The following is a 115,343-nucleotide window of genomic DNA, read 5'->3' on the forward strand; positions in this document are numbered from 1 at the left end:
CTTGTGCTGCGCGATCTGGCTGGCGCTTGCCTCATGCGGGCCCCGTTTCGAGGATATGTCGGCGGCGGAAATCAGCTCCTACGCTCAGGATAGATTCGAAAATAAGAAATACAGTGATGCCATCGACGCGTACGAAGCGTTGATCGACTTGTATCCCTTCTCGATGTACGTCACGCTCGCTGAATTGGGCCTCGCCGACGCCGAATTCGCCCGCAAACGGTGGATCGAAGCCGAGGCCGCGTACGACGCTTTCGCCAAACGGCACCCCAACCACGATAAAATCGATCACGCGATTTATCATAGCGGAATGTGCAGCTACGAGCAGAAACTGGCGATCGACCGCGATCAAACCCAAACTCAAAAAGCCGAAAGCAATCTCTCGAAGGTTGTTTCGCAATACCCCGACAGCAGCTACTACGCCGAGGCCCGACTGCACCTCAAAGAAGTGCGAAACGACCTGGCCAAGCGCGAACGGTACGTGGCCAAACATTACTGGCGCGACAAGGAATACTACGCCGCCTACAAACGTTACGAGCGAATTTTCCGCTTGTTTTCCGATACCGATTACTACGAGGAAGCGCTGTATTACGGCGCGCGCTGTTTGATCAACCTGGACGAAAATCGCCAGGCAGAGCGCTTGCTGGATCAGTTGCTGCGGAGATTTCCGGACGGTAAATACGCCGATGACGCGAAAGATTTATTGGCCGAAACTGACTAAGGCCCTGCTGCCGGCGGCCCTAGCCTTGCTGCTGCTGTTGGCGGCGGGTTGTGCCGACGATCGTGACCTGATCACCCAAACCCTCGACGCCCGCAACCAGGCGCTCAACACGCGAAATGTCGAAGCGTATCTGGAATTGATTTCGCCGGACTACCTGAAGGCAGACCCCCAATACGACGCGCGTCAATCCATCACCCAGACCTTCGTGAAAATGGCCTCGGTTCAAATCCAGATCTTCCGCCGCGACATTCAGTTCCGCTCGGAGGATATCGCCGAGGTCTATCAAGAATACAAAATGGTGTTCACCACGAAAAAAGGGAAAGCTCACCACGTCAAACACCACGATCGCTTTCTCATGAAACGGCACGGGAGTCGGCTTTTTCCCAAATGGCTCATATACCAGGGGCTCGACGCCCCGATTTCTTTCCCAAAACCGCCGCCAACCGACGGTGCATCGGCTCCGGAAAAGGAGGACAATTCCCAATGAATCCGGAAGTCAAAACCATGCTCGAAGATGCTCGCGACGCGTATGATCGGGGGGACTTTGCCGTCGCCGAGAAGCTGTTTACCCAGTTGGTGCGCCATCAGCCGCAGTGGTCGGAGTTGTACGGCAAGCTGGGCGCGATCTATCACCGCGCGGGGCGTTTCACCGACGCGGTCAAGCTCTATGCTTACGCCCTGCAACTCAATCCGCGCTACATCGAGGCGCGGCTGAATCTTTCCGTGTTGCTCAACGACATGGGGCACTACGATCACGCCGCCAAGCTCGTGGGAAAAATGAGCAAGATCATTCCCTATCCCGGGCGCCTGGGCATGGGAACTCTGGCCAACAAGCACGTGGCCACCGGCGACGCCTATTTCGCCCTCGAGCTATTCAATCACGCGCGTATCGAGTACGAGCACGCCGCCAAGCTCCGCCCGGGCTGGCCCGACCTGAAAATCAAACTCGGAATAGCCTTCCGCCGGCTCGGCCGAACCGCGGACGCCGTTCGCGAAATCAACGCCGCGCTCGAGATCCACGACGACAATCCGCGGTGGCACAGCGAACTGGCCTTGAGCTATTTCCAGAGCGGTGACGTCCAACATGCGGTGGCGACTTGGCAGGCGGTATTGCAGCGCTGGCCGGACCACGAACCGTCGGCGCGCTACTTGACGATGGCGCGCGGCAAGGGCGCCGAAACAAGCGCCGCATAATACGCTCCGCAAAACCAATCAGGAAATTTCGACGGTCACGGCCGCATCGACGAAGCAAAGCACCATGCGCACGGCCTCCACGCCCGCCAGCGAGCGAACCGCATCCCGGTACACGCGGCCCTGGGACTCGTAGAACGCCGCCCGCGCCTCCACCTGCTCCGGGTTGACGCCGTCGGTTTTGTAATCAAGCACCCACAAGCCGTCCGCGGTCTCGGCAAGCATGTCGATCTGCCCGGCATACGCGACGCCTTCCGAGTTCGTCCAGGTGAACGACGCCTCGCGCCACACGCGCCCGGCCGTCGCCGCCGTAAATTCCGGCATCGCCGTCAGGTTGCGCAACCAGCGATGCAGCGTCTGCGTTTGTTCGTCATCCAACTCAGATTCCGCCGCGACAGCTCGTAGCGATTCATCATCGGCAAGCGGATCGGCCAGGTCCACGCGCTCGACCAGGACATGAAACGCCTGCCCCATCGCCAGCCCGTAAGACGTCCCACCGACCGGCGGTCCTCCGGCGTGTTCGCTCGGCGGGCGGAACTCCACCGGCGGCGGCAGGGGCGGAAGCGTCGTAGGCCGGTAGTGCAGCCAGGGCTCGAAGACAGCCCGCTCCGTCTTGCTCAGCGGCCGGTCGCGGAATTCCTGCGGCAATCGCCAGTAATGCGCCAGATCGGTATCCAAGTCGGCGACGGTTACGGTCTGCACCGCCGCGCCGCACGGCTTGAGCATCGTGATTTCGTCGTCGATCACCTCGGCTTTTACGAGGAATTTGAGATAACCCTTTTGCGGCGCTTTCTTTTTTTTCACCTTGCCGAACAACGGCACGAGCAGGTGGTCCTGCGCCCGGGTCATGGCCACGTAAAGCTGCCGCACCCGCTCGGCATCTTCGAACTCGTATTCCACATCGCTCATCGCATTGTAGTTCGCGGTTTCGTAGCCCTTCTTTACGCGCACCGCCAATTCGCCGGTCTGCCGCCGAAACAGTACGGTGTCGTAGCGGCGCGTGACGTCGCCGCCCAGGTCGATCAGCACGACAATCGGCCAGTCCAGCCCTTTCGCCTTGTGGATCGTCATGATGTGTACGACATCGTCGGCGTCTTCGGTGACGACAAAGTCGCTTTCGTCGCGCTGCTCGTTAAAGGCGTCGCGCCACTGGCGCACGAACTGGTCGAAACGCAGGCCGTCGCGGTCGGCCCCTCTGGCCGCGTCGAGCACCTTGTGCAGGTTGGCGACCGCGACCTCGGCGCGCGGCAGTGTGTAGGCCTGCGGGAGGGCGCTAAACGCATCAAACAGACCGCGAACCGTCGCCGCGCAGCCAACCCGATTGCGTCGCTCGTGCAGGCGCCTCATGTGCCGCAGGGCGTCGGCCACCGGGTCGAGGAGATCCTCGTCCAAATCCATATAGGAAAACTGCTTGTCGCCGCGCGCAAGGAAATGCCCGAGCAGGTCTTGATCGGCAAAGCCGACCAAATCGCTGCCCAACCACTGCGCCAAGGCGGCCGAGTCGTCGGCGTCTTCCAGCGCGGTAATTCCGCAGACGACCGCCGCGATTTCCTCGCGACTGTAAAACACCTTGCCGCCCTCGGTTCGGTAAGGCACCCCGGCGCGGCGCAGCGCTTGCTCCAGTTCGTTGAAATTGGACGTTCGGCGGTCGAGAATCGCCACGTCGCTCCAGGACATGGGGCGCATGCCGCCCTGCCCGTTGTTGAGCTTGCGGTCGAACACTTCCAGCCCTGCCGCTTGGTTGCGTCGCAGCCAATCGGCGACCGCCGCGAATTCCCGCTGACAAACCTCCCCGGCGCTGCCCGCCGGCTCGTCGGGCATCAGGAAGGTCACCCCGGCGGTGGTGGGCCATGCCGAGCGACCGGTTTGCAGCGCGATGTAGTCCGGGCTGACGGGCCGCTCGGGGTCCAACTCCATCAAGTGTTCGAACATACCGTTGACGGTTTCGATGATGCCCGCGGCGCAGCGGAAATTGACGGTGATCAGTGTCGGGTCGGCGTTGTCGAGCAAATGTTTTTTGGTGTTTTCATACACCTCGATATCGGCCCGCCGGAAGCGGTAAATCGACTGCTTGGGGTCGCCGACGACCATCAGCTTGCCCGATTCCAGTTCCACGTCGCCGACGGTATCGGCGCGCGCGCCCTTCTCGCACAAGAAGAACGCAACCTCGACCTGCAGCGGATCGGTGTCCTGAAACTCGTCGATCAGCACGGCGTCAAAGCGACCTTGGAAGTAAGCGCGTACGTCCTTGTCCTCGCGCAGCATCGCCGCGGCCTTGACCAGCAGATCCTGGAAACTAAGCGCGCCGCGCCGTTCCCGTTCGGCCTCGAAACGCCGCGCATAATCCCGCGCCAGTTCGAACAGTTCGCGCATTTTGGTATCGTGGCGCACGGTCGTTATCTGATCCACGTGCTCACGCAAGAGACTTCGGTTTTCCTTCGTCTGTTTGTTACCACTTCCCAAATTGAATTTCGGCAACGATGCGGTGGCGTCAAAAAACGCGTCGCCGGTCGACGGTGCGGGAACCTCGGCCAGCCCGGCTAAAAAGGCTTCCAGTTGAAGAATCGCCTTGTCATCTTGTTTCTTCGCGACGCCCCTTGCATGTTCGAGGGCGCGCGGCGCTTCCTCACGTATCGTTTCCCACAAACGCTCGATTTCCGGATCCGCCGGTGGCGGCAAACTCGCACTTAGCAGCACGTCGGCGTTGGCGACAACCGCCTTGGCCAGCGTCCACAACCAGTCGTTCTCGTCGCGCCGCTTGCTGTAATTCTTATCGCGCAGATACCAGCCGAAAACCGGCGGCGGAGATGCATCGTGCACCAGTTCGTCAAACCACTGGTCGAACACTTCGGTCATCAACCCGTCGTGTTGACCTTGGTCGAGCGTCGCGGCCCGCGGATCGATTTTCGCCTCGACGGGTCGCTCGCGGATCAGCATCCCGGCAAAGGAATGCAGCGTGCCGATGGCGGCGGTTTCCAAATCGCGCAGGGCGGTGGTCAACACGTCGCGGCGTGTTTCGTAGTTGGAGTCGACCAGCCGTTTCTCGATCTCTTGGCGAATTTTGACCTTGAGTTCCCCGGCCGCTTTTTCCGTGAAGGTGATCGCCGCGACGCGCTGCAGGCGCAGTGGCCGCGTGTCGTCCAGCAGCAAAGACAGGATCCGCTCGACCAGCAGCGTTGTCTTGCCGGTACCCGCCCCGGCCTCCACCCACAGGTTGTGGGCGCGGTCGCCGATGACGTAATCGCGCGCGGCCTGGTCGGCGGCGGGCGGCGGCTTACTCATCGGCCCTCCCCACTTCGTCCAACCATGCGTACAACTCCTGCAGCGGCGGCTTCGCGGCCAGCAGCGCCCGGGCGCGCGGATCGCAAATCACGGTATACGGGCAATAGCCGCAGTAGCCGTTATCGGCTTTCGCCGCGACATCCGGCCGGGGCACGAATTTCCCGGCGCGAACGTCGGCGATTAGTTGCACGAGAATGCGCGGCAGCACATCACGCCATTTCACTAGTTGTTCTGCCGAAAACGAAACAACCTCAGGTTGGATTTCTCCTTTTGCGTTCTTCAAAAACCAATACGCCGCTTCGCAATCCACGTCGGCTTCCCGCGTGGTCGCGCGGGCCGCGGCATACAGCGGCACCTGCAACGTGGCGCCCGCGTTCAAGTTATCCGGGGCCAGTTTTTTACTGCGAATCTTCCCGCTCGGTCTGCCTGTTTTGAAATCCACGATGCGTTCGACGCCATCGTCGCGCTCGTCCAGGCGGTCCAGCCGCCCCTTCAGGCGCAACGGCGCGCCGTCCGGCAACTTGAGTACGAGGTCCACCTGTTCTTCGACGGCCTTGTACGAGTAGCGCCCGGCTTGGTCGCGCGCCAACTGCAGCATCGCCTTCATGCTCGTCAACAGACGCTCGTGCTCGGCTTCATCGAGTACGCCGCCGCCGGTGAGGTTCTCGGCTACAACTTCGCGGTAGAGTTTGTCCAACAGCCCCTGGGCTTCGTCGCGGAAAGCGGGGTCGAGGCGTTCCTCCAAACTCTCCATCAACTTGTGCAGCAGCGTTCCAGCACGGTCGGGCGGCAGCGCCACAACGGCTTCGGGATCATCCGGCGATTCCAGGCGCAGTACTCGCTCGAACAAGAATCGGCGCGGGCAAAGCGCGTAGCTTTCCACTTCCGAGACCGACCAGTGTTTCTTCGCGTCGGCCCAGGCCGCCAGCGCGGCGCGCACGTCCTCTCGCGTCACCAACCCCTCGCTCGGCGTCACGGAATCGAAGGCGGTGAAGCGTTCCATCTGCCGTTCCCAAAGGCGTTCGAAGAATTCACTGCGCGTGGCCAGCAGGTAGTGAACGCGCTGCAGTGGATCGTCCAACGCTTCCATTACGGCGAGCCGCCTTTCCTCCTCGTCGAAGGCGTCTTGCGGATCGCCCGGCCCGAAACGGCTGGCCGGGATGTTCTCGACGAAAGGTTGGCCGCCCAGTTCACCGAAGGTCAACGCGCGCCCGCTCAAGCGGCCGGCCAGTTCCAGCACCAAGTGGCTCGGCAGGCGCGTGCGCCCCTCACCGGCATCCAGGCGCGGAACACTCAAACACACCTTGTCGGTCGCGGCGCGCAGCACGATATCGAACAGCCGCAGTTCCTCGCGCGCCAATTCGGCTGTGACCGGCAACGCACCCGGCGCACCGGCGGCCTCGCTGATGGCGATTCGCTCGGCGTCAAGCAGAATGGCGTCCTGCCGTTTTTTATGCGGCACCATTTGTTCGACGCACCCGGGCACGAACACGCACGCGAAGCGCGACCCCCGCGCGGTGATCCAATCGGTTAGGCACACACCGGTTTTATCGTGCGGCGGCGGCGCGGCGGCGCTTACGGCGGCGACGGCCTTGGACTGGAAGCGAGACAGTTCGAATGGCAGGCCGGCCGCGTCCATGACCGCCAGCTTGCTCAGAGCGTCCCGCGCCCGTTCCAGCACGTCGTCGGAGGCGATGAAGCGGCCCGCGGTTTCGCTGAAGATCGCCACGGCCTCGGCGTAGTTGTTCGCATTCGTAATCGCCTGCAAGCCACGGCACAGCATGCCCGCCGCTTCTCCCAAATGATGAAACGCGTCGTGGTCGTCTTCGACCAACTTCCTCGGCTCGTTTGTGAAACGAGTTTGCCAATCGTCGCCGCGACGAACCCGCGCGACACGACTTACATGCGGCCACCGGGTTTGCGTTTCCCGCCACGCGGCGGCGGCGTCGGGCAGAACCGTCGAGGACAAAAAGCCGACAATCGCCGCGCGTCCCCACGGCGAGCCCGGCAACTTGAGCAACGCCAGCAACGCCCGCACAGTGGGATGATCGACTGTGCCGCACAAGCCGGGGGCGCAAGACGGCACGCCGGCGCGTTCGAGGGTTGTGAAGAACAGGTCGGCGTACACGTCGGGATGGCGCAGCAGCACGGCCATGTCGTGATACGGCACGCCCTCGCGGCGCAATCGACGCATCCGGCGCACGATGGCTTTCACCTCGGCGATTTCCGAAGGGCATGACAGGATGCGCAAGGTCTCCACGGGCGGCGTCGCCGGTGAGGCCGATCGACCGCCGGCTGCCTGCGCCATGGCGGGCGGGTCGAGCACGTCGGGCAGGTAGAATCGCACGTCGACGATTTCGCCTAGCGCGTTGAGCAATCGCTGCTGCAAGGGATTGGCGTCGTAGATACCAACCACGTGCAAATCGTCAGCGCCGAAGAGTCGCGGAAAGCGGTCGACCCGCGTCACCGCCGCCGCCAACGCGTCCGCCGCCGTGAAAAACCGGCGACCAAGTTCATCCCGGTACGCGGTGAAGAGTTTCGCCACCGATTTCTGCTTCGCGCCGCGCGGGCTGCCGGGGAAACGCGTCCACCCCGCTTCTTCCAAATCGGTGAACGTGGCCGCGAGCGCCGCCGCGGTGCCCGCAAAATGCGCCACCGGGTGGAAATAGCCGCGCCGGTCTTCCAGCAACAAACGGGCAATCAACGATTCGCTGTATAAGGGACCGGCCTCGCGACGACCGGTGGCCGAGAGCGCCGGGCGCCCGAGTCGGTCGGCCAGGTCTCGGAAGGTGATCAGTTCAACGTTCAGCGCGCCACCGGCTTGTTCGTGCAGCCGCCGGCGGATTTGGTCGCGTAGCAGATGCGAGCCCACGAGCGCCACCACCGCGCGTAGCGGATCGCGGCGACAGGTCACCGTCTCGACGAAGGCGTCGACGCATGCGGCGAAGGTGCCGGCGGCCGCTACTTGCATCATCCTCTCTTTTTGCTTTGCAGGACGTGCTCATACAAGGCGAAGATTTGCCGCGCGCGACTTTCGGCCGAAAAACGATCAAGCACGAATCGCCGGCCCGCCGCCGCAAGCGCCTGGGAGTAAGCCGGGTTTTTCACGAGGCCCGCCATCGCGCCGGCGAGCGCTTCGGGGTCGCGGACGGGTGTGACCAGTCCGTATTTTTCGTGGACGACGAGTTCCGCGTTGCCGCCGACATCGGTGGTGATCACCGGCAGGCCGCAGGCCATTGCCTCACGCAGCACGCCCGAGACGCCCTCCCCGGCGAAGCTGGGCATGACCGAGAAATCGCACGCCGCGTAGACCCGCTCCATATCGGTTCGAAAACCGGCGAAGACGACCCGATCCGCCACGCCCAACGCCGCCGCCTTGGCTTGCAGGTCGCTTTGATCACCGCCCCCGGCAAAGACGTGATAGAGCGCCGGATGGTCCTGCTTCAACAACGCCGCGGCTTTCAGGTAGTCGCCGTGGCCTTTCTGGCGAACCAGATTCGCGGCCACAACGCTGACCTGGGCGTCGGCGGGCAAACCTAGTTCGTTGCGAACGACCTCGCGGAGGTCCGGTTGCGGTCGAAAACGGTCGGTGTCGACGCCGCCGTAAATCACGCGGATTTTTTCGGCGGGCACCCCGCAATCGACCATCACCGCCTTGCTGTTTTTGCTGACCACGATGATGCGGTCCAGCCGCAGGCTGCGGTATTTGAAACGATTGAGTCCCAGGCGAAAATTCACGCCGCGCGTATTGACCAAACAGGGAATGGCCATGCCCCACGAGGCCAGCAGCGCCAGCGAGAGGTCGCTGCCTTTGTGGGAGTGCACGATATCGTACCGCCCGGCTCGCAGGAGCTTACGAAACGCGAGGACTTGCGCCGGGCTGTACCAGCGGCTGAAACGCAGGAAATGCACGTTGATGCCCAGATCGTTCAACAACAACAGGTTGGATTCGCTCTGCGTTGCGCCGGCTCGATGGTTGAAAACGGCGTCAACCCGCGCCCCGGCGCGCACCAAACTGCGGGCGAGCAGGAAAAGCTGGATACTACCGCCCGACCGGATATTCTTGTGGGCGGTCGTGATCAGTACGCGGCGCCCGGCCAGGTCCAGCATTCTTTACGCCCTCTTGCTCCCGCTTCTGAGATGAACCGATTGGCTGACAATCTGCCGGTAGGGCACCACGCGCATGATTTCTTCCAGGGTCGTGAGTTTGTGTTTGACCTTCATCACGCCGTCCATGACCAGCGGGCGCATGCCGTTTTCCCGGGCCATGTGAACGATTTCGGACAACGGACGCTCGATTTGTATCGCCTGTTGGATCGCCTCATCGACGACGAATAATTCGAACAGGCCGATGCGACCTCGATATCCCGTGTGGTTGCAGCGGTCGCAGCCGGCGCCTTTGACGAACTCGATGCCTTCGACCAAATCGCCGAAGAGTTTGCGGATTTTTGTGTCGGGAAGGTCGGTTTCGGCGCAATGCCGGCAAACCCGCCGCACGAGGCGCTGGCTGAGCACGCCGAGCAAAACCGACGCAACGGTGTCATAGCCCAAATCCAGCCCCACCAGGCGGGAAATGGCCGACACAGCGTCGCTGGTGTGGACGGTCGACAACACGAGGTGGCCGGTTTGCGCCGCTTTGGATGCCACGTCGGCAGTTTCGGCGTCGCGAATCTCGCCGATGAGCAGCACATCGGGGTCGTGGCGCAGGAAAGCGCGGGCCAGCTCGGCGAAATCCAATCGGGGTCCGACCTGTTTTTGGCACACGTCGTCTAGGTCGTACTCGATGGGGTCTTCGGCCGACAAGATTTTGATGTGCGGATTGTTGATGAACTTGAGGCTGGCATACAGGGTCGTGGTTTTGCCCGAGCCGGTCGGGCCGGAATTGAGGATCAAGCCCTGCGGGTTGCGCAGCAGTTGCTTGAAAACTTCCAGTTCCTTGCTGGAGAAGCCCAGCAATTCCAGATCGATCGGAGCCATCGACTTGTCCAGGATGCGCAGCACGACGTCTTCGCCGCTCGGCCCGGGGATAATCGAGATGCGAAACGGCACTTCGTAAATTCGCCCGCCTTGGTTGACCGGCAGCGTGATTCTGCCGTCTTGCGGCGCGCGTTTTTCGCTGATATCCAGGCGGGCCATCACCTTGATGCGGTTGACGATTTCTTCCACGTTCGACTTGTTGATGGCCGATCGCACGCGTTCCAGCATGCCGTCGATCTTGACGCGCGTGACCGACTCGTAGCGGAAATTTTCGATATGGATATCCGTCGCACCGCGGCGCAGGGCGTCGATCAACACTTCGTTGACAATGCGCTTGATCGGGGCGTTGTCCTCACTTTCGATCTGCGCGGAGGAAATGCGCCGCTTCCCCTTATCGGTCGGTTCTTCGCCGGGCTCCTCGCCGCCCAGGACGACCTCGCCCTCTTTTTGATCCTGCGGCAGGTCTTGCTGCTCGGTTACGACGCGCGCGACGTTGTCCAGCCCGTACGCGGCGGCCAGCGCCTTCTGGATTTTGTCGGCCGACACCTTCACCGGCATCACGCGGCGGCCGCGCATCACGCGGGTGATCGCGTCGAGGGTATCCAGGTCGTTCGGATTGGAAAGCCCGACAACGACCGGCGATTTACCGTCCGGTTCGACTTTGCCGAGAATCAACACGTCGTGAGTCAAACAAAACATTTGCGGCAATAAGCGCACGCTTTCCGGATCCACTTCGTAGGGTCCGAAGTCGAAATCGGCTACGTTGTCAGCCATTGTCTCCTCCCCCTATGACACGGCGCGGGTTGTCGACCAGCAGGCGCTGCATTCCCGCCTCACCGACATGGTCCCGCAAAACTTCCATTCCTTCCGTGAAACACTCGGCGGCCTGTTTTGGCGTGTGAGAGTCCGAGCCCACGAAATCTACTAATCTTTTTTTGAGCATCCACTCCGCCGCCCGACGAATGCGGCGCCCGTAGAACCCGGAGAGGCTTCCAAGATTGATCTGGATCAAGTAACCCGCATCAACGAGTACTTCCGTCATTTCCGGCCGTCGGGCGATGTCCGCGTAACGCTCCGGGTGCGCCAAAATCGGTATGAATCCTTTGATTTGCATCCGAAAGGCGAACTCCTTATACATCGGCGACAGCTTGAGCATAGGTAATTCCACCAAGACGTGACTTCCGTCGCCGATCGGGGACAACGCGCCTTGCTCCAGCCATTCGAAAAAGCGATCGTCCAGATAGTACTCGCTGCCCGGCACAAGCCGCATCCCCGGCAATTGCCGGTTCACCTCGGGCATCAACTCGGCAATCGCCTCGTTCACCGATGCGCGATCGTGTTCGTAGATCCCGCCCATCATGTGCGGCGTGGCGACCACAGTACGAAAACCGGCCTGCCACGCTTGCAGCAGGATTTCCATCGACTCCGTGGCGACCTCGGCGCCGTCGTCGAAACCCGGCAACAGATGCGTGTGCATGTCGATATAATCGGCCAACGGTGCACTCCTGAGTTTACTGAACAAAGGGATAGTATTGTGCCGCAGCCGCGGCGTTTACACAACGGGAATCGCTCGTTAAACGGCAGGACGGCGGATCCCGAAGGATCCACCGCCGGTGTTAGAAAAGTCGATGATGGGAATCACCTTGTGGAGGGAGTTTGGGAACCCGAGTGACGCCGAGCCCTCGCGGGGAATTAAAACCCTTCAAAAAATCAGGGTGATGGGGCAAAAACACCGGGAGTCCCCGCGCCTGCCTCGATGGGCAGACAAAGCGGTACACGCGGGAACTCCCGAATTCCGTTTCAAAGAACCACTGCTCGCCGTTGATAATTGCAACTTCGATGCCAATGACCCGAGGTACGTGATCTTCGATACTTGCGTGCTCGGGGTGAAATTGAGTCGCTGGAATACCGTAGAATTTTGCGCACCCCCCTTGGAAATCTGACTTTTCAGACCGCCGTGGGCGGCTATTTCACTTGGCAGTGTGATTATTTCATGCTATGGAACAAACGACTCAAACATCGACGAAAAGAATGTGTAAGTACTCAAAAATATTTATTATTCTCATTATCGGCATCTTCTTTGCCGCGTGTAATCCGACGTATATGCCCGTCAACCCGACCGGTGTGGTTCGGTCCGACGAACTCGAGGGCGGAGTGTATCTCTCCATCGGCTCGGTGGGGCGTAAAATCCGGCCGCTCGGCTTCCGCGGATTGGTCGCCAATTTCGGCGTTTACTACCGCAAAGGCGTGACGGACGGCATCGATTATACGATCGCGGTGGACAACACGAGCATCAACATCGCCACAGGTATCCGGCAGGATATCGAGGCCGCCGGCGTGCTGCGGCCCCGGATCGGCGTGGGCTGGATGTCGGGCATCGTGGGCTGCGATTACGCGCACCGGCTCAGCAAAGGGGAAGACACGAACTACAGCATCGGCGGTTCCGCGCTGGCCTGGGTGGGTGACGCGTTTTGGACCGACGATCCGGGCAAAGCGTACGGCATTCGGATCGGACCGTTTGGTCACACGGGAGCCGAGCCGCGTTTCACCTCGACGGTCTCGGGAGGCGTGCGATTGGACTACGTGCCGCTGCAATTCGGCGGTGAGGGCGCGCCGGAGACCATCGTTGATTTGTTCGGCGGCAAACGGAACCCTTACGCGGAGCCCATCGACCGCAGCGTGCTGAGCAGTTGGCCCAAGCCCCGTTTCGCCTTTGCACCGGGCGCAATCGTTGTTACCATCGGTCCGGCGCTCTCGTTTCACCGTGACGGGCTGAATTGGGAATCCGGCGGTGAAAAAGGAAAGAGTGACTAAGCAGGGAACGATATGACATCTCCGGAACTGGAAAAACTTCGCTTCGAAATCAACAAGGTCAACGCGGAATTGCTGCGCTTGCTGGCCCGGCGCGGCACCCTCGTCGAGGAAATCGGCCGCCTCAAGCAAACCAAGCGCATCGACATGTACGACCCGGTCCGTGAAGCCGAGCAGCTCGGCGCGATCGTCGAACAGAATCCCGGCCCGTTTTCCGACGCAACGATCAAGCACCTGTTTACGGAGATATTTCGCGCCAGCCTCGATCTCATGTACGGGAACCGCGAAAAAGGCCTGCGCGTCAGCCGCGCCTTTCGTCGTGAAGATACGGTTTTCGAAGTGGGCGGCGTCACCATCGGCGGCGAGGCGCAGTTGATCGCCGGCCCGTGTTCGGTGGAATCCGAAGACCAACTCATGCGCACCGCGGCCCACGTGGCAAGTCGCGGCGTGCGGTTACTGCGCGGCGGGGCGCACAAACCGCGCACCAGCCCCTACAGCTTCCAAGGCATCGGGGACGAAGGATACCGATGGATGGCGAAGGCCGCCAAGACATACGGCATGGTCAGCGTCAGTGAGGTGATGGACGAAGCGGGCGTCGCGGCCGCCGCGCCGCACATCGACATCCTGCAAATCGGCGCGCGCAACATGGCCAATTTCCGGCTGCTCGAAGCGGTTCGGGAAGTGGGCAAGCCGGTGCTGCTCAAACGCGGCATCGCCGCCACGTACGAGGAACTACTGTTCGCCGCCGAATATCTGATTGCGGGAACCGACAAGATCATCCTCTGCGAGCGCGGCATCCGCACCTTCGAAACCTGGACGCGCAACACCTTGGACATCGCCGCTGTGCCGATCCTTCGCGGCGCCAGCCACCTGCCGGTGTGCGTCGATGTCAGCCACGCCGCCGGGCGTAAGGACATCCTCGCGCCGCTGGCTCGCGCCGCCCTGGCCTCGGGCGCCAACTTGGTGATGTGCGAAGTGCATCCCGCGCCGGATTTCGCCCTCAGCGACTCCCACCAGCAGCTCGATTTCGACCAGTTCGATGACCTTTGCCGCGAAATAGCCGCGCTGTGTCCGGCATGCTGCGATTCAGGGAAGATAACCTAACGATTTGAGGCGCTCGCGTTCGGCCTGCGACAGGGGCACCGGCGCCTCGCCCGCGCGTTTTTCGGCAAAAAGTAGTTGAAGCAGTTCCTCCAACTGGGGCACCGGTTCGTCGGCTGTAAACGGCACGTTTTCGTCCGGATCGTCGGGCAGGAAATACCACGCCTCCGGATACTCGACTTCACGGCCCTTGACGGTGTCGTGCAATCCGCTCTGCCATTTCCACTCGCCGTCGCACAAATAGCGCACCGGCTGAGAAGAGAGCCAGTGGTTTTCGCCGGCGATCCACCGAGTCGGCGCGCGCCGGTTGGTTTTCAGCGCGTCGACAAAACTGCGCCCGTCGATCTGCGTCGGCGCGGGGAACTCCAGCAGTTCCAGAATCGACGGCGCCACGTCCATTAAACTCGTCGGCCCATCCAAGGTGCGCCCCGCCGGTACTCCCGGACCGGCCACGATGCACGGCACGCGAATCTCGCCTTCAAACAACGTCATCCCGTGTCCGTACATGTCATGGGCGCCGAACATTTCGCCGTGATCGGAAACCACCGCGATAATCGTGGGGCGACCGCTCTGCTCGATCGCCTCGAGCAAGCGCCCAATGGCGTCGTCGGTCGCCCAGATCTCGGCGCGATACAAAGCCCACGCCGCCGCCGTCCACTCCGGCGGCCCTTGCCGCAGGGCATCGACCAACGCAAAGGCGTCGTCGTGCCGGTCGACTTCCCGCCGCGCCGCCGGCGACACGTCGGCCAGCCACTCGGGCGGCACGTTGTCGGGCGGCTGGTAGGGCCAGTGGGGATCGTAGAAATGCAGGAACAAGAACGCCGGATCGCCGCCGCGCCGCGCCAGGTAATCAACGCCTTCAGAGACGACCTCGGTGGCTCGCTCCGACGGCGGGTGCGACATCCGGTCGAAGCCCTGCGCGAACCCGTAGGGCGCGTCGACGAACAGGTGGGTGACGATGGCATGCGTGTCGTACCCGGCGGTAGCAAGTTGCTCCGCGAGGGTCCAAGCCGTGTTCGGCAACCGGTCGGTCACCTTGGCAATGCCCAGGCGCCAGGGCCGCAGGCCGGTCAGCAGCGCCGCGTGCGAGGGAAGCGTCCAGCTTGACGGCGCGCGCATATCGGCCGCGACGGTGCCCTGGGCCGCGAGACGATCCAGGTTGGGTGTCGGGCTGGGCAAGCGGCCGTACACGCCGAGCATGTCCCGCCGCAATGTGTCGATGCTGATCAACACGACGTCGGGTCGCTTGGTTTCAGGGCGCGTCAACGCCGATGCCGCCGTGGGTAGCGCCGCCGACACAACGAGCACGGCGAAGTACGCGGTCCACGACACGACGTTTAGTTTCATGGCGTCTCGGGTCGTCCACCGGCGGGCGACGAAGTACCACGCGGGGGCCAGCGCCAACCCCAGCAAAACCGGTAAGAGCAGCGGCACGATCCACAAGGCGGGCGTGGCCGCGAGGTTCTCCCACAGTCGCTCGGGCAGGAAGAAGGAGGTGACGATGCGATTGAGAAAAGCGCCCATCGCCTCCGGCTCACGAGCGAACACGGGCAGCCGCTCGGGCGGAATGCGGTGCGCGATCCGCATCACCAGATCCGGCAGCGACCGCGCGAGCATCATCGCCAGCAGCCAGCCGGTCCCGAGCGTCAGCGCCGCCCGCCGACGATAACCGAACACAAAAATCAAAATCGTGAACTGCAGCCAAGCGACGACCGCCGCCGCCAGCGCCCACGGTTGCGCGGCGCGTTCCACCGAGAACACCGCGCGCCAAAACAAGTGCCCCTCGTAACCCTGCGCGGCCGCTTGCCGGCAGCCGACGACGAAGGCCGCAATGATCACGAGGCCCAGCGCAAACAGCGGCGCCCGCAAATCAAGAAAACTCGGTTTTCGGTGGGGGGCGTTCATGGCTTGGGAATCGGCGCCGGGCTTGGTTCGGTCGGTTTGGGCACGCGCTTAGCGGCGAACTTGATGGCGTAGTACGGCCGATAATCACCCTGCGGTGTCTCGACGAAGAACTGAATGTGTCCTTCTTCGATACGGCGGCCGTTCAGCGAGCGCAACACTCCCTTGACCCGCACCTTGCGCAAATCAACGAGTACTTCCTCCCGCACCGTCATCTCGCCCACGTGTTTCAGCGTGCATTGCGTAAAGCGCGTCAGCTTATCGCCCAGCACCGTAACTTCCACGACGTACTTCGCGTCGGTTCCACGTTCAATTTTTGCGGTCGCGTTTGTCGGTTTGAGGACGCCGCTGTCCTCGTACACGTTGGCGGGACCCTGCCAATGACCCAAGAAACGAAACGCCGGATCCTGGTCCTCCGCCGCTGCCGCCATCGTCGCCGCCAGCCACAGCGCACCCAAAACCAGCATCCACCGCCGCGTCATGACGAACCCGCCAGCACGTCGCGCACCACCGCGGCCACGCCGTCGATGTTCGCCGCCGCCATGCCCGGATGCACCGGCAAATGCACCATACGCGCCACGGCGTCGCGGGCCCGCGGGCAATCGTCTTCGGAGGCGAACATCGGCAGATCGGCGCACGCGCTCATGTACCCGCGCGCCGTATCCACGCCCCGCGCCAGCAACGCGTCGGCGAACTGCTCCGGCCCGTCAACCAACGCGGGAAAGCTCATGAAGATCGATTCCTCGCCCGGGAAAGGCTGCGGCACGAGACAACCGTTTTGCTCGCTCAGTGCCGCGGCCAGGCGTTCGCCATTGGCCCGCCGGCGGGCGTTGCGCTCGTCCATGGCCGCGAGGCTCGCTCGGCCGACCTCGCCCATCAGGTGTCCGACGCCGCCCTGAAAAAACCACGGCGGCACGCCATCGGCGAAATCCGTCGGCTGGTCGTCGGTCGCCTTGGCGATGATATCCACGCCCCGCATTCGGCCCAACTTGAGCAGCGGCGCCACCACCAGGCGGAAAAGCGGCGGCCACGACGCCACGGCCATCGCCACGGCAAACATCAGGGATCGTAAGGTCGATAATCCGGTCGCCGGGGCAACGGCTTTCATGCCGCGCTGCAAACGTTCGGCGATTTCGTCGTCGTCGGTAAACAGGCACGCGCCGCCTAAGGCGGTGATGTTTTTCGTCGGGCCGAACGTCGCCACGGCCAGCGTGCCGAAGGTGCCGACGCGACGCCCGTTCCACTTCGCGCCCAGGGCTTGGGCGATATCTTCCACGACGGGAATGCCGCGTTCCTCGGCCAGCGCGGTCAGGCGCGTCATGTCGACGGTGCGGCCGTACAGATGCGTAGGGACGATGGCCCGCGTATTCTCGTTTAGCACGGCGGGCAGACGGTCGAGATCCAGCAGCAAGCGGTCGTCCACGTCCACGAAACGAGGGGTCAAACCGGCCAGCTTGGCTGCTGCGGGCATGGCGTAGTAGGTCAATCCGGGAAACACGATTTCGCCGGGGCCCAGGTCCATGGCGCGCAACGCCAGCCATAAACCCATGCGCGCGCTGGGCGTCAGCAACGCGTGTTTGACGCCTAAGTACACCGCCAAATCGCGTGAGAAGGCCGCCGCCCCTTCGCCCCGGGTGATGTGTCCGGACGCGAGCGCGGCCACGGCGCGACGCCATTCGGGCCGGGAGAATCCAGGTGAAAATCGCGGTACGGCTTTCATGGTTGTTTCCCTTTCGGCAAGCGCCAAAGCGGCGCCCAAAGCGCGACCATCAGCGCCAGCCCGACGACGGCCAACGCGCTTACGACCACCGGCACCCACGGCCAGGCCAGCCATACGACCAGCGCCACGACGCCGGTACCGGCCGCCAACGATAACACGAAGCCGACCCTACCTCGCGCCAGGTGCGCCTTCGCCGCAAACACGGCCAAGCTGACGGCCGCCGCGGCCACGAGGTAAATCGGCACCCACGCCGCAGCCGGCGCGAACGCTTCGCCGTAGAAAAAGACGACCAATTTGCGCGGCAGCACGGTTCCGATTACCAGGGCGGTAACGCAAAACGCGACTAGGATACCGGCCGTGCGCAATAGCGGCCCGCGTTCGTCGCCGCCGGTACGATGCGCCGCCGCGACCTTGGGAATCATCACCGAAGCCAGCGCCTCAGAGACGAAGAGCATCATCTTACCGGCAACAAAAAGCATGCCGTACAAACCCGCGGTGTGCTTGTCGGCGAAGCGCTTGATCAGCAGCATATCGACGTTCGTCCACGTCACGACGAGCAAGTGCGTGATCAGCACCGGCCACACGAAGCCGGCCGCCTCGCGCAGCCATCCGGCGGGTAGGATGGAGGATCGCGTTCCCCCGAACAGATCGATTTCGTGCCGCGCGAGAAAACGACCGCCGGTGAAAATCGGCGCCGCCGCGGCAATGACGTAGCCGCCCAACAGGCCATGCACGCCCCACCCCGCCGCAACCAAGGCCGCGCCGAGTACGAGCCGCAAGGCGCCCTCCAAGCCGATATTGAACGCGAGGCGTGAAAAGCTCTGCAAGCCTTCCATCACGCCGCGCACGTACGCCAACACGAAACTGAACGCTAAGAACAATGCGACAAGTTCGACCGCGAAGACGTCAGGCAGGTTCAGCCATTGCTCCAACGTCCCGCGCGCGTAATGAACGAGGCCGCCCAAGGCCAGCCCGCCGAAAAGCGCAACGACCGCCGCGCGTCGCGCGAACGCCCGTGCGAGGCTTACATCGCCATCGGCGGCGTAGCGCGCCACGTATCGCGCCAGCACGAGTACGACGCTGGGGAAGAGGGAACTGACCAGCAGGATCAGCGCCCACAGCGCGGTCCAATCGGCGTTGCCCTCCACGCCCAGGCTGCGCGCCAAGAGCACATGCAGGGCGAATGTCGCCACGACGAAAAGGCCGTTGGCGACCAGTAGCTTCGAGCCCTGTTTCCATTCATCCTGCATCGACATGATCCGGTGCTAACACCCGGGCCGCGTGGGCGTCAACCGAGCGGCGGGCGCTTAGGTTCTTGTTTTTTGTTCGAGGGCGGCGGTGAGCGCCAAGCTGAAATCTTCGAAACTGAACGGCTTGCGAATCAGCCGCGCTTTTTGGTCCGAGGGCGCATCGCTGGGCAGGTCGGCGTATCCGCTGCAAAACAAAATCGGGACATCGGGCGCGAGCCGGCGGATTTCCTCCGACGCGGTGATACCGTCCACGTCGGGCATGACCTGATCGAGCACGACCGCGACGATACGGTCGCTATAGGCGCGGAACTGTTCCACGGCTTCCCGGCCGGTGGTTGCCGAAAGGGGTTGATATCCGAGGCGGTCGACCATGCTTTCCATCATCAGCCGCACTAATTTTTCGTCGTCGGCGACCAGCACGAAGGGGCGGTCGGTTGAAGATCTCGACGGCGTCTTTTTTACCGGCGGCGATTCAATGGTCAGCGAGATCAACTGCTCGCCCTTGCTGCCGTCGAACGCGACGATTTCAACTTCCGAAGTAAAACGCTCGTGATCGGCTCGCTGAAAGGTCACCTGCATGCGTTGCGCGCCCTGCGTCTGCAGCGCTTCGCGCAGGTCCTCAAATTTCTCGATCGGCCCGTCGGACAGCAGATCGGTCAACACAACGTCCGACAGCGGTTTGCGGTCCAAGAGGAAAATGTCGATGGCCATCCGGTTCGCCAGCAGCAGGCGGCCTTCTTCATCGAACAGCATCATCAAATGCGGCGAGTTTTCGAACATGTTTTGGACGCGGCTTTCGGTGTCGGAGATCCGCCGATCTTTTTCCAGCGTGCGGCGCAAGCTGGTGTGGCGGTCGCGCAGCGTGTCCAATTCCTTGATTTCCTGGCTGCGAACGGCGACCCACGCGATTAGGCCGCAAATCATCGCCAAATCGATCAGTAGGGGTATTTGCATCACCAGCCGCAGCATGCGCGCGCGATCGAGATTATTGACGTGGTCCCAAGCCAGTTCCGTCACTTGTGAAGACACATATTGGTAATACAAGACGTGGGCCGCCACGACCAAGGCGATCACCACTGCCGCCATGATGATCCGTTGATTGCGCATTCGACCCGCCTATTTGAAGATAGATTTAAAAGAATTGTAGGTGGCGCATCGCTTGGACGCAAGCAACGTTTTCAAAGCCCCAGATCGATCCACTCGGCCGTGTCGGGACGAAAACGGTCGCGCGGCCAACGGCTCGCGGTGTCGATAAAGCCCAGCATCGATTGCCGATCTTCCGGGAAGCGCCCCCGCACATCGAGGAAATTCGACATGTGGTCCGAAAGCAATTCCGTGCGGCCCGTGATCTTCTCCACGAGCAACCGCACTTCGGCCAGCGCCTGGTAGGGGTCGGGCAAAATCAAACCGCCGCGACGCCAGCGATCAAACAACTCCGTATCGCGGCGCGGAACGAAGGTGCGCAGGCGTACAAAGCGCGGCTCGACTTGCGAGACGACCGCGGCACTGCCCAGCGCGTGTTCCCGCCACCGCTCGGTGCCCGCGACGCCGACCATGATGTACAGCGACAACTCCATCCCGGCGGCCACGACGCGCCGTCCCGCCTCGACGATTTGCTCGACGGTCGCGCCCTTGGCGATGTCGCGCAGCGTGACCGGATCGCCGGATTCCAACCCCATGTGCATGCGGCTCAGACCGACCTCGCGCAAACGGCGGAGTTCCGGCAGGGTTTTCGCCATCACGTACTTGGCCGAGCCGTAGGTCGTAATGCGGTCCAGACGCGGGAAGAGTTCGCCCGCGCGGCGGCATATTTCCTCCAGGCGGCGCGAGGAAAGGACAATGGCGTTGCCGTCGGCCAGAAACAGCGACCGGACGCCCTCGCCGTATAAGCGGCGGCCCGTTTCCAGATCGGCCAGAATTTCCCGCTGCGGCCGAGCCCGGAATGTCTTGCTCTTGTACATGTCGCAGAACGTGCACGCATTGTGAGGACAGCCGATGACCGCCTGAATAATCAGACTGTCGGCCTCGGACGGCGGGCGGTACAGGGGCTGGTCATAGTGCAGCACGCTCACACCTTGAGCGGCCAACTGGTTCCCGAGCGCGTGCGGCGCGGGTCGACGGGCTCTCGCCAATGCTCAATCGGCAGCCCGTGCTCGCGCGCATAAGCGGCCAGGTGACGATCCGGATTGACGGCCACCGCCGCGCCCACTTCCCGCACGAGCGGTATATCGATGCCGTTGTCGGTGTAACAGATCGCGTTTTCCGGCGTGATTCCCTCCGCCGCGAGACGGGCGAGGACCAACGTTCGCTTGCCTTCCTCGACACACGGCGGCTGCGCCATCTGCGGCAGCAAACGGCCGTTATCGCGCCGGCAATCGGTGCCCACGGCCGCGTGCGCGCCGACATAACGGGCGATTGCGGCAATCAAGATCGCGTTCGACCCCGAGGCGAGCAACACCCAATCACCGGCGGTGCGGTGTCGTTCCACCGCCGCCAAAGCCTCTCGAAACAAGCGCGGCGCGATGACGGCCGCCACGGCCTCGTCAGCCAGTCTTGTCGCCGTCGCGACGTTCAGGCCTGCCAGACAGGTGGCTCCGGCCTCGACAATGGCGTCTTGAGTGGCGAGATGGAATCGGTAGGCCGCCAGCGCGCGGACCGAATGCAGCACGCGGCGCCAGGGCATCTCGCGGCGTCGGATGAGATATGCGCTGAACAGGTATCCACTCATGCCGTCGAGCAAGGTGCGATCCACGTCGAAAACGGCGGCGCGGCGGTTCATTCCCCGAAGAGCGGCATATCCTTCTTCGTGGCCGCCTCTTCTTTTTTCTTGGGCGCCGGTTCACCCAACGGCAGCGTGAACTGGTAGCCGTATTCGGCGCGCGGAATTTTGTAAACGGCGGTCTCGAGCGCCCACTTTCGGTCGCTCCATTGGCCTTGCGTGGTCTCCACCTCGGCTTGGAAAAACTGAAATACGCGCGCGTCCAGATTATCCAGGTAGTGCAGCACGGCCGCTTCGGCGAACTGCGGCACACGCACGGTGCCGAATTCCGGCCGGCCGTGGTGCGACAGAATCAGGTGTTTCAGCAACATGATTTCCTGCGGCGCGTCGACGCCGGCCCGCGCGGCGAGTTGCTCGAGCATCTCCACGCCGAATACCAAGTGGCCGACCAGTTTGCCGCCGTCGTTGTATTCCAGCGCCGTCTCGTAGCTTAGTTCGCGGGTTTTACCCAGGTCGTGGAACAATACGCCGGCCAGCAACAAGCTGCGGTCGAGTGTGTGGAAATGGTCGCACACCTTCCCGGCCAGTAGCAGCATCGAGCACGTGTGTTCAAGAAGTCCGCCGACGTAGGCTTGATGCACGCCGGTTGCCGCCGGCGCGCGGTGGAGGTCCGCACCGAATTCCGGATCGTCCAGCAGTGCGAGCGAAAGCCGCCGGTAGGGCCCCTCGGGCAAACTCTCGGCGACCTCGCGCAAGGTTTGCCAATAGGGCTCCACATCGCGCGGGCAGACGGGCAGGAACATTGCCGGATCGACACCTTCGAGCGGCACGGCTTCCATGTAGCTAACCGTGAGCTGCACCTTGTCTTTCCACAACCCGCCCCGCGCCCGCACGAGCACGAAATCGCCCGGCGCGGCGGCGGCGTCGAAGCGCTCGGCGTCATCCCACAAGCGCCCTGCGATGTCGCCGGTTCGGTCGCTGAGTGTCAGCATCAGATAAGGCTTCCCGCTTTTGGTCGTGCCCAAGCTTTTCGACCGCAGGAAATAAACGTCTTCAACCACTTGTTTGTCGGTGATTTCCGCCAACCATACGTGTGTTTCGACCACGATATCCCCCCTGTGTGCGGTCGTCATGATAGCCGTGCCCGCCGCCTTGCCACAAGCCCGGCGGTTGACGAAGCAAAGTGCCGCGGGTATACGGGGGCGAGGGTAAAAACGGCGAATTTCAATCGATTGGGAGAGCTATGCCCATACGTCGGCGAGCGCTTTGGAGTGCGCTGTTGATCGTTTTGCTCGCTTCGCCCGTGGCTGCGCAGCGCGGCGGTCGCGTTAGCATTGTGGGCAATGCCGGTGTGGTGTGGCCGATCATGCACCATCCTTCGACGGAAAGATTCGACACGCACGCCGCATTGCTTTCCGGCGCACTGCTCAATTACGGGATCAGCGATTGGCTCGGCCTACAGGTCGGTTTGCTGCTCAGCGAGCAGCGAGTCGAAACCGATCGTGACGAGAATAACACGATGACCACGCAGGAACTGGTCATGCAACTGCGCTGGAACGTGCTCACCGGGCTCTGGCAGCCGTACCTCACGGCGGGCGCGAATTACTACGTGGTCAGCCTCGACCCGCCGCTGGACGACGAAAGCGATCCAGGCATGGTTTTCGGCGCGGGCGTCGAACTGATTTTCACCGACCACATATCGTTTGGATTGACGGGTCGATACGGCTATATTTTCATGGAACACTTCGATTCGGGTGAGATGGTTTCCGGTCTCGCCACATTGGCGTTCACGTTTTAGCCACGGGAGATTCGCCGAGTGCGCCGTCTTGTGTTGATTAGCATATGCTTGACGTTCATCCTGCCCGCGATCGCCGGGGCCAAGGATTTTCGTTCCAACACCGCCGCCGAAGGCGGTTACATATGGCTGTTCATGTACGACAAACGGGCGGCGCGTATCGAAGTGGACCCCGCTCTCACCTACGGCGGCACGCTATTTCAAATTTTTCACTTCTCGTGGGCCCGCAACATGGTCGGCGAAGTGCACTACCTGTACACCAAAGCCCGCGGCGAAGGTTTCGAGTGGACCGGCGACGATTCCACCGTGTTCGACATAACGGTCCACCACATGTCTTTCAACCCCGGCTACGTGTTTGAAGGGCGACGCCTGCACCCGTACATCTCGGGAGGTTTCGGCGCGGCGTACGTGATCTTTCAGCCGCTGGAAGACAAGGAAAAAAGCGAGTGGGATCTTGATATGAATCTCGGCGGTGGCGTGGATTACACGATATGGGAAACCGGCATGGCGGCTTTGGACCGCGTCGATGTCGGTATCCGAGCCCGCTACCTGTATATCTTTAACCGCAACATCGTCGATACCGCGATCAACGGTCTGGCCGTGACGTTGCGCCTGAATTTGCGTTGGTGACCCCATGAATTTTTGCCGTTTGGCTATTGTTTTGTGTTTGCTGCTTGGCTTCGCCGCGACCGCCGGGGCCGTGGAAGAAGGCATGCTCGCGCTCGCGCCCGAGGCCGGTTACGGCGTCATGACCGGTAAATTAGGCGACATGGTGGCCGGCGACATCATATACGGCGCGTCCATGTCCTACGGCGTGATCGACTGGCTCGGCGTGACCGGCTCGATTCTCTACGGGTCGCATCAGCAAAGCGATGAAGATAACACCGGCGAAATCGAATTGGACCATTTCGTCGGCGGCCTGGGACCGCGTTTCAACTACAACTCGCGTTTGGTCGTTCCCTACGCCGGGCTGCTCGGGGCGATGTCGTTTATGAAATACAAGTCGAAATGGTCGGCCGGGGCCAAGACGCTGGAAGACAGCGAAGACGCCCACGGGTACGGCGGCCTGGCCGAACTCGGCATCGATTTCTACCTGCACGACCTGTTCACGCTCGGCCTATGCGGCCGCGGCGGTTACTTCATCAGCAATCTGGAATTCACACACCAAGACGCTCGCGGTGAAGAGGCCGGCGGTTACGCGTATTTCGCCGGCACCGTGCGCCTGTCGGTCATTTTCTAAACGAAGCCAACATGGCCAGCGCCCGCGCGGCCCGCTCCGAATTCGGATAGATCGGCAGATAGTCGCCGACCGCCGCGGCCACCGCGGCGGTGAATGTCGGATGCCCTAGATGCGCGACGAGCACCGGCTTTTCCGCGGCGGCTCGACGCAAGAGGTCTTCTTCGCCCAACAAAAACGAAATCGGCGCGCCGCTCTCAAACGTCTCCTTGATCGCCCCCCACGGCACGGCGACGATAATCATCAACGCGTCCACATTCGGGTCGTCCAACAGCGCCGCGATTCCTTCCGCGTAAACACCCGAAGGACCCAAATCCAGCGGATTGCCCACCGGCACCCACGCCGGCGTCAGCGCGCGAATTCGCTGGATCGTCGCCGGCGCCAACGAGGCCAATTCCAACCCGTGATCGTGCAGGATATCCGCCGCCAAAATGCCTTGCGACCCGGAGGTCGTCACCATGCCGATGCGGCGACCTTGCGGCAAAGGACATGCGTCGAACGCTTTCGCGGCGTCGGTCAACTCTTCGAGGGTTGCGGCGCGAATGCCGCCCGCTTGCTTGAGCGCTCCGGTAAACACGGCGTCATGGCCCGCCAGGCTCGCCGTGTGGCTGCCGACGGCGTGCGCTCCCGACGGGGTGCGGCCGCCTTTGAGCACCACGACCGGCTTGCGTGCAGTGCAACGTCGCATTGCCGCAAAGAACCGCCGCCCGTCCGCCACGCCTTCCAAGTACATGGCCACCACGCGCGTCGTTTCGTCTTCCGCCAGATAATCCAGGAAATCCGCCTCGTCCAAATCGACGCGGTTGCCCAGCGTGATCGCCTTGGAAAAGCGCATCCCGACCGCCGCCGCGGTATCCAGCAGAATCGACCCAAACACGCCGCTTTGCGCCACGAAAGCCACGCCGCCCGGCATCATGCATTCGGGCATGACTTCGGTCGTGGCGAAACCGTTAGCCGTGTTGACCACGCCCACACAATTGGGACCGAGCACCCGCACGCCGACCCGCCGCGCCGTTTGGCTGAGTTGCTCCTGCAATTCTCTGCCGTGCGCGCCGATCTCCGCAAAACCCGCGCTCTCGACAATCGCCAAGCGGCAGCCGATGGCCGCCAACTCCTCGATCGCCGCCACCACGTGCGGCGCCGGTATTACCATGATGGCCAAGTCAAACGGACCCTGCGCGGCCGCCGCGCTGATGCTCGGGAACGCAGGTCGCCCGTAAACCGTATCGTGTTTGGGATTGACCATCACCAGGCGGTCGGCGTAGTCGCCGCTTAGTAGGTAGCGCGCGATGCCGGCCGAGAACAAGGTCGTTTCGCTCGCGCCCACGAGCAGGACTTTATGCGGATCAAACAGCGGGGCCAGCGAGTGCGGCATCGTATTACAGGCCGTCCATCATCGGCGCATCGATGATCTCGACGCCTTCCTGGGGCGTATAGACGAAGGTGCTTTCGGGAAGATTCACATTGAAGCGCGGCGTGGACAACGAGATTCGCGTGACGTTGCCGTAGGCGTCCACCGTATCCACCCGCCTCACGTAGAAGGTCTTGGGCTCGATGTGCAACACCAAATGCGCGAAGCCCATGGGTCGCCGCGGCGTGAGCTTGATGCGCGCACGGCCGTCTTCTTCGGGCAGAAGCTCGGCTTCGTATTTATGTTTCAAATCGATATCGCCGCTCAGGATCTTGATGGGTTCGGCCACGTTGAAGGTCTTGCCCGCCATATCCAGATACGCTTTTTTCTCATCGGCGTAATAGATCACCAGGCTCGCCCCGTCGGTGATGATTTCCTTGACGGGCGGGGACTTGTACACCCAGCGCATTTTGTCCGGCCGGGCTAGATAGATCGTGCCGTGCGCTTTCTTCTCGCGATTCCCGAGTTGTTTGATTTTCGCCACCTGCTCGAAATCGACGGTCAGGTCCTTGGCTTTGCTGTAACGCGCTTTCACCCCGGCGAGCACGCCATTCAAATCCAGCGCCCAAGCGCCGCTGCACAGCGTCAAGCTCAACAGCAGGGTCAACACGATCACTCGTCGCATTCGCATCTCCTTTTTCCGACTCGCGCGGACTGTACCAAATCGCCGCTTTTTCGTCAGGCCTACCGCCGCCCCGGCCAAAAAGATAGCGCCGGGGCTCTCGCAACCGCGCGGTTTCGCGCTATACTCAGCTTCGCACCACAATCCGCGTGCCGCGCGATGATCACTCACAAACTGCGAGTGGGGCGACATTATGTCATTTACGAAAATTTTGTGTACCCTCGGCCCATCCACCGACGACCCGCAAGTTGTCGCGGCCATGGTCCGCGCCGGAATGGACGGCGCGCGAATTAACTTCTCCCACGGCGGTGAAGACGCGCAGCGCCCGCGGGTCGAGGCCGTGCGCGCCGCCGAGCGCGAGGCAGGCCGGCCGCTGGCCGTGCTGGCCGATCTCCAAGGGCCTAAAATCCGCATCGGTCGTTTCCCCGACGGCGCTGTCGAACTCGACGCCGGGAACGAATTGACCATCGCGCCGGGCGACGGCCCCTGCTCCGCGGCGCACCTCACAGTTGATTATCCGCTACTGCTGGATTCGCTGCGTCCGGATACCGATATCTTTCTCGCCGACGGCTACCTGCACCTACGCGTGCTGCACGTCGAAAGCAACAAGGCCGTCTGCCGCGTGGTGCGCGGCGGCATGCTTTCCGACCGCAAGGGCGTCAACGTGCCCGGCGCGCCCCTGAACGTGCCGACGATGACCGACAAGGATTTTCGCGACGCCTTGGCCGCCGTGAGGCTCGGCGCGGATTTCATAGCCCTGTCCTTCGTGCGCACCGGCGAGGACATTACGACGTTGCGCAACTTTCTCCGCGCGCAGGGTACCGTGTTGCCCATCATCGCCAAGCTTGAGCGACCCGAAGCCATCGCCAATCTCGAGGCGATACTCGAGGCTGCGGACGGCATCATGGTGGCACGGGGCGACCTGGGAGTGGAAGTCGGTGTCGACAAAGTGCCGGTGCTGCAAAAGAAGATCATCGCGGGGGCCAACAAGCGCGGCAAACCGGTGATTGTCGCCACGCAGATGCTCGAATCGATGACGTTCTCGCCGCTGCCGACTCGCGCCGAGGCATCCGACGTGGCCAACGCGATTCTCGACGGCGCGGACACAGTCATGCTTTCGGGGGAGACCGCCGCCGGGCATTACCCGTTGGAGGCGGTCCAGATGATGGAGGCCATCGCGCGGCAGACCGAGCCCTTGGTCGAGATGGTGGCCGAACCGCCCCTCAGCGCCCACGACGCGTCGCCGGTGGCCAAGGCCGTCGTGGACGGGGTGATGGCCATGGTGGACGACATCCACCCGCGGCTTATCGTCGCCTACACGTCCAGCGGTTCCACGGCGTGCCTACTGTCCAAACGACGTCCGCCGGTTCCGGTCGTTGCGCTCACGCCTCACGAGAAGGTCATGCGCCGCTGCAGCCTGCTTTATGGGTGCATGCCGCTGCCCGCGCCGGAGGTCAAGACCACCGATGACATCTTCCGTCTCGCCGAACGTTTGTTGATCGAACGCGGCCTGGCCAAGCCCGGCGACCAGGTGATTCTCGCGGCCGGCGTGCCGTTCCACGAATCGGGCACAACGAACCTGATTCACGTTTACGAAATCGGCACGGAGTAGGTGCCCATGAATCCCTGCATCCACTGTGGAACCTGCCTCAATCGCTGCGTGTATATGCAGCTCGACCTGGTCGAGGCCGCTGCCGAAATGACCCGGCTCGACGCGGGCGAGCCGACGCCCCACATCGATCGCGAATGCATGTCCTGCGCGGCCTGCGACGTGTTTTGCCCCGAAGACGCGGAGCCCTACACGCGCATCCTCCAGCGTTTCTACGCCCGCTACGTGGCGCACGGCCTACCCGAACGCGTGCGGTATTTCATGCCGACGTTGCCGGACAATTTTCGGTCATACGTTCTGTCGCGGTTGCCTGATGACGAACAGCGCCTCGTGGCGCAATGGGCCGACAACGAGCCGGCCGGCGACGTGCTGTATCCCGGCTGCAATCTGATCACCTGCGCCTACCTGACCGAATCCGGCGTGTTCGACGACCTGACCATCGCCGGAAGCCTCGAGGCGTGTTGCGGCGAGATGTACTTCCGCTTCGGGCTCTTCGATGTTGTTCGCCGCTTCGCCGAAAAACACACGGCGTACTACCGCGACCGGCCGATCGACCGCATGGTTTTCGCTTGTCCCGCGGGACTGAATATGTTTCAACACATTTTGCCCGAACGCTTCGGGGCGCAATTCGATTTCCCGATGATGTTCGTGACCGATTACCTCCACGAACTCTTCGACGCGGGAACGCTGCAAGTGGTAAACCCCCTGCGCGGCAAGGTTGTCATGCACGACAGTTGTCACGCGCGGTGGTTGGGGCCGGAACTCATGGACAGTGTGCGTCGTCTGCTCACCCGCCTCGGACTTGACGTGGTCGAAGCGGAACACTCGCGGGAAGATGGCTTTTGTTGCGGCATCGCCGCAGGCGCGCCGCGGCAGTCTTTGCAGGACATGACTTTGGCGGTGACGCGCGCCGCCACGGAATATCAGCGCAGCGAGGGCGAAAACGTGGCGACCTATTGCACGGGCTGCTACCTCACGCTGGCGTCGCTGCCCGCGGGTTTCGGTTTGGGTAAGCCGGTGCGCCATGTGTTGGAGTGGGTGGCCGAGGCGGTGGGGCGGCCGGTGGAGGATCGGATCGGCTCCCGCGTGCGGACGATGCTGCTCGGGATCGTACAAAACGCGTTGCCTCGCTATCTTTCGCGGCAACGTTTCTTTATCGGCGGAGGATCGGACAAATGAAAAAACTGTTTCTTCTCATTCTGGTGGCGGCTGTGATCGGCGGCCTGTACTACTACTATTTTGTCGACACCCTGACGTTGAAGGATCTGGTCGGCGATAACGACTCGAAAACCCTCAATTGGGTCGTCAAAAAACTTGATTTCGATACCGGGCTGACCCGCAACGACTTGCGGAAAATCAAGAGCGCGTTTCGTGACAAAAAGATGAAAACGGAAGAAGCCATCGACGAGATGCTCAACGATCCCGACCTTGAGAAGATCGGCAAGAAACTCAAGCGCATGCCCGACCAAACTCTCGAGTGGCTGGTCGAACAATACGAAGACCGATAAAAAAAGCCCGGCCGAATCGGCCGGGCGTCCACTCACTTGTTTGTGCTTCCCGTCGCTTTATTCGCGAACGACGTCCAAACTCGTGGCCGCATTCACGGTAAGCCCGTCGATCTCGCGCGGAATCATGACCACCGAGAAAGGCTGCGTCAGGGCCATCGTCACACCCTGGCCTTCGTGCGGCGTGGTTTCACGAATCACCAGCACGAGCTTGTCGCCCTCGCGTTTGATGTCCAGGATTTCCACCGCGAAGCCGCCGGTGCTGTGCAAGCCCATGAACACGCCCACGACCGCGAATTGGTCGAAATCCACCTGGGGCATCGGCGCGGGCGGAATACGGTGCGCGGTCAACAGCCGCCAAAGCTTGTTCCATCGCGGCGTATTCGTGGCGATGATTGCCGCCCGCTTCGTGACGCCGCAATGGTAGCCCTGCCACCGTTTGACGATTTTCGCAGCCGGCGCGTCCTCATCGGCCTTGGCTTTCTTTTCCGCTACGGGCTCTTCCAGCCGCGGCGTGGGAGGCGGTACGCTTTTCGCTTTTTTACGCTCGGTCGTTGCCAGACCACCGACGTTTCGGCTACCGCTTCCCTTTGCCCCGCGAGGGTACTTGCCGAACACCACGGGTCGCAGGCCGAGGTCGGAGTCCCAGATGTCCTCATGCGGCGAGCGATAGGGCTCTTTACGCGGCGCGGCCTTGGTTAAGGCTTTGGCTCCGGCTTTCGCCGCGGTGTCCGCCATGATTTCGGCGTCCCGCGTGGCTTGTTCCTTCAGAGCCGACGCCACGGGCGGGGCCAGAACCCGTACATCCCGCACGTACCCGCCATCGGGGTCGATGTGATTGATCGCTTCGACCAGCGCGCCGGTCGCGCCGTCTTTTGCGGGGCGGGAGAGGTCTTGTTGTTCGCCACTGGTTGTGTCGTTGAAGGAAAGGGCCAACGGGGCCTGTTCCATCAGCGGGTCGGTCAATCGCAAATAGCCGAACAAGGCGACACTGATGACGATCGCCACGAACACGGCCGCGATCGCTGACAGGGGCCGGAATGATTTTGATAAGCCGCGCACGCGATCCTTGAAGTACACGGGCCGGCGGCGCGTGGTGGCGCGCAAGATGGAATCGGTCATATCCGGCGGCGTTCCTTCGTCCGGCAGGCTACGTACCATCGGGTGCAGACGTCGAATGAGTCGCAACTGTTCGGTCAATTCCGGATTCTCGGCCAGATGCGCCTCGACCTCCGCATGCTCCTGCGGCGACAAGGTTCCGTCGATATATTCCGCTAACTGTTGTTCGAGTCTATCGTGGTTCATCCCACGCCCTCCGCCTCGACGAGGGGCTTCAGCATTTTTGCCAGTTCGGACCTGGCCCGGTGGATACGGCTTTTGACGGTGCCCACGGCCTGCCCGGTGATTTCGGCGATTTCCTCATAGGACAATCCCTGCAGATCACACAGGACAATCGCCTCACGGTGGTCGTCGTTTAAGCGGTCAATTGCCTTACGCACGGCAATTCGGGTGCGCTCGGCGCTGACCAGTTCGGCCGGGTCCGGGTCGTTTGCGGCGTATTGACGGCGCGGCCCATCGTCGTCGTCGATGGGGGCGTCGAGCGACTCGCCGTCATAATAGTGCCTTCTTTTCAGGTACTTGATACGATTTCTGCAGTGGTTCGCGGCCACCATGTACAGCCATGTGGAGAACTTTGAGTCGCCGCGAAAACCTTCCAGTGACCGAAATACTTTCACAAAAATCTCCTGCGTCACATCCTCAGCCTCATCCGGCACTCGTAAGAAACGCAACGCGAGATTGAATATCCTCCGTTGGTAACGGAAGAGCAATTCCTCGAAGGCGCGGTCATCGCCCGCTAGAAAGCGTTCAATGCACTGAGCGTCTTCCCGGTCGATCTCGTTTCTTACCATTCGTGCCGTTGCCACATCTTCCTTCGACAATCCGCTGCCAGGGAAGTTCCGCAAGAGTTAGGGGTCAATCGGCGGCAATATACCACCTTTTTTGATATTTACGAGCGCCTACTCCGCCGCAGCGGGGCCGCAAAAATCAAAAGGATTGAAGGTTTCGCCGGTTTTTTGGCGGAAATCTTGTTTAAGTCGCACAATCAAGTCGGTCATCTCCTTGACCAGCCGTTGCAGTTCCCTTTCGCGCCGATATTTCGCGCCGGGGGAAATATTGCCGCGCCGCCGCACGCGCTCGAGTTTTCCCTTGTTATCTTCCAGGCGTGTTTCCAAATCGCAAATTTGTTTGCCGATGCGTTCGGCTTCCCGGCTGTATTGTTTGCGCTTTGGGACCGGCGCGCCGCCCGGACCGGGCGTGAAATCAATCTGCTCTTTGTCCAGCGGTCCCATTTCGAGCACCATCGGCGCAAACAGGCGACCGTAGGCTTCGCCCTCAATACCGTCATGAAATGCAACAGTTTGTTTTTTATAGCAATTTTCCATAGACTCGCGGTTACGATCCGCGTTTGACTCCGTGCTTTTGCAGCGCTCCGGCAACGACTTTTGCCAATCCAGCATTCGGCGTCCGACGTCTTGGAGCTCGGTCACGGAGATCGCCACCGAGAAACCCGGCAGCGGCAGGCAATGTTGATCGTCTTCGGAACATCCGCACGCCTTGCCGGCGCGGTCCAGTACGGCCTGTGCCTCGTCACCGTCGCCCGCCACAATGGCCGCGCGCCAGGCGTCAAACGGAAAACAGTCCGACGCCGCGGCCCCCATGGGGAAAATAAAGAGCAGTATTATCAGAAGCTTACGCAAAATAACAGGCTCCTTTGCCTCCGCTATCCTACTCAATGAAACGCGTTCGGAAAAGCCGACCCACGCGCGTCATGGCTGCTCGACGCGCACCAAGTGGCCCGCCGCGTTGCGATACTCGGTTTTGACCACGTAACCCAAGGTGTCGTACTCCACGACCGCCACGGCATAGGCGTAAACCGGGTGGTCGACCAAATGGCCCTTGGCGCTCAGGTAGCGACGCTCCACGATGTTGCCGAAGCGATCGTAGGTGGTGACGGTTTGCGCGAAACCGAGCCCGCGAATCGCTCGCAGCTCGTTCTCGGGACCATAGCTCGCGACGTGCGTTCGATACCCACTCTTGTTATAGAGGTAGCGAATTTCCGCTACTCCGGAGTCTCGCCGCGTCGCCGGCTTGTCGGCCGCGTCGCGGTATTGTTCCCGCGTTACCTCGCCGTGCGAGCCGTATTCCCACAAAATCGCCGCGACGCCCGTCACCGCATGGGCGACCGGGCCGTTCAGCCCGTGAAAGCTTTGCCGCACCGGCAAACCGGCGGCGTTGAATTTCCACTCGATGCGCATGGCGCCGCTGCCCCGCCCGGCGCAGGGCTGTTGATCCACGCCGAAGAATTCCTCGGCCGTGATTCGCCCTTTTTCGTCGCGGGTCCACGCCACGCGCGCGGCTCCCAACTCCGGCCTGACGACCGCTTGGCCGGCGGCGTCCAGATAGCTTTCCATCACGACATTGCCGATCTCGTCGTACCACCGTTGCACCCGGTTGGCGCCGATTCGCCGGTCGACGGCGGGTTCACCTTGGGCATCGAGAAACCGGCGGGACGCCTCCATTCCGGCTTTGTTGTATTCGAAACGCACCTGCGCAAACCCGGTGGTCTGGCCGTTGACCATCAGTTGATTCAGGCCGTGGGTGGATGAAGCCGCCAGGCGACCTTCGGAGTCGTATTCCCACCACCGCATGGCGATGCCGCCACGATTCACAATCGGTTTGCCCGACTCGTCCCCGTGCGTGACGCGCACCGGCCGATTCTTCAGGTCGTATTCAATTTTCAGCGAGGCCACGCCGTCATTGTCCCGCGTGGGCTGTCCATCGCGACCTTCAAAAAACACTTCGACGACTCGGCCGGCCTTGTCCAAGCCGAAACGGTACGTCGCCACCCCCCGTTCGTCCCGGACGGGAAAGCCAAGGTGATTCAGATTGCGCCGCGCTACGGTTTGCCCCGTCGTGTTTCGCTCGAACACGATGCGGTGCAGCCGGCCGCTGGGCATCGGCAATCCGAGGTGATTGAGGAATTCGTAAATCCGCTTGCCGTCTTCGTCCCGCATGCGAATTTCCGCGACGCCGAAACGCGGCTCCAGCACGGGCCGACCCGCATCCAGAAAGCGAATGTGCGTGACGCCGCGCTTCTCGCTCATGCGATACGCCTTGGTCTGCGCCGCTTCCTTGTGCGAGAGCGGTTGGTCGCCGACCAATTCGTAGTGCTCGTCGAATTTCAGATCGCGATAATAACTGGCGCCCGCGCAACCACTGAGCCAAAGCAACGCCACACTCAACACGACCGCCGCCAGCCGCGACCCGTTTTTCATGATGACTTCCCCTCCTCGTCAACCGCCCGCCAACGACGCCAATCGTCGGGCGTGTTGATGTTTACGAAACTGCGCAATTCAGGATCGTGCCGCCGCAGCCAGTCGATCTCCACGATGCGCGTGCGCACCTGGTCGGCCAATGCCATGATGCGGCGTTCGCCTGCCGCCACTTGTTGTTCGATCACTTCGCGGCATCGTTGGGAATACACCGCGAACAGCGGCTCGTATCCCTTTGCCGTGCGCGGCACGACCCAATCCGCCGTCGGGTCCAGCGCCACGAGCGCCCGCACGAGATCGTCTTGCGGAAAAGGAGCGTCCACCGCGAGGACAAAGGCCCGCGGGGTGTTCACTCCGGCCAAACCGGCATGCACGCCCACCACGGCGCCGCCGCCGGTCAGCACGTCAGGTACGAAAGGTGCGGGGATTTCCGGATAGCGCGCCGCCTCGCCGCCTGCCACGACGACATGGGAAAACAGCGCCTGCATCGACGACACCGCGCGGTCCAACAACGTGCGGCCGCCCCACTCCAGCAACGCCTTGTCGCAACCCATGCGGCGACTTCGTCCCCCGGCCAGTATGACCGCAGCGACTTCTTCGAGGCATGGCCCGGTCATCGCGACACAAATCCTTTCTCATAGCAACAGGCCGCCGGCACGGGCGGCCTGTAGTACGGTGCCAAATTGACAAACCGGTGCGTCGCGCCCGGCGCCTTGTTCGCGCCGAACGCCGCACCCTGAGGCGGTCAAACCTGTACGGCGACCTGGGTACGTGGCGCGAGGCGTTCTTGACGGCCGTCGCGCGATTCCAGCAAACCACGTTGCGGATCCATCACACGCATCAAGGGGCCCATATTGCCCTTGCCCTTCAAGACTTGCCTTACGTAGTCGCCGGGTTTGCACTCGTGCAGGCGTTTGATGACGGTTTCTTCGAACGCGCCGCCCTTGGGCTTACGTCCACCGGTCGCGCGGCCGCGATCGATGCGGTCCAGCAAACCGTCTTCCACCAATTTATTTCGCCAGGAATCTCCATGGCCCATGAAATTCTCCTTTCATCCTCAGTAGAAAATAGTACGCACACGCCGTGTTTGGCAATGCGCCCGCGGCGGCTTTTTTGCGGGGCGACCTTTGACCGGCGTGAACGGGTACGCTAACGTCGCGCCGAGTTGGAGCGAAGGGGGCCGCGTGAACCGCGTTGTGATTATTCTGCGCTTTCACATCATCATGATCGGCATCATGGGTGCGCTGGTGTTCGGCTGGTTGTTGACCGGCCACTACCTGCTTGGCGCGGCGCTGCTGGGCGGGGTCGATTGGTTGTTGGTCAACCTGCTCAACCGGGTCAGCGACACCGAGGAAGACCGCATCAACCGCATCCCCGGCGCGGACGGTATGGCCGAGGCTTGGTGGCCGTTTGCGGTGTATGCGGCGGTATTCGCCGCTTCCCTGGTGGTGACGGTGATGTGGTTCCCGGCGTTGATTGTTTGGCGCCTTTTCATGCAGACCACGGGCTTCGTTTATAACTTCAAACTCGTGCCCGCGCCCGGCGGTTTCAAGCGCCTGAAAGAGGTTTACTTCTTGAAGAACCTCATGTCCGGGCTCGGCTTTGTCACAACCTGTTTCTTTTACCCGCTGGCCGTCACGGGGTATCAACCGGCGCTTGGTTGGGGCGCCGTCGTGGCGCTCATCTTCTACTTTTTGCCCTTCGAGTTGACCTACGAAATTCTTTACGACCTGCGCGACGTTGAGGGCGACCGTGTCCGCGGTGTGCCCACGTACCCTGTCGTGCACGGGCCGGAAGTCACCCACCGGATTATCTTTGGGTTGCTGGCCGCCTCGGTGGCCTGGCTGGCCATGTCGTTTTTCACCGGGCTGGTCGGCGCGCGGGAATTCCTTCTGGCGGGCGGGCCGGTTGTGCAGTTGCTCGTCATGCGGCCGATGCTGCGTCGCGGCCCGTCGATACGGGATTGCATCTTCATCACGAATTTGGGGTGGGGATTGCTGGCCTTCTTTTTGTTGGGAACCTGGGCGTGGCTTCAAATGGGCTTACCGGCCAATATCTTTCTCTGAAATTGAGTAACCAGCGCATAAGGGATCGACGTCATGGCGATGTGCCGCCAAACCGGCCAGCCGCCTTCGTTGGCCAACAGCACCATGCCGACGAATATGCCCGCGGCGATCAAGCGCGGCAGCGCCAGGTCCATGCCCATCCGTTGTCGCCCGCGGACCCGCAGCGCGACCACCGCCAGCGCGACGGTAACTCCGGCAAACAACCAAAACCAATCGCCGCGCAAGGTCCACTTCAAAAGAAGCCACCACGAGCCGATCAGCAGCCCGTGCAGCAACACCGGCGCCGCGCCTACGATCGCCCAACGCCACAAGCCGCGCAGCTTCGCCAGTAGCGCCGTCACGATCCCGGCGAACAGCGCCCAGCCCACGACGCCGGCCAGCGGCACGCCGAGCATGCCCGGTTCGGCCCACGACCACAGACCAGTGTTGACGGCCGCCACTTCCACCATCGCCGCGTCGAAAAACACGACGACCGCGACGATCACCGGCAGCCATCTCGCGCGCTCGGGAAACAGGGCCCGCCCGACGGCGCGCGCCGACAAGATTACCAGCGGCCAGATCAGCGGGATCATCACGGGCACTTCGCCCACCGACAACCACCACTGCGGATTGTAGTGATAGAAATCATAGAAGGCGATCGAACCGGCCTCGCCCAACCATGCGGCGAGGAAAATCATCGGCGAGACGTGCAACACGTCGTGGTCCACGCGATACAGCAACCAATAAGCAACGGGAAGAAAAACCAGGCAGACCAATTGAAAGACAACCAAAGCGATTCCCCACAAATCGAAAGGGTTCGGGTCTGACGACCACGAACCCCCTGTTACCGAGTTTCTTTCTTACGCGTCTGAGACGTGCGTTTCACTTTCACCGAAAGACATCGGCTGCTCGCGGTCGATTTTCCGCCGACGAATGGTTCGCCGGCGTTTCGGCGGCGCCGACTCGTCCAGGGTCTCGACGCTGAGCCGGTCTTCATCGTTGAGCACTTGCAGCACTTTGCGCTGACGTCGCGGCGCGATTTCCTGATAGATCTGCGTGGTCACGGCGCTGGAATGGCCTAGAATATGCTGCACGTCGCGGATGTTCTTGCCGTTGTTGAGCAGCATCGTGGCCATCGTGTGGCGCAAGGCATGCGGCGTTAGGCGACGACGGATCCCGGCCGCCTTGCGAATACGTTCAAAGAGGTTTTCGATCGCGAAAATCGACAGCCGGCCACCGAAACGATTCAGGAACAGGGCGACGGTGTCGCTTTGCCGATTGCGGCGAATCCGCAGATAGTCGCGGAGCGCGTCAACGGTCGCGTTGTTACCCAACACCAGAGTGCGATCGCGATGCCCCTTGCCGCAGATGTGCACGGTGCGACTTTCCAGGTCGGCGCTTTCCAGATCCAACTCGGATAGTTCGCCGATACGCATCGCAGAGGCGAATAGCAGTTCGATGATGGCGCGATCGCGAATCGCGTTTTCGTAGTGGAGTTTCAACTTCCGGCCGCATCCCGGACGCAACTGCGCTTCCAGGCGCTGCACATCCTCGCGGAGGAAATCCAGGAGCCGGATCATGTCTTGCGCGTTGAGAATCTTCGGCGTGCTTTTGGTCATCTTGTATTTGCTGTCGATCCCGTTGATCGGTGTGGCGCTAAGCACGCCCCGGTCGTTGAAGTAGCGAAAAAGCGCTTTTAGCGTCATGATTTTTCGCCGAATTGTCGAGTTCTTAAGTTTTTGCTCGGCATCCAGATAGTGAAGATACCGTTCGACATCCGCCTCGGCAATATCCGCCAGGCTTTTGTCCTGCATGAAGTCGCTAAACTGGCCCAGGTCATAGGCGTAGGCGCGACTGGTTTTTTCCGAAAGACGGATTTCCTCTCGGCAAGCTGTGAGAAATTGCTCAACTGCGGCGTGAAGTTTCATCGTTTTCCCCCAAAACCGGGCTTTTTGGCGACTTTGCGAAAAATCAAAACCCGGCACGTTTCCGGCAAGGGCCTCTGTGCGACGCTTTTGGATGCAACAACACATCACTCCCTTGCGCTGTCCCCGTTGTTTTTTGTCTGGAGACGCCCAAATTCTGGTGTGCGACGCCGAGGCGACACACGATGTTCACTCTGGGAAACTCATCTCGCGTCACTCCAATTGACTGCGCGACCTATGCCATTTTTCCGGCCAGCCAACGCCGATTTGGCCGGTTTCTCAAGAAGACCTTTTTTTCTGTTTGTCGAACGCGTGTTATTTGCGTCCGGCGGAGTCCATTCCGCTTTTGATCTTCCATCTGCCTACAGACTTTTAGTTTGTGCGAAGGCCGTTGTCAAGCGATTCCGGTATTATTACCATGTCAAAATAATATGGACTATCTTCGGACACTAATTATTATTGTTTGAGATATCGCGTGTTTAGTTTTTACATTAGTTAGCGCTATCGTGACCTCGACCGAGTCGCTCCCACCGGGATATCAATTTCCGAACCCGGTGTTTCGACCGCTCAATGACAAGGCGTGCCGTAATTTCAATCCTTTACAACGCCCAAATCTTTACGGCCGCTGGCCTGACATACGGTGACGGCAGTTAGATTAACGATCGTATCCGGGTCGCTGCCACGCTGCAGTACGTTGAACGCGCCTTCAATTCCGGTCAATAGAGGCCCGACGGCCACCGCGCCCCCCAGTTCGCGCAAAAGCTTGTAGGCCGCGTTGCCGCTCATCAAATCCGGGAACACCAGCACGTTCGCTTCGCGCGTGAGCGACGCTTGCGGCCAACTCTCGTGCAGCAGATCGTAGTTGACCGCGACATCGGCCTGCATCTCGCCCTCCGCTTCCAAATCCGGGCGGCGCGCTTTGACGATCTCGGCCGCGCGGCTCGTCTTCTCGCTGATCGAATTGTCCCGCACGCTGCCGAAATTGCTGTAAGCCAGTATCGCCACGCGCGGCGCGACGCCGAAGAACATCGCCTTGTCCGCCGCCTGCATCGCGATATCCGCCAGTTGCTCGGCGGTCGGATCGCGATTGATCGTACAATCGGCCAAAAAGACGACCCGGTTCTTGAACAGCATCATGTACACGCCCGCCACGACTTTCGCCTCCGCCTCGCGGCCCATCACCTGCAGGACCGGACGGATCGCATCGGCATAGCCGCGCGTCACGCCGCCGACCAGGCCGTCGACCTCGCCGTTGAGCAGCATCAGCGCTCCCAGATACATGCGGTTCGTGCGAATCAACCGCTCGGCTTTCAAGTGCGTCATGCCCTTGCGCCAACGCAACTGGAACAGCATGTCGATGTACTTTTCTCGCTGCGGTAGGGTTCTGGTATCGACGATCTCGCAACCGGACAAATTCACGTTCAACTCGTCCGCGGCGCGGCGAATCTTCACTTCGTTGCCCAAAAGAACGGGCGTGGCGAGTTTTTCGTCGACGACATGGTTCACCGCGCGCAAAATCGCCGGCGTGTCGCCTTCGGGATACACGATGCGTTTCCGCTCGCGCTTGGCGATATTCACGATGTTGCGCATGATGAAATTCGCCGGTCCCAACAAACGCTCGAGCCGATCGCGGTACCCCTCCAAATCGAAATCGTCAATGCGCGCCACGCCGCTTTCGATCGCCGCCTTGGCCACCGCCGGCGCCACCCACAGCAGTACCCGCGGATCGAAGGGCTTGGGAATGATGTAATCCGGGCCAAAGGAGAACTGCTCGCCGCCGTAGGCGCGCGCCACCGAATCGGGCACATCCTGCTGCGCCAATTCAGCCAGCGCAAACGCGGCGGCCACCATCATTTCGTTGTTGATCTTGCGCGCCTGCACGTCGAGGGCGCCGCGAAAAATGAAGGGGAACCCGAGCACGTTGTTGACCTGGTTCGGAAAATCCGAGCGCCCCGTGGCGATGATGGCATCCGGTCGCGCGGCCTTCGCATCGGGCGGTGAAATTTCCGGATCCGGGTTCGCCATGGCGAAAATAATCGGGCGGGCGGCCATCAATTGAATCATTTCGCCCGTCAACAAATTTCCGACCGAAACGCCGATAAACACGTCCGCGCCGCGCAGTGCTTCGCTAAGCGTTCGCGCATCAGTATTCGCAGCCCACTTGTCCTTGTATTCGTTCATGCCCTCTTTGCGGCCCTGATAGATAACGCCGCGGCTGTCGCAGAAAATGACGTTGCGGCGATCGGCGCCCATCGTGACCAACAGGTCCGCGCAGGCCAAACCCGCCGCGCCCGCGCCGTTGAAGACCAAGTTGATTTCGCCCAGCGTACGGTCGGTGACTTTGCAGGCGTTGATCAGCGCCGCCGCGGCGATGATGGCCGTGCCGTGCTGGTCGTCGTGAAAGACCGGGATGTCCATCATCTCCTGCAAGCGCTTTTCGATGATGAAACAATCAGGCGCCTTGATATCCTCCAGATTGATGCCGCCGAAAGTCGGCTCCAGCAACTTGACGGTACGTATGATGTCTTCGGGATCGACGGTGTCCAGTTCGAGATCGAACACGTCGATGTCGGCGAATCGCTTGAAGAGCACGCCCTTGCCTTCCATCACCGGCTTGGCCGCTTTCGGGCCGATGTTGCCCAAGCCCAACACCGCGGTGCCGTTGCTCACGACTGCCACGAGGTTGCCTCGCGCCGTATATTTGAAAACGTCGTCGGGATTGCGATGAATCTCGCGGCAAGGTTCGGCCACGCCGGGGGTATACGCCAATGAAAGCTGCTTGCTGGTTTGGCAGGGTTTTGAGGAAACGACCTCGATTTTGCCCGGGCGCCCGGAAGAGTGGTACTCCAGAGCTTCCTTTTTTGCATCTGACATGGAAATTCTCCTCACCGAAGACAAAACATGTGACGATGTTTAAATTAGAGACGAATGCGGTAAATGCAACCGGATTGCCGCGTTTTCCGGCGGTTTCGGCCCGCCAACGGCACAGTAGGCCGGAACCTTGGGCAGCGTTGTAGTGTCTACCCTATTGGGGCCCCGGGCAGGAGGTAATCATGTCCGCTGTTATCGACCTAACACGCCAAGCCAACGACGACTTCCAACTCGAAAGACTGTACCGGCGACAAACGCGCTTGATCAAAAAGCTCGGCATTGTCATCCCACCGGAGCAGGAACTCTTTCTGGACGATGCGCCGCTGGAAGTCAAAGTGCAGTTTTTCTCGTGGCTCATTCACGAAGCGACGTCCTGAGCCGCCCAGAGCCTTAACGCCGGCGACCGCCGAATTGCGGCAGCCGGTAGCCGCCGCGTTTCCTTTTCTCGAAACTGCAAAAAAGTGCGTGCTTCGCTCGTTGTTCAGATTCCGCAGAGGTCGTCGTCTTCTTCTTCGTCGTCGTCGTCGTCATCGTCGTGGTGATCATCGTCGTCGGGAAAATTGTCGTCGTCGGGGAAGAAGGTATCGTCGTCACCGGCCGAAGCCCCACAGTCGTAGGAGTCCCACGAGCAACTGTCATAACAATCACAATACCCGTTATTCGCCAAATTGCAGGGGTCATCAGTCTGGCAACAAAAGTCCCCGCAGTTGCTCGAACTAAGACCTAAACACCAATCGTTGTAGAAGTCGGCCGGCGGTGTTGAGCTCTCATCAAACGCATCGAGCAGCGCATCGACGAGGTCGTTGGTGTATTGCACCCCGCAGCCACGAGAATATTTACCCGGGACCGCGCCGGAGCCGACGGCGACTTTGTATCGCTCGCCTTTCGAGTAATAAACCCAGACGGGACCGCCCGACATGCCTTTGTAGACTTCCGTGTAGTAGAAAATCATTCCGCCGCCGCACTCATAACATTCGCCGGAGTCAAAATACATGCAATCGCCGGCGAAAGGGCTGCCGGGGTAGCCCGCGAGATTCATCGTCGTGCCCTCGTACCAACCACAGCTATCTTCGCCCTGCATGCCCATATATCCCGTCGAAATTCCCTTTTGTCGATCGAGGACGATATACCCCCAATCGTGTTCATTGGTTTCATCGTACGGAGGATCTTCATACCACTTCGAGGAAACCGACATACCGGTGGCCCAACTATGTCCGAACGGATGATCGTTGCGATCCTGTCCGCAAATCGCCTCCACGCCGGCGACCCAACCGCCGAATTCCAAATTGTAGAGACAATGTGCCGCGGTGATGATATGGAACTCATCCGCCATCGCCCCGGAACAAAACGCCGTGCTGCCGTCGGACAACAACAAGGCCAGATGACATACGGTCGACCATGGGTAGCTCGACGTGTTGGTTACTTGTTCGAGGCCTTTGCCCTCGCCCCATGAAACCTCGATGTCATCGGGGATGTATTCCGCGAGGCTCGCGGTCGACTCTACGGTGTCGTCCCCGATTTCATGAAACCATTCGACACCATCCTGATAGCTGACAACCGAAATGCCCGCCCACGCCATATTCTCAAGCTGGAGAACCGCCGGAACTCCATATGAAAGCAAACAAAACGAAATCATCGCCACAACGAACAACGTCGGTTTTCTCCACGACATATGTTTACCCTCCAATTATTGACGTCTACAAAAGTACAATCCACTCATCCATCGGTTACGGAGACACTGAGGCCGGTCCGTTTGCTCTTCGCTGAAAAATTATCTTAGTTGTGAGTCGTGTAGTTTACGCTTTGAAATTATCAACATCAAGTTTTCGATTCAACCACGGTCCTGAATTGCGAAAAAAGTTTCGTCCCGCGTTCATCGACAACTTCAAGAGTGTCGAGGCGGCGGAATCGTAGCCGTATTTTCGAACCTGCCAAGGATCACGAGACCACTCGTATCCCGTTGACCTGATGTAGGTATCGTGTATTTATTGAATCAACAACTGGGCCGCCCGGAATTGTTTACGTAAGGAGATTCTAATGCGTGATCGTACTTTTCCTTTCCTGTTAATCCTTGTGATGGCGCTTTTTTTCATGCTTTCCTGCGGCAACGGAGACGATGACGACAACGATGCTGACGCCGCTGATGACGACGACGACGATAACGACGACGACGATAATGACGACGACGACAATGACGACGACAATGACGACGACAACGATGACGACGACGACACGGCGCCGCCGGGTCCTCTAGCCCTAACCGTTATGACCTACAACATCTTGTTCGACTTCCCGAATCCCGAGTACGACAACTGGGGGATACGCAAGGAGCAAATCGCCGAAATTATCAATTTCCACGCGCCGGACCTAGTTGGCCTGCAAGAGCCTTTGCCCTGGCAAACGATGGCGCTGCACGACCTGTGCCCGGGATACGCGGAAGTTTCCATCCCTTTGGATCCCGATGCGGCTCTTTTTTATAAGGAAGACCGCTTTACGTTGCTCGATCAGGGCCATTTCTGGCTCAGCCCGCATCCCGAGCGCCCTTCTATTGGCTTCGGCAACTTCATGCCTAGATACGTTACGTGGGCCGCGCTGCATGATAACGAATCGGAGCAGGAGTTCTATTTTTTCAACACCCATTTCGACAACACCTCGCCTTTCCAGGAAACGGCGGCCCCGATGTTTCTGGACATGGTCGAAGAAATTATCGGCTCTAGCCCGGTAGTGATCACCGGTGACTTCAATTCGAAACCGGATACCGAGGCTTACGCCATATTGACCAGCGGCAATTCTCCAGGGGACTTCGCTTTGACGAATTCCTTCGACCTTGCGCCGGACTTCGATGTGCGCCTCGCGCCGGGAGACGAACGGGAATACGACCCGGACCATCGCATCGATCATATCTTTGTGGCTTCGGGGGATTGGGATTGCTCGTACTGGGTGGTGGACATGACCCGCTACGGCGACCCTTGGAGAGACCCTTCGGACCACCTTGCCATGTCGGCCGATATCACCTTGGCTCAATAGAACGAGTTGACCGAAAAGGCCGGTGCGCTCCTTGGCGTGCCGGTCTTTCGTTTATGAGTCGACTTCTTCTGCAAAAATCACGGGCACGGCGCGTTTTCGTCGGTGAGACCTTGGGCGACAGTCGCAATGCCGTCGTTGATGTAGGTTTCGAAGAAGCACTTCACGCGGCGGCGCTGAGCCGGAAACGCCCAGGTCACGTAATGGCCGTCGCTGCCGTCGGGCGGCGCGGGATACTGCACGACCGCCGCGGTAATCGGATCGCCGTTGTAGTCCACCCGATTGCCCGTGGTGTCGGCGTCGGGCAGCAACAGCGCCCCATTTAGCTCCATGCGCCACCAGGCGTCCTCGCCCAACAGCGGCTCGATCAAATCCATGTACGCCGCCGTCCCAAACGCCGCCTGCGAGGAAAAGCCGACGTACGAGTCGGTGATTCCCTGCGCCTGAAATACGTTTTTGGGGTAAGAGCCCGGCACCGGCCGCGCAAAGTAATACGCGTTGAAACCGACCGGATCGACCAGTTCCGCCATGTGCTGCACGACGTTCAACGCCGGGCTGAATTCGTCGAGTTGCCCCATCGCCTCGCCGGGCCGCAGCTTGAGGATAATCTGAGCCACGGGCTTGGTCGGAAAGGGTAGCTGTTTGGTCAATAGGTTCAACATCACGCTGGCGCCCGCCCCGGAGAAGTAGGCCGCGCGAATGTGCGGATCCACCGACACGATCAGCGGGCCGACCGTGCTGCCCTGCGAATGGCCCATGAACAACACGGTGTCGGCATCGAAGGTCCACTCGCCCGCGCCGGGCACGGTGCCGGCCGGGATCGTCAAGTCGAGCACCTGCCGCTCCACCGCCATGAGCTCGGCGGCGGCTTGCGCGTTGTTGTCTCGGAACGATTCCGGATTCAGCGCGTTGTAGAAGCAGAAGGACTCAAAGGTCGAATCGTCGGAAATCGGGTTGCGCGGTCCGTGGTGCGGCGCGTCGATGGAAGCGGCGGCGGCGCCCCGTTCGGCCAGCCACTCGGCGACACCCTTATTGATAAAGCTCTTATAGCTGCCGCCTGAGCCGTGGCTGTACATCAATAGCGGCCACCCGCCCGGCGGCATCTCGCCTTTCGGAATCGTGACGGCCAGCCGCGTTTGCAGATCGTGATGCACGATGGGTACGCCTTCGTCGTCTAAAAAGATGCCGCCCCCGGCAAAAACGTACGGCGGCGTGCCCTGCTGGTAAATCGGGATCGTTACCTCGCCGCGCAAAAAGTAAAAGTCGTCGAATTCCTGCTCGAGGACCAGGCTCCCCGGGTCGATGCCGGGCAAGTCGTAGCTATAGGCATGGTCGCGCAACGCCAGCATGCGCCGCAGCGGGTCGCCGGTCGTAAACACGGTGGCCACGGCAACCTGGTCCGGCGACATGGCCGTCGCCTCCAGGTAATCGACCAGCGGCGCAAAGACATCCTGCGCGTCGCGGTCGCCACCGGCCCCGGTCAGCAACGCCCGCAATTCGGGGTTCGGCGTCAACGGATCGCCGCCCGCGTCATGCACGTCGGTTGTGACAATCGCCGCGTAGGTAAAACCGTGCTGCATGCCAATCCCCTGCACGGGCAGCAACACGAGCAGATGCTCCGGTCCGTATACCGTCTCGGGCGCGGTGTATTTCCATCGATAGGGATATCGAGTGCCGTAGTCGGGCGCGGCGGGGTCGATGCTCACAATAAACATCGACGCTTCCGGCTCTCGCGACGCGGCGGCGTCAACCGGCAGAGTTGCCGGATCGATCCGGCCGGTGAACGAGAAAAAGACGCCCGCGTCGGCACCGAAGCCTTGGACGTCGCGTTCACCGACGAGCAGGTAATCGTTCAACACGAACGAATCGCGTGGGTTGGGGAAATCGCTGACTCGAATGGTGCCGTCTTCATAAAGTCGCAGGTCGATCGGGAACGGCAACGAATAAAACCCGTCGCTCTCGCTGGTGTCGAAGCGACCCGTTACGCCCTGTATTGGTGTCGTGTCGTCGTTATTGTTGTCGTCATTGTCATTATTGTCGTCATCGTCATCGTCGTCATTGTTATTGTCGTCGTCGTCATTGTTATCGTCGTCGTCGTCATTGTTATCGTCGTCGTCATCGTCGTCGAGCGAAGTATCGGGCGTTTGGTCATCATCGTCGGCGGGCGTTGACGAATCGCCGGCGCAACCAAGCAAACCAAGAGCGCCAAAGCCCAAAAGGACCACCAACCAAAGCGTCAGATACGGTTTCAACAAAACGGTTCACCGCCTTTCACAAGCTCCGATAGGATAATGTCTGTTGTGACAGGATTCAAAGGTTTGGGGCGATTTTTTCCCAAGCTAGGGCATGAGGCGGCGGAAACTTTCCTTTGGAATCCAACCCTGCAGGCCGGAGGCGACGCGAATCCGCGCAAAATCGGCGCGCTGATCGATCAGTTCGAATCGCAAACCCGAGTGGATGGTGAAAGCTTCCGGCGCGTCGGCGGCGGGCGCGGTGCGAACCACCGCCTCCTCGGCAATCACGACGGCGCGGCTGATGACGTGTTGATCGTAAATGCGCCAGCCGGCCAAGGGTCCGAATATCAGCAAGATGAAAACCGCCGCAATTCCCAACGCCAACAGCCACGAGCGGCGGCGCGGCAACCAAAGCATTGCCGTCACGCCGAGGATCAGCCAAGCGAAAAGCGCGATCCCAAGCGCCTCGCGAGCCGAAAACGTCAGGGCGACGCGTTGCGCGAGACGCACGAGAAAAGCGTGCTCGCCCTCGGGTAGTTCGTCGCGAAGGAACGCTTCGGCGTACCGCAGGTTGTAGCGCAAATCCTCGTCGCGCGGAGCCAGACGGAGCCCCATTTCGCAAGCCCAAACCGCCTCGCCGTGCTGCCCGGCGCGAAACGCGGCGTTGCCGAGATTCAGGAACAAGTCGGCATCGTCGGCCCCGGCAGCGAAGGCCGCCTCGTAGGCTTCCAACGCGGCGGTGAACTCGTTCTGCTCAAAGAGACGGTTGCCGCGGTTGTAGTGGTCCGCCGCCGCGTCGGCCCAAGCGGTCGCCGGGACCAGGACGAGCAGCACCGTAAGCCAACCGAGCCAACGCTTCATCGTTCCAACTCCCCGGCCAGGTCGGCGATCAGCCGCCGGGCTTTGCCGAGCGCTTGCCGCCGTTGTACGGGCGCGGTGTCGATGCCGCCGAAGCGCGCGGCGTCGGTCTCATGCCACAGGGCGAGCAAGGTTTCGATATGCTCCGGCGTCACATCTCGCTCGCGCAATAATGCCTCGACCTCGAAGCGTTCCAGTCCCGGCGCGGCGACGTTGAATTTGTCCGCGACGAAGCCGAGCAACGCGCGTTGAAGTTCGGCGTAGAATGCTGCCCCCTCGCCGCTAGTGAGGCCGCGCGCCGCGGCCAGACGCGCCTTGGCTTCTTTCATCGCCCGCCGGCTGCGGTAACCGCCACGGTCGGCCCGCAACCGTCCTTGTCGAATCTGAAAGAGAATCACAAGAAAAACGAAGAGAGGCCACAGGCCGATTGCTACGTACGTGACCGGCGCGGCGACCCAAGCCGCACTTGTGCGGTCCAGGCTTTCTTTGTCACGGCGGATGTAGCGCAGGTCGCGGCCGCGCACTTCGACCGCCTCGCGCGAGATAACCGAAATACCGTTTTGCCCCGGGGTCATCGCCTGCCCGCGCACTTTGATCGATAACGGCGGCGACGCGACTTGATCGTAGGCGCCTGTTTGCGGATCGAAAAACGAAACGACGATCGGCGCGATGGTAAAGTCACCCGGCTGGTCGGCCAGGAGAATCGTCTCGAAAGTTTTGCTGCCGCTGATCGTATCGATGGAGGGCCGCAGGTCGGTCTGGTCTTTATCGCTGTAAATGCGCAGGCCCGCGGGCAGGTCGATTTTCGGCCGTTTGAGTTGGTCGATATTGCCGCGCCCCTCCACGACCATCGTGAGCGTAAACGGTTCGCCCGCGGATACCTGGTTGCGATCGAGTTCGGCCTTCATCGAAAAGCGTCCGACCAATCCGGAAAAATCGCCCGGCTTACCCTCTGCGGGCAGCGGTTTGACGCGTATCTTGACCGGGTCGGAATCGGCCGCCGCGCGCCGCGCGTTGCCAAACATCGGCAATCCGAAAAACGGGTCGCCCCCGCGGCGCCTGGAATCCAAATACCGAAATTCCACCCGCATCGTGCCCAAAGCCTGGTCGCCCACGGCGGCGGGAAAAACGGCGAAACGTTGCAGCAAGGCTCGTTGGTAATTTTGTCCGCCGATGGTCTCGGGTTCGAAATTCAGGCGGTTGGATTTCGGCAGTTCGTGGCCGGTAAAGCCGACGAATTCCGGCATCGTCGTAATGCTGAACGAGTTGGCGGTGACCTGCACGTCTTCCCGCAAATAAACGTGGTACTCCACCAAGACCAACTGGCCCACGTAGGGGTCGTTTTTCGAGACGCGCGTTTCGACGAAATACGGTTTTCCACCCTGCTGGGAAGGTCCGGCATTCGGTGTTTGCGACGGCAACGGGGTCTGCGAACGTTGTTGCCCGACGACCGTCACTTGCACGGGACGGGAACGAAGCGAGCCGCCCCGGGTTTTTGCCGCGGCGGTGATTTTGAAATTGCCCGACTTCAGGGCGCGCAGGGAAAACACATACGAACGGCTGACGCTCAACGCGCCGTTGATGAATTGCACGCTATCGCTGTGCGAAGAGGCCACGACTTCAAAACCGCCGGCGCCCAGCAGGCTCGGCCGGCCCTTGACGCCGCGATCCGCCGTAACCCGCGCCTTCACGATATCGCCGCGCACCACGGTGGTCGGTTGGATCGCAAGCGTGAGGGAGTCGGCCGCGTTCGCCCATAGCGGGGCGAGCAAGCACGCGAGGCAGACCAGCGCGAGGCCGCTACCAGTCTTTGTCCACGCCGCCATCGGTGCTCCCTTGTTGCATTTCGGCCGCCAGCATTTCCTCCTCAGCCTGTTGCAGGGCGTCGAGGATGGCGGCCGCGAGTTCGGGGTCGATCATATCCGGATCAAGCGGTTGCTGCTGTTCTTTCGGCGTCTGGGCCTGTTTGCCTTCGTCCGGCGGCTCGGGCGTCGCTTGATCCTGCTTCGCTTGTTCCTTGTCCTTCTCCGATTGACCCTGTTGCTTGTCTTCCTCGGACTGATCCTGCTCGTCCTGCTCGTCCTGTTCGTCTTGCTTGGATTGGTCGTCCGGTTGGTCCTGTTGATCCTGCTCTTGGTCTTCCTGCTCCTCGAGCTTCTTCACCGCGTACAAGAGGTTATGCTTGGCGTCTTCGTCCTCGGGGTTAAGCAACAGCGAACGCCGCAGGCTTTCAATGGCCCCGTCCCAGTTCTGCATGGCGATTTCCGCGGCGCTCCGGTTGTAGTAGGCCCGCCCGCGAAGCGCCGTGTCTTCGGTGGTCAGCGATTTGTTGTACGCCTTGATCGCACCCTCGTGATCGCCCTGCATGAAGAGGGTATTGCCCAGGTTAACCTGCAATTCGCCACGATCGGGCGCCATTTCGGCGGCTTGCTGATAGGCCGCGAGCGCCGTCTCGTAATCGCCCCCTTCGTACGCTTTGTTCCCCTGGCCGACCAACGAGGGAACCCCGGCCGCCCACGCCGGCGCGGCGGCGAGCAAAAGAATCACAAGCATGGCGGCGCACCAACGCGTCATGGGCGCACCTCCTTTTTCCGACGGCCGAGCAAGGCTTCGACCGCCAGCAGAATGATCGCGGGCAGCAGGAACCATTGGTACTGTTCTTTGGTATGCACGACGGTGCTCGATTTCAAATCGCGACCGACCAAGGCGTCGATGGCGGCGGCGACGGCGTCGATTTCCTCACCGCTGTAACTGGCCACGTGAAACGTTCCGCCGCTAACGGCCGCGAGAATCTGCAAGGGCTCCGCTTCCAGGCGGGTATAGACCATCTCGCCGCTGCGGTCGTGCTTGAATTCCTCGCCGTCTCGACCCGGCACCGGAATCGGCACGCCTTGGGTCGCGCCGACGCCCACGGTATGGACGATCATCTTCGCGGCTTCAGCCCGTCGCGCGGCTTCGTCGACACCGCCGACGTGATCCTCACCATCGGAGAACACGACCAGCACTTTCTCGTAGGTTTCGTCCTCCGTGAACAGTTGCAACGCGCCGTCGACGGCGTTGTGTAGCCCCGAACCCCCGCGCGTAACGGCCTGCGCGTCGAGGGCTTCAATCAACATCGCGGCCGCGCCGTGGTCGAACGACAACGGCCAGCGCAACGTGGAATTGCCGGCAAACGGCAGCACCGCAACGCGGTCGCCGCCGAGTCTCTCGAGTAATTTGACGGCCAGGGTTTTGGCCTGTCCGAGGCGATCGGGCACCACGTCGCGGGCAAGCATGGAGGTGGATACGTCGATGGCGACCACCACGTCGACGCCGCGGCGTTGCACTTCCTTATATTCAATTCCGAACTGAGGTCGCGCCGCCGACACGACCACGAACAGCAGGGCCGTCGCCAGCAGCACGGATTGCAGCACGGCGCGCGTTGGGTTGGCGGTGCTGAGGATGGCGCGTTGCTCCGGCGCGGGCAGCAAGGCGGCGAGTTTGCGGCGACCGTGGCGACGCAGCGCCCAGGCGGCCAGCAGATACAGCGGTACGACCACGAGCGCGAGCAGCACTTCCGGGTGCGCAAACTGCATCTATACCACCTTCCGCAGCGGTCCGCCGACCAGTAGCAGTTCCAACATCAACAACGCCACACCGGCCCACAAGAGGGGTTCGAAACGGTCGCCGTAGTGTGTGGACTTCTCCCGTTCGACCTTCGTTCTCTCGAGTTGATCGATCTCGTCGAAAATGCGCTTGAGGCTGTCGGCGTCGGTGGCGCGGTAGAACTTGCCGTTTCCTTCGCGGGCCACCTCCCGCAGCGTGTCTTCGTCGAGTTCGTCGCCGATGTAACGCTTGCCCGCCGGACCGGGGATGATCGCCTGCCCCTTGGCGCCGACCGCGACCGTGTAAATCTTGACGCCCAGCGCTTTGGCCAACCGGGCGGCGGTAATGGGGTCGATCTTCCCCGCCGTGTTATTGCCGTCAGTGACCAGCACCACCACGCGGCTTTTTCCCGGCGCGTCGCGCAGCCGGTTGGTCGCCGTAGCCACGGCCATGCCGATGGCGGTCGCCGGGCCGAGCATGCCCGGCTGGGCTTTTTGCACGAGTTGAATGACGACGCCGTGGTCGACCGTCAAGGGGCACTGGGTGATCGCCCGCGTGCCGAACAGGACCAGCCCGATGCGGTCGCCAAGACGCCCTTCGATGAAATCGGAGGTGACTTCCTTGGCCACGGTGAGGCGGTCCTTGGGCGCGAAGTCGAGCGCGCGCATGGATTCGGAAAGGTCGAGAGCGATGATGATGTCGATGCCCTCGCTGGTGATGCGCTGCGTGACTTTCTCGAGTTGCGGCCGCGCCGCCGTGACGATCAGCACCGCGATCGTGAGCACGCGGATCAATAACGGCAAACGCCGCAGCCGCTGCCGCAACGAAACCGGCAACGCCGCGAAGAAACGGCTGTCGCCGACCACAATTGTGGCTTCGCGACGCCCGTGCCAGCGCCGAATGAGCACGAGGACGGGCACAATCAGCAGAATGAGCAGCCATGGTTGCTGCAGGCTCATGCCGCCTCCCCCGTCTCGTCGGCCGCCGGCTCCGGCTGCGGTTTGGTGTCTTCCACCATCTGCCGCGCGCGGTCGCGGTCCCTTGCCCAGCGGCCCGGTTCGACGCCCACCCCGGCGAACTTGGCCAAGTCGGCGACGGTGAGTAAATCGCGAAGGAAAAGTTCGTGGCCCTGCAGATCCACGTCCCGCAATTCCTGCAAGGTCTCGGTCGTCGTCAATTCCAAAGCACGAACGTGGAACCGGCCCTCGAGGTATTCGCGGACGATATCGGTCAATTCGCTGAAGTAGGCCTTGGCGTCCTCACCGGCGAGCAGCGCGGCCAACTCCGGACCCCCTAGGCGACGCAACGCGCGTTCGTCGGCCGGCTCGATCGGCTCCGCGGGGGTCGCTTTTTGCCGGCCGCTCAGCTTGCGGTATATGGCCCGTGCCAGCAGGAAAATCAGGCCCACGAGCAACGCTCCGGCCAACGCGCCGCCAATCGCATACAGGAGAATTTTCAGCCAATCGCGCCGCACGAGTTCCTGCGGTTTGAGCGGGAGCGGCTGTTCGCCGACCAAAGGCGCGACGATATCCACCGACACCGACGGCGCTGAGTCGACAAATTCCTCGCCCGTCGGGCTGATGATTTTGATCGGCCACGCGGGCAGTTCGATGCGGCCGGAATTGAAAGCCACCAAGTCGCAGGAAAGGCGCATCTCGTAGCGTCCCGCCGCGGGTTCGGTGACGATCGGCTTGGCGCAGCCGACGATCGCAAAGGACGGATGTTTCTTTTCCGGGCGCGGCGGCGTGACGTTCCACCCGGCGGGCCATTCGGCGAACACGGTGTAGGTGAGATGGCTCGCCATTTCGACCGTGTCGGGCGAGACGTCGGCCGAGAGCGCCACGGGGTGCGCGCCCGCCGGCGACGTCCACAGGACGACGAGCAACAGCGGCAACCACCAGCGCCTCACCGCCGCCTCCGCCTGCGCAATTCAAAAAAGCGTTTGAGAGGCGGCACGGCGCCTTCGTCGGTGCGCAGGGTCAGCAGGTCGACGCCGTTACGCACGAAGAAATCATTCAAGCGTTCGCGATGCCGGGTCGCGGTGTCGGCGTATTGTTGCCGCAGGTTGTGCGCGCCGGTATCGATCCAACGGCGCTCGCCGCTTTCGGCGTCTTCGATCTCGACCAAGCCGACGTCGGGCAATTCCAGGTCGAGCGGATCGAGCACTTCGGCGGCGATCAAGTCGTGCCGCGACGCGGCGGCACGCAATTCCTTTTCATAATCGAAGGGCGCGAGGAAATCGCTGAGCAGCACGACGACGGCGCGGTGTCGCCGCACTTTGCGCACGTGCGCCAGGGCGGTGCGGATGTCGGTGCCACGCCCCTTGGTTTCGCCTTCGAGCAGATCGCGAATCACGCGCCAGACGTGGCGTGAACCCTTGCGGGGTGGCACATATTGTTCGATGCGATCGGTAAAGCGCAGCAGGCCGACCTTGTCGCCGGATTCAATGGCGGAGAAGGCGAGGATGGCCGCGGCCTCGGCGGCTAGTTCGCGTTTGCTGCGCACCGAGCCGAACAGCCCGGAGCGGCTGGCGTCGACCACGAGCATCAAGGTCAACTCGCGCTCTTCGCGGAAGATTTTCACGAAAGGCTCGCCGGTGCGGGCGGTGACGTTCCAGTCGATGTCACGGATGGGGTCGCCCGCCTGATAGGGCCGCACTTCGTCGAATTGCGAACCGCGACCGCGGAACACGCTGTGGTAAGCGCCCGAAAAGCCGGTCTCCACCTCTTTGCGCGTCGTGATGGCAACGCGGCGAATGCGGCGGATGGCGTCTTCGGTCAGCATGTCGGTTCGTTCCTTCCGGGCTTCAGGGCACTTCTACGTAATCGAACAGCGCTTGCACGAGATCTTCGGCCGTCCGCTCCTCGGCCTCGGCTTCGTAGCTGGGGATAATGCGGTGGCGCAGCACGTCGGGCCCGATGGCCTTGATGTCGTCGGGCGTAACGTAGGCGCGACTACGCAAAAACGCGTGGCAGCGGCCGCAGGCCAAAAGCGCCAGACTGGCGCGCGGGCTGGCCCCGTATTCGAACAGCGGCGCCCATTCTTCCAACCCGGGAACGCGCTCGGGATAGCGGGAGGCGAACACCAGATCCAGGATGTACTGTTCGATTTTCTCGTCCACCCGCACGCGGCGCACGATGTCGCGCACGGCCACCACGTCGTCCGGCGTGATGACTTTGTCAACTGTGGGCATGATGCCGCCGCCGACCCGGCGCATGATTTCCGCTTCCTCCTCGCGGCTGGGGTAGCCGACCTTCAGCTTGAGCAAGAAGCGGTCGCGCTGCGCCTCGGGCAGCGGATAGGTGCCCTCTTGTTCGATGGGGTTCTGCGTGGCGAACACGAGGAAGGGCCGCGGCAAAGGATGCGTCGCGTCGCCCAAGGTGACCTGGCGCTCTTCCATGGCCTCGAGCAAGGCGCTTTGCACCTTGGCGGGGGCGCGGTTGATTTCGTCCGCCAGGATGAGGTTGGCGAACAGGGGACCGAGCTTGGGCACGAAGTCGCCGGTGTCCCTCCGAAAGACCATGGTGCCGATCAGGTCGGCAGGCAACAGGTCCGGAGTGAACTGGATGCGCGCGAACTGGGCGTCGACGGTCGCGGCGAAGGTTTTCACGGCGAGGGTTTTCGCCAGGCCGGGCATACCTTCTAAGAGGATGTGCCCGTCGGCGAGAATCGCAATGAGAATCCGTTCGATCATCGCCCGTTGGCCGACGATCCGCTTGCCGACCTCGTTCAGCAATCGTTCTACGAATCCGCTCTTTTGGGCGATCTCTTGTTCGAGTTGCGCAAATTCTTCGGAAAGCATGTGCCGCTCCTTTGTTCGCCGGAAAGCAAAACGACCGTTGCCACGGTCGTCAACCATCTCATGGACATTGTAGCGCGCCTGGAAGTTCCCTGCGCACAACCGCCAGAAAAATAAGTAGAGAACGCCGGAAATACAAGGGGCTAGTGTCGCAAAAGGTATTTATTGCCGCGACGCTATCGCAACCGGGGCGCGTCCTTTTTTTGCAGCGGGCGGGGCGCTAAGATGGCGGAATGAACAGGCGCTGGGACCGGCTGCGCAAACACGCGCGCTACATCACACGTTTTCCGGGGGTCATGCCGCGGGCGGCGGGGAACTATGCGCGCCTGCTGCTGGGCCAAAAGCGCCTGCGCGGTATCGAGTTCGCGCTGACCTACGCCTGCAGCGGCCACTGCGCCCACTGCTCGACCACGAAGCTGCGGCAACCAGGCCATGAACGCCTCAGCACGGCTCAAATGTGTGACGTGGTCCGGCAATGCCGCGACCTGGGCGCGCTGAACATCAACCTGACCGGCGGCGAATGCCTCCACCTACCCGAACTGCCCGAGGTCATCGCCGCCTGCGGCCCCAAAAGCATGGTCGTGTCCGTGGCCACCAACGGCGAACCGCTTTCCCCCGAGCGCTGCGACGACATCGCCCGTTGGGGGGTGTCGATCGTGACGATCAGCCTCGACTCCGCCGACCCGCCGACGCACGATGCGGGCCGCGGCATTCCCGATCTCTTCGACCGCATCATGCAAGGCACGGACCTGCTGCGTGAGCGCGGCGTCGATGTGTTTTGGTGCACGATCTTGACGCGGGAGAATATCGCCAACGGCGACGCCGAGGCCATGTGGCGCCTGGCGATGGCGAAAAACGTCATGCTCACGGCCAACATGCCCTGCCCCGTCGGCGGCTGGCAGAAACAAGACGTGCTGCTCAACGAGGCCGAGCGGGCGTTTCATCGCGACTTGATCACCCGGCCCAACATGCGGTGGGAGGGCAGCAGCAACTACTTCCGCATGGGCTGCCCGGCGGGCATCGAGAAGCTGTACATCAGCCCCTACGGCGACGTCATGCCGTGCAACTTTATGCACGTTTCCTACGGCAACCTGCGCGAGCGGCCGCTGGCGGCGATCTGGCGCGACGTGCTGGACCGCAGTCCCTTCAACCACATTCACGAGGGCTGCATTGTCGCCGAAGACGGCGAAATTTTGCGGGAGGTCGTCGAGCCGCTGGAAGACTTCGCCACGCATCCGGTACCGGCCGCCGAGCATCCGCGACGCGACCTGATCCTGCGCGACGAGGATGACTGAGATGCACGGCCCCGACGTGATCAGCCGACACAATCTGGGCGTGCTGTGGCGCCACCGGCGGGTATTCGGTCGGCTGGCGAAAAATTACGCGCGTGTCCTGGCCGGCAACCGGCGGGTGCTGCGCGGCGTGGAGTTTTGCGTCACTTACCGGTGCCAATTGGACTGCCGCCATTGCCTGACCAAGCCGCTGATCGACCAGACGCGGCCTGAAATGACGACCGACCAGGCCGTGCGGGCTATTGCCAACCTGGCGGCGCTCGGCGCGGTGTTCATCAACGTCACCGGCGGCGAGGCGCTTCAGCGCGAGGATATCTTCGAACTGCTCGAACGCGCGGCGGCGAATCGCTCGGTGCTGATCACGCTGGCCAGCAACGGTTTGGCGCTCGACGCGGAAACGGCGGCCCGTTTACGCAAGATCGGCGTGGCGATGGTCACCATGAGTCTGGATGGCCCCGACGCCGCGACGCACGATGCAAGCCGCGGTTGCCCCGGCGCCTATGACGCCCTGCTGCAGGCCTGTGCCGCGGTGCGGGCGGAGGGTCTCGAACTGTGGCTGACGACGATCCTCACCGCGCAAAACACGGCCGACGGCTCGATTTTCCGCATTGCCGAGCTGGCGCGCGAACTCGGCGCAACGCTGACGGTCAACTTCGCCTACGCGGTCGGCAACTGGCGCGACCAAGAAGCGGCCATCGGCGCGGCGGAGGAGAAAACGTTTCGCGAGTTACTCAAAATGCCCCACGTGCGGTGGGAGGGCAGCAGCAATTATCTGCACCAAAGTTGTCCGGCGGGCACCGAGAAGCTCTACGTAACGCCTTACGGTGAGGTCATGCCCTGCGCGACGATTCAGCGTTCGTTCGGCAACCTGCTCACCGAGCCGATCGCGGACATCTGGCGGCGGATGGGCAAGGTGGAGTGGTTTCGCGGCCACGTCAAACCATGCCTGGTGGCGCAGGATCCCGAATTCATTGCGCGGGAAATGCCGACCATTCAGAGCGACCCCGGGCGACCGTGGAGTGACGACTGATGCGCGTGTTGCTGTGCAATCCCCCGGCGCCGCGACCGACCATGCGCGATTATTACTGCTCGTCCACCAGCAAAGCCGCCTACGTCTGGCACCCCATCGACTTGTTGGTTCAAGGCGCGTGGCTCAAGGATCGCCACACGTTGATCTGGCGCGATTTCGCGGTCACGCCCGCCACGCGCGAAGAGGCTTGGGAGATCGTGCGCCGGGATCGGCCGGACGCGATCCTCGGCCTGGTCGGCGCGGCGGCCCGGGATGATTTCGGCTTTTGGCGACGGGCGCAAGAGGAAAGCGGCGCGTCGCTTTTCGTGTCGGGTGATCTGGCTCGTTTCGCGCCCTTGGATACGTTGGCGAAGCACGATTTCGTGGCGGGCGTCGTGTCGGATTTCACGCTGCCCGGCGTGCGCGACATGCTGCAAGGCAAAGCGACAACGCCCGGCTTGTGGTGCCGCAACGCCTCGGCCCCCGAAGCGCCGACCGGTGATTTTGCGTATCCTCCGCCGCCCCACGATTTGGTGTGGGCGTTACCCTATCGGCATCCCTTTCTCCCGGACGGCTTCGCCACGATCATGACCGACCACGGCTGCGTGCACCGCTGCCGGTACTGCAACAGCGGCGCGGTGGGTTGGCGCGGGCGGGCCTTGGACAATCTCGAGGCGGAGCTTCACCTCCTGGCTCGCCGGCGGCGGCGCAACCTGTTCATCAAAGACATGACCTTCAATGCCGACACCAAGCGCACCCTGGCGATTCTCGACCTGCTGGCACGCACGGGTCCGTGGCGATTCGCGTGCTACGTGCGGCCCGATCGCGTTTCGGACGAGCTGGCCGCGGCGCTGCGACGGGCCGGTTGCGTGATGGCGATGGTTGGGCTGGAAAGCGGCGATGACAACGTACTGCGCAGCGTCCGGCCGGGCGCGACGGTCGCGGCGGCCAGCGCCGGGGTACGTCGCCTGCACGCGGCGAAGGTGCCGGTGGGCGGACATTTTCTGCTCGGGCTGCCCGGTGAGTCCGGCGCGGAAACGGACAAGACGATCGCGTGGGCGTGCCGCTTGCCGCTGGCGTATGCGAGTTTCAATTTGGCGGCCCCGCGGCCGGGCACGCCGCTGGACGGAGGGGATACGGGGGTGGCGGACGGGTCGTCGCCGGGGACGCTGTTGTTGGCTGATCGCTTGAGTCGCGGGGAATTGCTTGCCAAGCGCGACGCGGCGGTGCGCGCTTTTTACGGGCGTCCGGGTTATCTGGCGCGCCGGTTGGCCGCGGCGCTGCGCACCGGTCGGTTGCGGCGTGAACTGCGACACGGGTGGTTTCTATGGCGCGGCTGAGGTCTCCGCGTTAATCGAACGGCGACCAATTCGGCTCGGCTTTCAGCAGGCAATCCCCACCTTCACCGATCAGATCGAGGCGGTCGGCTTCTTTCAAAGCGTCAAACACATAGCGCTCGTTTTGCGGCTTGTAGTATTGGAACAAGCTGCGCTGCAGTTTGCGCTCGCGGTAGGCCAAGGGTCGATAGACCGTTTCGCCGGTTGCGGGGTCGATGCCGGTGTAGTGCATGCACGCCGAGGGAGTGCCGGGCATCGGGACGAAATCCTGGATCTGACAACTGTTGAGGTCGTGTTTCTTGATAAACAGCGCGATGTCGATGGCGTGTTCCAAGCGGCTGCCCGGATGACTGCTGATGAAGTACGGAGTGATGGTCAGTTCGGGCGTCCCGATGCGCGTACGAATTCGATCGAAACGCTCGATGAACGATTCGATGGTTCCATCGTGGTATTTGTGGATCAACTTGTTGATGTCGGGCGAAACATGCTCGAAAGGCAGCTTGATGTGACCGGAGAGGAAATGCGTCATGATTTCCTCGAGAAAGGCGTCGCCGCTGGGGTCGTGTTCGAGCAAGTCGACCCGGATGTGACTGGCTAGATAGCAGCGCTCGACACCGTCGACGGAACGCACTTTCTGGAGCAGTTCAGTGTACGCCGTGTGGTCGAGCGCGAGGTGTTCGCACGGTTCCGGTTCCAGACAGCTTGAACGCTCGCAAGCCCCCTTGTTATCCACGTCGAGAGTACATCCCATCTTCCACATATTGGCGACGGGCCCCCCGATGTTGCTGATCCAGCCGCGGAAATAACGAAAGCTGGAAATCAGCATCGCCTCTTTGAGAATCGACTCGCGGCTGCGCGAACTGACGTAACGACCTTCGTGAATGCGTTGGTTGCAGAAGGCGCATTTGCCGAAGCAACCACGGTGGGTGGTGAGCGCAAATTTCACCGTCTCAAACGATGGAATCGGACCGGCCTCGCGGTACTTCGGATGCGGGGTGCGTGAATAAGGCAGCGCGTAAATGCGGTCGATTTCACCGGTGGACAGCGGCCGCTGGGGCGGTGTCTGCACGAGCGTGCAGTTCTCGTAACGCTGCACGAGCGCTTTGGCCTGGCGGTGGTAATCAGCGTTGTCCGCTTCCAGATTCGTTTGATCGATAAACTGCTGTTTGGAAAGTTGCAGTTCGTCGAAATGCGGCAACGTTTCGTAGCTCGGCGGAAGATACTCCTCCAAACGATCGAAATGGTCGGCCTCGACGCGGTAAACAAGTCCGCGAATATTGCGGCACTCGACCGGTGCCTGTCCGCGGGCCAGCACCTGCGCCACTTGCGTGATGGCGCGCTCGCCCGGTCCGTAGATAAGCAACTCAGCCGGGCACTCAGCGAGCAATCCGGGCCGTAAGACGTCGTCCCAAAAATCATAGTGGGCGAGTTTGCGGCCGGTGGCTTCGATGCCGGTAATGACCACGGGCACATCGGGATAAATGGTCTTGCAACACGAGGCGTAAACGATGCTGGCGCGATCGGGCCGCAAGCCGGGCAGGCGACCGGGGCTGAAAAAGTCAATCTTACGCGGCCGCCGCGTGGGGCTGTAGTTGGCGGCCATGGAGTCGTGCTTGCCGGCGGTGACGGCGAAAAACAGACGCGGCCGACCCAGTTGGGTGAATCCCTTTTCGCTGTTCCAATCGGGTTGGGCGATGTAGCCGACGCGTAATCCCATGGTTTCGAGCACACGGCCCAAAGCTGCAATCTCAAAACTGGGGTGGTCGATAAAAGCGTCGCCGGTGATGAGAATGACGTCAAGCTCATCCCAATCCCGCCACTGCATTTCGCGGCGACTCATCGGCAAGTGACGAAACTGCCGTCGCTCTCCGTTATCCCCATTGCCCCCGGTGTCGTTCTTGATCGTGCGTTGCATAAAAAACTACTCCCTACCCTGAAATTCCAAGATACATCCAACCGTCCGTAGACGGAGCCCATGCTGCTTCAATACCCCGTCGCACTGTCGCCACGGCCCGCCGCGCCGCTATCGCGGGCGTCTCGCCCAAAGCGAGGTACCCGGCAATCAACGACGAAAGCGCGCACCCGGTGCCGTGCACCTGGCGACCACTGCCGATACGCGGCGTCGAAAAAGTCTCTTCGCCTTCCGGCCCGACGAGCAGGTCGACCGGATCACCCGTCAGGTGGCCACCCTTGATCAGCACATAGCGGGGGCCCCGTTCGCGCAACATCGCCGCGGCCCGGCGCATGCCGGTTAGGTCGTCCACGGCCAGACCGGTTAGTTTTACGGCCTCGGGAACGTTGGGCGTCACCCATGTGCCGTGCGCCAAAAGCCGATCGTACGACGCGTTGCCGGCCAGGTCGCCGCCGGCCCCGGCGGTCAGCACCGGGTCAATCACAACGGGCACCGGCCAAGCCATTTCGGCCAGGGCGTCAGCCACCGCGTCGGCGTTCGCGGCACAGCCGACCATGCCGATTTTCACGGCCGCCGGACGTAAATCGGCGACCAAGGTTTTGATTTCCTGTACGATTTCCGCCGCCGGTCGCGGCGCTACGGTTACCGGGGCGGCGGGACGTTGAGTCGTCATGGCGGTGACGACTCCGGCGGCTCGCAAACCCAGTGACGCGATAACCCCGGCGTCGGCCAATAGACCGGCTCCACCGGTCGGGTCAAACCCAGCTACGCATAAAACGACAGGATTAGGCTTATTCATTTTTTGTTTTCACTACCCATTCAATCATTTCACATGTCTTGGGGGCGTCGCGTCGCAGCCTGGATCTCGTTTTTTTTCAAGCCAGCACATTTACTAAGCGAATTTTTTACTTTTCCCCTGTTACTTTTCGCTTCGTAGTTATTGCCACCCAAGTCGCTTCATAGTCCAGGCGATGATAGCGATTAACTTCCTCGTTGTATCGGAATCGCTGCAGTCACGCAACCGCTATTTAGCGAAAAATTCATCATATTGCGCGACCTTACGGCGCAGCGTGTTGCGGTGCATACCCAACAGACGCGCGGCCTTAACCTGGTTGCCGCCGCTTTCCTCCAAAGCAGCCGTAATGAGGCGACATTCCAGGTGTCGCATCACCGTGTCATGAACGTCACCCTTGGCACGCGGAGGGACCGCACTAAGCAGCCGACGGCACATGGATTCGTATCCGGCCAGCCAATTTCCTTCAAGCATCGTCTTCATGAGGTTTCTCCGCTTCCTGCATAAGTACCGCGGCGACTTCGGCGAGCATGCTTTCGATGTCCGGTGCGGTAACGATTTGTCGTCGCGCCGCCGCCGCGCCGCGAAAGCCCTTGATGACAAACAAAGCGTATTTTCGGATTTCCCGCGCGGCCCGCGCCTCGCCTTTGAAGCGGACCAGCATGCCCACCTGCCGCTCGAGCAACCGGTACTTCGCGAGGCCGTCGAGTTCGGGCGGCGGCGGCTGATCGTCAAGCGCGGCGCGCGCGGCGGCGAATATCCAGGGTCGCTGCAACGCGGCGCGGCCGATCATCACGGCGTCGCACCCCGTTTGCGCGGCCAACTGCGCGGCATCGGCCCCTTGCGTCACGTCGCCATTGCCGATGACCGGAATATCCACCGCGTCTTTGACCGCGGCGATCAAGGACCAATCCGCGGTGCCGCCGAACATTTGCGCGCGCGTGCGGGGGTGTACGGTCAGGGCGTCGGCCCCGGCTTCCCGGCAGATGCGGGCGCATTCGACGACGTTGACGCGATCGAAACCGGACCGCAATTTGACCATCAACGGCAGCGGCGAGGCTGACTTCATGGCTTCGACGATACGCCCCAGGAGCGCCGGGTCGCCCATCAACGCCACGCCGTGCCCGCTTTTGACGACTTTGCGCACTGGGCAGCCCGCGTTGAGGTCAATCAGGTCCACGTCGGACTCACCGGCGACACGCCGGCAGGCCTCGGCAAACAACTCCTCTCTCTTGCCGAACAACTGCGCGGCGACGGGGTGATCTTCCGCCGCGGAGGCCAGCAAGCTCATGGTTTTGCGAAATCCCTTCGAACCGGGCTTGGAAAGGGCGAGAGCGTCGGCGCTGGCCATCTCGGTAACGGTCAGGTCCGCGCCGAAGTCGCGGCAGACCATGCGCAGCGCGGCGTCGGAATATCCGGCCAGCGGCGCCAGGACGAGGGGAATGCTCCCCGGCAAAAGTACGGAGCCGATACGCACGGCTAACGCCCCGGGCGGATGCGCAGCGTCACCGCGTCGCGGGTCACTTGACCGATCACGGCGGCGGTCCCGGTTCCCTTCTCGCGCAACATCGCGACGGCTTCGTCGACCCGCTCCGGCGCTAAAGCCATGAGCAGACCGCCGCTTGTTTGGGCGTCGTTGATGAGCAGGAGCTGGTCTTCCGAAACGCCGCCATCGACCGCCAGGTGGTCGTTCGCGTAACTGCGGTTGGCGTAGGTGCCGGCGGGAATCAGGCCCATGTCGAGGCACTCGATGACGCCGGCCAGCAAAGGGATTTGGTCGAACCACAATTCGCCGCCGACTTCCCCCGCCTTGAGCAGATCGAGCGCGTGCAGCGCCAAACCGAAACCCGTGACGTCGGTCACGGCGTGCGCCTCGACCAAGCGGGCCACCTGCGCCGCGTCGGCGTTGAGTTGGCCGCAGGTCTTCACCAGCAGTGCTTCGGTGCCCGGCGGTTCCATTTCGCCTTTGAGCGCGGTAGCCAGAATACCGGTGCCGATCGGCTTGGTGAGCACCAGAAAATCGCCGGGGCGGGCGCCGGCATTGCTGAATAGATCGTCGGGGTGGGCCACGCCGGTGACGGCCAGGCCGTATTTGGGTTCTTTGTCATCGACCGTGTGACCGCCGAGGATGACCACGCCCGCCTCGTCGGCTTTGTGGTAACCGCCGGCGAGGATCTGCCCGAGCACTTCCAGACCGGGCGGTCCTTTTTCGGGAAACGCGACAATGTTGAGCGCCGTGATGGGCTTGGCACCCATCGCGTAGACATCGGATAAGGCATTGGCCACGGCAATGAGTCCATACGCGAAGGGGTCGTTGACGATGGGCGTGAAGAAATCGACCGTCTGCACGAGGGCGAGGTTCTCCCGCAGCAGGTAGACGCCGGCATCGTCGCCCTGGCCGACCAGCACGTGCTCGTCGGTTACCTGCGGAAGTTTCTCCAAAATTTTGGCCAGCTCACCCGGAGCCAGTTTGCAGGCTCACCCACTTCCGTGAGAGAGCTGCGTCAGCTTGACTTCGCTCATGGCGACTCCATATTTCGTTCAAGCAAAAAGATTACCGGACGCGCCGCAGAAGAGGCAATCTCCTTTTTGCTTTTTTCGACCGACCCTTGAGCACAATTGAGATTATGGACGCCTTGGCACACACTCGTTGGGTGACGGCGCATTGAAAACACACGGAACAAGCACGGAGGGGAAGCGATGGCACGCAGAAAAATCACGATCGTGGGAGCGGGAAACGTGGGCGCGTTTGCGGCGGCCCGCGCCTCAGCCGAGGAACTGGGCGACTTGGTGCTGGTCGATGTCGTCGACGGCATGCCCCAGGGCAAAGCGCTGGATCTAGCGGAAAGCGCGCCGTTGCTGAATTTCGATGCCAACATCGTGGGCACCAACGGCTACGACGAAACCGCCGATTCGGACATCGTGATTATCACGGCCGGCCTACCGCGCAAACCGGGCATGAGCCGCGACGATCTGCTGGCTAAAAACAAATCAATTATGGAATCGGTCGTCAAGGAGATCGCGCCGCGCTCCCCGAACTCGGTTCTGATTATCGTCAGCAACCCCCTGGACGCCATGTGCCAGGTCGCCAAGGACGTCTCGCAATTCCCCAAGGAACGCGTGGTCGGCATGGCGGGCGTGCTGGACACCGCGCGCTTCCGGGCGTTTATCAGCATGGAACTGGGCGTGTCGGTGGAAGACATTGCGGCCGTCGTGCTGGGCGGCCACGGCGATACCATGGTGCCGCTGCCGCAGTACTGCACGGTGGGCGGCATCCCGGTTGAAATGCTGATCCCCCCCGATCGTCTGGCGGCCATCGTGGAGCGCACCCGCAAAGCGGGCGGTGAAATTGTGGCGTTGCTTAAAACCGGCAGTGCTTTCTTCTCTCCGGCGGCGAGCGCCATCGAAATGGCCAAGGCAATTCTCAAAGACAAGAAACGGATTTTGCCCTGCGCCGCGTATCTTGAGGGCGAATACGGCTACGAGGGCATTTTCCTCGGCGTACCGGTGCTGCTGGGCGCGAAGGGCGTGGAAAAGATCATCGAAGTCAAACTCACCGAGGAAGAAAAAGAGGCCCTGGACAGGTCCGCGGCCGCAGTTCGGGAGTTGGTCGAGACGCTCAAAACACTCTAAGGCAAACGGACGGCTGATTTCCTCGCAGTGCGGTGGGGCCTAACCGCCGCAACTGCCGTTGCTGTCGCTCTTCTCCACTTCTCGGACCCCCGGTGAATCGTCGTCGGGCGTGGGTACCGACCCGCCGTCATCATCATCGTCGTTATCGTCGTCATCGTCGCTGGTGTCGTCGTCGGACGTGGTGTCGTCGTCAGACGTGTCGTCGTCGTCGGTCGCGGTGTCGTCGTCGGTGGTGTCATCGTTGTCGTCGTCGGTGGTGTCATCGTTGTCGTCATTGTCGTCGTCGGTGGTGTCATCGTTGTCGTCATTGTCGTCATTGTCGTCGTCATCATCGTTATCGTCGTTGTTATCATTGTCGTCGTTGTTGTCGTCATTGTCGTTGTCATCGTCGTCGTCATCGTCGTCGCCGGGCAGGCAGATATCGAGATTCTCGTCGCAATCTTCCCATATTTCGCAAGGATCACCGGCGTGAAGGTTGCAGTTGCCGTTGAAACACTTGTCGTCACCGTTACAGAACAGCCCGTCGCCGCACTCGGTGAGGTTGGGCGCAAACTGGTCCGGCGGGCAATAACCCGAGATGCCGGTACAGTATTCGCCGAGATCGCATTCACCCGCGGCGCCGCGACATACCACACCGCTGCCGACAATTTGATCGGCCGGGCAGTTGACTGAACCGGCGCAGGTTTCCTCGATGTCGCACAAGCCTAAAGCCCCGCGGCAAACGTAACTGGCCGGACGATACTGATCGCTCGGGCAATTCGCGGTCCCATTACATAGTTCGGGCAAATCGCACTCGCCCGCCGAGGCTCGACAAAGCGTGATCAGCGGTTTGAATTGATCGGCGGGGCACAGAGGCGAACCGCCGGTGCAGGCTTCGGCCAGATCGCAGTCGCCGGCCGCCCCGCGGCACGGGAATCCGTTGGTCCGGTATTGATCCGCCGGGCAGTAGGCCGAACCGCCGGTGCAGTTTTCGGTAATGTCGCAGATACCGGTCGCGCTGCGGCAGGTGACGCTACTGGGACGATATTGGTTGGTCGGACACCAGGCTGACTCGCCGGTGCAATTCTCGGCGACGTCGCATTCGCCCGCGGTTGCCCGGCACTGGTAGCTGGAGGGCAAATAACATCCGGAGAAGCAGCAATCGCCGCTGGAGCACTCGGTCGCGTCGCTGCCGTCGCAGTCTTCGTCGATGCCGTTACAAGGGATGTCCTCCGGCAATGTATAGGTGATCGACAAGGTCGGGTAGTGATCGTTCTCGAAGGAATCGAAGAAGAGATAATCGTCCTCGTCGGGCCCGGGCAACGACGAACGATACTCGTTGGTCACCATGAATCCGCGGCTGGAATACCAACCGCTGACTTCGTCCGACCACTGCTGCACGATCCCCGCCACGTCGAAGCTTCGGTCGAAATAGCCGCCGTCGTAAATGACATCGGAGGCTTGGTACGCGGTGTAGTACGTCAGGCAGTGATTGCTCCACGTCGTGCTGCAGCACGAATAATCACAAGCAACCTGGTTGACGTAAACCTCGGTGGAGTCCGTTTGATCAATCGTGTTGATCCACACCTCGAAGTTGGCGATGTTGATGGTGCTGCCCGGGCAGATGCCGTCCTGGCCGATTAAGTCGTAGGGCCACGAAAGCAGGCCGATCATGTAGCCGTCTTCTTCCCACAATCCGCGATCGAGGCCGACGGCGATGTTGCTGTCGTAACAAAAATTCGTCGTATCCAGATTCATCGACAGCCACGTGTCGCAACTAGCCTTCGAGTCACTCGTGGCGAATTTGAATTCCAGGTCCATGACGCCTTCGGCCTCGCCGACCGTTTCGGGAACATCGAAAGTCAACAGATACTCCCCGGTTCCCAAAGGATCGACATGGAGCGCGGCCTGCGCCACCGGACGCCCGTCTTCCTTCCATACACCGCCGGCTAGAATCAGCACGGTCTCGTTCGCATCGTCGAAGAAGGCAAGCCGCCCACCGCACGCGTCTTCAGTCGCCGGTGTGACGCCGAGGGTTGGTGAAACCTGCACCACGGCCGCGATTTGCAGCGGGGCGGGCCGATCGCTTAGCCGCCAACGGACCATCACTTCGCCGGGCAACACGGCCAGATGCAAATCCGCACCCGGGATCGCCCGCGGGTACGTGAGACGCCGGTTGTCGACGATCGCGCCGCTGCCTAAACCGCCGACCGCGGCCCAGGTCACCACGTGTTCGTCCTTTTCCAGACGCATCGCCGCGCCCTGCCCGGCGTCGGCCTGAAAATAGGAGCGCAAACTGTTGCGCTCGTTCTGCCACGCATAGGCGTGACCGTCGATCACCCGTCGGGTGGGCAGCAGGCGCGTATGGATGCTCTGCAGCGTGCCGGTTTCGTCGGCGTAGTGGATCGGTCGCCCGTGTACATTCATGGTGCGGGTGCCGTCTTGGTTATCGAAGACCTTCCAGTGGATGCCCCGCTGGGCCGTCAATTCCACCGGCGCCGTTTCATCATCCGCGGCGGCGGGCTGGGAAGCCAACGAGAACAGGATTGCGCCCAGCGCAAACAAAAAGACCATGCTGATGGCGAAATATTTAGCGGAATGCATATCGTCCCCCAGGGCAAAATGACCATTCAACCAACGTCCGCGCACGGGCAACTCGCCAAAAAACCACTAGGAAGAGTTGTCATAATACATAACGTACGCCGCTGATGATGCTTTGAGGATACGTGGATCGCGCCGCAGGTGTCAAGCAAAGCGCTCGTATTTCAGGGGCTTTTCATTCGAGGCCGGGCAGCAGCCGAACGGTGATTCGGCGTGCTTCGTGGTCGATGGTCAGGACCACGTCGGGGATGTTGGGCAACAGCAATTCGCGGTGGCCGTCATGCACCTCGATCACGTCGTTGGCGCCGGTGGCCAAAAGCGCCCGGACGGTTCCGAGGTTGCGGCCCTGCTCGGTAACGACTTCCATGCCGGCGATCTGATACCAGTAGAATTCGTCATCTTGCAGGGGTTGGAGATCCGCTTCGGGGGCCAGCAATTCCCCGTTCACGTAAGGTTCGACCGCTTCGATGGAATCGACACCTTCCACCTCGAAGATAAACACATTGCCTTTGCGGCGGATGTGACGGACGGTCGTCTCAAACGGCGCGCCGTTACGCGGCGCGAGGGTCACGCGTTCCAGAGCGTCGAGGCTTTCGGATTTGCCGCCGTGGGGATATACGCGAAAAGCACCCTTGAGCCCCTGGGGTTTAGTGATGGTACCCAGCGAAATCAAAGCGGGCGCTTCCTGCATGCTTCGCTACTCGAGGATTTCGAGAGTAGCCCGCTGGCGCATTTTGGTCGAAGCGGCCGAGAGAATCGTCCGCATAGCGCGAGCCGTGCGGCCGTTTTTGCCGATCACTTTACCGAGATCTTCTTTAGCGACGCGCAGTTCGATCACCGAGGCCGACTCCCCCGCGACCTCATTGACCTGCACGTTATCCGGGTCATCCACGAGAGATCTAGCGATGAACTCGATCAAATCCTTCATTTTCTGTATCCCCCCACATGGTGTTTTTCTGGACCAGTACGAGCCGTCGCTTAGGCGCCGCTCTTCAGCAAGCCTTTCTTCTTCAAGAAACTACGCACGGTGTCGGTCGGGATCACACCCTCGCTCAACCAATGCCGCACTTTCTTCTCGTCGAGAATCACTTGGTTTTCTTCCAACTTGGGATCGTAAGTTCCAACCTGATCTACGAAGCGGCCGTCACGCGGTGATTCCGTCTCCGCGATGACGATTCGATAGAACGGTTTTTTCTTCGCTCCGAAGCGTGCCAGCCTCATTTTGAGAGCCATAATCTACCTTTCCTAACAATTTGGTTAATTGTAACAAGCCTCTTGTATCAACGGAAGGGGAATTGGGTTACCGATTTCTTTGCCTTCTTACCCTTTTTCCCCTTTTTCCCTTTCTTGCCTTTGGCCTTCTTGCCGGATTTTACCGACCTACCGCCGCCACCGGCCATTCCGCCCATACCCGGCGGAGTCGGCATTCCGAACATCCCACCGCCGCCTTTGGCCATGGCGCCGATCATCTTTTTCGCCTGCACGTAACGTTTAAGCAGGCCGTTGACGTCCTGGATCGACGTGCCCGACCCGCGGGCGATGCGCGCCCGTCGCGTGCCGCTGATGATCTGGTGGTTGCGGCGCTCTTCCCGGGTCATCGAATTGATGATCGCAATGACGCGGGCCATTTCCGAATCGTCCAGTTGCATTCCCTTAAGGGCTTTAGCCTGCCCCATGCCCGGCAGCATCCCGATAATCGATTCGAGACTGCCCATCTTGGACAATTGCTGCATCTGGTCGCGAAAGTCTTCCAACGTAAACTGGTTCTTGCGCAGCTTCTCTTCCAGCTTCTTGGCTTGCTCCTCGTCCACTGCGGCTTCGGCGCGCTCGACCAGGGTGAGGATATCGCCCATGTCGAGAATGCGGCCCGCCATGCGGTCGGGGTGGAAGATCTCCAGCGCGTCCATTTTTTCGCCGACACCGACCAGCTTGATGGGCTTGCCGGTGACGGCCTTGATCGACAACGCCGCGCCGCCGCGGGCGTCGCCGTCCATTTTCGTCAAGACAACGCCGGTGATGTTGAGGCGTTGATTGAACGACTCGGCGACGTTGACCGCGTCCTGACCGGTCATCGCGTCGGCGACGAAGAGGATTTCCGACGGCTGCATGGTCTTTTTGATGCGCTCGAGTTCGCCCATCATGTTCTCGTCGATCTGCAGCCGACCGGCGGTATCGATCAGCAGGATATCCTGCCCGCCGGTTTCGGCCTGGCGGAACGCCTGCGCGCAAATCTCCACGGGGTCCATACTCGGGTCGGAATCGAAAACGGGCGCGCCAACCTGAGCCGCGATCGTCTTTAGCTGCGCAATCGCGGCCGGGCGGTACACGTCGGCGGGCACCAGGAGCGGCCGGCGTCCCTTTTTCCGCAACAGAACGGCGGTTTTGCCGACCGTCGTCGTTTTACCGGACCCTTGCAGGCCGACGAACATGACGGGAATCGGCGGTTTGGCCCCCAGTTGCAGTTCGCTGGCCGTGTTGCCCATGAGGGCTACGAGCTCCTCGTGGACGATTTTGACGAACACCTGCCCCGGCGTCAGGGAGGTCATCACCTCCTCACCCATGGCGCGGTCCTGCACTTGCTTGAGAAATGTCCGCACGACCTTGAAGTTGACGTCCGCTTCCAGGAGGCTCATGCGCACTTCTTTTATCGCGTCCTCGATGTTGGACCCGGTCAGCTTGCCTTGGCCGCGTAGGTTTTTGAAAACCTTTGCGAATTTCTCTTGTAGATTATCGAACATACTATCTAATGTTGCGACACGCCTTCGCGATTGCAAGTGCTCGCGCCCAAAGCCACCGGCCGGGCGCACAATGATCCGTAACCCGCCGGGGCGGGGAAACGGCAAATATAGAGGAACGGCCGCGCATGTCAAGCGTGGTAAGGTCCCATGGCGGAGCGGACCGGTAGGCCGAATCTCGCGGAAAATGATGATCTTGCCGTGGCTGTACGGTGCGCTAAAATGCTTGACAGTCTTTTCGGTAGGCTGCTAGAACCCGCCTAACCGGCGGTGAGGTTATACATGGCAAAAAAACAAAGGTTTCTTCTTCTGGTGATGCTGGCTGTCGTGGCGGTGTTTTTCGCCACGTGCGCGATCGACGAAGAGCCCGATGAAGAAGACAATACCACGACGATCGACATCAAGGTCTTGCGCGACGACTTTTTCGATCTGGCCGAAGACAAAATCATCGGGCAGGCGAAATTCAGCGAGAAATCGGGCCAGGTGGGCCGGCGCATCAAGGCACGCGTCCTGATCGAGACCCTGTCGCGATTTCCGGACCAAAAAATCGCCGTTCAACTCGTTCTGCAAAACCAAGATGCCGCCGTTTCGGTATACGAGCCGATCCAGTGGGTGCAAGACACGAATGAAGAAAGCGTCGAGTTCGTCATTCCGCTGGTGGAAACTATTCCCGTGTTGCTCAACTTCCGCTTGCTTGCCTATCAATACACTTTCAACGAGGCCGAGCCCCTCAAAGCCGATGACGATACGGCCGACGACGACACTATTGACGACGACGATAACGACGACGACGACGCTGTCGATGACGACACCGGTGGTGATGACGACACAATCGGTGACGATGACACTCCGGCGCCGGATCGTATTTTCGAAGCTGAGGGGATTTTTACCTTCTTGGTCAACGCCGGACAGCCCGGAACGGGCGACTAGCGGCTCTCTCGGCAGCGTGAAGGTTCTCGCACGTTTCCTATCGCGTGCCACGTCACGTCTGATTCATTTCGCCTGAATTTTATTGATTCATTCGCGCGTCGGTCGGCTCGCTCAACAACCGCAGCCGCCGCCGTCGTCATCGTCGCCACCGCCGCCGAAGCCGCCGCCGTTCGTATCCGTGTCGTCGTCGCCGTTGTCGTCGTCATCGTCGAAATCTTCGTTCGGATCGGGATCGTCTTCGTTGAGTGTCGGGTCGATAATCTTCAGCGCCGTGACCGAGTGAGGCGGCAGCAATAGATCGAGTACCGGCGATTCCAGCGACCCGAAATACGTGCCGCCGTCGAAGGGCACTTGGTTTTCCGGCGCGAGCGCACCGACCTCGTTATCGGCGTCGACCGCGTCGGCCGTCAGGCGGCTGACGAAAATCGAACGCTCGCCGGCCAGATCCAAATCACTCAAATCCAGAATGGTTTGCGCGAAGCGGTCGAGGTCTTTGTTGATCAGCAGCACGTTGATCTCGTCCTCGGCCCGCCCGGCCAAGGCTTTGACCAGCGGCGTGCCGCCGAGGTTGACGTTGGTCCACCACTGATTGCCGACCACGCCCTCGCTCTGGATCGTACGCCGCTGGGTGCACAGCGCGTCCTTGCAGATGTCGATGGCGATTTTCGGCGCGTACACCATTTCCTCGCGGTACATGCGCACGTTGTCGAAGTAGGCCACGCCGTTGTCCTTGCGCCCTTCCTTACGCCGCAAGTGCATGTTGATAAACGCTGTGGCGGCACGGTTGGCCAAGGTGAAGCGAAAGTCCTGCGGGCTCCAATCGGTGGTGTCGAATACGCCGAAAGAACCGGCTGCCTGCACAAGATCGTCCGAGGCGTTGCGGGCCTGGGCCTCAATGGTCACCGGCGCGTCGAGATCGTCCGTCTTCACGGCGCCGACGACGTGAAAGTCATCGGGATCGGTGGACTGCAGCACGTAGCGCTGCCGGATGTGAAAGAATTCCGGGTCGCCCACGATCGGCACGCGCACGCAGTTGGCTCCGTCAAAGCAATCCTGGGCGATGATGCGCGCCGGGGCGGGCGTCGTGGTGAACTCCACCCAATAGTTCCCGGCGTTGTTGAACGGCCCCGGGGTCGAGGTGAGGTCCCAACTCGGGTCGCACAACAGGTTCTGGGTTTTGACTTGCAGATTTTGCGCCGCGTAGTCGAATTGCACGCGGTACCGTCCGCCGGGCTGCACGGCCGCGGTTTGTGAAATCTGCTCCTGGTAGTCGGGATTGTTGTTCGCACCGGTGTCGAAACGCACCTGCAGGTGGCAGCCGTCCTCGTCGCACTGCCGGGTGGTTTCCGCACCGGCCGGGTCGGCCGTCCGGTTCCAACCGACGGAAAGATCCTGCTCGAAATCGCCGTTTTTCAGCAGATCGACCGCATACTCCGGCGGCACGTCGTCGCGCGTGAGAGATACTTCGTCGACGAAAAAGCGGCCGCGAATGTAGCTGGTCGGGTCGGGGTTGTGTACGTTGCCGATCCCGCACACGGGCGTGTTTTCAATCGGCTCGCGATTCCGCGCGACACGCACGCGAATATAACGTTCGTCCGCCGCGACACTGACACTGGCGTAGGCCGGCGTGCGGCCGACCTGTTCGTTGTCGAAAGTGGAAGCGATCGTCGTGGTGGCCAGTACCTGATCGACGGCGAAGTCGCGGGACAGCATGCGCAGCACCATCGCGTTGGGCCGCTGCACGACTTCTCCCCCGAACAGATAGGCCGACCCGTAATAGCCGGGTTCGCGCGAGTCGTAGTCCATGAAATTCCACATGGCCGCGCCCAGCATCTGATCGGAATATTTCAGCGTGGTCATCAAGACGTCGGCGTTGAAAATCGCCGCGCCCAAACTGTGGGCCAGGTCGTGGAAGGGGCAATCAGGCGGATCGCCGGCACCGGTGTAATTCGTGTATTTCTCCGCGAAAAGCAGTTGCGTGTTGTAGCCGGCCAAAAGCACCGGCACGCCGGGCTTGTCGTCCCCCAACTGCTGATCCACCTTGTTGAGCAGCGCGTTGAGACGCACATCCAACTCGCGCCCGGCGGCAAAAGCGGCCTCCATCGTGCGCCGCAGTTCTTCATCCAGGTCCTTGTCCCACAAGTCGCAACGATCGGCGTTGAAGTTGGGACGGAAGAAGCTCACCGTCAAAAAATCGGGCCAGTACGCGGAATCCGCGCCGGAATCCACAAACGCGGCCAGCAAGCGGCCGGCGTCTTCGACGTCTTCGTTTTCGTAGGAAACGGCCCCGATCTGAATGTCCGGAAACTCCGCTTTGATGGCCGCGCTCATCTCCAGAAAGGCCGCCGCGTACGCTTCGGGCGCCACGCGCTTAAAGGTGACATCCGGCGCGCTGGGGTGGTCGGAATTCTCCCAGGTGTCCGAGTCGACCTCCCAATACAACACCGGCCCGTACGGCGACTCATTCTGCACGTAGCGCACCCACGCCATGGCAGCCTCGATCACCTCCGAGGTGGCGAAAGCGCCGGTTTCCGGATTGTACATGCTAAGCGTAATGACCGGAGTGGCTCCCAGACGGTTGGTGAGGTACAAAAACTCGTCGGTGCCGAACAGGGTTTCGCGCTGCGCGCCGGGGCCGATGCCGCCTTGCCACTGGTAGCTGCGCGTCAACCGGCCGCCCGGAAAGCGTAACAATCCCGGATCAATACGGCGCAACAAGTCGTAGGAAAAGGGCTGGTAACAACCCACAATGCCACCGCCGCAGGCCAAGCTTTGCGGACTCCACAGCCCACCGGCATCGTCACCGTAGATGTCGCCCGCGACCAGGTTGATACCGAAAAGATTCGAATCCACCGTCGCCACGCTCTGGTCGGAAACGAAGACGAGCGCTTGAATCAGTTCCTCGGCTGCGGTGTCATCGTCATCCTGCGCCGCGGCCACACCGATCCATAGCCCAAAAACGAGAAGAAACGACAACCCGGCCGCCGCCGCGCGCGACGGGCATGTTGCGAACAGGCGCTTCATTTCAATCCTCCGGCATCCGGGTACCCCACAAACCCAACCACCGCTTTCAGAGTACGGTTTCGCCGCGCGAAGGGCAAGTTGCCGCCCGCTGCCCGATCATTCCGCAGAGGAGGCGCGACGAAATACCAAAAACGACCTCGTAGTGAACGCGAGTCGATAATCCTGCGTTAACCCGGGATGATTGAGCAGGCTGCGCCCGTAGGCGAACGCCGAACGCCACCCGTCGGCGGTCTTCTGCGCGCCGCCGATCACCACAAAACGCGGCCGGCGGCCGAGAATGTAATCCGGATCGACCTTCGCGTGCCGCGCGCCGGGAACCTGTGCCAGGTGGGCGTCGGTGAGACCAAAGCAGTCGATCGTCGGCAAGCCGGTCAGGTAGGGAATCAGCCCCGCCTCCCCCGTGGCCAGCCAATCGCCCGGTTGAGCCTCGTCGCGCAGGTAGTCGGCAACCTCGATGTAGTTGGCCGGAAAGGTTTTCGCCTGGCTCACGCCGCCCCACCCGCCGGCGCGATGACTGAGCTGTTTGACCCCGTACAAATGCGCAGCCATGGGCAACACAAGTGCCGTCACCAGAAGCGCGCGCCAGAGGAACGTCCATTCCTGGCGCCATTTGTGGGACAGAATCACCCGGAAACGCGCCAAAATCGTCGGCACCGTCAACGCCAACAGCGGCACGACCGGCATCACGAAACGCCAACCCGGCATCCAATCGCCGCCGCCCACGACCATGAACCCCGCCTGCGCCGCCACCGCCAACAGCAATACCAACGCGCGCGGCGTCGCTTTTCGCCACGGAACCAGACCAGTCAGCAATAGCGGCAGAAGCAGCGCGTTGCCCCAAAGTGCGGGTGCCAGCGCCGCCAGCAAGTAACGAACGCCGTCGAGCCACGTCACGATGCCCGCCCCGGCTTTGGCGTAGAAAGTGTTGGGAAGCCACGCGCCGTAGGTGGCATGCCGCCACAGCAGGTGAATCGCAATGGGCGTCGCCGCGGCCAGCAGCGTGACGATATCCGCCACGTCCACACGTCGCCCGTCTCGCCAGAGCAGCAGAGCGCGGGCGACCAAGACCGCCGCCAGGAAGATCACTCCTTCCGGGCGCGACACGGCCGCCGCGCCCAGCAGCAATCCCGCCAGGACCCGCCACGATTTGCGGCCCGTCTCCAGCGCGCGCACATACCCGCCGACCGCGGCGAGCACCAGCAGCGCGTGCAACGCCGTCTCCATGCCCGAGGCCGCCCACACCGCGAAGTATCCCGAAAGGCCGACAAGCAACGGCGCCCAACCCCAATGGTCCGCGCCCTCGGGATCGGTGCGCGCCAAACCGGCGACGGCCAAAAGCGTCAGCCATCCGGCCAGCAGACCGATAATCTTCGCCGCCAGGGTCATCGACCACGGGTTATCGAGCACCGGATGCAGCAATGCCAACAAGCCGAGGAACAGCGGATTGGAATAGCCTTCGACCGCTTCGCCGGGGTTGTACACGGCGCCGTGACCGTCGGCGATATTCGCCGCGTAGCGCATTGTGATGTAGATATCGTCGGGGGCGTAATTGAGAAAGTGTACGCCGATCAGCACAAACAGCGTCATCCCGGCAAGTAGCAGGGCGATTTGGCGGCGGTCGGTGGTCATGGCCTTACCTTACCAGACTTTGTATCCCAGTAACGGCCAATAGAAGGTCGCCGCGAGCAGGAACATGACGTAGGCCGCCAGCAGCAACAACGTGCCCGAGCGGAAAAAGTCGTTGGGTGTCGGGTACCCCGATCCCAAGGCGATGGCGTTGGCCGGCGTGCCCATGGGCAGAATGAACGTCAGTCCGGACGGCAGGGCGACCGCGAAGGTCAAAATCACCGGCGACATGCTGAAGGTATGCGCGAGGCTGACGACCACCGGCATCATCAGCGAGACGACGGCGGCGTTGCTGATAAACTCGGTGAGGATCATCGTCACGGCAATGACGAAGGAGAGCAATACCAGGGGGTGCGGCGAGGTGCCGTGCAGCATGGCGTTGACGGCCCAGTCGGCCGCGCCGGTCTGCGACAGAGCCTGCCCCAGCGCGATCGCGCCGCCGTACATGAGAAAGACGCCCCAATTGATGCTGCGCTCGATCTCGCGCCAACTGGTCAGCCGCAGAATGAAGAATACCGCGACACTGGCCATCGCCGTGACGCCCAGGCCGACGGTGCCGTGAAGGAACACCCAGCAGAAGATCGTGCCGATGGTCACGGCCGCCACGCCTTTTTCCCGGTTGCCCATCGGGCCCAAGTCGTTGATGCGGTGGCGCAGAACGTCGACGGCTTTTTCCAAGTCGATGGGCTCGGACGGGTATTGGAAGTGCAGCACCGCGACGGCGACGCCGAGCATGACGACGACAATAGGGATGTCCGCGACCAGCCATTGCAGGAAGCCGATGCGTTCACCGGTCATTTCATAAAGAATGCCCATCGCCAGCGGGTTGCGCGCGCCGCCCAGGTAAGTGGCAATGCCGCCGATGATGCAGCCCCAAGCCATGGCCAAAAACAGGCTGCGGGCGTAGCGGCTGGATGGTGACAGCCCCGCGGCGGCGACCACGGAAAGTACGATGGGGTACATCATGGCGGCCACGGCGTGCTCGCTCATCCAGAACGAGGCGAAGGCGCCGAACAACAAGATGCCCATGCGCAGTTGCCTCGGGGTTTTAGCCGCCTTCTGCAGGGCCTGGCAGGTGATGCGGGTCGAGAGCCCGCTTTCCACCAACACCGCCGAGATGAAAAACGCGCCGAGGATGAAAAACACGGCCTCGTTGCCGAACAGCGCGAAGGCCTCGGGTCCGCTCATCACGCCGGTCAGCGGCAGCAGAACAATCGCCATGATCGAAGTGATTTGCAGCGGGATGATCTGGAAACCCCAAAACAAGACGCAGAGGATGAACACCGCCAACGCCCGGTGCCCTTGAGCGGAAAGCCCCTCGGGCGTGGGCATGAGCAGCACGATGCCGAACAGCGCGAACGCGAACGCAATCATCGGTATGCGATACCGCTCGGTCCAGCGCTGCCCCCGCGGAATGTTCGCGGGCGTTATATCGGGTTCCCAAACCTTACTCACAGGTTATCACCTCGCATAACCTATTATTTTTACAGAAGCGCCTCCACCGGGCAAGCTGAAAGCGGAGGGGTGGATTCAGCACGTCGCGCGCAGGTAAAATGGCGCGGTATCCATCCAATAATTGAACGGGAGACCGAAATGCCCGACTCCATTCATACGCCGATTTCGCTCGATTTCACCGACCCCGACCGCCTGATCACCGAAGCCGAAGCGAACTACCCCGCGCTGAAGGCCGACGCCGAGGCTCGCGTCGTCACGTGGGAGTGGCGCACCGAGGGCTACGAGGTCACGCCGTTTTTCCACGAACTCAACGACTTCCCGAAGCCGCGCCGAATCAAAACCGAACCCGCCGACAAGAAGTACAAGCACCAGTGGGGCCTGGACGAAAAGGGGCGCGTGACGGTCGACCGAGAGTTCGTCGAGGCCGACGGCAGCCGCGCCTACGAGGAGTTTCACTTCTTCGGCCCCGAGGTCGCGGCGATGTTCCGGTTCGACTACTTCGAGGACAAGTCGATCATCAGCGTCGAAGTCTCCCACACCGATGGCGGGCGCGTGGTGCGCATCAAGGGGCGGTACAATCGCACCCCGCCCACGCCGCCGGCGCGTGACGTGACCGAGTGCTTCTACGAGGGCGAGCGGCTGGTGCGCATGCACAAGAAGCACGACAGCGAGGTCGCCACCGATTACTGCCCCGAGCGTGAGTGGCGGTTTGCCTACGACGACCTCGGGCGCCTGGCGCGGATCGAGAACCGCGAACTGCCGGGCACCTACTGGCACAGCGCGCCGAACTACAAGCCGCGCCTCGAATGGCGCGAGGCGTACCGGCGGCCGGCCAAGGGCGAAACGCCGCGCGTGCTGGCCGGGATCATCCGTGATCGGCTGGTTGAGTCCGTGCCGCACGTCGCGGCCGAGGCGGGTATCCAAGAGCCGGTGTTCGCCGTGGCGTTCATGTTCGACGACGAGGGCAACTGCCCCTTCGGCGACTCGGTGAGCTTCGGCCTGGCGCGCGAGCGGGAGCGCATGGTCGCCGAACAGCCGGACGATCCGCACCGGTGGGCGATGATCTGGAACCCGGCCGAATGGGAGCACGGGCCCGGCAAGCACACGATCGACGATGCGGTGTACAACGCCGCCGTGCGGCAGTGGTACAGCCAACTGGCGCAGAAGGATGCGAACCTGGCCAAAGAGGGCGCGAAGGTGCTCATTGAAGTGTGCAAACGGCTGGCCGAGGTCGATTGGTCGGCGGCGTTTCCGGTGACGGACGACTTCATCGTTTACCCGATCGGCGTCGAGTTGAGCGACTTTTCTGCGCACCTGCGCAAGCTCGCCGGCCCGGCGCGTTGGAAGGCGTGGACGAAGAAGTACTGGCTGCCGTGAGGCTCACACCAGTTGCGGCGCGGTCTCCGAACGCGGATCCAGGCGGTCGCGCAGGGCGTCGCCGAGGAAGTTGAAGGCCAGCACCGTCAGCATAATCGCCACGCCGGGCGCCAACGAAAGATGCGGCGCGAAAAGAAGGTAGTCCACCCCGGAGGAAAGCATCGCGCCCCAGGTGGGAATGTTTTGTGGACCCAGGCCGAGAAACGAAAGCGAAGCTTCGGCCAGAATGACGCTCGCCATGCCGAAGGTCGCCTGCACCAATACCGGCGCCAGCACGTTGGGCAGCACGTGCCGCCACAGGATGCGCGGCGTCGACGCTCCGTAACCGCGGGCCGCGAGCACGAACTCGCGCTCGCGCAGGGTCAGCACCTGCCCGCGCACCAGGCGCGCAAATCCGGTCCAGCCCAAAATCGATAACGCGAAGATCACATTGCCCAGCGACGGGCCGAGAATACCCGCCACCGCAATCGCCAACAAAATGCCCGGAAAAGCCAGCAGCACATCGACGATGCGCATGACGATTTGATCCACCACGCCGCCGAGGTAACCGGCCAGCAGCCCCACGATCGTGCCCACGACGACCGAGATGAGAACCACGATCACGCCCACCAGCGCGCTGGCTCGCGCGCCGACGATCAAGCGCGAAAACAGGTCGCGGCCCAATTCATCCTGTCCCAACAGGTGCGCCGCCGACGGCCCTTCAAGCGCGTCGCCCAGATGCAGGGCGTCGGCCGGTTGCGGGGCAATCCACGGGCCGATAAGCGCCGCGATCACCAGCAGCGCGATGAGTACGAATCCCACGATGGCGGCGGGCGACCTCATGACGTTCCCAGCCGAATGCGGGGATCGACCACGGCATAGACCAGGTCGACCGCCAGGTTGACGAGCACGTAGCCGAAGCTGATGAACAGCACGCAGCCCTGCACCAGCGGATAATCGCGGCTCTGGATGGCCTCAATAAACAGCGTGCCGACGCCGGGCCAGGAGAACACGTTTTCGGTGATCACCGCGCCGGAAAGCAGCGCCCCGAGTTGCAGGCCGACCAGCGTAATCACCGGGATCAGCGCGTTGCGCAGCACGTGCTTGAACAGCACCGTGCGCGGCGGCAGTCCCTTGGCGCGGGCCGTGCGGACGAAGTCTTCCGACAGCACTTCCAGCACGCTGGCGCGGGTCATGCGCGACAGAATCGCTGCCAGCGCCGTACCCAGCGTGATAGCCGGCAGCACCAGCGACGTCCAGTCGCCGCGGCCGCCGACCGGAAACCATTCGAGCTTGAGCGAGAACATCCAAATCAGCAGCGGCCCGAGCCAGAAATTGGGCATCGACACGCCGACCAGCGCCACGAACATGCTCAGGTTGTCGAACGCGCCGTATTGTTTCACCGCCGCGATCACGCCGATGGGAATGGCGATCAGTAGCGCCACGAGCATGGCCAACGCCGCTAGTTCCAGCGTCGCAGGCAGACGTTCGAGCAACACTTCGGTCACCGGTCGTTGGTAAAAAAAGCTCTGGCCGACGTCGCCGCGCACCAGGCCCGCCAGGAAGCGCCCGTACTGCACCAGCACCGGGTCGTTAAGGCCGAGGCTTTCGCTCAGCGCTTCTTTATCGGCGGCCTCGGCGGTCTCGCCGAGCATGACTTCCACCGGGTCGCCGGGGATCAAATGGATGAAGAAAAACACGAGGGTCGCCAGCCCCAACACCGTGGGAATCAACAGCAGCAGGCGGCGGCCAATGTAGCGAATCATGCGAGGGTGAGAACCCGCGCGTCGAGGGCCATGACCCCGTCGGGGTAGGCGGCGATCGGGTTGACGTCGACTTCGGATAGTCCCGGCGTGTGCGCCAGGTGGCTAAGCTTCACCAACGCGGTAGCCAGCGCCGCGCGGCTGACCGGCGGGCGTTCGCGGAAACCGTCGAGCAGTTTCTGACCGGGCAGCTCGGCGATCATCTGCATCGCCTCATGACGAGTGATGGGCGCCAGGCGCAGGCTGACTCTCTCCATCGCCTCCGCGGCCGTGCCGCCCCACCCCAGCATCACGACCGGGCCGAAGCTGGGGTCGACCTTCACCCCGGCGATCAACTCGACGCCCCGCCGCGCCATCGGCATGAGCAACGCGCCGGAGAAACGGGCGCCGGGTTTGTGCTCCGCCAGCTTTTCCTGCAGTTCGAGAAAGGCCACACGCGCCTCGCGAGCCGACCGCACGTTGAGGATCACGCCGCCCACGTCGCTTTTGTGCACAACGTCCGGACTCTCGATCTTCATGGCGACGCAACCGCCGCCGATCTCGTCAAACGCCCGCGCCGCCTCGGCCTGCGAAGCGACCAGCCGCACCGGCGGGTGCTTGAGGCCGTAACTTTCCAGCAACGCGAAGGCGTCGTCCTGCCGCAGGTAGCGGCCCGGTTCGGCTTGTTGGACCAACTTGACGCCTTGGGCGTGCAGGCGAACTTTCGGCGTGCGCTTCGGGGCCGACTTGTGAAAACGCGCCCAATCGCGGCCCGCCGCCAGCGCGGCCACGGCTTCCTGCGTCGTCTCAAAAACCGGAAAGGCGCTGTAGGCATGCATCGACGTGAGGATTTCCGGCCACGTATAAAGGACCAGCGCCAAGGGCTTCTGGTGCTTTTCGGTCAACTCCTTGGCCTTGTCGACCAGGTCGCGCGCCACGTGGGGGCGATCGCGGGAGATCATGACGAACAGGAAGAGGACGGCGTCGTTGTTGGGTAGCGCCATCACCTCTTCCATGATCGTGAGGTAGGCTTCCATGTCGTACAAGTCGCCCACGTCGAGTGGGTTGCCCATGCGGATGACGCCGGGACGCACGTGTTTCTCGACGCGCTTGAGAAATTCCGCCGGCAGTTTCGGAAACACCAAACCATGTTTGCCGCATTCGTCGGCGGCGATGATGGCGTGGCCGCCCGAGCGACTCACGACGATCACCCGATCCCCTTTCATCGGCGGCAGGTGCATGGCTTTGACTTTGATGATCGTGTCGCGCAGCGAAGCGGTGCGCAGCACGCCGGTTTGTTTGAGGGCGGCGTCGACAACGGCGTCGTCGTTGACCAGCGCGGCGGTGTGACTGCTGGCGATATCGCGGCTGCTGTCGCTGATATTGCTTTTGTGAATCACCACCGGCTTTTGGCACGCGCGCAAGACCTCGAACAGCTCCCGCCCCTTGGGCAGCGATTCCAAGTAGGCCAGAATCATGCTCGTGCGCCCGTCGGTCCGCAGGAATTGCAGCAGATCGATTTCATCGACGTTGATCTTGTTGCCCATCGAGACGAACTTGCTCATCCCGATGCCCTCTTCCAAAAAATGGTTCGCATACAACAGCCCGACCCCGCCCGATTGCGTGATGATGCTCACGTCGCCCCGGCGCGGTTGGGGCATGGTCGAAAAGGGAACCGCCAAACCGGTATGGTTATCGGTCACGCCCAGGCCGTTGGGGCCCACAAAACGAATGTCGTACTTCGCGGCGATGCCCAGCAGTTGTTGCTGGAGCCGCAGCCCTTCCTCGTCCAGTTCGGCAAAACCGCCGGATTCGATGACCATGCGCCGAATCCCGAGCTTGCCGCACGCCTCCATGATGTCCGGAATCGTGCGGGCCGGGGTAAGCACCACCGCCAGGTCCACGCCCTCCGCGCCGGATTCGGCCAGGTTGTTCCAAATGCGGTGCCCGGCGATGGCGCCGCCGCCGCGTCCGATCAACGTGATACGCCCGCTAAACTTGAATTGCAGCAAATTGTTGACGATCCGCGCGCCGAGATTGCTTTCCTTTGTCGATACACCGAATACGGCAACGTGCTGCGCCTCGAAAAAGCCTTGCATGGGCCGCTCCTTTGGGGATGATGCCGTTCACGCTACTAGAGTGCCTTCGGGGCCGTCAACACGGGCTGAATTCGGACGCGGGGAAGCGAGAGGAAAAGGGGTAAAAAAAACAACGCCGGGCACAACCCGGCGCGTCAGTATCGTCCCATAAAACGGGGCTTTTTTCAAAGGGCGGCGGTCGCCGGGGCGAAGCGTGAGGGCCCATTGCAATTTCACCGTGTCGGTTCGATGGTTAGGCTTAAAGAGAGCAACAATGACCTCGCCCGGTAGGAGAATCATGAGCAAGGAACTGACTCGTCAAGAATTATTCGCCGCCATGGCCATGGCCACACCCGAGCAAGGCGTGGACCTTTTGGCCGGGCTGCCGGCGCGCGAAGCCTTCAATCTGGCGTTTGAGCATCCCGAACCCGAAAAAGTCTTCGCCCTGCTGCCGGTCGAAAACGCGTACCTCATGATGCACGAGATGGGCACCGATGACGCCCTGATTCTGCTGGAGCAACTCACGCCGGAACAGGTGCAGGGCTTCATCGACATCGACTGTTGGGCGAAGGACGAAGTGGATCTACCCAAGGCGCGCACGTGGTACTTGCTGCTCAACGAACTGAGCGACGAGCGTTTCATCAGCGATATGCAAAAAATGGACTTGGCCTATCACGTGGCATTTTTCAGCAAGCATGTAGTCGTTCACAAGTTCGAGAACATCGACGACGCCATCGACGTGGAAGGCGGCGGCTTTCTCACGCCGGATAACCGCCACCTCGTGCAATACGTCTGCAGCCTGGAACAGAGCCGACTGATCAACGCGCTGATCGTGCGGATTTACGATATGGCCCCCGACTTCTTCTATCTGCTGCTGGAGGCCATCTACTGGGAACACGGCACCGAAGTCGAAGAGCAAGCCTATCAAGAACGCAACTCGCGCCTGAGCAGCCGGGGCTTCCCCGATTACTACGACGCCCTCGAAATCGTGGCCGTCGTCGAACTCGATCGCTTCCAGCCGCGCCGGAAAGTCGGGGCGTCCGCGCTGGCTCAGGAACCCGGCGCCAAGGTGAGCAGCTCCACCTATCTCACTCACTACGAGCACCCCGACAGCTTGTTGCGGCGCGCCCTGGCGCAGGATTTCCCCGCTCGGGAAGAAGTCAGTGTCGAAATCATGGGCCTGGCGAATATGGCCGTCGTGGCCGCGCGGGTGCCTTTCTTTGAATTGGAGGAAGTGCGGCGGCTCGTCGTGCGCACCGATGGCTACCTGAGTATCGGCCTGGAACATCGAGTCGGGCTCGACGAAGACGAAGCGCGAGAGCAACTGGCGGTGTACCGCTGCCTCGACATCCATAAGATCGGCCGCAGCCTTGTCATGCGCCTGGTCAAACGTGCCCGAGCGATGCTCAAGACTATCGCCGTCGATCGACGCAGCCCGTCGCAATTGCTGGTCGACACACCCGAAGCCGACGTCGTGCAGGCGCTGCTCGAGCGCGAGCCCGCCTATTTCTCCGAGGGAAAACAGCATTCGTGGTCGACCTTGGCGCAGATTCGCGCGGTGGACCAGATCCTCCAAACCGTCGCCGCTTTCGCGGCGCTCATGGACGAAGGCTTCCACTTCACCCCGGGCACGACGCAGCTTGTCGATCTGGCGGGGACCAATGTGCCGAGCCCGGCCGACCTTTCGTATCGACTCATGTTCAACACCTTCCGCTGCCACGATCTACTGGGACACGAACCCTCGCTGGAACCCTTGAGTCCGGATGATCTGCAGGCCGTAACCGCGTTGTTCGTCCCCGGCGAAGACGGCCGACCCGATCTGCCGCAGGCCGAGCACGACAAGCTCCGCGAGTGGTTGTCCGCTACCGTCGGCGAAACCGATGCCGCCCGCCTCGGCCCGCTTTTGGATCGCTTCACACGCGGCATGATCGCCGAGATAGCGCGCCACGATCTGGCCTTGCGTTATCGCCTCGAAATCTTGGTGCACACGCGGTAAACTCCTCGGCATCGTTCGCATTTTTTTAGGGAGGCAACTATGACTCGAGCATGCCGGCTGTTTGTTTTGTTGATCGCGCTTTGCTTGATTATCGCGCCGGTGGGATGCCGCGACCTGAGCGAAGATGAACAGGAACCCGGCGTGCCGGAAACCAATCCCGGCCCCGGATACCCGGGCGCCAACGACGACAACGGCGACGACGACGCCCCGCTGGTCGGCACCAAGTACCCGATCGTGCTCATGCACGGCTTTTTCGGTTGGGGCGAAGCCGGCCCCCTCTCCTACTTCGCGGGCGTGCAGAAGGATCTGGCGGCGCAGGGCTTCGAAGTGATCGACCCCGCAGTGTCGGCGATTCACTCGATGGAATACCGGGCCGGGCAATGGGCCGACGTGATCAACGCGGCGTACGCCGGGCGGAAAATCAACATCATCGCCCATAGCCAGGGCGGTCTCGACGCGCGCTATATGATCTCCCAAATGGGCTGGGGCGACCGCATCGCTTCGGTGACCATGATCGCCGTGCCCAACCAGGGCTCCGCGCTGGCGGACTACGCCGCCGAAATCTTGCCCGACCCGATCGAGTGGATGATCGATTGGGTTCTCAATTTGCTGGGTATGGATTGGGACGGCATCATCCAGATCTCGAACGACTATGTCCGCAACGAATTCAACCCCGCCAATCCCGACGACCCGCGCGTGAAGTATTACTCGTTCCAAACCGATTGCGGCAATGACTGCTTCTTCCTGCTGCTGCCGACGCACGGCCTGCTGGAAAGCCTCGAAGGCCCCAACGACGGCATCGTGCCCACGGCCGGGTCTGCCTACGGCGAGAACTTCGGGGTGCTGCACGCCGACCATTGGTCTTGCATCGGGCAGCCGGCGGGCTTGGCGGCGTTCGATCACAAGACGCTCTACCGCGAAATCGCTTACGGCCTGCGCGACGCGGGGTTTTAGCGAGCGGATTTCCTGCCGGGAGAACGCTTTGCCGTGAAACGAAGCAAACGAAAAGCACTGATCGGCTGCGGCGTGGCCGATCAGGTGGGTAACGTGAAGGAATGGGTGGCCGCCCAGCGCGACGTGCCGCCCGGCGCCCGTATCGCCAAGGGCTCATCCTGATACAGCCACATCGGCCAGGCCCCGGTCTGCCTGCGCCAAATTTGGGTCAGCGGCGTGCGTCTCGACGATAAAGGCGTGCGCTGCGTGGCGGATGTGGCCCCGACGAATCAAGCGGATTAGAACGACAGTTCCCGCCGTATCACCGCCGCGCCGCCAGTACCCGCGCGGCAAAAGCGCCGGCCAAGAAACCGAACAAGTGCGCCTCCCAGGAAACGCCCGGCAGCCCCGGCAGCACGCCCCAAATCATCCCGCCGTAAAGCACGCCGATGATCAGCGAAAACACCATTGAGCCGAAGGTCCGCTCGAACCAGCCGCGTAAAAGCAGAAAGCCCAGGTAGCCGAAAATCACGCCGCTGGCGCCCAGATGCACCGCGGGTCGGCCGAACACCCACACGCCAAGACCGCCGAAGAGCATGACGATAACCGTCACCGGAAAAATGTCGGCGGTGCGGCGGGCCATCACGAGCCAGCCGAGCGTCAGAAAGGGAATGGTGTTGGCCGCCACATGGCCCAGCCCGCCGTGCAAAAACGGCGCGAACACGATGCCGCGCAATCCAATCAGGTGACGCGGCAGGATGCCCCAGGCGTTGAGCGCGCCGCCGAAGAGAAAGATATCGACCAGTTCGGTCAGCCAAAGGACGGCCAGCGCGCCGAACAAAATCTTCGCCTGCGTTCGCAATTCGTTTTTCACTCCGTGCCCTCCGCCGGTTGTTCGCGGCGCGACCGACATTTATCATGCACCATCATGAATCATCCCGAAACGGCTACCGAGAAAACCCTAGACGCGGTTGCCGTGAACTCATGAGCGCTTCGTCCCGTAACTTGCGCCCGCGCGACGCTCGGATTAAACTCACCGCGCCAACCCGCGAAGGAGACCGGCGATGAGAGACTGCGAATGGCCCGCCTTTGAGCCCTACAAAACGAAAATGGTCGAAGCGATTCCCATCACCACCGCCAGCCAGCGGCGAGCCGCCGCCGAACGCGCCAAGTACAATCTGTTTAAGCTCCGCGCCCGGGAAGTGACCATCGACCTGCTCACCGACAGCGGCACGGCCGCCATGAGCGACCGGCAGTGGAGCCGCATCATGCTCGGCGACGAATCCTACGCGGGCGCCGAAAGTTTCCTGGTTTTCCAAGACACCGTGCGCCGCATCACCGGCATGCAGCAGGTCCTGCCGACCCACCAGGGCCGCGCGGCTGAAAACCTGTTGTTCACGGCCATGGTCAAGCCGGGCGATATCGTGCCCAACAACATGCATTTCGACACCACCGAAGCCAACGTCATCACCAAAGGCGGCCAGGCGCTCAACCTGCCTTGCGGCGAAGCGTCGGATATCACCGCCGACAAGCCTTTCAAGGGCAATATGGATACCGAGCGGCTCGAACAGGTGCTCACCGAGCACAAGGGCGAGGTGCCGCTGGTGATCATGACCGTCACCAACAACAGCGCCGGCGGCCAACCGGCGAGCATGGCCAACGTGCGGGAAGTCAGCCGTATCTGCCACCGGCACAAGGTGCCCTTATTTCTCGATTGCGCCCGCTACGCCGAGAACTGCTGGTTCATCAAGCACCGCGAACCCGGCTACCACGACAAGAGCGTCGAGGATATCGCCCACGAAATGTTCGGCCACGCCGACGGCGCGTTGATGAGCGCCAAGAAAGACGCCTACGTCAACATCGGCGGCTTCCTGGCGATGCGCAACCACGAGCTGAAGATGAAAGTCGCCGAGTACATGGTGGTCGTCGAAGGCTTCGTCACCTACGGCGGCATGGCCGGACGCGACATGGAAGCCGTGGCGCAGGGCCTGCAGGAAGGCCTCGACGAGCAGATCCTTACCGCGCGTATTGGGCAAGTCACGCGGCTGGCCGACCGCCTGACCGAACTGGGCATACCCACCCTGCAACCGGCCGGCGGCCACGCGGTGTTCCTTGACGTCAAACGCATGCTGCCGCATATCCCGCAAAGCCAACTACCCGGCCAGGCGCTGACCGTCGAACTGTACCTGGAAGGCGGCGTGCGGAGCGTGGAGATCGGCACGGTGATGTTCGCCCATGCCGATCCGGAAACCGGCGAGATGTTGTACCCCGACCTGGAACTAGTGCGCCTGGCGATCCCGCGCCGCGTTTACAGCGACAACCACATGGAACACGTGGCGCGCACCTGCCGCTGCGTGCTGGACCGCGCCGAGAAAATCCGCGGTATGCGCTTTACCTACAGCCCCCCGCGGCTGAAACACTTCCTCGCCCACTTCGATTGGGTGCAATAACCGAGGAAACGCTTTCTCTCCGGTCTACCCCCCGCTACTCGCCCACCACCACGTTGATCGTGACGGTTTTGGCAGGAGGCGTGTCCTTTTCCCAGGGGCGGAAAAAGGTCGCGGTGAGCGTGGCGCGGCCGGGCTTTTTGGCGGTGAGGGGAAAGACATAGTGAATCGGCCCGCCAACGAGGCCGGGCGCGTGGTCGACCTTCACGTCGTGCTTGCCGACTTCCACCACGCCCGCGTCGCTGGAGACAACCTGCCACACGTAGCCGGTGCCCGCGTTGGCCAGCAGCGTAACGTGCGTTACGGCCCCGGCGGCCAGCGTGATTTCCCGGCCGTTGTCCGCGTCGGTTAATCGCGGCGCGTCGCCCGCGGCCAGTGCCGCAGCAGTTAACAGCAGGATCACCAGCCAGCTAGAGACCGCAGCCGCCGCCGTCTTCTTCATCATCGCGTTCACCGCTGCTTTGGTTGGGTTTGTTGTTGCCGCCGGCGTCGTCGTCGTCCGAAGCGTCGTCATCGTCGGAGGCGTCATCGTCGTCGTCGGAGGCGTCGTTGTCATCGTTGTCGTCGTTGTCATCGTCGTTGTCGTCATCGTCGTCGTCGCCCGCGCCGGAAACCGAGAAGACGCCGTCAACGTGATTCGAGGCCGAGCCGCAGATATCGGTGAAGTACGCCTCGAACGCGTAGGAGCCCGGCGACGCGTCTTCCAGGTCGAAGTAGAAACCCCAATAGAGGCCGGAATCGTCGGTGCTGCAGCCCAGGTAGAAGGGGTTGGGGCCCAGATTCTGCCAGCCGCCGCCCGCGTCGATCATCAGGTCGCCGCCGGGCAGGTTGCACTGGTCGTCTTCGTATTCGAAGCGGATTTCCAGCATCACGCCGGGCTGCACTTCCAACGGCGTCTGCAGTTCGATGGACTCCACGAAGTAATGCGTCGATTGGATATGCGGCGCGGTGTTGCCCGCGCAGGGCTGCGGATTGGTCTGCACCGTGAATTCGAAGGGCAGCACATTGCTTTCGTTGCCCGCGGTGTCCACGACGTACAAATTGCCGTCGTGCCCGCCCGTCGTCATTTCGAAGTCGAAGTAGAAGCCCAGCGCGCCCGACGCGCCCATATCGGTCAGCGGGCCGAGCGTGTAGGTGTCGCCGTCGAGTTCGGCGTAGAGCATGCCGCCGTCCAGGTTGCCGTCCGAGTCGTCATAATCAAAGGCGATCGACAACGTCGCCGACTGCGCGGGGGTGACGTACACCGGCGGGTAGACCAATTCGTCGTCATCGTCGTAGTAACGCAGGTAGTCGATGGTCGGCGCATGGCCGGTCGGCTGCGTGCCGCCCTCGTCGAAGCTGAGCCACTGCGTATCCTGCCCGAAACTGACCGACCCGTTGACCTGGCTGTAAGCGATGCGGAAGTAGCCGCTTTCGCCCCAGTAGGAACCCCAAGAATTTTTGCAGGTGAAGTACTGGCCGCTGTCGTTGTAGCCGACGATCAGGATCGCGTGCCCGCCCTCGTAGCTGCCCCAGGATTGGGAATACACGCCCTCGTCGTAGTAGTTGAAATCGGAGTACACGTCCATCGCGGTGATCAGCGGGCCGTGCTGATACAGGGCCTGCTTGATCGATTCGACGTTCTGCGAAACCGTGCCGCGGCTGTTGGCGGTGTACAAGCGGCTCGACCAATTGCCGCAGCGGTCGCATGCAGAGTTATGCGCCACGTAGGGCATGCAGGCTTCGTCGACGGTGCCCTGCGTCACCAGGAATTGCGCCGGCTCCCACACCGAGTACGAACCGTTGCAGTCGTATTGCGAGTAGCAATCGCTCACCAGGTACTGCTCGGACAAGTCGATGCTGCGCGGATAGCCGCCCTCGCGGATCGCCGCCGACTCCAACGCACCGACCGCCGCAAACGCCCAGCACGAACCGCACTGGCCCTGCGAGCGCACGTTGGTCACCGCGCTTTGGTCGCGCCAATCGAAATTCGTGGGGATGTCCAGGGGCGGATCGATCTTCGGTTCGAGCAAATCGAGTTCCAGCGGCTTGTTGATGCCCAGATGGGACCCAAATTCATCGGGATGGAAAAACGCCTCGGCGGCCTTCCACGCGGCGTTGTTCTCCGTGATGGCCCGGCGAACCTTTTCGAGGTCGTCGTCCGCCGCGGCGCCGGTCGCCCACACGGCAATCATCAGCAAAATAACAAAAACCAACGTAACCCTTCGAAACATGGCCTCTTCTCCTTGCGTTTTCCCGTCGTTTGCCCGGCGCCGGCGTCGCCGGCCTGCCCGGGGGGCTACCCGCCCCGGATACTATCGAAGCGAATATTGAATGCAAGTCCCGGCCTTCTTTCTGCAAGCCAATCACGATCGCCGCAAATTGCAAAACCGCGAGAAAGCCGTTACTTTATGGCGGTTTCGATGAAAGGACGATAAACGATGAAATCCTCCTCGCTACTGTTTGGGCTTTTCGTTTTGCTCGCGCTGTTATTGGCGGTATCCGTGGCCTGCGACGACGACGATGATGACGACGATGATGCCGGCGACGACGACGATGACAATGACGACGACAATAATGACGACACAAACGACGACGATGACGACACCGGCGACGACGACACCGGTGACGATGACGACGATAACAATGACGACGACGACGACAATGACACCGATCCCGGCGACGCCATCGAGCCCACCGCCGCGTTCCTCGACCGGCAGGATACGTATCTGCAGCACTGCTACGACAACAACGGCCCCGGTCAGGGCGGCCGTCACGGCCAAAGCTGCCGCGTCTACCTCGGCGCGTCGGAATACAACGAAGCCACGGTCTATGAGTCCATCGCCAAGATCAACGCCCGCGAAGATACCTCCGACTTCGACCTGACCGGCTTGCTGCGCATGCTGTATCTCGACCGCGAGGCGCAGGCCCTGCCCGCCACGTTCAAGGCCGACATCGAAGACACGGTGCTCAATTTCAAGTACTGGCTCGACGAGCCCGGCCCCGACGACCTGTGTTGGTGGTCGGAAAACCACCAGATTCTGTACCACTCGCTGGAATACCTCGCCGGGCAGCTTTTCCCCGACGACGTGTTCCCCAATTCCGGCATGACCGGTACGGAACACATGCTGCACGCCGAACCGCTGATCCACCGCTGGATGAAGTTTCGCGGTTACTTCGGATTTTCCGAGTGGCATTCGAACGTCTATTTTCAGGAAGACATGCCGCCGCTGATCAACCTGGCGGATTTCGCCGAAGATGAAGTTATCGCCACGAAAGCGGCGATGATTATGGACATGATGGCCTTCGACATGGCGATGAACTACTACCACGGCCTGTTCGCCACGACCCACGGCCGCACCTATCCCAGCAAACTGCTCGGCGGCTTGAACGACTCGACGCGGGTGGGCGTCTGGATCATGCTCGGCCTGGGCGAAATGGGCACCAGCACGAGTGATTTCACCGGCTCGTTCCTTGCCACAAGCGATACCTACTTCCCGCCGCCGATTTTGGAAGCCGTCGCCGTGGATTCCATCGACTTCGTGGAGCACAAGCAGCGCGACAGCATCACGATTGAAGAAGGCCCGGAATGGGGCATCGGCTACGAGGCTTACCAAGACGTCATGTTCTGGTGGGGCGCGACCGGTTACGCCGTGCCCGAAATCGTCGACGGCACCTTCGCGATGGTCAACGAATACAACTTGTGGGAAAGCTTCTTGTTCAGCGACATCGCGTTCCTCAAGCCCCTCGTCAACGGCCCGCTGCCGCGCCTGCTCACCACGATGTTCGAAGATTTGGCGCGCGGCGTCGCGCTGGAACGAGTGAGCACCTACACCCACCGCACGCCGAACTATCAGCTATCGGGCGCGCAGGATTTCAAGCCCGGCATGTGGGCCGCGCAAGTGCACATTTGGCAGGCGACGCTGGATAAAGACGCCTATGTGTTCACCACCTACCCCGGCGGCCTAGCCGACGATTACGCGGGCGGACCGTGGACCGGCGGCTTCCTGCCGCGCGCCACGCTGCATGAAAACGTCGGGGTCATTCAATACCGCCGGCCTCAAATCCCGTTGCTCGATCAACTGCTCTTTGTCGATTACAGCCACGCCTATTTCCCGAAAACCGGTTTTGACGAATGGTCGCAGAGCGGCAACTGGGCCTTCGGCCGCAAGGGCGACGCCTACGTCGCGCTGTACTCCGAGAACCCCACGGAATGGGCGACCGACAACGACTACGAGCTCATCGCCGACGCCAAGGAAAACGTGTGGATTGTCGAACTGGGCGACATCGATGAACACGGGTCCTATGCCGCCTTCGTCGCCGCGGTCGAAAGCGCCTCGGTAACCATCACGGAAGACGAAGTGAGCTACGGCTCGCCGACGCAAGGCGCGGTTGTCGTCGGCTGGGAAGGCGAGATGACCGTGGACGGCGCAACGATCGATCTCGGCCCGTACGAGCGGTGGGAGAACATCTACTGCCAACAGCCGTGGGGCACGAACGTGACGACCATCGAATTCGACGGCGCCCGCCTCGAACTCGATTACGAACGTGACGACCCGCGCCGCCGTTACTGGGAAGACGCGCCGGAATAGACACTCCGGGCGGAGTTCGGGTAGCAGTTACATCGGCGGGAGATTGGCGCGTGCGCCTAGAAGCGCGCCGCGCGTCGTGTGAAAAGATTCCGCTCTGCCGCGACTACCGACCGGGCTAATCAGCAGCCGCAGCCGCTGTCGTCGTCATCATCGTCGTTATCGTCGTTGTTATCGTCGTCGTCATCATCATCGTCATTGTCGTTATCGTCGTCATCATCGTCGTCGCCGCCGGTGTCGTCGTCATTGTCGTCGTCATCATCGTCGTCGCCGCCGGTGTCGTCGTCATTGTCGTCGTTATCGTCGTCGTCATCGTCGCCGGAACCGGGATAGGAGTTTTCGTCGCACGGATCGGTCCCGGCGAGAACCTCGTCACCGTCGTTGTAGCCGTCGCCGTCGGTGTCGGCGTCGTAAGGATCGGTGCAGCCGGCGTATTCCTCGCCGTCGGTCAAGCCATCCTCGTCCCAATCGCCATCGGCGCACGGCACCGGCAATTCTTCGCCGATTCCCTGCCCGCCGAAATCGTTTTCGAGCATGTATTCTTCGATGATCGTGCCGTCGGCGCGTTTGGCGGTGAGGTTGATCACTTCGCCGTTCACGTCGATTACGAGGTAGTTGTTGGAGCGTTCGTACGCGATCGTCCACGCTTCGGGGTCTACACCGTAGAGCGGGGCGCCGCCGCCGCCGAGCACGAAGTAATCAACACCTTCGACTTGATTGTGCTGGTAATTGTGGTCGTGACCGCCGAACACCAGGTCGACGCCGAAATTCGTAAGCAGCGGCGCGATGGTCGTGCGGTAAAGCATCACGTCGACATCGGACCCGTGGTTGGAGGCGGAATACGGCGGAAAGTGCGCCTGCACGACGCAGTGTTTGACGCTCGGGATGCTCTCGGCCAGGATGAGTTGGTCGACCAGCCAGCCGTATTGATCCGATCCCGGCGTATACAACCGCGCAATGTCCAAATTGATGAAGAAGGTATTGCCGTACTGAAAAGAATAAACCGACGATGTGGCGTCGCCGTGGTCCGGCGTATTGAAATAGCGACGGAAGAAGGGTTGCCCGGCCCACATCTCGTGATTGCCCATCACCGGCACAAATACCGACTCACGCAGCATGCGGTGCTCGATGTCGAAAAACTCGTCCCACTCCCATACGAAAACCGCGATGTCGACCAAGTCGCCGTTGTGCAGCACAAAAGGCACGGCTTCGGCGCGTATCGCTTCAATCACCGCCTCATGCTCGGGGCGATTGGTGCGCGTATCGCCAAAGGCCACAAAGCGGAAGGGTGTTTCCGGCTCGACGCCGGTCATGAAACTGTAAACGTCGGATTCATACAGCAACGAGCGCACTTGATAGAAGTACTGCGTATCGGGCTTGAGGCACTCGATTTTGCCGCGAAATACGCCGATGTCCTCGGATTGCACCGCCAACGATTGGTCGAGACTATCCTCGGAAAGACCGTAGAGGATCTCGCCCTGCCCCGTCCCTTCCCACACAACCGACACGCCGCGCTTGCTGGGATCCAAGAGAACCGGGCCGACCGCCCAAGTGACGGAATATCCAATTAATATCGCCGCTGTAGCGAGAGTTACAACTGCCAAGAAATGCGTTTTTTTCATCGTGCGGACCCTTTCTACACCCCCCCCGGGAGCCGCAATCTTAACACGGTTGTCGCACTTTGTTAACGGCATATTATTGATCTGCTACCGGCTGCAAGGTGGTCCATCGAAGGTCCTGGACTATCGTGCTTGCCGCGCTATTTCACTTTGCCGCAGGCATTTGTTTCGCCAAGTTGGCAAAGTTTGCGGTAGGCGCGTTGCGCGTCCTCGGCATCCATGGAGGCGATGAGACCTCTTGCGTGCGCGCCTTTGAGTTGGTCGCAGCCGTAGTCGTTGCCTTTTTCGCAGGCGTGCAAGTATAGATTGATCGCCTTGGCCACGTCGCGATCGATGCCCTGTCCGTGTTCGAACAAAAGCCCCAAGTTGGCGCAGGCCAGTGCCAGGTCATTCGCGCAAGCCTCCACAAACAGCTTGTACGCCCGCTTGAAATCCTGCTCGACGCCTCGCCCTTCGCGGCACAGCCAACCCAGGTTATTGCAGGCCAGATCGCTGCCGTCGTCGCATCCTTCTTCATAAAGGAACGCGGCTTTTTTCGCGTCTACCGCCACACCCTTTCCTTGACTGTATAGGTAGCCGAGATTCGTGCAGCCTACCGCCTCACCCTCGTCGCAGGCCGCGGCGTAATAGCGACGGGCCTTCTCGAAGTCTTCCCCGACGCCTTCGCCGTTTTCAAACATCCGCCCCAACTCGTTGCAGCCCGAGCTGTTGTGCAGCCCGCACCCTCGTTCGAACGCGTCGCGCACCTCGTTCTGCTTTGGATTGAGCGCGGCATTGTCCCGCAACAAGATACCGAGGTTGGTGCAGGCGCGGCCGCTTCCCTTTTCACAGGCGCGGCGGTAGAAGGCGGCGCCCTGGACGACGTCCTTTTCGCCGATCCGCCCGTTGGCGTACATCCAACCTAAATTGTTGCAGCCGTAAAACTCGCCGTCGTCGCAAGCACGGCGATACAGCGCTTCGGCGCGGGCGTCGTTTTGCACCACGCCGTACGCTTTGGCGTACATCCACCCGGCGTTCGAGCATCCGACCGCCACCCCGCCCTCGCACGCGAACTCATAGAGACGCAGCGCCTCGTCGTATCGCTTGCCGCGGTTTTGGTAATGCCGAGCCATAATGTTCGCGGCCATCGGATCCTTGGCCGGGTCGGTTTTCACGGTGAGCACATCGTAAGCGGTTTCCCAATCGCCCATGTACTGCTTGGCGTACGCGTCCACGGCGCAAGCGTCGGTGATGTTCGATTCGCAGGCACGGCGCAGGCGGTCTTCCCATTTGTACGCCGCGTAGGCGCCGTGGGTGAGTAACTCCTGGAAGGCGGACCGGATCAGTTCCGCATCGGGGTCGGCCGGGCCTTGCGGCGGCAGGGATGGGTCGTCGTCGGTCGCGGCGGAGTCACCGTCCCAGCGCGTGCTGAATCCCTTGGCGACGAGATGCGCGACAACGGCCGCAGCCCCGACCAAAAGCAGCAACACAATTCCGGCCACCAGGAATTTCTTCATTGCGGCAATCCTTTTTCCACCGGCCGCTTAACGACCGGCAGCCGGTTTCTGTTCGACGCAGGCCGCGCCGTACCCTAACCGGCAAGCCCGTTGCAGGTACTCGCTGCCGTCCAAGCCCCGCTCGCGGAGGTCCTGTCCCAAGAAAAAGCAGCCCAACGCTTCGCCCGCCCGGCACGACATGCGCCAGTAATTGCGGCCCGTTTCGGCGTTATCGCTGCCCGGCAGGGAATGCGCCACGACGACCGATCCGTAATGCGTACACGCCAAATACAAATCGTGGTAACACGCCTTTTCCAAATACGTCATCGCGCCGCGCCAGTCGTTCTTGTCCGTAAGCAGCATGTAACCGTACGCAAAAGCTCCGTAGGTGTTGGTGCGGTATTCCATGCGTCCCAGAGCGAGGTCGTAGTCGGAGCCTCCATGCCTACCCACGCGCGTCAACGCGTAAACAAGCACGCCGCAGACATCCGGATACCCGGCATGGCAGAATTCGTCGAGCCGGTCGGCCCAATAACGCGCGGCACGCTCGCCGCCGCATGCGATTTCGTGAAGCGCCAAACGCAGGTCTGTTTCACTCATTTCGTCGCCACTGCTCGATATATACGGCTTGGCGCAGGCCGCCACGCCGAGGATCAAGCCGCATACGACCAGCAAGAGCGCCCCGCGATACACTGAAAACGACCGCATGTTTCCTCTCCGTTTCTTCTTTCCAAAATAGAGCATTCGCCCCGTCACGCCAAACCACAACTTGCACGCACGCCGATCCCCGCTTAGGATATTGCCTCCGGAACCAAAGCAAGGAGCCCACCGATGGAGAAAAAGCTCGCGGATCGTGTCGCGATAGTCACCGGCGCCAGCCGTGGTATCGGTGCCCACATCGCCACCCGCCTCGCCGCCGAAGGCGCCAAGGTCGTGCTGGCGTCGCGGAAAGCCGAAGCCCTGGAAACGGTGGCCGCCACGATCAAAGAAGCCGGTGGCGAAGCCCTTTCCGTGGCGACTCACATCGGCAAGGTCGAGCAAATCCAAGCCTTGGTCGACGCCACGCTGAGCGCTTACGGCCGGGTGGATATCCTAGTCAACAATGCGGCAACCAACCCCGTGTTCGGCCCGGTGATGTTCTGCGAAGAGCCCGCTCTGATGAAAGTCTTCCAAGTCAACGTATTCGGGCCCTTCTTGCTGGCCAAGGCGTGCCTGGAACCGATGCAAAAGGCCGGCTACGGCAAAATTGTCAACCTGACGAGCACCGCCGCGTTCCAATACGCCCCCATGCTGGGCGTGTACGGTATGAGCAAAGCCGCGCTGCAAATGATGACGCAAACCCTCGCCGCCGAGTGGGGCCATTTCGGCATTCGCGTCAACGGTGTCGCGCCCGGCCTAGTCAAAACCGATTTTTCCGCGGCCCTGTGGAATTCGGAGGAAATCCTCAAAGGCGCGCTCGAGCGCCAGGCCATCAAGGAATTGATGGAACCCAAGGACGTGGTCGGCGCGGTGGCTTTCCTGGCAGGTCCGGAATCCGATTTCGTCACCGGCCACACGATGGTCGTCGACGCGGGCGGCAGCATCTGACGTGTCGACCAAACGCGCCATGGCCGCGGCGATTGTTCTCGTCGTTTTGCTCGCGACGGCGGTGTTCTGGCCGGCCGGCGCGGCCCGCCATTCGCTGAACAACGAAGACCTCGCGCACCTCAAACGCCTGCGTGACAAAGCACGCGGGTTGATGCAAACGCAAATGGAACTGTCGTGGAAACGGCGCACGACCGGCGAGCGTGTTGATTTCGCCGCGACCTACGAAGGCCACGAGAAGCTCTTTTCCCTCGACACGCTCATCTTCCTGTCCAAAGCCCTCGCCAAGGTGCACGACGACCCGAATTTTCAAAAGGCCATCGAGTTTTTCCGCGATCACGTGCTGCGTGAAGCGGTGGATATGCGCGTCATGAAAATCGACGGCGAACTCGACGCGTACCTGGCGACTAAGCACTTCACCTACGACGGCAAGGAATTTCCGTTTTGGCAGGCGCGGGCGATGCTGATCGACGCCGCGGAGCCCGCCGCCCGGCAGGCTATCAGCGACGCGGTGGTGCCGATTCTGCGCGAGGCGAATCAGCAATTCAAGAAAAAGCAGGAACGCCTGCATCGGCTGGCCCGTGAGCTGGGTTATGACGATGTGGTGTCACTCTCCGAGCAATTGCGGGGCGTCGACCTCGACCAGTTCGCGCGGGAATGCCAACGCCTGCTCGACCGCACCGAACGCCATTTTCTGGGGGAGCAGGGATGGGCGGCGTCGTTCGCGTTGGGCATGCCGATCGACCGCCTGCGTCGCGCCGACCTGCCCCGACTCGCCGCCGTGTCGGTGACCGAAGACCGCTTCGCCGCCGATCAACAAATGCCGCGGTTGAAAAACGCACTCGTGGAAATGGGCCTAACGCTCAATCACATCAAGATCGACGACGCCGAACGCCCCAACAAGAGCCCGCAAACCGCTTGCTTCCCCGTCGTCGTGCCGACCGACGTGCGCTTGTCCTACAAGCCCGTCGAAGGCGTCGCGGCCTACCGTCGCCTGTGGCACGAAATGGGCCACGCGCAACACTTCAGCAACACGAAAACGCCGGTTTGGGAATTTCAATTGCTGGGTGACAGCGCGGTCGCCGACGCGTTTTCGTTTTTGTTTGCGGGCTTGATCGACCATCCGCAATTCGCCGAACGACACTTCGGCTTGGCCGGCGAAGCGCTGGCTGACCACACGCGCCTCGCGGCCTATCGCCACCTGCTGATGGTGCGCCGTTACTGCGCCAAGGTGTTGTACGAACTCGAGTTGCACCGCGGCGCCGCCGACCCCGCCTCGCGCTATCGCCACTGGATGGGCATCGCCTACGGGTTGAAACTCGACGCCAACGACGGCGAGCGGCACGGCATCGATGTCGACAACTATTTCCAAGGCGTGGACTACGTGCGCGCCTGGAATCTCGAGGCCATGCTGGATTACCGACTCACCCGGGAATTCGGCGATAGTTGGTTCACCACCAGCGAGGCCGGCGCCTACCTCAAACGCCTCTGGATCTCGGGCACCTTCTATTCGGCGGATGAAATGGCGAACGAAATCGGTTTCCGCCGTTTGAAAAACAAATACCTCATCCGCCGCGCCAAACGCCGCGCCCACGCTCGCTTCTAATCACGCAACGCCTAGTGATCGCAGACGTTGGATCCCGTCGCCAGGGTGCCGCTCAAGAATTGTTCGACAACCGCCCGCGCCTCAATGGCCGGCGCACCGACCATGACCTGCACGCCGCTGTTACGGAACATCTCCTGCGCTCGACTGCCCATGCCGCCGGCGATGATTACCGTGCCGCCCTGCTCGGCCACCCACGGCGGTAACACGCCGGGCGAGTGATCGGGGGGCGTTAAAACCTTTTCATCGACGATCGCGCCGTCCCTCACCGTGAAAAACGTCATCGCGTCGGCGTGACCGAAGTGATTCGTCAAACTGCCGCCGTGCGTCGGTACAACCACGACCACCTCGCCCGCTGCGGGAGCCGCGTCTGTGGGAGCCGCGTCTGTGGGAGCCGCGTCTGTGGGTTCGGGCTCGGCGTCAGCCTTGGTTTCCCCACCGGCCGGGGCCGCGGGCTCGCCAATATTCTGTTGGACTTCCGCAATGATCGCCGTGAAAGCGTGCGCCGCTGAAGAGCCGTCGGCTTCTTCCACGAACACGAGTCCTTTATCGCCGCCGCGCACGATGTTTGGATCGATCGGCACAGCGCCCAGAAAACGCAACTGTAGCTTACGCGCCAGTTCGCCGCCGCCGCCCGCGCCGAAAATGGGTTCCACGTGGCCGCAGGATGGACACAGGAAGCCGCTCATGTTTTCGATAATCCCCAAAATGGGCATCTCGACGGTCTGGCAGAAATTGATGGACTTGCGCACGTCGGCCAAGCTGACTTCCTGCGGCGTCGTGACAATCAACGCCTGAGCGTGAGGGATCGTCTGCGCGATCGTCAGCGGTTCGTCGCCGGTTCCCGGAGGGGAATCAATGATCAGGTAGTCGAGTTCGCCCCACTCCACGTCGCCGATAAACTGCCGAATGGCGCCGATCTTTTTCGGCCCGCGCCAGATCACCGCGCGGTCGTCGATGTCCAGCAGGTTACCTATCGACACCATCGCGAGGCCCGACGTGTGGGCCATCGGAATGAGTTTATCCCCCAGCACGGCGGGCCGGGCTTTAGTTAACCCCAGTAAAACCGGCACGGTGGGCCCGTGTAAATCCACGTCCATCAGCCCCACCTTCTGGCCTGCGTGCTGCAGCGCCACGGCCAGGTTGACTGCCACCGTCGACTTGCCCACTCCGCCTTTCCCGCTCATCACGAGAATCGTGTGCTTAATTTTACCTAACGACTCCTGAATACGTTGATCTTCCTGTTGCCGGGCTTCCATGTTCGGCCCGTTCGGTTGTTGCTGTGACACGAAATAATCCTCCTGCGCGACTTAGCCCCAGTGACCGGGGCGGTCGGCGCCCTGTGCTTGCTGTAACCGGCCGGCACGCAAGGCGTCAATCGCTTCGCGCACCGTTCCGGCTTCGGATAGATAAATAGAAACACCGGCAGTCTTCAACACGTGATAGGCCTTGGGCCCCACGTGGCCGCTGATCAGTGCCTGAGCGCCGGTTGCGACGATGTTTTGCCCCGCCTGCACGCCGGCGCCTTGTGACGCCTGTAAATTTTGCTCGTTGGACACGAGTTCGAATTCTCCGGTTTCGTCCTCATAAATTATAAACGACGACGCGCGCCCGAACCGGGGGTCCACCGGCGCGTCCAAATTGTTGCCGGAACATGTGATGGCAATTTTCATCGCTTTCTCTCCTTCAATTGGCAGTGGTAAGTTCCTCTTCGATCACTTTCCACACGTCTTCAATGGCGGTTGTCAGGGGACCGGTGCCGTGCCGCACGACCGGTTCGGCAGCGGCGACGGCCTCCAACGCGCTTTGGTCATACGGCAGACGGCCGATCAGCCGGGCACCGTTTGCTTCGATACATTCGACCATGTGCGCGGCATAGTCCAGCGCCAAGTCGGCCTTGTTGAGCACGACGAGCGCGGGGATCTTGAAATGGCGGGTCAGTTCCAGAACGCGGTCCAAGTCGTGCAAGCCCGAAGGCGAAGGCTCGGTGACCAACACGACCAAATCCACTCCGGTCAACGCCGAAATTACCGGACAACCGATACCCGGGGGGCCGTCGATGAGCACGATCTCGTGCCCGCCCTCTTCGGCCCTTTCCAGCGCGCGTTTGCGCACCTGCGCCACGAGCTTGCCGGAATTCTCCTGCCCGGCGTCGATTTGCGCATACAGCATGGGGCCGAACTCCGTGTCGGCTTCGTACCAATGCCCCGCCAACTGCTCGTCTTCGAAGATCGCGTGCTCGGGGCAGTAATCGACGCACACGCCGCAGCCTTCGCAACGCAGCGGATCGATAACGATGTCCGGCGAAATCGCGTTGAAACGACAAACGCCGACACATACCCCGCAACGCGTGCACGCGGCTCGATTAACGATCGCCTTGAAACCGGCGTGAAACTCGTTCACCTTTTTGTTCGTCGGCGGTATCAGCAAAGCCAAATCGGCCGCTTCCACGTCGCAATCGGCCACGACCGGCCGCTTGGCCAACGCCGCAAACGAAGCCGTCAACGTCGTTTTGCCCGTGCCGCCCTTCCCGCTGAGGATCGCGACCTGTTTCATCGCTCACCTCCGACTTTCTCCATCACCGCTTCCCATATTCCGCGAACCGTTTCCCCGACCTCGGGAATGGCCACGGAGGGCACTTCGCCGCGAGCATAGGCGACCGCGATGCGCCGGTCGTCGTTGATCTCGCCAAGCAAATCGATGCCTTCCTTGCGACAATAATCGTGCACGCGTTCGTCGCCGATGCCCACGCGGTTGATCACCACGCCGAAAGGCAGACGCAAACGGCGAACCAAGGTCACGGCGAGTTTCAGATCATGCAAACCGAAGGGCGTGGGCTCGGTCACCAAGATGCAGAAATCGCTGTCGCGCGTGGCCGCCACCACCGAACACGACGTACCCGGCGGCGCGTCGACGATAACCGTCTCATCGGCCGCCGTGGCGGCGCGCACCGCGTCGATCAAGGGCGGGCTCATTGCTTCGCCGACGTTCAGGCGGCCGCCCACGAAACGCACGTCACCGGCGTGGCCGAACAGCAATTCTCCCACGGGGCGCTTCTCTTCGTAGATGGCGTGTTCGGGACAAGCCAACAGACAACCGCCGCATCCCTTGCACAATTCGTCAAACACGATGACCGACTTGGGCAGCACGGCGATGGCGTTGAAGCGGCAACGATCGCGACAAATGCCGCAGTACGTGCACACTTGCTCGTCCACCCGAACGACCGGCACCCGCAGAGGCCGCGTCTCGCTTACTTCCGGATGCAAAAACAAATGACCGTTCGGGGCCTCGACGTCGGCGTCGGCGAAGGTGACCCCGCCCCCCAGCAAAGCGGCCAGCCCGGTGGCGAGCGTCGTCTTGCCGGTGCCGCCCTTGCCGGAGGCGATGGTGACAATCATGAAGACCTCGAACGAATTCGGTTATTCGGCACCTTGCGCATCAAGCTCGGAGAGCCGTGCTCTCACATCGGCTAAACTTCTCTCGAGCGCTTCACGTTCCTGACGCAGCCAAGCAGCTTCGTCTATGGCCGGTGTCGGCTCAGCGGGAACGACGCCGTAAGGTACGCTCCTCGCCGCACCGCGACCCATTCCGCGACCCATTCCGCGACCGAAACCGCGACCCTGGCCACCGCTGAATGAACGTGTATCGCCACCTCGGCAGTTACCTAATCCGCGTCCGGTCATCGGACCATACGCTTGTGGTCCAGTACCGTCAAAGCCGGGCATATCCTACCTCCTTAGTCGGTTTTATTCCTGTTTTTCAGCCTTTAGCGATCGCCACCTTGTCCGCGATCGCCACCTTGTCCGCGACCGCCGCCTTGTCCGCGACCGCCGCCTTGTCCGCGACCACCGCCTTGTCCGCGACCGCCGCCCTGTCCGCGACCGCCGCCTTGACCGGCGCCCTGCCCGCGAAATTGTTGCGTCGGTTCCGGAAACGCTTGCGGATCCGCCTCATCCATCGGTTCAATTGGAAACACGAATATCGCTCCTTCCACCAGGCTTTGTACGAGCTTGCGCCTGGCGTCTTTCACGGTGCGTTGAATGCTGCCGCGACTAACGCCCATGCGCTCGCCGGCCTCTTCCTGGGTCAGGCCCTCGACATCGCAGAGACGCAGCGCCTCCAACTCATCGGGCGTAAAGCGAACGATCGGCAAACCACCGGCCGGTACGCCCATCGGTTTGTAGACGCGCTCGCCGCTCAGCCAGCGACATCGGCGATGCTTGCGGGGACGTGGGCTCATCTCTTACCTCCGGCCCTTATTGTGCATATGCACATTATTAAGTCAAGAAGTAATACTCCGTGCTTATTGCGACATGGCGTGGTTCAGCACTCCACTTGCCGCTTTTCGTTTGCCTTTTTTTTGAAATCGCTAAGCGAGGAGCGTAGTAGCGCCCTCACGCTAGGGTAAAAACGGGACACGCAACAAGTACATGTCCCCGTTTTCCCAATCTCCTTAGGGGCAGGCGTTGGCGGTCGCTTCGTAGACCATCCAGCAGGCGTCGATTTCGCCTTGCAACGCGGTTGGGTCGGTGCCGAGGCAGTCGGTGACGTTGACCTGCAGGCAGCCGAAGAACTCGCACTGGGCGTTTTTCACGCATGGGTTGGTGCTGTCCCAATATTGGTCGAATAGTGTCATGTACGTATTGCAGAAATCTTGCGCAAAGGTGGCTTGATCCGCGCCCCAGCAGGAGTTGTACCAGTCGAGGCATTCCTGGTTGGTGTCGCACGAGTTGTACGAATTGTCGTCATCGTCGGCGGCGGCATCGTCGTCATCGACCGCGTCGTCATCACAATTGCAGTCGCACTCCTCACCATCGCATCCGTCGTCGCAGGCGGATAAAACCAATCCCGCGGCAAAAAGAACAAGTGTCAGAAGAAGTAACGTGGTTTTGTGCCAAGTCATTGTTGTGCCTTTCTCGGTTTCTCATCGGCGAATTTCCTGGAAGACCCATCCGGAAAAAGTCGCGGCTTTTCTCTGATTCCCGCATCGTTGTATCGGGATACGAGTTTTATGTTGACCCCGCATCCATGTGGGGCGGCGGCACACAATGCCGGAAGGCGGCCGTTGGCGCAACCGGGGTTGGGTTGGACGATGGACCGCGCGCCGTCGCGGTGACAACGATGTCGGACTGCACAGCCTCCCCGCCGATGGCGGTGAGACTATGGCACCCCGGCGTTTTCAGTACCGGACCTTGCCTGGATCGCGACTGAAGTCGCTCCTACGTTTTTTGTGCGAGGCTCGCAAAGGCGGCGAAGACGCCGGTCGCGGTGACAACGACGTCGCAGGATGCACCCGGTTTTGGGTCCAGGCACCGCCTGGGGCTCGCAAAGGCGGCGAAGACGCCGGTCGCGGTGACAACGACGTCGCAGGATGCACGCGGTTTTAGCACCGGACCTTGTCCGGTTAGAACAGGAACGAGAAGGTCAACTGTGTGTTGTGCGACCCTTGGGTGAATGTGGCGCTGTTGTATTCGTCGGCCAGCATGTGGCTGCTGGGCGCTTCGGAGGTGTTGGGCACGCCGTATTCGTAGGCCGCGTTGGCCTCAAAGATACCGTAACGATAGCCGATGCCGCCGGTTACGTGGTGCTCCAGCAGACCGGGAAAAACCGGCAGGGCGCGGTCTTCGGGCACCGGGTTGTTGCTGTAGTTGTACCCGACGCGCAGCGACAGCGGTGTGATGACGTCGTACTGCAGGCCCGCAGCGGCGACCAATTGATCGCTCCACTTGGTTTCCAGCGGCAGTTTCTTTTGGTCGCTGCCCAGGATGAATGCCGCGTTGCGGTTGTTGGCGCGTTTCACGATGACCTTCACTTTATCCATCGTCTTGGACCAGTTGATCCACTTCGCGTCCAGCCCGATAAGCAGCGACGCAGTCGGGCGAATCGCCACGCCGAGTCCCGCCTGGCGGGGCCGGTTGAGTTCGACTCGGGAATCGTAGTTCGACTCGAGGTCGGGATCTTCGATGCCCCAGAACACGAACTGCGTCCGCGCCGCCTCGGCGGCCTGCTCGGGCGAAATGCCCTGCGTGGTGTAATAGTCGGCCAGGCGCTGCTGAGCGTCATCGAATTGAGGTTTGAAATCGACGCGGGCGTGGCCGCGGTATTCCATATTGATTTGCATCTGGTACATCAAGCCGACGTGCACGATCTCGTGCGGCATCCACAAGGCGCCGACGCGGGCGCCCACGCCGTAGGCCGAAGCTTCCTGCATCTTGAGTTTGAAGGTGACTTCGTCGTACTCGAGCCCGTGCTCTTCGTACGGGTCGCTTAAGATTTCGCCGAACTCGCGGTTGCTGGACGGGTTGGCGTCGCCGTGGAGCCATTCGGTCGGCCGCGTGTAGGGCATTTCGTAATTCATGCGCGCCAGCAGTAACTGTGGCGAGAGGGAAACCGCGATCGTCGGGTGCGGCGCCCAGGCTACGGCGCCGGCGAACTTGAGCGTTTCGATGCGTGAGAAGTAATGGAGATCGCTTCCCAGCAGCGCGTGGTCCATTTTGAAATTGGACGCGCCGGAGCCCCCGTCGGCCGAAACGCCGAAACCGACCGCGATGAAATCGGCGGGTTTGAAGCCGTAGGCAATATGCGGGGACGGGAGATAATCGGCTTGTCCGTCCACGTCATTCAAGTTGTTTTCGAAATGCTGCTGCGGAATGAGCAAGCCACTGCCGAAGTCAATGCGGTGGCCGGTGAGTTGAATCAACCCGGCGGGGTTGCTCCAAATCGCCATGGCGTCGGTGGCGATAGCCAGGTCCGCGCCGCCCATGCCGGCGCTGCGTGCTCCGACGGCTGTTTGTTCCAGGCCGTTGGCGGCCCAGGCAACACTGCCTGCACTAAGGAAGAACACAACGAAGACTACAAACAACAGAGAGTGGCGTTTCATCAAACATCCTTTCCAAACGACGACTGCCGAGTGTTCAACCAATGGCGGAGTCTGCCGGAAATCGCCGGGAAAACGTCGTTTGTTTATAAATGATTATGAAAACTGAATGCAAGTTCAAAATCGACGTCGTGTTTCGGCCCATTCTTCTCCCGGCACCTTTGCCGCGCTCGTTGCCAGCGGTACTAAGTTATGCTAAACGGAATCGGCGGACAATCAAAGGAGTGCATAAATGCTGGAAACGTGGCGAAAGTGGATCCCGGACGCGATGTTGGCGCTATTGTTCGCTTACGTCGTGTTTTTGGGCTTCGCCACCTTGGATGAACTGATGGGATGGCAGATCGTCACTCCGTATTTCAAGTAGGAGAGACTCATGTTTTTCGGCGGACTCGGCCCCTGGGAGTTGATCATTATCCTGGTGATCGTCTTGATCATCTTTGGTGTCGGCAAGCTTCCGGAAGTAGGCCGCGGGCTCGGAAAAGGTATCCGCGAGTTCAAGGAAGCGACCAAAGACGGCATCCTGACCGACGGCGACAAGCCTGAAGACGAGAAGAAAGAAACCCCGGCCGAAGTCAAGGTCGAGGCCAAAGTCGAGGCCAAAGTCGAGACCAAAGAAGAACCAAAAGAATAAACGCGTTCTCGCGTGTTCGTTGCGGCGGCGGCCCCTCGGGTCGCCGTTTGCCGTTTAATCGCATGCTGACGTTGCGGCAGGCAAAAGTAGGAAAGTCGTCGAACGCACATCGGCCCTCGTCGTTGCACTTGTTATTCAGTACATCGGTAACCAAACGAACCGAACTTGAGTTCCGCGATTAGACGCGGCCGAGCGCCTCGTTCCACAACCGGAGGTGCTCGTCGATTTTCTCCGCCGGCATCTGCGGCGTGAAACGGCGATCTTCGCGCCACCGCTCGGTGACTTCGCTCTTGTCTTTCCAAACGCCGACGGCTAATCCGGCCAGTAGCGCCGAGCCCAGCGCGGTGGTTTCCACCATCGTCGGACGACTGATGTCGCAGCCCAGCACGTCGGCTTGGAATTGCATCAACAAGTTGTTCGCCGAAGCGCCGCCGTCCACCCGCAGCAGTTCGAGCTTGCTGCCCGCGTCGGCTTCCATCGCTTTGAGCACGTCGAAGTTTTGCAGCGCAATCGCTTCCAACGTGGCCCGCGCCAGGTGCGCCCGCGTCGTACCGCGCGTGATGCCCCAGATCACGCCCTTGGCTTCGGCGTTCCAGTGCGGCGCGCCCAATCCCACCAGCGCCGGAACGAAGACCACGCCGCCGGTATCCTCGACTTGCGCGGCAAGCGTTTCGATATCCGAGCTGCGTTCGACGAGCTTCATGCCGTCGCGCAACCACTGCACGGCCGCCCCGCTGATGAAGCACGACCCTTCGAGCGCATACACCACATCGTCGCCAAGCTTCCAGCCGACCGTCGTCAGCAGGCGGTTGGTGCTGGGAACCGGCTGCGAGCCGGTGTTCCACAACATGAACGAGCCCGTGCCGTACGTGCACTTGACCATGCCCGGCTCAAAGCACGCCTGGCCGAACAGCGCGGCCTGCTGGTCGCCCGCCATCCCCGCCACCGGGATGCCGTCGGGCAGAAAGTCGAGGCCCTTGGTGACGCCGTACTGTTCGCTGTTGCTGCGAATGTCCGGCAGCACCGAGGCCGGCACTTCCAGAATATCGAGCAGTTCCTCGTCCCAGGCCAACTCGTGGATGTTCATCAACAACGTCCGGCTGCCGTTGGACACGTCGGTGACGTGCGCGTCGCCGCCGGTCAGCCTCCAGGTGAGGAAGGTATCGATGGTGCCGATGGCCGCGTCGCCTTTTTGCGCCGCGGCGGCGAATTCGTCGACGTTTTGCAGCAGCCACGCCACCTTGGTTCCCGAAAAATACGGGTCCAGCAGCAACCCGGTCGATTGCTGGAAAATGTCTTCCAGACCGCGCTCTTTCATGGCTCGGCACATATCAGCGGTGCGCCGATCCTGCCACACGATTGCGTTGTGATAGGGCGCGCCGGTGTGGCGGTTCCACGCCACGACGGTTTCCCGCTGGTTGGCGATGCCGATGGCCGCGACGCGCTCGGGCCCCACCTGCGCCTTGGCCAGCACTTCGGTGATCGTGAGTCCCACGGTGGCCCAAATTTCCTCGGCGTCGTGTTCGACCCAGCCCGGTTTGGGAAAGTGTTGTGGAAACTCCACGTAGCCCTTGCTCACGACTCGAAGTTCCGGATCGATGATCAAAACGGTCGTCCCGGTTGTTCCCTGATCGATGGCCAATACGAGATCACGCATGGGGTCGCTCCTTGTCCGGAAGTTGAACGCGACTCGTTGTATCACCCCCCGCCAAGGCCTTCAAGCGGTTGACACTCGGCGTCCGGACGCGCATTCTGACCGCCCAAGGAGGCCACGATGAACGAAGCCAAACCGCCGAAAAAAGCGATTAAACTGGAAATCAAAGTCGACGAAACCGTGGGTGCGGGCACCTATGCCAACCTGGCGATCGTCAATAGTTCCGATTCGGAATTTGTGATGGATTTCGCGTTCATCCAGCCCGGGCGACCCAAGGCGAAAGTCGCCACCCGCATTATCATATCGCCGAAAAACGCCAAACGTATGTTGATGCTGCTTAACAAGCAAATCCAAGTCTACGAGAAGCGTTTCGGCGAAATCGATGTTCGCAGTCTGCCGCCTATGCCGACGCCGGACCCGATCGACGTCAATTGAGCGGCGATGAATCGCAGTGATGGCCGTCTCTTCATCCCGCAGTCGAATTTGGTGAAGACCGACGCAATCGCCCCTTGCCGGAAGGGGCAAGAAACGGTAAAAGGACCGAAAGCATTTGCCTGAAGAGGAGTGGGCGGGTGCTCGTCGCCGATTGGCCGCGGGCGAGGAGAAGACGTCACGTGGAGTCCCGGCGATCGGCTCGATAGGTTGTAATTGTTCTCGTTCGGTCCTGGTGGCAACGGCTTCCGGAACCAATTGTAGGAGGGACTGATGATCTTGTCTCGCAGGGGGAAAATGGCGTGCCTAGTGGCCGTGGCGTTTGCCGTGACACTGGTGATTGGTACGTTCACCGCAGCTTCGGCCGGCGACGCGGGGCACCACTTCGCGGTGCGCTTGGGCGGCACATTGTACAACGGCATGACGACGTTCAAACACAAGGACCTCGACTCCGAAATCGACATCAAGGTAGCGCCGTCACTGGTGACTTCGTTGATGCTCGGCGGGGGGATCGGTCCGGTCGTGTTGGGTGTGGAGGCGTTTCACACCACCACGTCTTGGAAAGAAGACGAGGATATGCCGGACGTCAGCGATTTCGCGTCGTTCGACCAAGGTTCGTTATCGGCCTGGGGCATCGGCCCGCATGTGCGCGTCTATTTCATGACCGATAAATGGCGTCCTTTCGTCGCGCTCTCCGGTACGTACAGCGAAGCCGTCCTGGAAGGCGAGTACAATTCGCTGGCCCAATCGGGTGTGACGGCCGACGACCTTGACCTTCCCTTCCTGGAATCGTTCAAGGCACACACGACATCGGTGGGCGGCGGCTTGTCAGCGGGCTTCATTTACAAGTTTGCCGACATGGCCGGCGTGGGCGCTCACGTGAAAACCGAATACTACATGCCGCTCAGCGACCATGAATTCACGTGGTTGCCGGTTTCCGGCGTGGGCGAGTTTACGCTGCTGTTCTAGTTTTCGTTGTATCGACCGGGCGGGTCGGCGACACAAGTCGCGACTCGCCCTTTTTGTATCCGCGCTAGGGCTATGACGGCGGCAAGCGCGATCACCGTAAACATGCCGAAGAAAAAAATGAACAGCCAAATGGAAAGCGCCCCCAGCAGTATCTTTTCCCCTCGACTCATCGCATTCGCCTCTACGATACAAGTCGCCGAAAACACCGCCCATAGAGTAGCGTCACCTTCGCTTATTTTTCGTAAGGCGATTTCATCCCGTCGGGCTGCCGCTTGTAGCGCCGGTGCAGCCACAGCCATTGTTCGGGGTGCTCGCGAATCACCTTCTCGATGACCGCCGCGTAGTTACGCAGATTGATTTTCAGTTCCTCTTCCTCGTCCTCCGGATGCGACACCCAGGGGATAATCTCGGAAATCTCCAGGTGGAATTTCCCCGGCGCCTTGCGTATCGCCCACCCGGCCAGCACCGTCACGCCGGTTTTCTTCACCATGTAAGGCAGCGAACGCAAAGTCGAAGCGACGTGGCCCATCCAATCGACAAACATGCCCTGACTTTTTCTCATGTTCTGGTCGATCGCGCTGATCACGCCCTCGCCCTGCTCAACGCCCCACATAATGCGGTCCATCGATTTGGCGGCGGGGATCGTGCCCAAAAGCATGCCGACCCGGGCGTCGACCAACATCTTGTCGCTAACCGGATCCGACTGCTTTTTGGCGATCAAGGCGATCGGATAGCCCGCCCAGCCCACGCGCCCGGCCGCGAACTCCCATACGCCGATATGGGCGCCGACAAACATCATGCCCTTGCCCATGTTGTAGGCTTCGCGCAGGCGGTCGAGGCCGTCGGTCGTAAAATCTTCCAACCAGAATTTCTCGTCCAATGCCGGCGCGCGCAAATAAGCGGCGACGTTCCGGCCGACGTTCTTCACCGACTCCTTGAGAATCGCCAACTTCTCTTCCCGCGTCTTGGTGTCGCCGAAGGCGATGTCCAGGTTCGTCATGGCCACGTGACGGCGAATGCGCAACGCGTAGATCAGCCAACCGATTCCGCCGCCGATCTTGTCGGCCGCGTTCCACGACAGCTTCTGAAAAAACCAGGAAAACGCTGCCACGAACGCCCGCATCACGTAGTGCCCTTTCACCTCGAGGTGCCGCGTGTTGTCGGCGACGTACTGCCGAATCTCGTCCAGTGACCACGGAAACGGACCGCCCCACTTCCCTTGCTTCTTGTTTTCACTTTCCGGATAAGACAATGCGACTCCCTTCACATGGCCGGCGCTGCCGGTTCCGCATTCAGTGCGGCAAATCAGTGTCGTCGAAATTGATGTCGCCCGCGTTGTGCAACGCCTGGTAGCGTTCGTCAAACGCGGTGGCCCAATCCTCGCGGTTGGCGGCCCGGCTGACGATCAACCCGAAGGGCAGCAGATAGTTTTCGAGCGCGACGTGCGCCGGCTCGATTTTGGCGTAGTCGCCCTGATAACTGTTGAAGAAACGCTGCGGCGTCTCCACCGGATTGAGCACCGGGTCGAACACCTCTTGGGCGATCGCCAGGTATTGCGGGCTGATGATCTGCCCGTACTTGCGGTAAAACGCCGCGATAACCCGCCGCCACAAACGCCGCTGCCCCGCGTCTTCCAAATCGATCAACTCCGGCGGCCACAAAAACAGCCAGTCGGCCATGGACACGTCGCTGAGGTAAAACGCCGTCAGGTACTGGTTGAGCGCCGTCAGGCTCGTATGCGCCGGCTCAAAAAGCATGGCGCTGATTTCCACAATCCCCAACGCGCGGCCGAAGGCAAACAGCGCATGCCCCAAATCGTGAAGGGCGTCGAACTGATGGAAGGTCTGGCCGGTCATCTCTTCCAAGCCGCCGTGCGCAAAATACACCATGAAGCTCAGATTCGGCGGATTCGCGCACGAACCCTCAAACAGGGCGTAGAACATATACTCGATGCCCCACTCCGGATGCAGATTCGACTGCCCAAAGAGGTAGTCGGTGATCATCGTCGTGTGTTCCACCACGTCCTCAAGCAATTCCTGCTCGGCCGCCGTACGGTCGTCGATCGCCGTCAACGCCTCCCACAACACGCGATACCCCAGCAACGCGCCGTAATACTGGTCGCGGCTCACGTTCTTGCGCTCACGGCCGGTATAGAGATCGACCACCGAATTGTTGTGGTGAAAGACGAACTGCCCCCCGACGAACTCGATTTCCATCAGGTTTTGCTCGTCCTCGTAGTAAAGCTGACGAGTCTTCGTGCCGCGCGTGATGCGGCCGTCCGGATCCTCCAACGCCAGCGGGTCGGGATCGTCGCGCGTGATGCGGTCGTAGTGCCGAAACGCCGCCGACATCGCCTGCAGGCGGCCCAGCGTACGCGGATCGCGGGTCACTTCGTACAGCGCCGCCAGCGCCGCCATGTTGTTGCCGGTAAACAGGGCGCAGTCTTCTTCTTTGTACCCGGCCTCCCACGACCACCACTCGTCGATGTAATGGTTGCCGCCGCCCCAGTCCGGGTTTTGCCACATGGTGTACTTGGTCGCCATGAGCTTCTCGTTCCAGGACAACCCTTCGTCGTCCCACACATCACGGGCGACAAACTGCCAATCGTGGGCTTGATCGATGCCCGCGGCCCCGGCCTCCTCGTCGATGAAACTCGCGCGGCCCGAATCGGCGAACACCCACTGGTAGTCGGCGTCGTCATACAACGCGCCCATGATTTCCATCCAGTGGTAGAACAACCAGAAACGGTCGACGACCGTGTCGCTCACATCCGGCGCAAAATAGTACGGTTCGAGGCCCACCGGCACGCCGTCCAACTTCCAATAGGGCGGCCGGTATTTCCGCGACCCCTCTCCCAAAAGCTTGGCGTGGTGGAGCAGCTCGCGAATCGTTTCGCCCTGCGGCCCAAGATCGCGCCCCTCGAGCGCCGCCAGCGCTTCGGTCGCCCGCGCCTCCAGACGCGGCCCGATGCGATGCAGAACCGGCGCGATACGGCGGTGCTTGGCAATCGCCGGGCGCTCCATGTCGTCGATGACGGCCTCGATGTCGGCCGCCGCCTGACGGATCGGTCCGCGAAATTCCGCGTCCAGAACCTGCTCGATTTGCGCTACATCCTTCGCCGCCGCCAATTTCGTGGAAAGCGAGGCGTCCTCGCCGACGGGGTCTTCCAGCGGGGTGTCGCAGGCGACGACGAGGGAAATCAGCACGACAAAAAGGGTTGCGAATTGACGCATGGCGATACCTCCCGGGCCGCACCGAGTGTAACGCGCCCGGCCCTTCATCGCCAAGGGGGAGAAGCGCGGCGGGGGGGGGAAGGCTTTGGTCTAGTCGGTGGCGGGGGGTAGGCCGAAACGCGTGGCGATCACCGCTTCCAGATGATCCTCCGGGCGGAAACCGCCGACCAGTTCCACGAGCTTGCCGCGGTGGAAAAAGGCCGTGGCGGGTACGCCGCGTAGGCCCAGGGCGCCCGCGATTGCCGGCACCTCTCCCGCGTTGGCATGCAGGCCCACGATGCGGTCTCGATGCCGCCCGAGCACGCTGCGCACGTTGTGGGCCATTTTGCGGCAATAGGGGCAGGTGTTGCTCCACAAAAACAGCATAACGGGCTTGTCGATGGCCGCCAATTGCGCCTTGAAGTCGGCGTCGGTGATCTGCTCAAACGACACGTCCGACTCCGTGTCGCCGCCGAATAGTTTTTTCCAGATGCCCATGTTCGCATCCCGTTTGGGTGATTCGTTCGCGCCTTCTGCCGTCCAATATAACCATCGTAACGCGCCGGATCGCCAGGGGCACGGCTGCACCATAATTGTGCAATTTGTGCTAACGCAGCGAAAAACATTGCAGAGGTCGCGCCGTGCGCTTGCTTATCCACAGACTTTTCCCCTGCTTCTGTGGATGAGTGAACAACCGTTAGCCGATTTGCTTCTTGGCTTCCTGCCACAGGCGTTCGAGTTCGTCGATGCTTTTGCCCGCGAACGACTCCCCCCGATCCAGCAAGCCTTGCTCGACCAGCGCGAAGCGTTCGATAAACCGACTCGTGGCGCGCCGCGTGGCGTCTTCGGCGCTGATATCCAAGTGCCGGCCGAGATTGACCAGCGCGAAAATCATGTCGCCCAGTTCATGCTCGATGGCCTCACGGTCGCCGCCGGCCATGGCCTCGGCCAGTTCCTGCTTTTCCTCTTCGACTTTCTCCCAGACTTGCGCGGTGTTTTCCCAGTCGAAGCCGGTCTTGGCGGCGCGTTCACTGATGCGGTGGGCGCGCAAGATCGCCGGCAGCGCGGCGGGCACCTTGGCGATGACGCCGGCGGTCGATTCGCTTTTCTTTTCCTGTTTCTTGATCTCGGACCACTGCGCCACGACTTCGGCGGCGCTCTCCAGTTTTTCCTCGCCGAAAATATGGGGGTGGCGGCGCACCATTTTTTCGCCCAGCAGTTGCAGAACGTCGTCGATGGAAAAGAGCCCTTCCTGCTCGGCCATGCGGGCCAAAAAGAGGATTTCCCACAGGGTGTCGCCAAGCTCTTCGGCGAACTCGGGCCAATCGTGGCGGTCGGCGGCGTCCAGGGCCTCGTAGGCTTCTTCCAAGAAGTATTTCAGGACCGAATCGATGGTCTGTTCGTTATCCCAGGGGCAGCCGTCCGGGCTGCGCAGGCGGCGCACGATCGCCACGCATTCGTCGAAGGTGTACTTGCTCACCGCGGCCTCCTTTGTTGCGCGGTTTCTACCGCAGGGGCGTGTTGAAGACAAGGGACCGGTAAACCAAGCGCCTCAAAAAGTTGGGGTCTGTCCCCATGTTTTTCTCGTAACTATTTGATTTATTGGAAAACACCCTTGGTGCCTGGCCCCAACTCTTGACAAAAAACCGGTGTCTGGTCGCCTCTGGCGTCGGCTTAGCGGTAGCTTGAAACGACCGCAACGGCGTGATACACGATGTTCTCGTAGCACGACGCGTATGAGGGAAGCCGGTGAAAAGCCGGCACGGCCCCGCCACTGTAAGGGGCGAGTTTCCCGCCACGATGTCACTGGGCCTTTAGCCTGGGAAGACGGCGGGACGCGCTCGCAGCCCCGAGTCAGGAAACCTAGCGTGTCGACTTTCGGCCTACCGGCTCTTCGAGGGAGAGAGCCAGGTCCCGGCAAGGCTTCCGCCGCGCCGCCCTGACCCATCCTCCAAACCCGGTCGGCCCATCGTTCAACTGCCAAAACAAAAGGAGAACATTATGAACAAGCAGTTGGATCGTTGGGTACGCCTGATCGCCTTGCTTGTGCTGCTGGCGATCATGTTCGCGCCCGTAATCGGATGTGACGAAAACGATGAAAACGACACATCTGGTGACGACGACGACACACTTGACGACGCCGATGATGACACAATCGATGATGACGACGACACAACCGGTGACGACGACACTGCGGCCGTCGTTGTCGAACTGGTCCCCGACTCCGAAATGCTGCCGGTGGGCGCGAGTGAAAACTTCGTGGCCTTGGTGACCTATCCGGACGATACCACCGCCCAGAATCCCGCCGAGATCGTCTGGACCACGGCCGATGAAACCGTCGCCACAGTCGCCGGCGGATCGGTTACCGGCGTCGGCTCCGGCGTCACCACGCTGGTCGCCACGCTGGGCGATGCCGAAGCCAGCGCACCGGTTTACGTGGCGCCCGACGTCTTCGCCTTCGACCTGTTCACCGGCACGATCGACACCATCGACCGCATCGCACAAACCTTCACCGTCGACGCCTTCGCCGCCGGCGCGTACGCCGCGGTGCCCAACCGCATCTTCGCCCTCGAAGGCATACTGTACGTGACCGATTCGGGCGATTTCGGCGCCGGTATCGTGGGTGAGGAGAAACTGGTTGCCATCGATGCCGTGGACGGCGCCGCGACGACCGTCACGCTCGATATGGATTCCCCGTGGGCGACGACCGCCTACGACGGCATGTTCTATACGGCGGGCAACTTGAGTGACCAACTCGCGCTGATCACGTCCACCGGCACGGTGAATTACGTCGATCTTCCCGCCGGTTGCGTCCCCGTCGATCTCGTCGGCGCGGCGGGTAAAATCTACGTTAGCTGCTCGGGTTTCGACGGCGCGAGTTACGGCGATTTCGTGGCGGTTTACGATTTGGCCACCGAAAGCGTCACCGAAATCACGCTGGCGGCCGGGCAAAACCCAGGGGCGATCGTGGCGACCTGGGACGAGGCGAACGTGTACGTCGTGGCTACCGGGAACTACGTCGACGTGCTGGGCGCGGTGAACAAAATCGACACCGCCGCCGACACCGTCGTGTCCAGCTTCGACCTGGGAACTTCGCCCGGCGGGGCGGCGCTTTCGTGGTTCAACGACGTGTTGTTCGTATTGGACGGCGTGAACATGTACGCCATCGACACCGCCGACGGCGACGCCATACTGCGCGGCCCGGACGATCCGATCATCGTGGGTGACGAGGGTGCCTGGCTCTCGGCGATTCATGTCCACGATGACACCGCCAACGTGTACGTCGCCAACCAGAACTACACGAGTTTCGTCAATG

General features: G+C 61.5%; 101 protein-coding genes and 1 riboswitch (2 of these 102 only partly in view). Of the genes, 32 read left to right on the forward strand and 69 right to left on the reverse strand.

From position 1 onward, the window contains the following. The 3 genes in view from bamD to P9L99_12505 are tightly spaced (each overlapping or abutting the next) and all read left to right on the forward strand, a layout consistent with a single transcriptional unit that may run on beyond the window. Window positions 1-718, forward strand: the 3' portion of a protein-coding gene (gene bamD / locus P9L99_12495; protein MDP8224173.1) for an outer membrane protein assembly factor BamD. 44 nt of this gene lie to the left of the window's left edge; 718 of the gene's 762 nt are visible here — the last part of the coding sequence; its start codon lies beyond the left edge, outside the window; the stop codon is at window positions 716-718. After that, on the forward strand, window positions 684-1,205 hold the full coding sequence (locus P9L99_12500; GenBank protein ID MDP8224174.1) for a hypothetical protein: 522 nt from the start codon (window positions 684-686) through the stop codon (window positions 1,203-1,205). The genes bamD and P9L99_12500 overlap by 35 nt, the downstream gene beginning before the upstream one ends. Beyond that, window positions 1,202-1,912: a tetratricopeptide repeat protein gene (locus P9L99_12505; GenBank protein MDP8224175.1), complete on the forward strand. Its 711-nt coding sequence runs from the start codon at window positions 1,202-1,204 to the stop codon at window positions 1,910-1,912. Before P9L99_12500 ends, P9L99_12505 begins: the two co-directional genes overlap by 4 nt. An 18-nt stretch (window positions 1,913-1,930) precedes the next feature. On the opposite strand, the gene P9L99_12510 is transcribed toward P9L99_12505, so the two are convergent. The 5 genes from P9L99_12510 to P9L99_12530 are packed head-to-tail and all read right to left on the reverse strand — an operon-like array spanning window position 1,931 to window position 11,663. Then, the gene (locus P9L99_12510; GenBank protein MDP8224176.1) at window positions 1,931-5,191 is read right to left on the reverse strand and encodes a UvrD-helicase domain-containing protein; all 3,261 of its coding nucleotides are present in this window, start codon (window positions 5,189-5,191) and stop codon (window positions 1,931-1,933) included. Then, window positions 5,184-8,162 (reverse strand): PD-(D/E)XK nuclease family protein, encoded by a 2,979-nt coding sequence (locus P9L99_12515; GenBank protein ID MDP8224177.1) that lies wholly within the window; start codon window positions 8,160-8,162, stop codon window positions 5,184-5,186. The genes P9L99_12510 and P9L99_12515 overlap by 8 nt, the downstream gene beginning before the upstream one ends. Beyond that, window positions 8,162-9,301 carry a glycosyltransferase gene (locus tag P9L99_12520; protein ID MDP8224178.1) on the reverse strand — a complete coding sequence of 380 codons (1,140 nt, stop codon included), beginning with the start codon at window positions 9,299-9,301 and terminating at the stop codon, window positions 8,162-8,164. The genes P9L99_12515 and P9L99_12520 overlap by 1 nt, the downstream gene beginning before the upstream one ends. A gap of 3 nt (window positions 9,302-9,304) precedes the next feature. Further along, window positions 9,305-10,942: a GspE/PulE family protein gene (locus P9L99_12525; protein MDP8224179.1), complete on the reverse strand. Its 1,638-nt coding sequence runs from the start codon at window positions 10,940-10,942 to the stop codon at window positions 9,305-9,307. Then, window positions 10,935-11,663, reverse strand: a complete 729-nt coding sequence (locus P9L99_12530) for a CpsB/CapC family capsule biosynthesis tyrosine phosphatase (GenBank protein ID MDP8224180.1) — start codon at window positions 11,661-11,663, stop codon at window positions 10,935-10,937. The genes P9L99_12525 and P9L99_12530 overlap by 8 nt, the downstream gene beginning before the upstream one ends. A 536-nt stretch (window positions 11,664-12,199) precedes the next feature. Between P9L99_12530 and P9L99_12535 the strand changes: the two genes are divergently transcribed. Both P9L99_12535 and P9L99_12540 read left to right on the forward strand, forming a co-directional pair. Continuing rightward, window positions 12,200-12,982, forward strand: coding sequence for a hypothetical protein (locus P9L99_12535; GenBank protein ID MDP8224181.1), 783 nt, complete (start codon window positions 12,200-12,202; stop codon window positions 12,980-12,982). A gap of 12 nt (window positions 12,983-12,994) precedes the next feature. Beyond that, a complete protein-coding gene (locus P9L99_12540; GenBank protein ID MDP8224182.1) occupies window positions 12,995-14,083 on the forward strand; it encodes a bifunctional 3-deoxy-7-phosphoheptulonate synthase/chorismate mutase in 1,089 nt (362 codons plus the stop codon). On the opposite strand, the gene P9L99_12545 is transcribed toward P9L99_12540, so the two are convergent. The 8 genes from P9L99_12545 to P9L99_12580 all read right to left on the reverse strand — a co-directional run bounded on the left by P9L99_12545 (window position 14,066) and on the right by P9L99_12580 (window position 22,777). Beyond that, entirely contained in the window at window positions 14,066-15,985 is a 1,920-nt protein-coding gene (locus tag P9L99_12545; GenBank protein MDP8224183.1) for a sulfatase, read from the reverse strand. The two genes, P9L99_12540 and P9L99_12545, sit on opposite strands and share 18 nt — an antisense overlap. After that, on the reverse strand, window positions 15,982-16,464 hold the full coding sequence (locus P9L99_12550; GenBank protein MDP8224184.1) for a hypothetical protein: 483 nt from the start codon (window positions 16,462-16,464) through the stop codon (window positions 15,982-15,984). The genes P9L99_12545 and P9L99_12550 overlap by 4 nt, the downstream gene beginning before the upstream one ends. Continuing rightward, the gene (locus P9L99_12555) at window positions 16,461-17,702 is read right to left on the reverse strand and encodes a DegT/DnrJ/EryC1/StrS family aminotransferase (GenBank protein MDP8224185.1); all 1,242 of its coding nucleotides are present in this window, start codon (window positions 17,700-17,702) and stop codon (window positions 16,461-16,463) included. The genes P9L99_12550 and P9L99_12555 overlap by 4 nt, the downstream gene beginning before the upstream one ends. Further along, window positions 17,699-18,952 (reverse strand): hypothetical protein, encoded by a 1,254-nt coding sequence (locus P9L99_12560; GenBank protein ID MDP8224186.1) that lies wholly within the window; start codon window positions 18,950-18,952, stop codon window positions 17,699-17,701. The genes P9L99_12555 and P9L99_12560 overlap by 4 nt, the downstream gene beginning before the upstream one ends. A gap of 57 nt (window positions 18,953-19,009) precedes the next feature. Then, on the reverse strand, window positions 19,010-20,059 hold the full coding sequence (locus P9L99_12565; GenBank protein MDP8224187.1) for a response regulator: 1,050 nt from the start codon (window positions 20,057-20,059) through the stop codon (window positions 19,010-19,012). A gap of 71 nt (window positions 20,060-20,130) precedes the next feature. Beyond that, window positions 20,131-21,018 carry a radical SAM protein gene (locus P9L99_12570; GenBank protein ID MDP8224188.1) on the reverse strand — a complete coding sequence of 296 codons (888 nt, stop codon included), beginning with the start codon at window positions 21,016-21,018 and terminating at the stop codon, window positions 20,131-20,133. A 2-nt stretch (window positions 21,019-21,020) separates the two neighbouring features. Continuing rightward, entirely contained in the window at window positions 21,021-21,731 is a 711-nt protein-coding gene (locus P9L99_12575) for an HAD-IB family hydrolase (protein ID MDP8224189.1), read from the reverse strand. Further along, the gene (locus P9L99_12580; GenBank protein MDP8224190.1) at window positions 21,728-22,777 is read right to left on the reverse strand and encodes an HD domain-containing protein; all 1,050 of its coding nucleotides are present in this window, start codon (window positions 22,775-22,777) and stop codon (window positions 21,728-21,730) included. Before P9L99_12580 ends, P9L99_12575 begins: the two co-directional genes overlap by 4 nt. A 173-nt stretch (window positions 22,778-22,950) precedes the next feature. Here P9L99_12580 and P9L99_12585 point away from each other — a divergent pair, with 173 nt between their 5' ends. From P9L99_12585 to P9L99_12595, 3 genes are read left to right on the forward strand one after another with little or no spacing between them, the layout of a single operon-like run. Beyond that, window positions 22,951-23,469, forward strand: a complete 519-nt coding sequence (locus tag P9L99_12585; protein MDP8224191.1) for an outer membrane beta-barrel protein — start codon at window positions 22,951-22,953, stop codon at window positions 23,467-23,469. An 18-nt stretch (window positions 23,470-23,487) separates the two neighbouring features. Beyond that, window positions 23,488-24,096, forward strand: a complete 609-nt coding sequence (locus tag P9L99_12590; protein MDP8224192.1) for a hypothetical protein — start codon at window positions 23,488-23,490, stop codon at window positions 24,094-24,096. 4 nt (window positions 24,097-24,100) lie between these two features. Beyond that, a complete protein-coding gene (locus P9L99_12595; GenBank protein MDP8224193.1) occupies window positions 24,101-24,706 on the forward strand; it encodes a hypothetical protein in 606 nt (201 codons plus the stop codon). Here P9L99_12595 and P9L99_12600 read toward each other — a convergent pair. Both P9L99_12600 and P9L99_12605 read right to left on the reverse strand, forming a co-directional pair. Then, window positions 24,696-26,078: a CoA-binding protein gene (locus P9L99_12600; protein ID MDP8224194.1), complete on the reverse strand. Its 1,383-nt coding sequence runs from the start codon at window positions 26,076-26,078 to the stop codon at window positions 24,696-24,698. The genes P9L99_12595 and P9L99_12600 overlap by 11 nt on opposite strands. Window positions 26,079-26,082: 4 nt before the next feature. Next, the gene (locus P9L99_12605; GenBank protein ID MDP8224195.1) at window positions 26,083-26,739 is read right to left on the reverse strand and encodes an outer membrane lipoprotein carrier protein LolA; all 657 of its coding nucleotides are present in this window, start codon (window positions 26,737-26,739) and stop codon (window positions 26,083-26,085) included. Between the two features lie 190 nt (window positions 26,740-26,929). Here P9L99_12605 and pyk point away from each other — a divergent pair, with 190 nt between their 5' ends. From pyk to P9L99_12620, 3 genes are read left to right on the forward strand one after another with little or no spacing between them, the layout of a single operon-like run. Further along, window positions 26,930-28,348 (forward strand): pyruvate kinase, encoded by a 1,419-nt coding sequence (gene pyk / locus P9L99_12610; GenBank protein MDP8224196.1) that lies wholly within the window; start codon window positions 26,930-26,932, stop codon window positions 28,346-28,348. A gap of 6 nt (window positions 28,349-28,354) precedes the next feature. Next, a complete protein-coding gene (locus P9L99_12615) occupies window positions 28,355-29,524 on the forward strand; it encodes a (Fe-S)-binding protein (GenBank protein MDP8224197.1) in 1,170 nt (389 codons plus the stop codon). Beyond that, window positions 29,521-29,853: a hypothetical protein gene (locus P9L99_12620; GenBank protein MDP8224198.1), complete on the forward strand. Its 333-nt coding sequence runs from the start codon at window positions 29,521-29,523 to the stop codon at window positions 29,851-29,853. Before P9L99_12615 ends, P9L99_12620 begins: the two co-directional genes overlap by 4 nt. 57 nt (window positions 29,854-29,910) lie before the next feature. On the opposite strand, the gene P9L99_12625 is transcribed toward P9L99_12620, so the two are convergent. The 6 genes from P9L99_12625 to P9L99_12650 form a co-directional block, all read right to left on the reverse strand. Continuing rightward, window positions 29,911-31,155, reverse strand: a complete 1,245-nt coding sequence (locus tag P9L99_12625; GenBank protein ID MDP8224199.1) for a protease complex subunit PrcB family protein — start codon at window positions 31,153-31,155, stop codon at window positions 29,911-29,913. After that, on the reverse strand, window positions 31,152-31,775 hold the full coding sequence (locus tag P9L99_12630) for a sigma-70 family RNA polymerase sigma factor (GenBank protein MDP8224200.1): 624 nt from the start codon (window positions 31,773-31,775) through the stop codon (window positions 31,152-31,154). The genes P9L99_12625 and P9L99_12630 overlap by 4 nt, the downstream gene beginning before the upstream one ends. Window positions 31,776-31,868: 93 nt before the next feature. After that, window positions 31,869-32,609 (reverse strand): hypothetical protein, encoded by a 741-nt coding sequence (locus P9L99_12635; GenBank protein ID MDP8224201.1) that lies wholly within the window; start codon window positions 32,607-32,609, stop codon window positions 31,869-31,871. A gap of 69 nt (window positions 32,610-32,678) precedes the next feature. Beyond that, a complete protein-coding gene (locus tag P9L99_12640) occupies window positions 32,679-34,187 on the reverse strand; it encodes a hypothetical protein (protein ID MDP8224202.1) in 1,509 nt (502 codons plus the stop codon). Continuing rightward, the gene (locus P9L99_12645) at window positions 34,184-34,801 is read right to left on the reverse strand and encodes a molybdenum cofactor guanylyltransferase (protein MDP8224203.1); all 618 of its coding nucleotides are present in this window, start codon (window positions 34,799-34,801) and stop codon (window positions 34,184-34,186) included. The genes P9L99_12640 and P9L99_12645 overlap by 4 nt, the downstream gene beginning before the upstream one ends. 128 nt (window positions 34,802-34,929) lie before the next feature. Beyond that, window positions 34,930-35,223 (reverse strand): hypothetical protein, encoded by a 294-nt coding sequence (locus P9L99_12650; GenBank protein MDP8224204.1) that lies wholly within the window; start codon window positions 35,221-35,223, stop codon window positions 34,930-34,932. A gap of 145 nt (window positions 35,224-35,368) precedes the next feature. Here P9L99_12650 and P9L99_12655 point away from each other — a divergent pair, with 145 nt between their 5' ends. Further along, window positions 35,369-36,250 (forward strand): UbiA family prenyltransferase, encoded by an 882-nt coding sequence (locus tag P9L99_12655; protein MDP8224205.1) that lies wholly within the window; start codon window positions 35,369-35,371, stop codon window positions 36,248-36,250. On the opposite strand, the gene P9L99_12660 is transcribed toward P9L99_12655, so the two are convergent. The 3 genes from P9L99_12660 to P9L99_12670 form a co-directional block, all read right to left on the reverse strand. After that, window positions 36,217-37,020, reverse strand: a complete 804-nt coding sequence (locus P9L99_12660; protein ID MDP8224206.1) for a carotenoid biosynthesis protein — start codon at window positions 37,018-37,020, stop codon at window positions 36,217-36,219. The genes P9L99_12655 and P9L99_12660 overlap by 34 nt on opposite strands. 69 nt (window positions 37,021-37,089) lie before the next feature. Continuing rightward, the gene (locus P9L99_12665; protein ID MDP8224207.1) at window positions 37,090-38,157 is read right to left on the reverse strand and encodes a tyrosine-type recombinase/integrase; all 1,068 of its coding nucleotides are present in this window, start codon (window positions 38,155-38,157) and stop codon (window positions 37,090-37,092) included. 588 nt (window positions 38,158-38,745) lie between these two features. Beyond that, on the reverse strand, window positions 38,746-41,028 hold the full coding sequence (locus P9L99_12670; GenBank protein ID MDP8224208.1) for an NADP-dependent malic enzyme: 2,283 nt from the start codon (window positions 41,026-41,028) through the stop codon (window positions 38,746-38,748). A gap of 179 nt (window positions 41,029-41,207) precedes the next feature. On the opposite strand from P9L99_12670, the gene P9L99_12675 reads away from it, so the two are divergent. After that, window positions 41,208-41,402: a hypothetical protein gene (locus P9L99_12675; GenBank protein MDP8224209.1), complete on the forward strand. Its 195-nt coding sequence runs from the start codon at window positions 41,208-41,210 to the stop codon at window positions 41,400-41,402. A 104-nt stretch (window positions 41,403-41,506) separates the two neighbouring features. Here P9L99_12675 and P9L99_12680 read toward each other — a convergent pair whose 3' ends face one another. Further along, window positions 41,507-42,697: a trypsin-like serine protease gene (locus P9L99_12680; protein MDP8224210.1), complete on the reverse strand. Its 1,191-nt coding sequence runs from the start codon at window positions 42,695-42,697 to the stop codon at window positions 41,507-41,509. A 365-nt stretch (window positions 42,698-43,062) separates the two neighbouring features. Between P9L99_12680 and P9L99_12685 the strand changes: the two genes are divergently transcribed. Next, a complete protein-coding gene (locus P9L99_12685) occupies window positions 43,063-44,052 on the forward strand; it encodes an endonuclease/exonuclease/phosphatase family protein (protein ID MDP8224211.1) in 990 nt (329 codons plus the stop codon). Between the two features lie 77 nt (window positions 44,053-44,129). On the opposite strand, the gene P9L99_12690 is transcribed toward P9L99_12685, so the two are convergent. The 9 genes from P9L99_12690 to P9L99_12730 all read right to left on the reverse strand — a co-directional run bounded on the left by P9L99_12690 (window position 44,130) and on the right by P9L99_12730 (window position 54,528). Further along, window positions 44,130-46,301 (reverse strand): hypothetical protein, encoded by a 2,172-nt coding sequence (locus P9L99_12690; protein ID MDP8224212.1) that lies wholly within the window; start codon window positions 46,299-46,301, stop codon window positions 44,130-44,132. Window positions 46,302-46,388: 87 nt separating this feature from the next. Then, complete coding sequence (locus P9L99_12695; protein ID MDP8224213.1) at window positions 46,389-47,144, reverse strand: SH3 domain-containing protein; 756 nt, start codon at window positions 47,142-47,144, stop codon at window positions 46,389-46,391. Beyond that, a complete protein-coding gene (locus P9L99_12700; GenBank protein MDP8224214.1) occupies window positions 47,141-48,967 on the reverse strand; it encodes a BatD family protein in 1,827 nt (608 codons plus the stop codon). Before P9L99_12700 ends, P9L99_12695 begins: the two co-directional genes overlap by 4 nt. Next, entirely contained in the window at window positions 48,942-49,715 is a 774-nt protein-coding gene (locus tag P9L99_12705) for a tetratricopeptide repeat protein (protein MDP8224215.1), read from the reverse strand. The genes P9L99_12700 and P9L99_12705 overlap by 26 nt, the downstream gene beginning before the upstream one ends. Continuing rightward, window positions 49,712-50,716 carry a VWA domain-containing protein gene (locus P9L99_12710; GenBank protein ID MDP8224216.1) on the reverse strand — a complete coding sequence of 335 codons (1,005 nt, stop codon included), beginning with the start codon at window positions 50,714-50,716 and terminating at the stop codon, window positions 49,712-49,714. The genes P9L99_12705 and P9L99_12710 overlap by 4 nt, the downstream gene beginning before the upstream one ends. Continuing rightward, window positions 50,717-51,685, reverse strand: a complete 969-nt coding sequence (locus P9L99_12715) for a VWA domain-containing protein (GenBank protein ID MDP8224217.1) — start codon at window positions 51,683-51,685, stop codon at window positions 50,717-50,719. Beyond that, the gene (locus tag P9L99_12720) at window positions 51,682-52,635 is read right to left on the reverse strand and encodes a hypothetical protein (protein ID MDP8224218.1); all 954 of its coding nucleotides are present in this window, start codon (window positions 52,633-52,635) and stop codon (window positions 51,682-51,684) included. The genes P9L99_12715 and P9L99_12720 overlap by 4 nt, the downstream gene beginning before the upstream one ends. Beyond that, the gene (locus P9L99_12725; GenBank protein MDP8224219.1) at window positions 52,632-53,510 is read right to left on the reverse strand and encodes a DUF58 domain-containing protein; all 879 of its coding nucleotides are present in this window, start codon (window positions 53,508-53,510) and stop codon (window positions 52,632-52,634) included. The genes P9L99_12720 and P9L99_12725 overlap by 4 nt, the downstream gene beginning before the upstream one ends. 22 nt (window positions 53,511-53,532) lie before the next feature. After that, on the reverse strand, window positions 53,533-54,528 hold the full coding sequence (locus tag P9L99_12730; GenBank protein MDP8224220.1) for an AAA family ATPase: 996 nt from the start codon (window positions 54,526-54,528) through the stop codon (window positions 53,533-53,535). A gap of 230 nt (window positions 54,529-54,758) precedes the next feature. Between P9L99_12730 and P9L99_12735 the strand changes: the two genes are divergently transcribed. From P9L99_12735 to P9L99_12745, 3 genes are read left to right on the forward strand one after another with little or no spacing between them, the layout of a single operon-like run. Then, window positions 54,759-55,820, forward strand: coding sequence for a radical SAM protein (locus P9L99_12735; GenBank protein MDP8224221.1), 1,062 nt, complete (start codon window positions 54,759-54,761; stop codon window positions 55,818-55,820). Window position 55,821: 1 nt separating this feature from the next. After that, window positions 55,822-56,847 carry a radical SAM protein gene (locus P9L99_12740; GenBank protein MDP8224222.1) on the forward strand — a complete coding sequence of 342 codons (1,026 nt, stop codon included), beginning with the start codon at window positions 55,822-55,824 and terminating at the stop codon, window positions 56,845-56,847. Then, on the forward strand, window positions 56,847-58,166 hold the full coding sequence (locus P9L99_12745; protein MDP8224223.1) for a radical SAM protein: 1,320 nt from the start codon (window positions 56,847-56,849) through the stop codon (window positions 58,164-58,166). Before P9L99_12740 ends, P9L99_12745 begins: the two co-directional genes overlap by 1 nt. 10 nt (window positions 58,167-58,176) lie before the next feature. Here the strand turns inward: P9L99_12745 and P9L99_12750 are convergent, their stop codons facing one another. The 5 genes from P9L99_12750 to selD form a co-directional block, all read right to left on the reverse strand. Continuing rightward, complete coding sequence (locus P9L99_12750; GenBank protein ID MDP8224224.1) at window positions 58,177-60,078, reverse strand: YgiQ family radical SAM protein; 1,902 nt, start codon at window positions 60,076-60,078, stop codon at window positions 58,177-58,179. Between the two features lie 13 nt (window positions 60,079-60,091). Then, window positions 60,092-60,874, reverse strand: a complete 783-nt coding sequence (locus tag P9L99_12755; protein MDP8224225.1) for a hydroxymethylpyrimidine/phosphomethylpyrimidine kinase — start codon at window positions 60,872-60,874, stop codon at window positions 60,092-60,094. Window positions 60,875-61,099: 225 nt separating this feature from the next. Beyond that, window positions 61,100-61,351, reverse strand: coding sequence for a helix-turn-helix domain-containing protein (locus P9L99_12760; protein MDP8224226.1), 252 nt, complete (start codon window positions 61,349-61,351; stop codon window positions 61,100-61,102). Next, the gene (locus P9L99_12765) at window positions 61,335-62,345 is read right to left on the reverse strand and encodes a tRNA-dihydrouridine synthase family protein (protein ID MDP8224227.1); all 1,011 of its coding nucleotides are present in this window, start codon (window positions 62,343-62,345) and stop codon (window positions 61,335-61,337) included. Before P9L99_12765 ends, P9L99_12760 begins: the two co-directional genes overlap by 17 nt. Window positions 62,346-62,347: 2 nt before the next feature. After that, the gene (gene selD, locus P9L99_12770; protein ID MDP8224228.1) at window positions 62,348-63,391 is read right to left on the reverse strand and encodes a selenide, water dikinase SelD; all 1,044 of its coding nucleotides are present in this window, start codon (window positions 63,389-63,391) and stop codon (window positions 62,348-62,350) included. 177 nt (window positions 63,392-63,568) lie between these two features. Here selD and mdh point away from each other — a divergent pair, with 177 nt between their 5' ends. Next, window positions 63,569-64,501 carry a malate dehydrogenase gene (gene mdh / locus P9L99_12775; protein ID MDP8224229.1) on the forward strand — a complete coding sequence of 311 codons (933 nt, stop codon included), beginning with the start codon at window positions 63,569-63,571 and terminating at the stop codon, window positions 64,499-64,501. A gap of 39 nt (window positions 64,502-64,540) precedes the next feature. Here mdh and P9L99_12780 read toward each other — a convergent pair whose 3' ends face one another. From P9L99_12780 to ffh, 5 genes are all read right to left on the reverse strand, one after another. Continuing rightward, a complete protein-coding gene (locus tag P9L99_12780; GenBank protein ID MDP8224230.1) occupies window positions 64,541-67,084 on the reverse strand; it encodes a DNRLRE domain-containing protein in 2,544 nt (847 codons plus the stop codon). 172 nt (window positions 67,085-67,256) lie between these two features. Further along, on the reverse strand, window positions 67,257-67,772 hold the full coding sequence (rimM, locus tag P9L99_12785; GenBank protein ID MDP8224231.1) for a ribosome maturation factor RimM: 516 nt from the start codon (window positions 67,770-67,772) through the stop codon (window positions 67,257-67,259). A gap of 6 nt (window positions 67,773-67,778) precedes the next feature. Then, complete coding sequence (locus P9L99_12790; GenBank protein MDP8224232.1) at window positions 67,779-68,009, reverse strand: KH domain-containing protein; 231 nt, start codon at window positions 68,007-68,009, stop codon at window positions 67,779-67,781. Window positions 68,010-68,059: 50 nt separating this feature from the next. Next, window positions 68,060-68,314, reverse strand: coding sequence for a 30S ribosomal protein S16 (rpsP, locus tag P9L99_12795; protein MDP8224233.1), 255 nt, complete (start codon window positions 68,312-68,314; stop codon window positions 68,060-68,062). A 47-nt stretch (window positions 68,315-68,361) separates the two neighbouring features. Continuing rightward, window positions 68,362-69,819 carry a signal recognition particle protein gene (gene ffh / locus P9L99_12800; protein ID MDP8224234.1) on the reverse strand — a complete coding sequence of 486 codons (1,458 nt, stop codon included), beginning with the start codon at window positions 69,817-69,819 and terminating at the stop codon, window positions 68,362-68,364. A gap of 279 nt (window positions 69,820-70,098) precedes the next feature. On the opposite strand from ffh, the gene P9L99_12805 reads away from it, so the two are divergent. Further along, window positions 70,099-70,746, forward strand: coding sequence for a hypothetical protein (locus P9L99_12805; protein MDP8224235.1), 648 nt, complete (start codon window positions 70,099-70,101; stop codon window positions 70,744-70,746). A gap of 111 nt (window positions 70,747-70,857) precedes the next feature. On the opposite strand, the gene P9L99_12810 is transcribed toward P9L99_12805, so the two are convergent. From P9L99_12810 to P9L99_12820, 3 genes are all read right to left on the reverse strand, one after another. Continuing rightward, a complete protein-coding gene (locus tag P9L99_12810; protein ID MDP8224236.1) occupies window positions 70,858-73,770 on the reverse strand; it encodes a hypothetical protein in 2,913 nt (970 codons plus the stop codon). 96 nt (window positions 73,771-73,866) lie between these two features. Next, complete coding sequence (locus tag P9L99_12815; protein ID MDP8224237.1) at window positions 73,867-75,399, reverse strand: hypothetical protein; 1,533 nt, start codon at window positions 75,397-75,399, stop codon at window positions 73,867-73,869. Between the two features lie 9 nt (window positions 75,400-75,408). Beyond that, window positions 75,409-76,851 carry a DASS family sodium-coupled anion symporter gene (locus tag P9L99_12820; protein ID MDP8224238.1) on the reverse strand — a complete coding sequence of 481 codons (1,443 nt, stop codon included), beginning with the start codon at window positions 76,849-76,851 and terminating at the stop codon, window positions 75,409-75,411. A gap of 138 nt (window positions 76,852-76,989) precedes the next feature. Between P9L99_12820 and P9L99_12825 the strand changes: the two genes are divergently transcribed. After that, the gene (locus P9L99_12825; protein ID MDP8224239.1) at window positions 76,990-78,228 is read left to right on the forward strand and encodes a hypothetical protein; all 1,239 of its coding nucleotides are present in this window, start codon (window positions 76,990-76,992) and stop codon (window positions 78,226-78,228) included. A gap of 3 nt (window positions 78,229-78,231) precedes the next feature. Here the strand turns inward: P9L99_12825 and P9L99_12830 are convergent, their stop codons facing one another. Genes P9L99_12830 through P9L99_12840 form a run of 3 tightly spaced genes read right to left on the reverse strand, consistent with a single transcriptional unit; the run spans window position 78,232 to window position 82,048 of the window. After that, window positions 78,232-79,050, reverse strand: a complete 819-nt coding sequence (locus tag P9L99_12830; GenBank protein ID MDP8224240.1) for an ABC transporter permease — start codon at window positions 79,048-79,050, stop codon at window positions 78,232-78,234. Beyond that, window positions 79,047-79,973: an ABC transporter permease gene (locus tag P9L99_12835; protein ID MDP8224241.1), complete on the reverse strand. Its 927-nt coding sequence runs from the start codon at window positions 79,971-79,973 to the stop codon at window positions 79,047-79,049. The genes P9L99_12830 and P9L99_12835 overlap by 4 nt, the downstream gene beginning before the upstream one ends. After that, window positions 79,970-82,048 carry an acetate--CoA ligase family protein gene (locus P9L99_12840; protein ID MDP8224242.1) on the reverse strand — a complete coding sequence of 693 codons (2,079 nt, stop codon included), beginning with the start codon at window positions 82,046-82,048 and terminating at the stop codon, window positions 79,970-79,972. Before P9L99_12840 ends, P9L99_12835 begins: the two co-directional genes overlap by 4 nt. A 277-nt stretch (window positions 82,049-82,325) precedes the next feature. Between P9L99_12840 and P9L99_12845 the strand changes: the two genes are divergently transcribed. Genes P9L99_12845 through P9L99_12855 form a run of 3 tightly spaced genes read left to right on the forward strand, consistent with a single transcriptional unit; the run spans window position 82,326 to window position 85,139 of the window. Continuing rightward, window positions 82,326-84,023 (forward strand): DUF6178 family protein, encoded by a 1,698-nt coding sequence (locus P9L99_12845; GenBank protein MDP8224243.1) that lies wholly within the window; start codon window positions 82,326-82,328, stop codon window positions 84,021-84,023. A gap of 39 nt (window positions 84,024-84,062) precedes the next feature. Then, window positions 84,063-84,977, forward strand: a complete 915-nt coding sequence (locus P9L99_12850) for a hypothetical protein (GenBank protein MDP8224244.1) — start codon at window positions 84,063-84,065, stop codon at window positions 84,975-84,977. A 33-nt stretch (window positions 84,978-85,010) separates the two neighbouring features. Further along, window positions 85,011-85,139 (forward strand): hypothetical protein, encoded by a 129-nt coding sequence (locus P9L99_12855; GenBank protein MDP8224245.1) that lies wholly within the window; start codon window positions 85,011-85,013, stop codon window positions 85,137-85,139. 139 nt (window positions 85,140-85,278) lie between these two features. On the opposite strand, the gene P9L99_12860 is transcribed toward P9L99_12855, so the two are convergent. Further along, the gene (locus P9L99_12860) at window positions 85,279-85,830 is read right to left on the reverse strand and encodes a rhomboid family intramembrane serine protease (protein MDP8224246.1); all 552 of its coding nucleotides are present in this window, start codon (window positions 85,828-85,830) and stop codon (window positions 85,279-85,281) included. A gap of 190 nt (window positions 85,831-86,020) precedes the next feature. On the opposite strand from P9L99_12860, the gene P9L99_12865 reads away from it, so the two are divergent. Then, window positions 86,021-87,406: a tryptophanase gene (locus P9L99_12865; GenBank protein MDP8224247.1), complete on the forward strand. Its 1,386-nt coding sequence runs from the start codon at window positions 86,021-86,023 to the stop codon at window positions 87,404-87,406. A gap of 34 nt (window positions 87,407-87,440) precedes the next feature. On the opposite strand, the gene P9L99_12870 is transcribed toward P9L99_12865, so the two are convergent. Beyond that, window positions 87,441-87,848, reverse strand: coding sequence for a protease inhibitor I42 family protein (locus P9L99_12870; protein MDP8224248.1), 408 nt, complete (start codon window positions 87,846-87,848; stop codon window positions 87,441-87,443). Next, on the reverse strand, window positions 87,814-89,616 hold the full coding sequence (locus P9L99_12875; GenBank protein MDP8224249.1) for a C1 family peptidase: 1,803 nt from the start codon (window positions 89,614-89,616) through the stop codon (window positions 87,814-87,816). The genes P9L99_12870 and P9L99_12875 overlap by 35 nt, the downstream gene beginning before the upstream one ends. Window positions 89,617-89,823: 207 nt before the next feature. Between P9L99_12875 and P9L99_12880 the strand changes: the two genes are divergently transcribed. Further along, window positions 89,824-91,974, forward strand: coding sequence for a hypothetical protein (locus P9L99_12880; protein MDP8224250.1), 2,151 nt, complete (start codon window positions 89,824-89,826; stop codon window positions 91,972-91,974). Between the two features lie 119 nt (window positions 91,975-92,093). Here P9L99_12880 and P9L99_12885 read toward each other — a convergent pair whose 3' ends face one another. From P9L99_12885 to P9L99_12895, 3 genes are all read right to left on the reverse strand, one after another. Then, window positions 92,094-93,593 carry a metallophosphoesterase gene (locus P9L99_12885; GenBank protein ID MDP8224251.1) on the reverse strand — a complete coding sequence of 500 codons (1,500 nt, stop codon included), beginning with the start codon at window positions 93,591-93,593 and terminating at the stop codon, window positions 92,094-92,096. A gap of 137 nt (window positions 93,594-93,730) precedes the next feature. Beyond that, window positions 93,731-95,086, reverse strand: a complete 1,356-nt coding sequence (locus P9L99_12890; GenBank protein MDP8224252.1) for a tetratricopeptide repeat protein — start codon at window positions 95,084-95,086, stop codon at window positions 93,731-93,733. Window positions 95,087-95,113: 27 nt separating this feature from the next. Continuing rightward, a complete protein-coding gene (locus P9L99_12895) occupies window positions 95,114-95,773 on the reverse strand; it encodes a hypothetical protein (GenBank protein ID MDP8224253.1) in 660 nt (219 codons plus the stop codon). 123 nt (window positions 95,774-95,896) lie between these two features. Between P9L99_12895 and P9L99_12900 the strand changes: the two genes are divergently transcribed. Further along, on the forward strand, window positions 95,897-96,652 hold the full coding sequence (locus tag P9L99_12900) for an SDR family oxidoreductase (protein MDP8224254.1): 756 nt from the start codon (window positions 95,897-95,899) through the stop codon (window positions 96,650-96,652). Window position 96,653: 1 nt separating this feature from the next. Then, window positions 96,654-98,255, forward strand: coding sequence for a hypothetical protein (locus P9L99_12905; GenBank protein ID MDP8224255.1), 1,602 nt, complete (start codon window positions 96,654-96,656; stop codon window positions 98,253-98,255). Between the two features lie 11 nt (window positions 98,256-98,266). Here P9L99_12905 and P9L99_12910 read toward each other — a convergent pair whose 3' ends face one another. The 7 genes from P9L99_12910 to P9L99_12940 all read right to left on the reverse strand — a co-directional run bounded on the left by P9L99_12910 (window position 98,267) and on the right by P9L99_12940 (window position 105,132). After that, complete coding sequence (locus P9L99_12910; protein MDP8224256.1) at window positions 98,267-99,541, reverse strand: iron-sulfur cluster carrier protein MrpORP; 1,275 nt, start codon at window positions 99,539-99,541, stop codon at window positions 98,267-98,269. A 21-nt stretch (window positions 99,542-99,562) separates the two neighbouring features. Continuing rightward, window positions 99,563-99,925 (reverse strand): NifB/NifX family molybdenum-iron cluster-binding protein, encoded by a 363-nt coding sequence (locus tag P9L99_12915; protein ID MDP8224257.1) that lies wholly within the window; start codon window positions 99,923-99,925, stop codon window positions 99,563-99,565. A gap of 13 nt (window positions 99,926-99,938) precedes the next feature. Continuing rightward, complete coding sequence (locus P9L99_12920; protein MDP8224258.1) at window positions 99,939-100,808, reverse strand: ATP-binding protein; 870 nt, start codon at window positions 100,806-100,808, stop codon at window positions 99,939-99,941. After that, window positions 100,805-101,650: an ATP-binding protein gene (locus tag P9L99_12925; protein MDP8224259.1), complete on the reverse strand. Its 846-nt coding sequence runs from the start codon at window positions 101,648-101,650 to the stop codon at window positions 100,805-100,807. The genes P9L99_12920 and P9L99_12925 overlap by 4 nt, the downstream gene beginning before the upstream one ends. A gap of 368 nt (window positions 101,651-102,018) precedes the next feature. Next, entirely contained in the window at window positions 102,019-102,492 is a 474-nt protein-coding gene (locus P9L99_12930; GenBank protein MDP8224260.1) for a DUF134 domain-containing protein, read from the reverse strand. A 213-nt stretch (window positions 102,493-102,705) separates the two neighbouring features. Beyond that, a complete protein-coding gene (locus P9L99_12935; GenBank protein ID MDP8224261.1) occupies window positions 102,706-103,155 on the reverse strand; it encodes a hypothetical protein in 450 nt (149 codons plus the stop codon). A 501-nt stretch (window positions 103,156-103,656) separates the two neighbouring features. Continuing rightward, window positions 103,657-105,132, reverse strand: coding sequence for an outer membrane protein transport protein (locus P9L99_12940; protein MDP8224262.1), 1,476 nt, complete (start codon window positions 105,130-105,132; stop codon window positions 103,657-103,659). 229 nt (window positions 105,133-105,361) lie between these two features. Between P9L99_12940 and P9L99_12945 the strand changes: the two genes are divergently transcribed. Next, on the forward strand, window positions 105,362-105,493 hold the full coding sequence (locus tag P9L99_12945; GenBank protein MDP8224263.1) for a hypothetical protein: 132 nt from the start codon (window positions 105,362-105,364) through the stop codon (window positions 105,491-105,493). Between the two features lie 9 nt (window positions 105,494-105,502). Next, window positions 105,503-105,760, forward strand: a complete 258-nt coding sequence (gene tatA, locus P9L99_12950; protein ID MDP8224264.1) for a twin-arginine translocase TatA/TatE family subunit — start codon at window positions 105,503-105,505, stop codon at window positions 105,758-105,760. A gap of 178 nt (window positions 105,761-105,938) precedes the next feature. Here the strand turns inward: tatA and glpK are convergent, their stop codons facing one another. Then, window positions 105,939-107,417 (reverse strand): glycerol kinase GlpK, encoded by a 1,479-nt coding sequence (glpK, locus tag P9L99_12955; GenBank protein MDP8224265.1) that lies wholly within the window; start codon window positions 107,415-107,417, stop codon window positions 105,939-105,941. Between the two features lie 117 nt (window positions 107,418-107,534). On the opposite strand from glpK, the gene P9L99_12960 reads away from it, so the two are divergent. Further along, a complete protein-coding gene (locus P9L99_12960; protein MDP8224266.1) occupies window positions 107,535-107,849 on the forward strand; it encodes a DUF3467 domain-containing protein in 315 nt (104 codons plus the stop codon). Between the two features lie 270 nt (window positions 107,850-108,119). After that, window positions 108,120-108,815 carry a hypothetical protein gene (locus P9L99_12965; GenBank protein MDP8224267.1) on the forward strand — a complete coding sequence of 232 codons (696 nt, stop codon included), beginning with the start codon at window positions 108,120-108,122 and terminating at the stop codon, window positions 108,813-108,815. On the opposite strand, the gene P9L99_12970 is transcribed toward P9L99_12965, so the two are convergent. The 5 genes from P9L99_12970 to mazG all read right to left on the reverse strand — a co-directional run bounded on the left by P9L99_12970 (window position 108,812) and on the right by mazG (window position 113,507). After that, entirely contained in the window at window positions 108,812-108,985 is a 174-nt protein-coding gene (locus P9L99_12970) for a hypothetical protein (GenBank protein MDP8224268.1), read from the reverse strand. The two genes, P9L99_12965 and P9L99_12970, sit on opposite strands and share 4 nt — an antisense overlap. A gap of 62 nt (window positions 108,986-109,047) precedes the next feature. Continuing rightward, window positions 109,048-110,067 (reverse strand): hypothetical protein, encoded by a 1,020-nt coding sequence (locus P9L99_12975; protein ID MDP8224269.1) that lies wholly within the window; start codon window positions 110,065-110,067, stop codon window positions 109,048-109,050. A 40-nt stretch (window positions 110,068-110,107) separates the two neighbouring features. Beyond that, window positions 110,108-112,048 carry a hypothetical protein gene (locus P9L99_12980; GenBank protein MDP8224270.1) on the reverse strand — a complete coding sequence of 647 codons (1,941 nt, stop codon included), beginning with the start codon at window positions 112,046-112,048 and terminating at the stop codon, window positions 110,108-110,110. 90 nt (window positions 112,049-112,138) lie between these two features. Continuing rightward, a complete protein-coding gene (locus P9L99_12985; protein MDP8224271.1) occupies window positions 112,139-112,525 on the reverse strand; it encodes a thioredoxin family protein in 387 nt (128 codons plus the stop codon). A 199-nt stretch (window positions 112,526-112,724) separates the two neighbouring features. Then, window positions 112,725-113,507 carry a nucleoside triphosphate pyrophosphohydrolase gene (mazG, locus tag P9L99_12990; GenBank protein ID MDP8224272.1) on the reverse strand — a complete coding sequence of 261 codons (783 nt, stop codon included), beginning with the start codon at window positions 113,505-113,507 and terminating at the stop codon, window positions 112,725-112,727. Between the two features lie 215 nt (window positions 113,508-113,722). Further along, window positions 113,723-113,913, forward strand: a riboswitch (cobalamin riboswitch). A 115-nt stretch (window positions 113,914-114,028) separates the two neighbouring features. Here mazG and P9L99_12995 point away from each other — a divergent pair. Beyond that, window positions 114,029-115,343: the 5' portion of an Ig-like domain-containing protein gene (locus P9L99_12995; GenBank protein ID MDP8224273.1), read on the forward strand. It continues 95 nt past the right edge of the window; only the first 1,315 of its 1,410 coding nucleotides appear in the window; it begins with the start codon at window positions 114,029-114,031; the stop codon falls past the right edge of the window.

It is taken from the genome of Candidatus Lernaella stagnicola, assembly GCA_030765525.1.
GTDB classification, from domain to species: Bacteria; Lernaellota; Lernaellaia; order Lernaellales; family Lernaellaceae; genus Lernaella; species Lernaella stagnicola.

Excerpts from the sequence above, each read along its gene's own strand:
- P9L99_12715 (MDP8224217.1), bottom strand. The coding sequence starts at position 51,685 with ATGAGCCTGCAGCAACCATGGCTGCTCATTCTGCTGATTGTGCCCGTC.
- P9L99_12520 (MDP8224178.1), bottom strand. The coding sequence starts at position 9,301 with ATGCTGGACCTGGCCGGGCGCCGCGTACTGATCACGACCGCCCACAAG.
- P9L99_12935 (MDP8224261.1), bottom strand. The coding sequence starts at position 103,155 with ATGACTTGGCACAAAACCACGTTACTTCTTCTGACACTTGTTCTTTTT.
- P9L99_12650 (MDP8224204.1), bottom strand. The coding sequence starts at position 35,223 with ATGGGCCATGGAGATTCCTGGCGAAATAAATTGGTGGAAGACGGTTTG.
- rimM (MDP8224231.1), bottom strand. The coding sequence starts at position 67,772 with ATGCAGGAAGCGCCCGCTTTGATTTCGCTGGGTACCATCACTAAACCC.
- P9L99_12835 (MDP8224241.1), bottom strand. The coding sequence starts at position 79,973 with ATGATTCGCTACATTGGCCGCCGCCTGCTGCTGTTGATTCCCACGGTG.
- P9L99_12710 (MDP8224216.1), bottom strand. The coding sequence starts at position 50,716 with ATGCAGTTTGCGCACCCGGAAGTGCTGCTCGCGCTCGTGGTCGTACCG.
- P9L99_12730 (MDP8224220.1), bottom strand. The coding sequence starts at position 54,528 with ATGCTTTCCGAAGAATTTGCGCAACTCGAACAAGAGATCGCCCAAAAG.
- P9L99_12885 (MDP8224251.1), bottom strand. The coding sequence starts at position 93,593 with ATGAAAAAAACGCATTTCTTGGCAGTTGTAACTCTCGCTACAGCGGCG.
- P9L99_12545 (MDP8224183.1), bottom strand. The coding sequence starts at position 15,985 with ATGAACGCCCCCCACCGAAAACCGAGTTTTCTTGATTTGCGGGCGCCG.
- rpsP (MDP8224233.1), bottom strand. The coding sequence starts at position 68,314 with ATGGCTCTCAAAATGAGGCTGGCACGCTTCGGAGCGAAGAAAAAACCG.
- P9L99_12830 (MDP8224240.1), bottom strand. The coding sequence starts at position 79,050 with ATGAGGTCGCCCGCCGCCATCGTGGGATTCGTACTCATCGCGCTGCTG.
- P9L99_12850 (MDP8224244.1), top strand. The coding sequence starts at position 84,063 with ATGACTCGAGCATGCCGGCTGTTTGTTTTGTTGATCGCGCTTTGCTTG.
- P9L99_12960 (MDP8224266.1), top strand. The coding sequence starts at position 107,535 with ATGAACGAAGCCAAACCGCCGAAAAAAGCGATTAAACTGGAAATCAAA.
- P9L99_12965 (MDP8224267.1), top strand. The coding sequence starts at position 108,120 with ATGATCTTGTCTCGCAGGGGGAAAATGGCGTGCCTAGTGGCCGTGGCG.
- P9L99_12740 (MDP8224222.1), top strand. The coding sequence starts at position 55,822 with ATGCACGGCCCCGACGTGATCAGCCGACACAATCTGGGCGTGCTGTGG.
- P9L99_12550 (MDP8224184.1), bottom strand. The coding sequence starts at position 16,464 with ATGACGCGGCGGTGGATGCTGGTTTTGGGTGCGCTGTGGCTGGCGGCG.
- P9L99_12810 (MDP8224236.1), bottom strand. The coding sequence starts at position 73,770 with ATGAAGCGCCTGTTCGCAACATGCCCGTCGCGCGCGGCGGCGGCCGGG.
- P9L99_12735 (MDP8224221.1), top strand. The coding sequence starts at position 54,759 with ATGAACAGGCGCTGGGACCGGCTGCGCAAACACGCGCGCTACATCACA.
- P9L99_12575 (MDP8224189.1), bottom strand. The coding sequence starts at position 21,731 with ATGAACCGCCGCGCCGCCGTTTTCGACGTGGATCGCACCTTGCTCGAC.
- P9L99_12695 (MDP8224213.1), bottom strand. The coding sequence starts at position 47,144 with ATGAAGCGTTGGCTCGGTTGGCTTACGGTGCTGCTCGTCCTGGTCCCG.
- P9L99_12560 (MDP8224186.1), bottom strand. The coding sequence starts at position 18,952 with ATGCAGGATGAATGGAAACAGGGCTCGAAGCTACTGGTCGCCAACGGC.
- P9L99_12725 (MDP8224219.1), bottom strand. The coding sequence starts at position 53,510 with ATGCTGACCGAAGACGCCATCCGCCGCATTCGCCGCGTTGCCATCACG.
- P9L99_12595 (MDP8224193.1), top strand. The coding sequence starts at position 24,101 with ATGAATTTTTGCCGTTTGGCTATTGTTTTGTGTTTGCTGCTTGGCTTC.
- P9L99_12675 (MDP8224209.1), top strand. The coding sequence starts at position 41,208 with ATGTCCGCTGTTATCGACCTAACACGCCAAGCCAACGACGACTTCCAA.
- P9L99_12640 (MDP8224202.1), bottom strand. The coding sequence starts at position 34,187 with ATGAAAAACGGGTCGCGGCTGGCGGCGGTCGTGTTGAGTGTGGCGTTG.
- P9L99_12930 (MDP8224260.1), bottom strand. The coding sequence starts at position 102,492 with ATGAGCCCACGTCCCCGCAAGCATCGCCGATGTCGCTGGCTGAGCGGC.
- P9L99_12945 (MDP8224263.1), top strand. The coding sequence starts at position 105,362 with ATGCTGGAAACGTGGCGAAAGTGGATCCCGGACGCGATGTTGGCGCTA.
- mdh (MDP8224229.1), top strand. The coding sequence starts at position 63,569 with ATGGCACGCAGAAAAATCACGATCGTGGGAGCGGGAAACGTGGGCGCG.
- P9L99_12755 (MDP8224225.1), bottom strand. The coding sequence starts at position 60,874 with ATGAATAAGCCTAATCCTGTCGTTTTATGCGTAGCTGGGTTTGACCCG.
- P9L99_12555 (MDP8224185.1), bottom strand. The coding sequence starts at position 17,702 with ATGAAAGCCGTACCGCGATTTTCACCTGGATTCTCCCGGCCCGAATGG.
- P9L99_12915 (MDP8224257.1), bottom strand. The coding sequence starts at position 99,925 with ATGAAAATTGCCATCACATGTTCCGGCAACAATTTGGACGCGCCGGTG.
- P9L99_12625 (MDP8224199.1), bottom strand. The coding sequence starts at position 31,155 with ATGAACCACGATAGACTCGAACAACAGTTAGCGGAATATATCGACGGA.
- P9L99_12870 (MDP8224248.1), bottom strand. The coding sequence starts at position 87,848 with ATGATGAAGAAGACGGCGGCGGCTGCGGTCTCTAGCTGGCTGGTGATC.
- P9L99_12750 (MDP8224224.1), bottom strand. The coding sequence starts at position 60,078 with ATGCAACGCACGATCAAGAACGACACCGGGGGCAATGGGGATAACGGA.
- P9L99_12565 (MDP8224187.1), bottom strand. The coding sequence starts at position 20,059 with ATGCGCAATCAACGGATCATCATGGCGGCAGTGGTGATCGCCTTGGTC.
- P9L99_12705 (MDP8224215.1), bottom strand. The coding sequence starts at position 49,715 with ATGACGCGTTGGTGCGCCGCCATGCTTGTGATTCTTTTGCTCGCCGCC.
- P9L99_12515 (MDP8224177.1), bottom strand. The coding sequence starts at position 8,162 with ATGCAAGTAGCGGCCGCCGGCACCTTCGCCGCATGCGTCGACGCCTTC.
- P9L99_12940 (MDP8224262.1), bottom strand. The coding sequence starts at position 105,132 with ATGAAACGCCACTCTCTGTTGTTTGTAGTCTTCGTTGTGTTCTTCCTT.
- P9L99_12505 (MDP8224175.1), top strand. The coding sequence starts at position 1,202 with ATGAATCCGGAAGTCAAAACCATGCTCGAAGATGCTCGCGACGCGTAT.
- P9L99_12900 (MDP8224254.1), top strand. The coding sequence starts at position 95,897 with ATGGAGAAAAAGCTCGCGGATCGTGTCGCGATAGTCACCGGCGCCAGC.
- P9L99_12500 (MDP8224174.1), top strand. The coding sequence starts at position 684 with ATGACGCGAAAGATTTATTGGCCGAAACTGACTAAGGCCCTGCTGCCG.
- P9L99_12890 (MDP8224252.1), bottom strand. The coding sequence starts at position 95,086 with ATGAAGAAATTCCTGGTGGCCGGAATTGTGTTGCTGCTTTTGGTCGGG.
- P9L99_12540 (MDP8224182.1), top strand. The coding sequence starts at position 12,995 with ATGACATCTCCGGAACTGGAAAAACTTCGCTTCGAAATCAACAAGGTC.
- P9L99_12790 (MDP8224232.1), bottom strand. The coding sequence starts at position 68,009 with ATGAAGGATTTGATCGAGTTCATCGCTAGATCTCTCGTGGATGACCCG.
- P9L99_12825 (MDP8224239.1), top strand. The coding sequence starts at position 76,990 with ATGCCCGACTCCATTCATACGCCGATTTCGCTCGATTTCACCGACCCC.
- P9L99_12970 (MDP8224268.1), bottom strand. The coding sequence starts at position 108,985 with ATGAGTCGAGGGGAAAAGATACTGCTGGGGGCGCTTTCCATTTGGCTG.
- P9L99_12875 (MDP8224249.1), bottom strand. The coding sequence starts at position 89,616 with ATGTTTCGAAGGGTTACGTTGGTTTTTGTTATTTTGCTGATGATTGCC.
- P9L99_12845 (MDP8224243.1), top strand. The coding sequence starts at position 82,326 with ATGAGCAAGGAACTGACTCGTCAAGAATTATTCGCCGCCATGGCCATG.
- P9L99_12895 (MDP8224253.1), bottom strand. The coding sequence starts at position 95,773 with ATGCGGTCGTTTTCAGTGTATCGCGGGGCGCTCTTGCTGGTCGTATGC.
- P9L99_12510 (MDP8224176.1), bottom strand. The coding sequence starts at position 5,191 with ATGAGTAAGCCGCCGCCCGCCGCCGACCAGGCCGCGCGCGATTACGTC.
- P9L99_12535 (MDP8224181.1), top strand. The coding sequence starts at position 12,200 with ATGTGTAAGTACTCAAAAATATTTATTATTCTCATTATCGGCATCTTC.
- ffh (MDP8224234.1), bottom strand. The coding sequence starts at position 69,819 with ATGTTCGATAATCTACAAGAGAAATTCGCAAAGGTTTTCAAAAACCTA.
- pyk (MDP8224196.1), top strand. The coding sequence starts at position 26,930 with ATGTCATTTACGAAAATTTTGTGTACCCTCGGCCCATCCACCGACGAC.
- P9L99_12840 (MDP8224242.1), bottom strand. The coding sequence starts at position 82,048 with ATGCAAGGCTTTTTCGAGGCGCAGCACGTTGCCGTATTCGGTGTATCG.
- P9L99_12980 (MDP8224270.1), bottom strand. The coding sequence starts at position 112,048 with ATGCGTCAATTCGCAACCCTTTTTGTCGTGCTGATTTCCCTCGTCGTC.
- P9L99_12665 (MDP8224207.1), bottom strand. The coding sequence starts at position 38,157 with ATGAAACTTCACGCCGCAGTTGAGCAATTTCTCACAGCTTGCCGAGAG.
- P9L99_12815 (MDP8224237.1), bottom strand. The coding sequence starts at position 75,399 with ATGACCACCGACCGCCGCCAAATCGCCCTGCTACTTGCCGGGATGACG.
- P9L99_12745 (MDP8224223.1), top strand. The coding sequence starts at position 56,847 with ATGCGCGTGTTGCTGTGCAATCCCCCGGCGCCGCGACCGACCATGCGC.
- P9L99_12880 (MDP8224250.1), top strand. The coding sequence starts at position 89,824 with ATGAAATCCTCCTCGCTACTGTTTGGGCTTTTCGTTTTGCTCGCGCTG.
- P9L99_12920 (MDP8224258.1), bottom strand. The coding sequence starts at position 100,808 with ATGAAACAGGTCGCGATCCTCAGCGGGAAGGGCGGCACGGGCAAAACG.
- P9L99_12985 (MDP8224271.1), bottom strand. The coding sequence starts at position 112,525 with ATGGGCATCTGGAAAAAACTATTCGGCGGCGACACGGAGTCGGACGTG.
- P9L99_12525 (MDP8224179.1), bottom strand. The coding sequence starts at position 10,942 with ATGGCTGACAACGTAGCCGATTTCGACTTCGGACCCTACGAAGTGGAT.
- P9L99_12600 (MDP8224194.1), bottom strand. The coding sequence starts at position 26,078 with ATGCCGCACTCGCTGGCCCCGCTGTTTGATCCGCATAAAGTCCTGCTC.
- P9L99_12865 (MDP8224247.1), top strand. The coding sequence starts at position 86,021 with ATGAGAGACTGCGAATGGCCCGCCTTTGAGCCCTACAAAACGAAAATG.
- P9L99_12680 (MDP8224210.1), bottom strand. The coding sequence starts at position 42,697 with ATGTCGTGGAGAAAACCGACGTTGTTCGTTGTGGCGATGATTTCGTTT.
- P9L99_12685 (MDP8224211.1), top strand. The coding sequence starts at position 43,063 with ATGCGTGATCGTACTTTTCCTTTCCTGTTAATCCTTGTGATGGCGCTT.
- P9L99_12760 (MDP8224226.1), bottom strand. The coding sequence starts at position 61,351 with ATGAAGACGATGCTTGAAGGAAATTGGCTGGCCGGATACGAATCCATG.
- P9L99_12700 (MDP8224214.1), bottom strand. The coding sequence starts at position 48,967 with ATGGCGGCGTGGACAAAGACTGGTAGCGGCCTCGCGCTGGTCTGCCTC.
- P9L99_12605 (MDP8224195.1), bottom strand. The coding sequence starts at position 26,739 with ATGCGACGAGTGATCGTGTTGACCCTGCTGTTGAGCTTGACGCTGTGC.
- P9L99_12615 (MDP8224197.1), top strand. The coding sequence starts at position 28,355 with ATGAATCCCTGCATCCACTGTGGAACCTGCCTCAATCGCTGCGTGTAT.
- P9L99_12620 (MDP8224198.1), top strand. The coding sequence starts at position 29,521 with ATGAAAAAACTGTTTCTTCTCATTCTGGTGGCGGCTGTGATCGGCGGC.
- P9L99_12925 (MDP8224259.1), bottom strand. The coding sequence starts at position 101,650 with ATGATTGTCACCATCGCCTCCGGCAAGGGCGGCACCGGCAAGACGACG.
- tatA (MDP8224264.1), top strand. The coding sequence starts at position 105,503 with ATGTTTTTCGGCGGACTCGGCCCCTGGGAGTTGATCATTATCCTGGTG.
- P9L99_12670 (MDP8224208.1), bottom strand. The coding sequence starts at position 41,028 with ATGTCAGATGCAAAAAAGGAAGCTCTGGAGTACCACTCTTCCGGGCGC.
- P9L99_12780 (MDP8224230.1), bottom strand. The coding sequence starts at position 67,084 with ATGCATTCCGCTAAATATTTCGCCATCAGCATGGTCTTTTTGTTTGCG.
- glpK (MDP8224265.1), bottom strand. The coding sequence starts at position 107,417 with ATGCGTGATCTCGTATTGGCCATCGATCAGGGAACAACCGGGACGACC.
- P9L99_12805 (MDP8224235.1), top strand. The coding sequence starts at position 70,099 with ATGGCAAAAAAACAAAGGTTTCTTCTTCTGGTGATGCTGGCTGTCGTG.
- P9L99_12645 (MDP8224203.1), bottom strand. The coding sequence starts at position 34,801 with ATGACCGGGCCATGCCTCGAAGAAGTCGCTGCGGTCATACTGGCCGGG.